Below are 115,343 nucleotides of genomic sequence, written 5' to 3'. Positions count from 1 at the left end.
CTGTGCACCTGTGCGGACCTTGATCGACGTGGGTGTTTATGCGGTTGTACCTCTGTGAAAAACCTTCTCAGGCCAAAGACATTGCGGCCGTGCTCGGCGCCAGGCGTCGGGGCGACGGTTGCTGGCTGGGAACAGACGTCACGGTGACCTGGTGCATCGGCCACTTGCTCGAAACCGCCCCGCCGGATGCCTACGACGCCCGTTACAAACGCTGGGTCCTGGCCGATCTGCCGATCATTCCGGACAAGTGGAAAATGACCGTCAAGCCGCGCACCGCCAGCCAGTACAAAGCGGTCAAACGCCTGCTCGGCGAGGCCAGCGAGCTGATCATCGCCACCGACGCCGACCGTGAGGGCGAGATGATCGCCCGCGAACTGGTCGAGCACTGTCGCTATCGCGGGCCGATCCGGCGTTTGTGGCTGTCGGCGCTGGACGAAGCTTCGATCCGCAAAGCCCTGGCTGCACTGAAGCCGGGGGCCGAAACCTTCAGCCTGTATCACTCGGCGCTGGGCCGCTCGCGGGCAGACTGGCTGATCGGCATGAACATGAGCCGGCTGTTCACGCTGCTGGGTCGGCAATCGGGTTATCAGGGCGTGTTGCCGGTGGGCCGGGTGCAGACGCCGACCTTGCGCCTGGTGGTGGATCGCGACCGCAGCATCGCCGATTTCGTGCCAGTGCCGTTCTGGGCGATTGATGTCGATCTGCTGCATAACGGCATACCGTTTACTGCGCAGTGGCGTGCGCCGTCGGATGCCTGTGACGATCAGGATCGCTGCCTGAATCAGGCGTTTGCCCAGCAAGCGGCGGCTGCGATCGGCAGCGCTGCCAGTGCCCGGGTGGTCAAGCTGAGAACCGAGCGCATGCGTGAAGTGGCGCCCCTGCCCTTCGATCTCGGCACCTTGCAGGAAGTCTGCTCGAAGAAACTCGGCCTCGGCGCGCAGGAAACCCTCGACATCGCCCAGGCCCTCTACGAAACCTACAAAGTCATCACCTATCCGCGCAGTGATTGCGGTTATTTGCCGCTGAGCCAGCACAGCGAGGCGCCGGGGATTCTCGCCGCGTTGCGTCAGGCCGATCCGGGCCTTGAGGCGCTCAACGGGTTTCTGGAGCCGCAACGCAAATCCCGCGCGTGGAACGACGCCAAGGTCAGCGCGCACCACGGCATCATTCCCACCGCTGCAGCGAAGAATCTAGAGCGCCTGACCGGCAAACACCGCGCGGTCTACACGCTGATCCGCGCACGCTATCTGGCGCAGTTCCTGCCCAATCACGAATACGATCGCACCCAGGCCGATTTCGATTGCGCCGGTGAAGCGTTGCGCGCAGTCGGCAAACAAATCATTGAACCGGGCTGGAAACGCGCATTGCCCGAAGCACTGGCAGCGGCCAAGGGCCGCGAGGCGCCCGCGCCGCAAACCTTGCCGGCACTTACGCAAGGCGTTGAGTGCGCGGTGGCTGACGTCAAGTTCAAGGATCTGTGGACGCAACCGCCCAAACCCTACACCGAAGGCGATCTGATCAAGGCGATGAAAAACGTCGCCAAACTGGTGGAAGATCCGCTGCTCAAACAGAAGCTCAAGGACACCACCGGGATCGGCACAGAAGCGACCCGCGCATCGATCATTCAGGGCTTGCTTGACCGGGGCTATCTGGTGAAAAACGGCAAGGCCCTCGCCGCTACCCCGGCGGCGTTCAGCCTGATCGACGCGGTGCCCCGCGCAATTGCCGACCCCGGCACCACAGCCATCTGGGAGCAGGCGCTGGACATGGTGCAAAGTGGCGAAATGAGTCTGGAAGAGTTCGTCACCAAACAGGCGGCGTGGATGAGCAAACAGGTGACGCGCTGTTCCAGTCTCAGCCTGACCATCAGCGGCCCGCCACCAGCCGGTAAAGCGGCGGCCCCGTGGAAGAAAAAACGCAAATCGACCCGCAGCAAACCCACGGGTACGACAAAACGCACAGCGAAACCGTCAGGCAAATAAAACCCGCTAGTGTTTCTGCAAGGCTCAGCACTTTCAGGAACCCGGCGCATGACCAATATCGAACTGCACCCCGCTCAGCGCGATGAGCTGGATATCATCGAAAACCTCATGCAGTTCTACATGTACGACTTCAGCGAATGGCTGCCGCTGAAGCTCGCCGAGCACGGCTTTTTCTCGATCCAGCCGAAAATCGACTACTGGCGCCATCCGGCCACACAACCGTTCCTGATTCGCGTCGATGGCGAACTCGCCGGTTTCGTGACCGTCGATAACGAAATCCACATCGCCGGGGCCGAACACAACATCGGCTATTTCTTCATCGCCCGACGCTTTCGTGGCCAAGGCGTCGCGCAGTTTGTCGTCTCTGCCCTCTTGAGCCAGATCCCCGGTCAGTGGCAGATTTTCCATATCGACGCCAACCTGCCGGCACAACGCTTCTGGGCTGGGCTCATCCCGCAATTGAGCGGCGGCGATTTCACCCGCCAGCAGCGCGAAGTGGACGGTTATCCGTGCACTTTCTACGTGCTGAATACGCCTTTTTCCGTCGCCTGAACGGATTCTTTCTCATTCCAAAACAGCTTTGCCCGACAATATGTAGTGAACAAAAATAATCACTACAAAACCGTTGACGGCGTCGTTTTGCTTTTGCATGATGAAGACGTTCCCCGATCGGGAACATCGGTAACACGCTTGAGCAAACTCGTCTGACCGCCGAGTTGTTTTTTCCGGATACACGCTGCCCACAAGGCAGATTGAAGAAGCTGACCTGGCCTGAACGTCCAGTACAAGGACGAGAAGCGCTGGCGAAAATTCTCAAGACGCTTGTGGTCGACACTGTAAATGTCGTCAAGGAGCCTCCCGGTTTTCGCTGCTTCTCCTCGTTGTGACGCTATTGCGTAGCAGTTATTCAACACGACTACATGCAACAGATGCACGACCCCGTACTTCACACGGGCGAGCGCTGACGTCCTGGTTTCGGTGCCAGGGATCAACTAACCGATGGGCTACCTGTATTAGCGAATCAACTTTGAAAGATCACCAGACTGGTCAAGGGGCAATATCATGAATCTGAACAATCAACCTACTATCGAAGAACTGGCTCGTATGTTCGCTGCGCAGAAAGACAGCCATGACAGCCATATTCTCTGGATCAGCAAGTCGGGTCAGGTGCATATCGACTGCCTGGCGACCCATGCTGACGAAGACGAGTTCGACCGCAACCATCAGAACCTGCTGGCCCGCCTGAAGATGTACCGCCGCGGCCACGGTTATGTTGGCAAGAAAGCCGCGGCCGACAAGGACTTCATCGGTAATGTTCTGCAAACGCTGAAACAGGCGTGGGATTCGATGCAGAATAAGAATGAAGTTCGGGTGATTGATCGGTTCTGCTGAGTTAGTCATTAAATAATTGAAAGGCCTGCTTCCTTAAAGGAAGCAGGCCTTTTTTTGTTCGCTTGCATTGATTTGGCGTGACTGGAGTTGTGGCCCCTCACCCCAGCCCTCTCCCGAGGGAGAGGGAGCCGATCGAGTTGTATAAAATCATCCGTCAACCGGACACACCGAGTTGATTATGGATTCAGCAAAACACTTTCAGGTCGGCGTATTACTCCAACATCTCTCGGTCAGTCCCCTCTCCCCTTGGGAGAGGGTTAGGGTGAGGGCATCCCCCAGCCCAACACCATTTCAGCAAACGCCACCGCCGCCGCACTGTGATAATTATTGCGCCGCCGCAACAACGCCGCTCCACGCTGCGGCGCCTCGCTCTCCACGCGCAACCGGCGCAATGCCCGATCCTCCGTCGCAATGGCCTGCGGCAACATCGTCGCCAGCGGCGAATGACGCACCACTTCCAGCAACGTACTCACCGAATTCACCTCGATCCGCACCTGCGGCGTAATCCCATGCTGACGAAAATACTCATCCACCGATAACCGCGTAATGAAGTCCGGCGCCAACAAGGCGAAATCCAGTGAAGCAATATCTTCCGGCGTCAGTACTGCGTGGCTGTCATACAAAGGATGCTCACGCCCCACCATAATCCCCAGCGTTTCGGTAAACGCCGGAATGCATTCGATATCGGCGCTGCGTACCGGCGTAAACGCAATCGCAATATCCAGCGAGTCATCTGCCAGCCCCGCCTCGATGTCGTCCATCGACAGCTCGAAAATCTGTAAATGAATCCCCGGATAGCGCGCAGCAAAATCGCGCACCAACGGCCCGACCAGGTACGCCATGAACGTCGGCGTCATCGCCAGGCGCAAGGTCCCGCGAGACAAATCCTTCACGTCATGCAACGCGCGCTTACCCGCCTCCAGCTCCACCAGCACCCGTCGCGCGCATTCGATGTAGGCCTCGCCAGCATCGGTGGGTTTCACCGTCCGCGAGGTGCGATCAAACAGATTGACCCCCAGTGTCTCTTCCAGTTGGCGAATCTGCTGCGACAGGGTCGGCTGTGAAACATGCAACGCCTCGGCGGCACGGGTAAAGCCGCCGTGATCGGCAACGGCCAGCAGGTAACGCAAATGTCGCAGCAGCATGGCAACACCATCTATAGGCAGGACTTATGCGAAGCATTGTATATCGGTCTTGGACGCTATGGATGAATCGGCAGAAGATCACTCCCACACAGCAAGCCAACCCCTGAAAGGAGTGACACCATGCAACAGTCCCACGCCTACAACGACACCAGCCTGGCCCTGACCACCCGCATTCTCGACGCCAAGGCACGCAAAGATCTGTCGTGGCAGGATCTCGCCGATGACACCGGCCTGAGCCTGGCGTACGTCACCGCTGCCCTGCTCGGTCAGCACCCGCTGCCGGAAAACGCCGCCCAAGTGGTCGGTGACAAGCTGGAACTGAGCGCGGAAGACGTCGCGGCGATGCAGATCATCCCGCTGCGTGGCAGCCTCAGCGGTGTGCCGACCGACCCGACCATCTACCGCTTCCACGAAATGATCCAGATCTACGGCACCACCCTCAAAGCCCTGGTTCACGAGCAGTTCGGCGACGGCATCATCAGCGCGATCAACTTCAAGCTCGACATCAAGAAAGTCGAAGACCCGGAAGGCGGCTCCCGCGCGGTGGTCACCCTCGACGGCAAGTTCCTGCCCTTGCGTCCGTTCTGATCCGCACCGGCCCGCACCCTGCGTGCGGGCCAACCCACCCCAAATGGTTACCCGTCACCACTGCGTCTGGAGGCTGCCCCATGCAAAAAATTCTACTGATCCTGGCCCTGCTCGGCGGCTTTTCCGTCCAGGCATCTGCCGCTGACGAAGCCGTCGCCTATCGCTACGGCATGCAACTGGATATCGCCCAAGTGCTGAACATTACTCCGGTCGCCGATGTGTGTGGCGTGGTGCCGGTCGAGATGACGTATCTGGACAGCCACGGCGGCAAGCACATTCTTCAATACAGCGAATTCGGCAGCGGTTGCTCGAACTGAGAGGACAACACCATGAAAAACCTGATTGATGGCTTCCTGAAATTCCAGAACGAAGCGTTTCCGCAACGTACCGAACTGTTCAAACACCTGGCGACCACGCAACAGCCCGGCACGTTGTTCATCACCTGTTCCGACAGCCGTGTAGTGCCGGAACTGCTGACCCAACAAGAGCCCGGCGAGCTGTTCGTCATCCGTAATGCCGGCAATATTGTGCCGTCCTACAGCCCGCATCCGGGCGGGGTTTCGGCGACGGTGGAATACGCGGTGGCGGTGCTCGGCGTGACCGACATTGTGATCTGCGGCCATTCGGACTGCGGTGCGATGACGGCGATCGCCCAGTGCAAATGCATGGATCACCTGCCCGCCGTCAGCGGCTGGCTGCAGCATGCCGAGTCGGCGAAAGTGGTTAACGAATCACGACCGCATGCCAATGACGCGGCGAAATTGAGTTCGATGGTGCGCGAAAACGTGATCGCGCAACTGGCGAATATCCAGACCCACCCAAGTGTGCGTCTGGCTCAGGAAAAAGGCCTGCTGAATCTGCATGGCTGGGTGTATGACATTGAGACCGGTTCGATCGATGCGCTGTCCGCCGACCGCCGCACGTTTGTGCCGCTGGCCGAGCAACCAGCGACTTGCGCGATCCATGCACAAAGTACGCACGCCGCCTGAGCAACTGATCGTTCCCACGCTCTGCGTGGGAATGCCTCCGGGGACGCTCTGCGTCCAGTGACGCGGAGCGTCACGGGCTGCGTTCCCACGCAGGAGCATAGGAACGATCACAGACCACGGGATCAGCGTTTTATTGTGAGATCGATCTGGGTCATCCGGCTACGAACAGTAAACACGCCATCCCCCGAAAGAATCGCACTGCGCGCAAACAAGCGCCCACTCTCCCAGTTCGAAAGCCCCAACTCTGGTTTGTTGAGCGCGTACTGCCCATCGACCCAACGGGTAATGCCGTTGCCCACGAACGGCGCATTCACCGCGTTGTAAAAACGCTCCTGAACCTGCGCATCCTCACTGATCAACGACACAGTGAACTGCGGGCTGTAGCGGTTGAACAGCGCAATCGCCTGATCCAGATCGTCAACGATCATCAGGCTGACTTCCGGGGTTTCTTCCCATTCCCACTCGCGGCCCAACGCCGATTCCGCCAAGGGTTCGGCCAGTGCTTCGGTCTGGTAACCCTCGGCGCGATAGACCTCGACCGTCGCGTTCTGCCACTCGCTCGGCAAGCAACTTTCGCTGCCTTCGACGATGTGCAGTTTGCAGCCCTGGCCACGCGCGGTGCCGGCCTGTTGCAATGCCTCAAGAAACAACGGCACCAGTTCCGCCGCGCGATCACGCTGGATCAGGCAGACGTTCAACGTATTGCAGACTTTGCGATCCAGCGAGTTGCGCACCACGGCGGCGAAACGTTGGGCATCCGCATCACGATCGGCAATCAACCACGCGCCCCCCGTGCCGTGCAGGCTGACAGCGGTGCCAGCCTGCTGGGCGATACTGCCCAACTGACTGACCGCACGACCCGAACCGCGCGCCACCGCCAGCGACAAACGCCGGTCAGCGAACATCGCCCAACCGGCGGCATGATTGACGCTTTCCACCAACGACACCGCACCGGCCGGCAGACCAGCATCGGCCAGCGCCGGGTTCAACGCATGAGTGACGATGGCCTGCGCGGTGCCCAACGCATCGCTGCCAATGCGCAAAACGGCGGTGTTGCCAGTGCGCAAGACACCGGCCGCGTCGGCGAACACGTTCGGCCGGCCTTCAAAGACAAACGCGACGATGCCCAACGGCGAAACCACTTGCTCGACCTTCCAGCCATCATGCTCAACGCTGCTGATGACTTTGCCGCGCGTGGCTGCGGCATCCCGCCAGGCGCGCAGGCCGGCGATCATGTCGCCACGCATGCGCTCATCGGCGAGCAATCGGGTGGTGGAACGACCGCGCGCCTTGGCCCGTTCGATGTCCGCGCGGTTGGCGGTTTCGATGTGAGCCCAGCACGCAGGGGTTTCCAGACGTTGCGCAAACAGGTCGAAAAACTGGCTGATGGCCTCATCGGACACCGCCGACAACGCCGTGAATGCCGCTGCCGCGCGCTCGATCGCTACCGACGCAGCTTGCTGATCCGCCACGGGAATCAACAGCAACTCGCCACTGACCTGCTCCACCAGCAGATGGTCTCCGGGCTGAAAGCGCGCGGCCAGTTCGGGGCTGACCACGGTGACGCGGTTACCAGCGAAAGGGATCGGCGTGCCAGCGACTAGACGTTCGAGCGCAAGAGACATGAAGCGGATTCACCATGCAGGGAGCGGCCGGAAAATGTATAGGAACACAATCCTCCAAAGCAACCGCTAACCCTGTGGGAGCGAGCTTGCTCGCGAAAGCGGTGGATCTGATACATCAATGTTGGCTGACCTGACGCCTTCGCGAGCAAGTTCGCTCCCACAAGGTTTTGTGGTGTTTGTGTGATCGGGTCAGAAGACTGACCAGCCAATCCGCGCGCTAAGCATCTCCAACGCCGCCATGCCCGCCAGCGAGTTCCCGGCGGCATTCAACTCCGGCGACCACACGCACACCGTGAACTGCCCCGGCACCACCGCAACAATCCCGCCGCCGACGCCACTCTTGCCCGGCAAGCCAACGCGATAAGCGAAGTTGCCCGCTTCGTCATACAGCCCGCTGGTGGCCATGATCGAGTTGACCTGCTGGGTCTGCCGACGCGTAAGGATCTGTTCGCCGCTGTGTTTGCAGAAACCGTCGTTGGCCAGAAAGCAGAACGCCCGCGCCAGATCAATGCAGTTCATCCGCAACGCGCAGTGGCTGAAATAGCTGCGCAGCACCGCTTCGACGTCGTTGTGGAAGTTGCCGAACGACTGCATCAGGTACGCCATCGCCGCATTGCGCGCGCGGTGTTGATATTCGGAGTCGGCGACTTTGCCGTCGATCATGATCTGCGGATTGCCTGACAGGCGCCGGACGAAGTCACGCATCGACAGGGTCGGTGCGGCAAAGCGTGACTGGTTGATGTCGCAGATCACCAGCGCACCGGCATTGATGAACGGATTGCGCGGCCGGCCGCGCTCGAATTCCAGCTGCACCAGCGAGTTGAACGGCTGCCCGGACGGCTCGTGACCGAGGCGTTCCCAGATCGCTTCGCCGGAATGATCGATCGCCTGCACCAGGCTGAACACCTTGGAAATGCTCTGCACCGAGAACGGCGTCTCGGCGTCACCGGCGCAATACATCTCGCCGTCGTTGCCGTACACGGCGATGCCCAGCTGATTGGCCGGCACGGTGCCGAGGGCAGGAATGTAGTCAGCCACCTTGCCCTGCCCGATCAACGGGCGGACAGCGTCAAGAATCTCGTTCAACAGCGCTTGCATGCCGGGTTCCGAAGTCTCGCCCCATGGGATTGCGGGGACACTGGGGCTAGACGCTGCGCCCGCCCGTCGAATCACACCGGCCGCCATCGTGGTGAATGTTCTAGGCTCAACCGCACATCCAAAAACGGGAGAGCAACCATGCAACTCGAAGGCTCCTGCCATTGTGGCGAGGTCACATTCAGCCTCACCAGCACCCATCCCTACCCTTATCAACGCTGCTATTGCTCGATCTGTCGCAAGACTCAGGGCGGTGGCGGTTATGCGATCAACCTTGGCGGCGACGCGACCAGCCTCAAGGTGCGCGGGCGCAAACACATCAGCATTTACCACGCGAAGATGAAAGACGAAGGCGACCAGCGCGCCCATCGCAGCACGGCCGAGCGGCATTTCTGTTCATTGTGCGGTAGCGGCCTATGGCTGTTCAGCCCTGAATGGCCGCAACTGATCCACCCGTTTGCCTCGGCCATCGACACGCCGTTGCCGGTGCCGCCGGAGCACACGCATTTGATGCTCGGCTCGAAAGCACCGTGGGTGGAAATCGACGTTAAAGCGAAAGACAAACAGTTCGACGTCTACCCCGAAGAATCCATTGCCCAGTGGCATGAACGCCTCGGTTTGACCCGCTGAACGCGTAACTCCAGGCTCCCCCCTGTAGGAGTGAGCCTGCTCGCGATAGCGGTGGGGCAGTAGCAAAAATGCCGATTGGACTGACCCCTTCGCGAGCAAGCTCGCTCCCACAATGATCTCTGGCGTTCACAAATCCAATGTGGGAGCGAGCCTGCTCGCGAAGGGGCCGGCACAGGGCAGCGCATTTAATCCAGATGCGCCCAGGTCATCCGGAACGACGCCCCACCCCAAGGCGAATCACCCACCTCAACCTGTCCGCCATGGGACTGCGAGACCCGCCGCACCAGCGCCAGGCCCAAACCAAATCCGCCGGTACGGCGATCGCGACTGGCATCCAGCCGCGAAAACGGCTCAAAGATCTTCTCCCGTCCGTGCACCGGCACCCCCGGCCCGTCGTCGTTGACCCGCACCTGGTAATAATCGCCCGTGCGTTCCAGCGTCACCTCCACGCGCTGCTCGGCATAACGAATCGCGTTGCGCAGCAGATTGATCACCGCCCGCGCCATGAATCGCGGTTCGATGCGCACCGTGTCGATCCGGCAATCCGCGATCAGCAACTGCACCCCCGCCGCTTCGGCCTCCAGCGCCACGCTGCCAACCACGCTATCAAGCCAATTGGCAGCCTGGATGTTTTCGCGCTTGATCACCGTTGCGCCGCGCTCAAGGCTGGCGTAGGTCAGCAGCTCGGACACCATCTCCTCCAGTTCACCAAGGTCGGCGTACATGTCGGCGATCAGCTCGCGGTTCTGACTGGCGTCCGGCTGTTGCTTGAGCTGGTCGAGTTCAAACGACAGCCGTGCGATCGGCGTGCGCAGTTCGTGAGACACGGCATTGGTCAGCTCACGCTGATTGGCGATCAGCCCTTCGATGCGCGCCGCCATCAGATTGAAGTGTTCGGCCAGATCGCGAATGTTCGAGCGTTTCGACAATTGAATGCGCACCGACAGGTCGTTATCGCCGAAACGCTCGGCGGCCAGGCGCAGTTTCTCCAGATCACGCCAGTGCGGACGTACCCAGAAAAACAGCACGATGCCGATCAGCACGGCGATCATCAGGTAGGCAGCGGCGATGTAGAACGGCATCAGGCTCGGCTCGGCCGGCAAGCGGATGCTGAGCAACTGCGGCCCCTCGTCAATCGCAGAAATGTACTGGGTGTACTTGTCGCGGATCACCAACAGCCCTTTGGCCAGCTCGGCTTTTTCCTCGTCGCTCAGGGCCAGTTCAGAGGCGTCGACCAGCGTCAGCCCCAAACCGTAATGCGGGCGGATCGTTTCCAGCTGTTGTTCCCGGGCCGGGCCGTCGAGGTCGCGCAACTGCTGGCCCAACGTCCAGGCTTGGCCGCGCACGGCCTCACGGTTGTAGTCCTGCATCTGATAATCGAGCAAGGCATCAAAAGTGCGCTCGACCGTCTGCAAGGCCAGCACCAGACCCAACGTCATGACCAGAAACAGCCCGAGAAATAACCGCAGCATCTACAGCTCCCACGCGAACGGATTGAACAGATAACCCTTGCCCCACACGGTCTTGATACACATCGGCTCGCGGGGATTGTCTTTGAGCTTGTTGCGCAATTTGCTGATGTACACATCGACGCTGCGATTGAGCCCGTCGAAGGCAATCCCGCGCATGCGATTGAGAATGTCATCCCGCGACAGCACTTTGCCGGCCGCGCTGGCCAGCAACCACAGCAGCTCGAATTCCATGGTGGTCATTTCGATGACCTCGCCCGCCAGCCGCACCTCACGGCAACTGCGGTCGACGCTCAACTGACCGAACTCCATAAAACTCACCACATTGCTGTCCGGCACCTGCCGCCGCTGCAGCGCTCGCAGCCGGGCCAGCAATACCGGTGGCTTGATCGGTTTGATCACGTAGTCATCGGCGCCGGACTCCAGACCGAGGATATGGTCGAGGTCATCTTCCTTGGCCGTCAGAATCACGATCGGTGTGTCCGACACGCTGCGAATCTCCCGGCACACGTGCAGACCGCTCTGCCCCGGCAACATCAGGTCGAGCACCACGACTTTCGGTTTGAATTCGAGAAAGGCAGCCACGGCCAGATCACCGCGATGCACCGTGCGCACCTCGTAGCCGTGTTGTTCGAGAAAGTGGGCGATCAGCGCGGCGAGGCGCTCATCGTCTTCCACCAGCAGGAGTTTGCCAAAACCCAGGTTATCCATAACGACCGTCTGCCGCCCATGTGTGAAGTGGTCGGCATTATGGCGGCAATCGCGATGAAGGCGTTTGCTTCAGGCAGCAAAAACCGGCCGCTGGGGCCGGTTTTCAGTGATGTTTCATACTCTTAAGAGTTTTTAACAATCTTGTGCAGGCACACCGCTGTGGAAGCGGAATTCTTCGTCCGGCGACTCGATCAGTTCCTGCTCGGCGGCGCGGACCTTGTCGATGACCTGAGCAATATCCTTCGCATCGCCGTACTGATAGGCCAGTTTCAGATAACCCTGAAAATGCCGCGCCTCACTTTTCAGCAGGCCAAAGTAGAACTTGCCGAGTTCTTCGTCCAGATGCGGCACCAGTGCTTCGAAACGCTCGCAACTGCGTGCTTCGATAAACGCGCCGACCACCAGCGTATCCACCAGTTTCACCGGCTCGTGGCTGCGCACCACCTTGCGCAAGCCCGAGGCGTAACGACCGGCGTGGAGCTGGCGCAGTTCGATCTTGCGCCGTTTCATGATGCGCATGACCTGCTCGTGGTGCACCAGTTCTTCCCGGGCCAGACGCGACATCATATTGATCAGGTCGACGTGGGAATGGTACTTGGCAATCAGGCTCAGGGCGGTGCTGGCAGCCTTGAACTCACAGTTCTTGTGGTCGATCAGCAGGGTTTCCTGATCGGCCAGTGCTGCCTGAACCCAGGCGTCGGGGGTGCGGCAGCCAAGGAATTCGTGGATTTCGGGAAGGATCATGGGGCTCACGGTAAAAGGTGTTCGAGCGAAGGGCGCCGATTATACCGGCCTGTCCGCAGACCACCAGCGGCTGGCGTTGATATGCATCAAGTCGCGCACGATCGGACAGCAACTATAGTTGTGCAACGCCGTGCCTTTTCTTTGCTGGAGACTCCGCTCATGCAAGCCATTCGCAGCATTCTGGTGGTCATTGAACCCGAACATTCAGAAAGCCTGGCGCTCAAGCGCGCCAAATTGATCGCCGGCGTGACCCAGGCCCATCTGCACCTGCTGGTGTGCGACAAGAAGCACGACCACGCCGGCATGCTTGGCGTACTCAAAGCCGCGCTGATCGCCGACGGCTACAGCGTGACCACCGAACAGGCGTGGAACGAGAGCCTGCATGAAACCATCATCGAGGTGCAGCAGGCCGAGGGCTGCGGTTTGGTGATCAAGCAGCATTTCCCCGACAGCTCACTGAAAAAGGCCCTGCTGACCCCGGCGGACTGGAAGCTCCTGCGCCACTGCCCTACCCCGGTGCTGCTGGTGAAAACCGCCGGTTCGTGGAAGGACAAGGTGATTCTGGCAGCCGTGGACGTGGGCAATGCCGATGGTGAACATCGGCATTTGCACACGACGATCATTGATCATGGCTACGACATCGCCAGCCTGGCCAAGGCGCATCTGCATGTGATCGCTGCGCATCCATCACCGATGCTGTCGGCTGCAGACCCGACGCTGCAACTGAGCGAAACCATCGAGGCGCGTTACCGCGAGCAATGTCGAGCGTTTCAGGCGGAATTCGATGTCGATGATGAGCATCTGCACATCGAGGAAGGCCCGGCGGACGTGTTGATTCCGTTCATGGCGCACAAGCTGCAAGCGGCGGTGACCGTGATTGGCACGGTGGCGCGGACCGGGTTGTCAGGGGCGCTGATTGGCAATACGGCTGAAGTGGTTTTGGATGAACTGGAGAGTGATGTGCTGGTGCTCAAGCCGCAGGAGGTTGAGGATCACCTGGTGGAGTTGGCGGTGAAGCACTAAACAGCTCAAATTGAAATGCGATCCCTGTAGGAGTGAGCCTGCTCGCGATGGCGGTGTGTCATACGACAACAGTGTTGACTGACAGACCGCTATCGCAAGCAGGCTCACTCCTACAGAAAAACGCATTCCAAGTGTGGGAGCGAGCTTGCTCGCGAAGCTTTCAGGCGCCAAAGGCGTCTTTGAGGAATCCGGGGGCGATGTAGCGCTGATAATGCGCTTCCGACAGCAGGAAGAATTCCCGATCAATGGCATCGCGCAATTCCGGCAGGTTCCAGTCGCGAAACTCCGGCAGCAACACCATCCCGTACGCTTCCAGATTAATGATCACCCGCGCCCCACGGGCAATCAGCTGATACGCCCAGCAATATTCCGACTGATGCGGCACGAAGCGGATCTTGCGCTGTTCCAGTTGCTCGCGCAGGCGCGCCGAATCGAAAATCTCGACCTTCGCCGCCATCACTTGTGACAGCAATTGCTCCAGACGCAACCACACCGCACGTTTTTCTTCCTCGTTGTAGCCATTCCAGTGGATCACTTCGTGGTGGAAACGCTTGCAGCCACGGCACACCAGATCACCGTAAACAGTGGAGCAGAGGCCGACGCAGGGGGTCTTGATGGTCTGATTGGGCATAAGGTAGGTAAAACACTGAAACGCGGAACAGGTCGGCATGTTAGCCCTTTGTCGGGCATTGATCACCCCTCAAACTTCAGGGTCACAGCCACGCGCGGCGTTTGCCCTGGCCACGCGCATTGCCACGAAAGTCCAATAGAGCCCGACTTACCTTTAAATTTTTTTTGCCGTAGAATCAGCCAGCCTTTTAAGGCGCCAATGTCCGTTAGAAGCTGTTTTCAAAGCGTCACGAGCACAGTCGTTCCTTCAGAGCGGTGTTGGCGAGGGATTTTTCCAGCGGGGAAAAATCCAGCGCCAACCCTCATCAGCTCCCCGTTCTGCAGGCGTAAAACTTTGAAAGCAGCTTCTGTAAGGAATTGCCGGTAATTCTGGCCGAACGACCCACAACGTCGTGAGGAGCATGAGTACGGCAATTTCGGGATGAGCGTCCCGGACACCCATTTGGGACCACTGATGAGGGTAATAACTGTGCTTGAAGCCTACCGCAAACATATCGAAGAGCGTGCAGCCCTGGGTATCGTTCCCCAGCCGCTTAACGCCGAACAAACAGCAGGCCTGGTCGAGCTGCTGAAAAACCCTCCGGCTGGCGAAGAAGAATTTCTCGTTGACCTGATCACCAATCGCATTCCACCAGGCGTGGACGAAGCGGCCTATGTCAAAGCCGGCTTCCTGTCTGCACTGGCCAAGGGCGAAGTTTCCTCCCCTCTGCTGGACAAAAAACGCGCTGTAGAACTGCTCGGCACCATGCAGGGCGGCTACAACATCGTCACTCTGGTTGACCTGCTGGACGACGCCGAGCTGGCGCCAGTCGCTGCCGCGCAACTCAAGCACACCCTGCTGATGTTCGATGCGTTCCACGACGTCGCGGAAAAAGCCAAGAACGGTAACGCTCACGCTAAAGCCGTGCTGCAATCCTGGGCTGACGGCGAGTGGTTCAAAAACCGTCCGACCCTGGCCGACAAGATCAGCCTGCGCGTGTTCAAGGTAACCGGCGAAACCAACACCGACGACCTCTCCCCTGCTCCTGATGCCTGGTCGCGTCCAGACATCCCGCTGCACGCCCTGGCCATGCTGAAAATGGCCCGCGACGGCATCGTTCCTGATCAGCAGGGCGCTATTGGCCCGATGAAGCAGATCGAAGAAATGCGCGGTCAAGGCTTCCCGATCGCCTACGTCGGTGACGTGGTCGGTACCGGTTCGTCGCGTAAATCGGCCACCAACTCGGTGCTGTGGTTCTTCGGCGACGACGTTCCTTACGTGCCGAACAAGCGTGCTGGCGGTTTCTGCTTCGGCAGCAAAATCGCTCCGATCTTCTACAACACCATGGAAGATGCCGGCGCACTGCCAATCGAGTTCGACGTTTCCAACATGAACATGGGCGACGTGATCGACCTGTACCCGCATGCTGGCAAAGTCTGCAAACACGGCACCGACGAAGTCCTGACCACCTTCGAAATGAAGACTCCGGTGCTGTTGGACGAAGTCCGTGCCGGCGGCCGTATCCCGCTGATCATCGGCCGTGGCCTGACCGAGAAGGCTCGCGCCGAACTGGGTCTGCCACCGTTCGATCTGTTCAAGAAACCTGATGCACCGATCGAAAGCACCAAGGGTTACACCCTGGCGCAGAAAATGGTCGGCAAGGCTTGCGGTCTGGCAGAAGGCAAAGGCATCCGTCCTGGCACCTACTGCGAACCGAAGATGACCACCGTGGGTTCTCAGGACACCACCGGTCCAATGACCCGTGACGAACTGAAAGACCTGGCGTGCCTGGGCTTCTCCGCTGACCTGGTGATGCAGTCCTTCTGCCACACCGCGGCGTATCCAAAGCCGATCGACGTGACCACCCACCACACCCTGCCTGACTTCATCATGACCCGCGGCGGCGTTTCCCTGCGTCCGGGCGACGGCATCATCCACTCGTGGCTGAACCGCATGCTGCTGCCAGACACCGTGGGTACCGGTGGTGACTCGCACACCCGTTTCCCGATGGGCATCTCGTTCCCGGCCGGTTCCGGTCTGGTTGCGTTTGCCGCAGCCACCGGCGTTATGCCGCTGGACATGCCGGAATCGATCCTGGTGCGCTTCAAAGGCAAAATGAAACCTGGCATCACCCTGCGTGACCTGGTTCATGCCATTCCTTACTTCGCCATCCAGAACGGTCTGCTGACCGTCGAGAAGAAAGGCAAGAAAAACGCCTTCTCCGGCCGCATCCTGGAAATCGAAGGTCTGGAAGGTCTGACCCTGGAGCAGGCGTTCGAACTGTCCGACGCCTCGGCCGAACGTTCGGCTGCCGGTTGCACCATCAAGCTGTCGAAAGAGTCGATCACCGAGTACCTGAACTCCAACATCACCCTGCTGCGCTGGATGATCGGCGAAGGCTACGGCGATGCGCGTACCCTGGAACGTCGCGCCCAAGCGATGGAAGCCTGGGTTGCCAACCCGGAACTGATGGAAGCCGATGCCGACGCCGAATACGCCGAAGTCATCGAAATCGACCTGGCCGACATCAACGAGCCGGTACTGTGCGCGCCGAACGATCCGGACGACGCCCGTCTGCTGTCCAGCGTTGCTGGCGAGAAGATCGACGAAGTGTTCATCGGTTCGTGCATGACCAACATCGGTCACTTCCGCGCTGCCGGTAAACTGCTGGATCAGGTCAAGGGTCAGCTGCCAACCCGTCTGTGGCTGTCGCCGCCGACCAAAATGGACGCTCACCAACTGACCGAAGAAGGCTACTACGGCATCTACGGCAAGGCTGGCGCACGCATGGAAATGCCAGGCTGCTCGCTGTGCATGGGTAACCAGGCACGCGTTGAGCCGAACAGCACCGTGGTCTCGACTTCGACCCGTAACTTCCCGAACCGTCTGGGCGACGGCGCGAACGTCTACCTGGCTTCGGCCGAGCTGGCGTCCGTGGCTTCGATCCTGGGTCGCCTGCCGACCGTCGAGGAGTACATGGAATACGCTGGCAAGATCGACAGCATGGCGGCTGATATCTACCGCTACCTGTCCTTCGACCAGATCGCCGAGTTCCGTGAAGCTGCTGCGAACGCCAATATCCCGGTCGTTCAAGCCTAACGTTACAACGCACTGAAAAACGCCGCCCATCGTGAGATGAGCGGCGTTTTTTTATGCCTCACACATAGACCCTGTGGGAGCGAGCCTGCTCGCGAAAGCGGTGTGTCAGTCGATGTAACTATTGGATGATGAATCGCTTTCGCGAGCAGGCTCGCTCCCACATTTGATTCTTACCAGACAAGAGACCTGCATTTCCCCGATAGGGTTACGGGTTTAGTGTGAGGGCTTTCTGCACGGCGCCATCGACGCTCAGACCGCTGAGGATCACAGCGTTGGCCTGCACTTCGGGCAACGCCTCCAGCACCGCCAGCGCCTCATGCTTGAGCCGCGCCAGAATCAAACGCTTGCCTTCCTGATGCACCCGCACAAGGAACTCCTGCATCGCCTCAATGCTGGTGCCATCCAGGTCCGGCGTCTCCTCGAGACTCAGAATCACCGTATGCACCGGCGTTTCTGCATGGCGGATCAGCCGTAACGCTGCGCCCAGAATCCGCTCAACGTTGGCAAAGAACAACGCCTCACTGGGCCGAATGATCAGTACGCCAGGCTCCGTTTGCGCAACGGGATGACGCTGCACATCGACAAAATCGTGCCCGCCATCAATCCGCCCGAGCACTTGAATGTCCGCGGCCGACATCTGCTTGAGCATCAGCAGCACACTGATCGCCACCGAAACCAGCAGACCGTCCAGCACGCCCAATACCAACACGGCCGAAACCGCGCAGATCACCAGCACACGATCCCGGCGCCAGATGAAGTAGCGGCCCAGTGGCTGCAGACTCAAACCGCGACCCAGCGCATGCATGACAATCGCGGCGAGGATCGGCTCCGGGGTCAGGGCAATCCACGGCAACACCGTCAGCACGATGATTAACACCACCAACGCCGCCACACCGCCGGCCCAGCGTGACGTCGCACCTGCTGCTTCATTCGCCGAGGTCGCCGAGTACCCTGCCCCGGCCGGCATACCATGAAACAACCCGGAGAGCAGATTCGATGCGCCTAGCGCCAACAGATCACGGTTTGAGGTGACGCGGTCGCCATGCTTGAGCGCATACGCACTGATCGACCCGTAAGACTCCGCATACAGAATCATCACCAGCGCAAAACCCACCTCCCCCAGCCGTAGCCAGTCGGCGAATGGCAGCACCGGCAGGTTGGGAACTTCCAGGCTCAGGTCGATAATGCCGATCATCTGCACGCCGTACGCCGACAGATTCAACCATTGCCCGGCGGCGATGCCGATCACTACTACCAGCAAGCCACCGGGCACCCGCGGGAATCGTGAAAATACTCCGAGCAATACCAGTGCGAGGGCCGCAACAGCCGCGGCCGGCCAGTTCCATTGCGGCAGCTGTTCAAGCAATTGCGGGGCGAAGCGCACCAGATTGGCGTCGGTCAGATGCACGCCGACCACGCTGGCGACTTGTTTGAGAATGATGGTCAGCGCCAGGCCGAAGGCGAATCCGCGCAAAACCGGTTTGGCGATGAAAGAGGTGACACTGCCCAGACGAAAGAGCCCAGCCAATAGAAACAACCCGCCCGTAACCAACACCAGGCCGACTGCCAGGGTCGAGCGCAATTGCGGGTCACCATTGGCCAGCGTCGCCGTCGCCGCCGCCAGCACAGCCGCCGAAGAAGACGTCGCCGAGACAATCGCAAAGCGACTCGTACCGAATACCCCGTAGCAGAACAGTCCGGCAAACAGGGCGATCACCCCGGCCTGAGGCGCCAACGCGGCGATGGTCGAATACGCCACCGCTTCGGGCAGCAAGAGACCGGCTATCGATAGACCGGCGAGTACATCCCGCCAGCGATTGGGTTGTTCTACAGGTTGCGGGGCGCTCGACAATCCACTGTCTCCAGACGAAAAAAAGCCGCTGCATACGTCGTATGCAGCGGCCACTGTAGCTGAGTATCTGGAGTTGTAGCTTACGCGGTCAGCGAATAAATCAACGCCGAAATCGCTACCAGGCCGACAGCCGTTACAAACACGTTCGACGCCTGGCCGCGATAGCGGGCCATCGCTGGCACTTTACGGATTGCGTACATCGGCATCAGGAACAGAATCGCCGCGATCACCGGGCCGCCGATGGTTTCGATCATGCCCAGAATGCTCGGGTTCAGGGTTGCCACGATCCAGCACACCACCAGCATGAAGGCCGCCACGATGCGATCCAGCGCCTTGGCGCCCGGGCGCTTGCCGCTCTTGATAATCAGGCCTTTGAGACCTTCGCTGGCACCGATGTAGTGACCGAGGAACGATTTGGAGATCGCCACAAACGCAATCAACGGCGCTGCGAAAGCGATGGTCGGATTGCTGAAGTGGTTGGCCAGGTACGACAGGATCGACAGATTCTGCGCCTTGGCCTCGGCCAGTTGCTCCGGCGAAAGGGTCAACACGCAACTGAAGACGAAGAACAGCACCATCGCCACCATCAACAGGTGCGCGCGGGACAGGATCTGCGAGCTGCGCTCTTCAGCGTGGACACCGTAACGACGCTTTTGATCGACCGCAAACGCCGAGATGATCGGCGAATGGTTAAAGGAGAACACCATCACCGGAATCGCCAGCCACAGCGTGTGCAGCAACGCAGACGGTGCCGGCACGTGCGAAGCCGTGGCGAGAATGCCGCCGTTCCAGTGTGGAATCAGGTAAACGGCGAGGAACAGCAGCGCGACGATAAACGGATACACCATCAGGCTCATCGCCTTGACGATCGCCTGCTCACCGCAACGCACCACGGCCAGCAGACCGAGGATCAGCACCAACGACAGCAGAGCGCGCGGTGGCGGCGTGATGTGCAGTTGATGTTCGAGAAAACTGGCGACCGTGTTGGTCAGACCAACGCTATAGATCAGCAGGATCGGGAAGATCGCGAAGAAGTACAGCAAGGTGATCAGCGCGCCGGCCTTGATGCCGAAATGCTGCTCGACCACTTCAGTGATGTCGGCGCCTTCACGACCGGAAAGCACAAAGCGGGTCAGGCCACGGTGCGCGTAGAACGTCATCGGGAAGGCCAGCAGCGCAAGGACCACCAGCGGCCAGAAGCCACCCAGTCCTGCGTTGATCGGCAAAAACAGGGTACCGGCGCCGATGGCCGTCCCAAACAGTCCCAACATCCAGGTGGTGTCCTGGCGATTCCAGCTCGAAAGTTCAGCAGGTGCTGCTGCATCAAAGCGCTCTTCGACGCTATTGGCCTGATCATTCATCCGGTCGGATCTCCGCATTCCGGTCACTTGCCACTCGGTCAGACGCGTCGGAAAAAACCGACAGACATGCTCCGGCCGAAACAGGGGCGCGATTCTCCGCGATAAATGAGCAGAAGCAAAGACTTAGCTGAGGAATGGTTATGCGGAGCAGTTTAGAGGTGTGTCGTTTTTGAGAAAATAACTGTCGTCTTCAGGTAGGCGCCGTGTCGTTTTCTGGCAAGCTCCAACGTTTGATGCAGTCGCGAGGAATCGATCAGATTGATCGTGCCAGGATGAATCCGAGCGACATACAAAAAATGCCGAACGCCAGCATCCCCCAGATTGGATACATATCGTCCTTGTCCTTGATACGCATTCTTTCGACCGACTCATCGTACTCACGATCCGCTAGTTCAATCATAGCCTTGCGGTCAAATGTGCTCATCTTGATTTCCTTTTGGGTCATGGGTCTGATTGTTGTGAAGCGTGAACACTCAAACCTTGAAAAAAACGCCTACTACTGCAGTGATTGCGGTCACCACTCCAGCCAATACCGCGAGTGGATAAAAACTCGTCTCTCTCTTTAGCTTTTTTGCTTCAGCCAGAAGCTTTTGTCTTTCCGCCACGAGTTTCCGTGTTTCATTCAGGAGCCTTTGGAGCTCCAGGTTTTCGCGATCGTCCTGAAGCATGCGCCTTCCTTGGCTATTGGCAGTGACTGGCGGGACTGCTTTGTGCCCTCATGATTTCCTAAATCATCTCGCGCCAGATAGCGGATGAATCCGGCGTTTTCGTAGGCAAAATCCGCGATTCAGGTAGGCAGCCTCATACAGAGACCTTTCAGAAAACACCTCGCGATCAAGTACCCGTGCCTTTCAATTTGGCCCACATGATCTAGCGTGAAATGAGTCCCCCTGCCCTGCGGAGCCTTCCCATGCCATTGGTTCGCGTCGACATCAGACAAAACCCCGACCCCAACTTCGCCAAACGCATCGGCGAGCAGATCTACGCCGCCCTGCGCAGTTGTATAGATGTGCCCGAGCACGACAACTTTCAGATCCTGACCGAGCACGATGGCCAGCACCTGGTCTACGATCCGCAATATCTGGGGATCCAGCGCAGCGACGGCGTGGTATTCATTCAGATCACCATCAGCGAAGGGCGCACAGTGGAGAAAAAACAGTTGCTGTTCAAAACCATCGCCGAGCGCCTGCACGCGCAGTTGGCGGTGCGCCTGGAAGACGTGTTCATCAATCTGGTCGAGATGAAAAAAGAGAACTGGTCATTCGGCAATGGCATTGCCCAGTACGTCACCTGACCCCTAGCCAGCTAGCGGCCGAAACGATCATCAAACATCACAAAGCAACCCTCGGCGCTGCCTTCGCACGAGTAATCGACAGTGCGGATGTCAGGTTTTAAAAGAAACGCTCCTTGGAATTGAGGCAACTTCGCTGGCTGCGGTTGCGTCAATCACGAATTTGTAACCTTATCCTCCGTCCTACAACTGCGTGTACTTCTCTAATGTCATCTGCGCTATGAATTACAGAAAGCACCAATAAAAAGCCCTTCGCTTATCGATACTTCAGAATACTCCTACAACCAAAAACACCTAATAAAACCACGACGAAATATTACCGAAATCCGAATAACAGTCATTTGTTACAAGCAACTACGCAGCCATTGAACAATCCTCTTTTTCAGGCCTATATTTTTCACGCCCTGAATGACGAAAGACCAATCGCAAACGACCTTCGAAGTTTGATAAAGAGGAAAAAGCATGCAAAAGCGCACGATCACCGGCCTGCTGTTGACCGGACTGCTTTTCACCCCGCTTGCCAGCGCTGATGTCCGCGAGCTGGCTTCTTCGCCGCGATGGCTGACTACCAAGGTCTACATCGATGGCGCTCCTGAAACAGACGTCAAGGCGAAGTATCCCGGCGTCGTAGGTATATCGACCTGGGATCCCGAGAGTAATCGATACGAGTTCTTTTACACCGACACAGGCGAGTCAAAGTACAACAAAGGCGGAGGCGGTTATTTCTTTGTCACCGGCAACCAGAAACAGCACATTCTGGTACCCGATATCGGTCCGACCAAAACAATTGTCAGGCGCCTGGAAACACTGAACAACAGTGAATTCACTTACTCTCGGGAAGTCCCCCGCGACATGATCGACAACAATCCACTTGTACGTATTCATGTCGTTCACGCGCCGTATACCGGCACCGTAGAAACCAAATCCGCCATCAAACAATAAAACCAGGAGTTCAACATGCAAAAGACAGTTAAAACCCTGCTGATGTCGACGTTGCTGGCCTCCACGGTGTATTGCGCCGGAGTCAGTGCGCAAGCCGCCACCCAACCCGCCACAAATACTGTTGCCACCGCCGACAATGCAATGATGCTGACCGTGTTTCTGAAACATGATCAGACCCGCCCGCTGAGCGAACTCAAGGCCCAGCTCACACAACAAGGCTTCTACAAGACCTTCCCCCCCGCCGGGGTCGAAGTGGTGAGCTGGAACATCATGATGGGCATTGGCCAAGTGGTGACCGTACGCTTCCCCGCCTCACGGCTGGCAGAAGTGAACCTCGCCCTGGAAAACACCGCATGGGGCAGTTACCGAACCGAGTTTTATCCAACCTATGATTTCAAGCCGATTGCCCTCGCAGAACAAACCAAAGCCCAAGCAGCCCAATGATGCCGACAGCACACCGGATCACCGGTGTGCTGCCTACCCTTGCTTCTTGCCCGAAGCCGTCCAGAATCAAAGCACCACTGCGTGAATGACAACGATTGCCAAGCCGCTGCGGATTCAGCACTCTGAAACGACTTTCGCGACCGACCCGCCGACGTTCACAGGAGCCGCGCAATGCCCGCAACCGTTCTGGTACTGGTTGAAACCATCAATGACTATTTGCCGATCCTCGAACATCAGGGTTTTCACCTGATCCTCGCCCCCACGCCGGCCGAGCGTGCGCAAGCCATCGCCACTCACGGCAGCCGCATCGACGCGGTGCTGACTCGCGGGCCGCTGGGCCTGACCGCCGATGAAATCACCGCCCTGCCCGCACTGAAAATCATCACGGTGATCGGCGCCGGTTACGAGCAGGTCGACCTGCAAGCCGCCAGTAACCGTGGCATTACCGTCACCAACGGCGCCGGGGTCAATGCCTCGTCGGTGGCCGACCATGCGATGGCGATGCTGCTGGCGCTGGTCCGGGATATCCCTCGTTGTGACGCTGCGGTACGCCGCGGTGAATGGCCGAAGATCATGCGCCCGTCGCTGGCCGGCAAACGCCTGGGGATTCTCGGGCTGGGCGCCGTGGGCATGGCGATAGCCAAACGCGCCCACTTTGGCTTCGACATGGAGATCAGCTATCACAGCCGCCAGGTGCGCAGCGATGTGCCTTACACGTTCTGCTCGACGCCGACCGAACTGGCACGGGCCTCGGATTTCCTGATCATCGCCACGCCTGGCGGCATCGGTACACAGCATCTGGTGACTCGCCCGGTGCTCGATGCGCTGGGGCCGAAAGGCTTTGTCGTCAATATCGCCCGCGCCAGTGTGATCGCCACGGCGGATCTGATCACAGCGCTTGAGCAACGCAAAATTGCCGGCGCCGCACTGGATGTGTTCGACCACGAGCCGCAAGTGCCGGATGCGCTGAAAACCCTGAGCAACGTGCTACTGACGCCACACGTCGCCGGTCTGTCACCGGAAGCCACTCAAGGCACGGTGGAGTTGGTGGGCAAAAATCTCGTGGCGTTTTTTTCGGGCGAACCGGTACTGACGCCCATTGCCTTGCCTCCGAAACTCAACAATCAGCGCGTGCACTGAAGCACACCGGACGACGTGTCGAGCGCTCGTCCCAGCCCTCCTTTTCGGTCACGGCATATCCGCAAAACCCTGGTTCACCGCGACTTTTCGCGCACATTCCCAAAGGTGATTATCGGGCAACACGCTAGCCTATAAGACCGACTCGCGCTTGTGGCGCCCCGAGCGCGCCATTAGATTAGCCAATGATGTCTGGCCTCCAAAATAAGCAGAAGGGATAAGCATGGCGCTTACTGACCAGTCCACCCGTATCCGCTCTGGCGAAGAACTCGATGCCAGCCTGATCGATCCGTACCTCAAGGCGCACATTCCAGGCCTGAGCGGCACACCTGCGATCAGCCAGTTTCCTGGCGGTGCGTCGAACCTGACCTACCTGCTGGAATACCCGGAACAGGAATTCGTCCTGCGCCGTCCGCCGTTCGGCCACAAGGCCAAGTCCGCCCACGACATGGGCCGTGAATTCCGCATCCTCAATCAATTGCGCGACGGTTTTCCGTATTGCCCGAAGGCCTACGTGCACTGCACCGACGAATCGGTGATCGGCGCCGAGTTCTACGTCATGGAGCGGGTCAAAGGGATCATCCTGCGCTCGGAGCTGCCGCCGGAGCTGGGCCTTGATTCGGCAAAGACCGAAGCCCTGTGCAAAAGCTTTATCGACCGCTTCGTCGAACTGCACCGCGTCGACTACAACGCCTGCGGCCTGGGCGATCTGGGCAAACCGGAAGGCTACGTCGCCCGTCAGATCAAAGGCTGGAGCGAGCGCTACGAAAAAGCCCTGACCCCGGATGCGCCGCATTGGGAAGCAGTGAAAGCCTGGCTCAACGACAAGATGCCGGCCGACCACCCGACCTCAAGTATCGTCCACAACGACTACCGCTTCGACAACGTCATCCTCGACCCGCACAACCCGATGCAGATCATCGGCGTACTCGACTGGGAACTGACCACCCTCGGCGACCCGTTAATGGATCTGGGCAACACCCTCGCCTATTGGATTCAGGCGGACGATCCGGCGCCGGTGCAACTGATGCGCCGCCAGCCAAGCCACGCGCCGGGCATGCTCACCCGCCGCGAGTTCGTCGATTACTACGCCGAACGTTCGGGCATCCAGATCGACAATTTCGACTTTTACTACACCTACGGCCTGTTCCGTCTGGCCGGCATCGTGCAGCAGATCTACTACCGCTTCTACCACGGCCAGACCCAGGACAAACGCTTCGCGCAGTTCATTCACATGAACAAACTGCTGGAGCAGATGAGCTTGCAGGTCATTGCGAAATCGAGCCTCTGACGGCCCACACCCAGGAACCCTTATGTCCAAGACTCAGTTGTTCGACCTCGACGGTAAAATTGCTTTCGTTTCCGGCGCCAGCCGTGGCATCGGTGAAGCCATCGCCAAACTGCTGGCCCAGCAAGGCGCCCATGTGATCGTATCGAGCCGCAAGCTCGACGGCTGCCAGCATGTCGCCGACGCGATCATCGCCGCCGGCGGCAAAGCCACGGCCGTGGCCTGCCACATCGGTGAAATGGAACAGATCAGCCAGGTGTTCGCCGGGATCAAGGAACAGTTCGGCCGCCTCGATATTCTGGTCAACAACGCCGCGACCAACCCGCAATTCTGCAATGTGCTGGACACCGATCTGAGTGCGTTCCAGAAAACCGTTGACGTGAACATCCGTGGCTACTTCTTCATGTCGGTCGAAGCCGGCAAGCTGATGCGCGAAAACGGTGGCGGCAGCATCATCAACGTCGCGTCGATCAACGGCATTTCGCCGGGGATCTTCCAGGGCATCTACTCGGTGACCAAAGCGGCGGTGATCAACATGACCAAGGTCTTCGCCAAGGAGTGCGCGCAGTTCGGCATCCGCTGCAACGCGCTGCTGCCGGGTTTGACCGACACCAAATTTGCCTCGGCGCTGGTGAAGAATGATGCGATTCTCAAGCAAGCGCTGACGCAGATTCCGCTCAAGCGTGTGGCTGATCCGAGCGAAATGGCCGGCGCGGTGCTGTACCTGGCGAGCGATGCGTCGAGCTACACCACCGGGGTTGCGCTGAATGTGGACGGTGGGTTTCTGTCCTGATTTAAACGGCAAATGATTAACCCTGTGGGAGCGAGCTTGCTCGCGAAGGCGTAGTGTCAATCGACAATGATTTGGTTGACACACCGCATTCGCGAGCAAGCTCGCTCCCACAGGTCACTGCTTGAATCAGGCATCGAGGACTTTCGGTAACTGCCAGCCGAAATGCACCGACAGCAAACGCAACAGCAAACACGCCGCCCCCGCCAGCAACGCCGCCGCTACCGGCGAAACGCCCAGCCTGCGGCCGATGATCAACACCGCCGCACCGACAAACGCCGAACTCGCATACAAATCCGCCTGCAACACCACCGGTATCCGCGCCAGCACAATGTCGCGTATCACCCCGCCACCGACGCCGGTGATGGTGCCCATCAGCATCGCCACAAACGGCGTGATCCCGAAACTCAACGCTTTCTGCGCACCGGCCACGGCAAACAGCGCCAAGCCTGCTGCATCCAGCACAATCAGGGTTGAACCGGACCAGCCCAGCACCTGCTCATGAAAGGCAAACGCCAGCCCGCCCATGAAAAACGCCAGCGCCGGGTAGCGCCAATCGGCCACGGCATTGGGTGGCGTCGCACCGATCAACAAGTCACGAGTCACCCCGCCACCGAGGGCGACGATAAACGCAATCACCATCACACCGAGCAAGTCGAGCTGACTGCGCATCGCCGCAATAGCGCCTTCCACGGCAAACACCGCAGTGCCGGCCAGGTCGGCTACCAGCACAATCCGCTCAACCCGGGACTGCCGCCCCGCCGGCGCTATTGCGTGACGCAACGGGTGGTCGTGATGTGTCGAGTAACCTGCCCGTCGGCGTACACGTCACCGGCGACCTCAGTGTTTTCGAGCACCTGACACGTGCGCTCCGGCGGTGGCGGCGGCGCTGCCGGTGGAGGGGGTGGCGGCGGCGCTGCCGGTGGAGGGGGTGGAGGACTGGCGCAACCCGCCAACAACACTGCAAAGAAAGCCAACGGCAACACGCGTTTCCCAAGATTGTTCATAGAACGACCCGCGACAAATGGAAGAGCAACTCCCGCGACCGAACCGACCACGGAAGACCTGACCACTCATTCTTTATAGCCGAGCCCCCCGCAAGCGCCAGTGAATCGGCCGGATCGGGAGGAAGTGGCTGTCGATTTTGCGTTCGGATTCGAGAGGATTGGCAAATTGAAATGTGCTTTGCCTGATAGAGCCTCATCGCGAGCAGGCTCACTCCTACAATTGAAAAGAGTACATCTGGCAGAGATTGGTCGGCTGTCACGCCGCCTTCGCGAGCAGGCTCGCTCCCACAGTTGAACAGAGTACATCTGGCAGAGATTGGTCGGCTGTCAGGCCGCCTTCGCGAGCAGGCTCGCTCCCACAGTTGAAAAGAGTACACCTGGCAGAAATTGGTCGGCTGTCAGGCCGCCTTCGCGAGCAGGCTCGCTCTCACAGTTGAACAGAGTACATCTGGCAGAGATTGGTCGGCTGGCAGGCCGCCTTCGCGAGCAAGCTCGCTCCCACAGTTGGAACGAGTACATCTGGCAGAAATTGGTCGGCTGTCAGGCCGCCTTCGCGAGCAGGCTCACTCCTACAATTGAACAGAGTACATCTGGCAGAGATTAGTCGGCTGGCTGGCCGCCTTCGCGAGCAGGCTCGCTCCCACAGTTGAAAAGAGTACATCTGGCAGAGATTGGTCGGCTGGCAGGCCGCCTTCGCGAGCAGGCTCGCCCCCACAGTTGAAAAGAGTACACATGGCATAAATTGGTCGGCTGGCAGGCCGCCTTCGCGAGCAGGCTCGCTCCTAAAATTGAACAGAGTACACCTGGCAGAGATTGGTCGGCTGTCAGGCCGCCTTCGCGAGCAGGCTCGCTCCCACAGTTGAAAAGAGTACATCTGGCAGAGATTGGTCGGCTGTCAGGCCGCCTTCGCGAGCAGGCTCACTCCTACAATTGAACAGAGTACATCTGGCAGAGATTGGTCGGCTGTCAGGCCGCCTTCGCGAGCAAGCTCGCTCCCACAGTTGAAAAGAGTACATCTGGCAGAGATTGGTCGGCTGGCAGGCCGCCTTCGCGAGCAGGCTCGCTCCCACAGTTGAAAAGAGTACATCTGGCAGAGATTGGTCGGCTGTCAGGCCGCCTTCGCAAGCAGGCTCGCTCCCACAGAACAGCCAAAGCAAAACAGCACAAATCGCGCATCGCTTGTGCTTCTCACCACTCAACAGGATGAGCGTTAGCTCGGCTGCAGCTCTTGATCTTGCCGTGCTGGCCCCTTCGGCAGGCTGAGTGGAGGGATTGATCCGGGGGTGGGAGCGCAGCGACCGTTTGGCGAAGCCAAACACAGCGAGAGGAGGTGCAGCGAAGCAAACCGTAGGCGCTGCCCCCGGATCGATCCCGGAGCGAAGGAACCCCGAGCCCCAGCGAGCGGGCCGAACGCCGGGGCCCAGCCTTTTGCTTACTTTTCGGCGTCTGGAAAAGTGAGTCGCTGTAAGAGCGAAACCGCCAGCCGCAGCACCCAAAGAAACGGATATACACCCACCCCCCAAGAGCATGGTCGGCCCAAAGGCCGCCAAGCCTAAAAGCCCTAAGCCAAATCAGGATCCCGAAAAGAACGCAAAGTGTTGCTCTCCAACTCATACCGCAATTCTTCAATCAAAGCCTCAACCGACTCCCGCGTCCGCAGCGCATCAAGCTTCAACCCACTGATCACCAGATCCACCTGCCCCGACACCGGGTGATAAAGCTTCACCGTCAGCGAATGATCCCCATCCACCAGACACTCACACGCCAGCGGCGAAAAACTGTGTTCAAGCTGCGTGCGCAACTGCGCAAGATTCATCATCAGACTGTTCCTATAACGACTGCGAAGGGCCGCGATCCCGAGCCAGAAAAAACTCGTATCGCACCCCGCCAGACTAAGAACAGCCGTCGACCGCCAACACCTCAATATGCACCTGATGAACTAGTGCATTTGCACCTCAGCGCTGGCCCTTGGCGCCCCACTCCCCGGAAAACAATCCACGCTCGCGCGCCCAGACAATCGCCTCACTGCGACTGTGCACATCGAGCTTGGAATACACCGTGGCGACATGATTACGCACCGTGTTCGGTGCCAGTTTCAGCCGCGCCGCGATCTCCTTGTCCGCCAGCCCTTCACAGATCAACCCCAGCACATCGCGCTCACGCGCCGTCAGATCGGTGAACGAAACGCTAGGCAGTTGCGGCGAGTTGACCTTTTTCACATTGGCCAGTTTCTCGATCAACGTACGGCTAAACCAGGAAGCGTCTTTCATCACCTCCTCTATCGCCGCCACCAACTCAAGCTCGGTACGCTTGCGCTCGGTAATGTCCATCAGCACCAGCAAATAGCACGGTGTGTCCTGGATATTCACGGTGTCAGCGGACAGCGCGCACTCGAGCAGATCCGCATCCTTCCTGCGCACCCGCACATCCACCCGATCCACCCGCCCGTTTTTCGCCAGCGCCGCCAGCAACCGCGTGCACGCGCCGCTGTCATCGATAAAGTCCAGCTGCGGCACGGTTTTGCCGAGCACGTCGTCGCTGTCATAAGCCAGGGTTTCGAGGAACGCCTGATTGACGTCGATCACCTGCTGTTCGTCAGCACTGCAAATCAGGATCGGCACCGGCGTCAGGCGAAAAGCCTTGGCAAAACGCTCCTCACTCTGACGCAGCGCCACCTCGGCCTTATGTCGCAGCTCCATGTCGACAAAGGAGAACAGCATGCAATCCTCATCGTTGAGCGTCAGCGGCTGGCCGGCCACGATCACCTGCTTGCTGCTGCCATCGGGCAGGCGCAGCTCGGCTTGCATCTGCGGGATGGTCGCGACGTCGCGCAGGCGCTGAATAGCCAGGTCCCGGTGTTCGGCCTGCTCGAAAATGTCGATTTCATAAGAGGACGTGCCAATCACCTGCTCGCGGGTGTACCCGGTCATTTCCAGAAACCCCGGATTGACCTTGATGTAACGCAGATCACTGAGCCGGCAGATCACTGCCGGTGCCGGGTTGGCGTTAAACGTCCTTTCGAAGCGCTGCTCGGCATTGGCCCAATCGGTGACATCGCTCATGATCAGCACCAGCGACTCGGGCTGCCCTTCGCGGTCCGTGAGAATCATGCTGCGTACGCTGTGCACCCAGATTCGCTCCGGGTCGTCGCTCGGCGACACTTCGATCAGCACGTCATTGAAACTCTCACAGCGCGCTACCCGGCTGATCGGGTAGTTTTCGGCGGTGATCGAGTGATTATTGCGATAGCGCAGGTTGAATTTCTTGGCGTATTCGTCGGCATTGTGGCCCAGATCGGTGATCCGTTTGACACCGTGCATGGCCAGCGCAGCTTCGTTGGCCCAGAGAATGCTCTGATCCAGCTCCAACAGGATCACCCCGTCGGACAGCCCGGCGATGATCTGCTGCAACTGGCGGCGGTTGGTTTCGGTGGTCAGGACTTCCTGGCTCATTGGATCTCCACAAGTGATACGGCCATGTGAAGAGTACGACCGCACGCGCTTGCGATCGTGCCAGCGTTAAATTCTTGCAACAACGCAAATCCCCTGTGGGAGCGAGCTTGCTCGCGAATGCGGTACTTCATTCAAAACATTTTTCGACTGTCACTATGCCTTCGCGAGCAAGCTCGCTCCCACAGGATTCAGTGTTGGCTTGAGGTTTCGACCAACTCGCGCAGGGTGTCGAGAAACAGCTTGAGCACCGGCGAAGCATCGTCCGCCCGATAGGTGGCATACAGCGGCACCTCCGGCAACGCCGGGGTCAAGCGCCGGAACACCAACCCCGCCGGGGCCAGTTGCTCAATGGACGCCGGCAACAGCGCCACGCCAAACCCGGCGCGCACCAGACTCAGCAAGGTCTGCACCTCGATCACTTGTTGACGAATCTGCGGCGTGAACCCGGCCTGAATGCAGCACTGAAACAGAAAATGGGCGAACCGCGACTGCTTCAATTCCAGCGCCACAAACGGCTCCTGTGCCAGATCCGCCGGCGCCAGCACCGCGCGGCCAGCCAGCGGATGATCCGCCGGCATCACCACGTTGATCGGCTCGTAGATCAGCAGTTCATTGCGCAACTGCGGATCGTCATAGCCGACGCGAAACACGCAAGCGTCGATGCGTTTCTCCTTCAACGCCTTGACCTGCGCCGCCGGGGTCATTTCATGCAAACGCCAGTTGACCTGCGGATAACGCTGGCGAAACAGGTGCAAGGCCTTGGGCAGCACGCCGACCATCACCGAACTGATCATGCCGATTTCCAGCTCACCAAGTTGTCCGCGCCCGGTCTGCCGCGTCAGGTCCAACGCCCGCTCAAGCTGTTCGAACACCAGCGGCGCCTGCTCCTTAAGCATCTGCCCCGCCGCCGTGAGTTCGACCCGATGATGGCTGCGCTCGAACAGCGGCGTACCGAGTTCCTCTTCCAGCAAACGAATCTGCTGGCTCAGCGGCGGCTGGCAGATGTGCAGGCGTTCGGCGGCGCGACCGAAATGCAGCTCATCGGCCAACGCCATGAAGTACCGCAGCAGACGCAGATCCATGACGGCTTACCCCAGACTCAGCGGCGTCGAACGCTGGCGTACGCCGGTCAGCGCGAACAAGGCATTGGCGATGGCCGGCACTACCGAAGGGCTGCCCAACTCGCCGACGCCACCGGGCTTACTCGGCTCGCCATTCAACACGACGATGTCGGTGGCCGGCATGTCGGACATGCGCATCACCCGGTAATCGTGGAAATTGCTCTGCACCACCCGGCCCTGTTTGATGTCGAGCCGATCGAACAACGCATGGCCAAGTCCCCACATCAGACCGCCGTAGATCTGTTCCTCGACACCGCCCGGCGAAACCGCCAGACCGCAATCGACCACACAGGTCAGCTTATCGACCTGGGCCTTGCCATCAACCGTTGCCACTCGCGCAACCACCGCAATAAAACTGGTGTAACCCTGATTGGTCGCGATCCCCAGCGCCGTGCCCGGCGGCAACGGTTTGCCCCAACCGGCGCGCTCGGCAGCCTGCTTGAGCACGGCCACATGTCGTGGCCGCTCCTGCATATTGGCCAGCCGGAACGCCAATGGATCTTCGCCAGCGGCGTGGGCCAGCTCATCCATGAAGCTTTCCACGGCGAACACGTTGGGGATGAAGCTCACCGAGCGATACCAACCGCTGGGCACGTGGCTTTCATGCTTGACCCAGTTCAGTTCCAGGTGCGGTGGTCGATAGGCGAAGTCCCACGCGGTGATCGCCTCGGTGGTGCTGTAATCCATATGGTCCGGCCGTTCGAAGTAACCCGGCTCCCACTGCTCCGGCGAGGCCGGCGACACCGCGTGCAGTTGCAGCGCGGTGAGTTTGCCCTGGGCGTCGAGCGCGCCTTTGACTCGATGCAAGGTCGCGGGGTGATTGAACAGCGCGTGCATTTCGTCCTCGCGACTGTTGAGCAGTTTCACCGGCACGCCGGTTTTCTGCGCCAGATACGCGACTTCGAACAACCAGTATTTAGCCTCCCGCGCGCCGAAGCTGCCGCCGGAGACCAATTCATGAATGGTCACGTTGGCCTTGTCGATGCCGCACACGGTTTGCGCCGCTTCCAGTGCCGAGGACGGCACCTGCACACCGCCCCAGTAAGTGATCGCTTTGTCCTTGACGTGTGCGGTGATGCAGATCGGTTCCAGCGGGTTTTGCACCTTGTAGGGCATGGTGTAATCGGCTTCGATCAGCTTCGCCGCGCCTGACCATTGCCCGGCGACATCACCCTGGGCCATGGCTTTGACGGTTTGTGCTTGCGGATCGCCGATGGCCTTGACCTGCGCGCTGGAGAGTTGCTCGCTGTCGAACCCGGCCAAGGGCGAATCGCTCCATTTGATCGCCAGCAGATTGCGCCCCTGCTGTGCGGCCCAGAACGTATCCGCCAACACAGCGACACCTTCCTGATTGCCGCCGAGCACATCAGGGCGCCCCGCAATCGCCAGCACTTTGCGCACGCCCGGCACCTGCAACGCGGCCGCTGAGTCGACGCTGAGCACTGTCGATCCAACCACCGGCGCGCGCTGAATCACAGCGACCAGCATGTCCGGTAGTTGCACGTCGATGCTGTACTTGAATTGCCCGCAGACCTTGGCTGCCGCATCACGTTTGTGGCGCAGTTTGCCAATGTATTTGAACTGCGCCGGATCCTTCAGCTTGACGTTTGTCGGGGCTGGCAGATTCGCCGCGACGCCGACCAGTTCGCCGTAACCGAGGCTGCGTTTGTTCGCAATGTGAACGACCCGACCTTCTTCGGTGGTGCAACTGTCAGGGCTGACTTTCCACTGCTTGGCGGCTGCCGTGATCAGTAGTGCCCGCGCCATGGCTCCGGCCATGCGCAGGCGCTCGTATTCCAGGGAAACACTGGTGCTGCCGCCAGTGGAAAAGACCTTCCAGACCGGATGAATGTAGGTCTCGAAAAACGGATCTTCTGGGGTGATGACCTGCACGGTCATCGGGTTGACGTCCAGTTCTTCCGCCACGCACGCGGCCAGCGCTGTTTGCGTGCCGGTGCCGGAGTCGTGCTTGTGCACCACCAGTTTCACCGTGCCGTCGGGAAAGATGCGCACCCAGGCATTCGGCTCGAATTCACTCGCCGGTGCTGGCGCTTTTGGGTCAGTCGCCGCCATGCCACCCGGCAGATAAAGGGCAATCGCCAGGCCCGAAGCAACCGTCGCCGCTTGCTTGAGAAACACTCGCCGCGGCAATTCTATACGGCTGACGTCGATAAGGCTCATCACGCCTCCTTCGGCGCATTCGCCGCGCGTTTGATCGCTTTGTTGATGCGCCCGTAAGTGCCGCAGCGGCAGATATTCCCGGACATCGCGTTGCGGATCGAATCGTCGGTCACCGCCGCACCGGTGTTGAGCAACGCGGCGGCGGACATGATCTGCCCGGATTGACAGTAACCGCATTGCGGCACATCTTCGGCGATCCAGGCCAGTTGCAACGGGTGGTTTTGCGTCGGTGACAAACCTTCGATGGTGGTGATGCGGTGGCCCGCGACGGCGGCCGCCGGCAATTGGCAGGAACGTACCGCGACGCCGTCCAGGTGCACGGTGCAGGCACCGCACAGGCCCATGCCGCAACCGAACTTGGTGCCGGTGAGTTTCAGTTGATCACGCAGTACCCATAACAAGGGCATGGAGGAGGACGCTTCATCCAGCTCGCGTCGTTCGCCGTTAACCGTGAATGCAATCATTGTCAGGCTCCAAAAGAGCGGCCCGTCTTTGTGCGGGCCTGGTCACCGATTATTGGAACCCCGGGCAAAACGCGGCCAGCGACGATTTCTGCCAACCGCTGTAAGCAGGACTAACAACATGTACAAGCGATACCCGTCGGTGCAGTCCATGAGCGCGTTTATCCACGCGGCGCGCAGCGGCAGTTTCTCCAGTGCTGCGCGTAAGCTCGACCTCACGCACAGTGCGATCAGTCAGCAGATCCGCGCGCTGGAAGATTTCATCGGCCAGCCGCTGTTCGTGCGTGAGGGTGGCGGCAGCAATCTGACCGACGCCGGGCAGTTGTTTGCCAGTGTGCTGTCGGACGGTCTGGCGCAGATTGATCGCGCCTTGTCCTCGGTGAAAAACCGCAGCGTGGCGCAACGCCTGACCCTCGACGTCGACAGTGAACTGGCGCAGAGCTGGCTCAATCCGCGCCTGCCGCAGCTGCTCGATGAGCTGCCGGATTACGAAGTGACGCTGCTGTCGATGCCGCGCAGTGATCGCAGTACGTTTGAGCGGGTCGATCTGGCGTTGCGTTATGGCTATGGCGATTGGGACGACTGCGAGATGACGCAGATTTGTGGCGATCGGGTATTGGCGGTGGCTTCGCCAGAGTTGCTTGAACGCTATGGTTTGCAAGTGCCGCTTAGCCCGGCGCAGATCCTGCAGTTGCCGCTATTGGGGTATACGCGGCGGTCGTGGATTCCATGGCTGGATGCGGCCGGGATGACACCAAACGAACCGTCAGCGCGGGTGATTTTTGATAATGCGGCGAATCTGATTGCGGCGGCTGAGGCCGGCGTTGGCGCAGGGTTGGTGCGTGGATTACTGGCGGCTGATGCGTTGCGCAGTGGGCGATTGGTGGCGTTGAACGAGGCGCAGATTGCGGCGCATTACAACCTTTACGCGGTGTGGCCGCATGGGCAGGCTGAGCGTGTGGCGCCGGTGGTTGATGCGGTTAGGCAGTTAGTCCTGTGTACGCTTGAGAACCCTGCCCTCACCCTAGCCCTCCCGAAACGTCGGACCGCCCAGAGGTAGAGGGGACCGATCGGGGAATATTGGCGAATGACACCGACGTGCACCTCCTGCTGTGAATCCATAATCGATTCCATCTGACAGGGGAATGCTTCAGAAAATCGTCGACCTGAACCAGCCTCGCCGAATCCATAATCGCCTCGGTTTCTCAGGTCGATGCATCGCGAAAGACACCTCGGTCGGCCCCCTCTCCCTCCGGGAGAGGGCTGGGGTGAGGGTCGCTTTTGACCTGTCCATATCGAACGCATATCACCACCGCGCCCAATTAATATTGTACGAACCCAACCCCGTCTTCCAATACTCGCCCTCAGCAACCACCCACCCGGGCCGGATGCGAACAGGCGAGGGAATGCGCATGTCTTGCGCATAGCAACGGCCGATTGCCCGGGACGTGGATGCCGAGAGCCGCAAGGCTCCCTTCCCCGCTATCAGGAGATCGACTGCAATGATCATCGATATCAGCTGCTATCCCACGGATCTCGTGGACCTCGCCTGGAGGCATGACGGTGACCCGTTCACCGGCGAGCGTCTGCTGGAGATGATGGATGGCCCGTACATGGTCAACGGCAAGCCGCGCCGTATCGACAAAGCCTTCATCCAGCCACCGCAGGGCAACACGATTTACACCTGGACCGACGGCGAACTCTCGGGCCGCGAATCCATCGACGCCTACATGGCCTACACCCTGAAAATGGTCCAGACCTACCCGGACCGCTTCATCGGCTGCTTCGTCTACAACCCGCGCTGCGGTGTGGAAAACGGCGTCGAGGCGATCGAGCGCTACGTCAAGGAACACGGTTTCGGCATGGTGCAGATGCAGGCCAACATGCACGCCTACCGTCCTGACCGTGCCCTCGATTGGGTTCGCCCATGCTTCGAGAAATGCGCCGAGCTGGGTATTCCGGTCAAGCTGCACACCGGCGATGGGCCTTACAGCATCCCGTCGGAATGGGTGCCGATGATCAAGGAGTTTCCCAACGTCAATTTCATCATGGCCCACTTCGGCGTGCAGACCGGCGGCGTCTATGTGTTCGAACCGATGCAATGGGCGATGGAATTGCCCAACGTCTACTGCGAATCCGGCTGGTGCCTGCAATCGCGGATCGTCGAATTCGCCAAGGTCTTGCCGACGCACAAGATCCTCTTCGGCACCGACACGCCGCCGAACGAACCGGGCATGTGGCTGCGCCTGCTCGAAGTGCTTTGCCACGAGCCGCCGCAAGGCCTGAACCTCGACGAGGACACCCTCGAAGAGTACTTGGGCAACAACACCGCGCGGATGATCGGCCTCGAACCGACCCCGCCACCGCGTTCCGTTTCCGAAGCAGAGGCGCAACTCAAGCGTCCCGTCACCACTCAACTGGCCAGGAGCTGAACCGATGATCATCGACACCCATCTGCACCCTACCAACCTGGTCGACGAGGCCTGGCGCCACACCGGCGAACCGTTCACCGGTGAGCGCATGCTCAAGTTGATGGACGGCCCGTACATGATCAACGGCAAACCGCGCCGCATCGACATGGGTTTCATCCAGCCGCCACCGGGCAACACCGGTTATCGCGACGGCAACCGCCGGGGCCGCGAGGGCGTGCGCGACTACATGTCCTACGTCGCCGAACTCTGTGTGAAGTACCCGGACCGCTTCATCGGCAACTTCAACTTCAACCCGCGCTGGGGACCGGAAAACGGTGCGGCGGAGCTGGAATTCCACATCAAGGAATACGGCTTCAAGATGCTCAAGCTGCACGCCAACATGCACGGCTATCGCCCGGATCGCGCACTCGACTGGTTGCGCCCGGCGATGAAGGTCTGCGCCAAGTACAACATCGTCGTGCTGATCCACACCGGCGACGGCCCGTACACGATTCCGACGATGTTCTACCCGATCATCCGCGAGTTTCCGATGGTCAATTTCATCATCGGCCACTTCGGTATCCAGACCGGCGGCAACTACTCATTCGAAGCGTTCTGGATGGCCATGGACACGCCAAACGTGTACTGCGAATCGGGCTGGTGCTTCCAGTCGCGGATCGTCGAATTCGCCAAGGAGCTGCCGCGCAACAAGATCGTGTTCGGCACCGATTCGCCGCCGAACGAACCGGGCATGTGGCTGCGCGAACTTGAGGTGTTGTGCTCACCGGCGCCGCAAGGCCTGGGCATCGATGAGGATCATCTCGAAGACTACCTGGGCAACAACATCGCCCGGTTGTGCGGGATCGAACCGACGCCACCGCCCAAGGATCTGGTCGAGGCCGACATACGCCTGACCACCACCTATCTGTAGCCATACACAAAACCTGTGGGAGCGAGCTTGCTCGCGAATGCGGTGTGTCATTCAACAACGATGGTGACTGAATCAATGCCTTCGCGAGCAAGCTCGCTCCCACAGGGTTCGTTGCCAGAATTTAAAAGCACAGCGACTTTACAGGCACGAGGATGACCCGGCGTTCGCTCGACCGGCAGGCCAACGGCTGGCCGCGCGATCGCCCTCTCAACCCTGCGTGCCTGCTTTTTACGAGGTGACACCATGACCCGTTCGACGCTCGGCGATTCTCAGGACTTTCACGTGTTCATCGACGCCTATCGCCGTGAGTACCCGGACGATGTGCTGACTGTCACCCCAGCGATTTCCGCCGATCAGGACGTCACCGCCCTGGTCGATGCCCTCGCCGCCCAAGGTCGCGATCCACTGCTGATCTGCGAACACGTCGGCAACCTCGGTGTGCCGGTGGCGACCAATCTGTTTGCCTCCCGAACCCGCATTGCCCGGCTGTTCGGCGTCACTGCGGCGCAGCTGCACGAAACCTTCCAGACCCGCGCCAACCAGCCCATCGCACCACGCTATGTGGAGAGCGGTCCGATCCTCGATGAGGTCTTCGAAGGCGAAGCGCTGGACCTGGCGCTGCTGCCGATGCTCAAGCATTTCGCCAGCGATCGCGGCCCATACATCACTAACGCCATCATCATTGCCGAGGACCCGCTGACCGGCATCGCCAACATGAGCTATCACCGCTCGATGCGCCACGCCCGGCAAGCGCTTGCGACCAGCCTGCATTCCCGTGGGCACTTGTGGCGGATGTTGCAGACCGCTCGCGAGCGTGGCGAAGAACTGCGCGTGGCGATGGTCGTCGGTGCGCATCCGTTGTTCATGCTCGCCGCTGCTGCGCGCTTGCCTTATGGCGCCGATGAACGTGCCGTCGCTGGCGGGCTGTTCGGCGCGCCGCTGGAGCTGGTGAAAACCCCACGCTACGGCATCGGTGTGCCGGCGTATGCCGAGTTCGTGCTGGAAGGTGCGATCGACCCGGCGGCATACGCCGAGGAAGGCCCGTTCGGTGAGTTCAGCGGTTACTCCTCGGATCGTTCGACCAACAACGTGCTGCGCGTGGATACGCTGTTAAAGCGCAAAGACGCCTGGCTGGTCGACGTCATGGGCGGCCGCTACGCCGAGCACCTGACCCTCGCCCGCCTGCCGCGCGAAGCGGAAATGAGCGAGAAACTGAAAGCGCGTTTCCCCGCCGTCACCGCCGTGCATTACCCCAATTCCGGCACGCACTTTCACTGCTACGTGGCGCTGGATCAGAGTCGCGACGGCGAGGCGCGGCAGATCATGCTGGCGCTGCTCGGCTGGGATCCGTACCTGAAAACCGTGATCGCGGTGGACAGCGACATCGACATCTGCGACGACAGCCAGGTGCTGTGGGCGCTGGCCACGCATTTCCAGCCGCATCTGGATATTTTTACCATTGATGGCTTGCCGGGCAGTCCGCTCGATCCATCGTCCTCAGTGAATGGCACCACCTCGCGGATGGGCCTCGATGCAACTCGCGGTTCCGGGTTTGACGGAATCAAGGCGCAGCTCGATCAAGAGGTACTCGAACGTGCGCGGGTTCTGCTCAAAGGACTTGAATCATGAACCGCCAGCGGATGGTGGTCGGTATCAGCGGCGCGTCCGGCTTCATCTATGGCGTGCGACTCCTGCAACTGCTCGCCGAGCTGAACATCGAAAGCCACCTGATCATCAGCCGTGCCGCGCTGCTGACCATGGCCCACGAAACCGACTACAAATTGGCCGACGTGACCGCGCTGGCCAGCCATTATCACCGCGCCGATGACGTCGCTGCCGGAATTGCCAGTGGCTCGTTTCGTTGCCTGGGCATGGTCGTCGCGCCGTGTTCGATGCGTACCTTGGCGGAAATCGCCACCGGCACGTCATCAGGACTGATCGGCCGCGCCGCCGACGTCACGCTCAAGGAACGTCGCACGCTGGTGTTGATGGCCCGCGAAACGCCGCTGACCCTCGCCCACCTGCGCAACATGACTGCCGTTACCGAGATGGGCGGGATCATCGCCCCGCCGGTGCCCGCCTTCTATGCCCGCCCGGAGAACCTGGCGCAAATGGTCGACCACAGCCTCGGCCGCGTGCTCGACCTGTTTGGTCTCGACTCTGGCACCGCACAACGATGGCGAGAACACCAGGGATCCTGTGGGAGCGAGCTTGCTCGCGAAAGCGTTGGAACAGTCGCCATCACTGCTGAATGACACACCGCCATCGCGAGCAGGCTCACTCCTACAGAAAAGCAGCATCACCCGAATTCAGTGTGCACCGGTCAATCAAAGGAGCCTCACCATGAACACCCCATTCAACGCCCCAACCCGCAACACCAAAATCCCCGTGACCATCCTCACCGGCTTCCTCGGCGCGGGTAAAACCACCCTGCTCAATTACATCCTCAAGGAAAACCACGGCCGCAAAATCGCCGTGATCGAAAACGAGTTCGGCGAAGTCGGTATCGACGGCGACCTCGTCCTCAGTTCCGAGACCGAAGAAATCTACGAGATGGTCAACGGCTGCGTGTGCTGCACTGCCGAGGTTCGCGAGGACCTGGTGCGCATCGTCCGCGAACTGGTGGCGCGGCCGGTGCGACTCGATCACATCCTCATCGAAACCAGTGGCCTGGCCGATCCGTATCCAGTGGCGCAGAGCTTCTTCATCAATGACCCGATCGCCGAAGAAGTAGAACTCGACGCGATCGTCACCATGGTCGACGCCAAACACATCGCTCAGCATCTGGAGGATCTGCAACTCGATGGCGTCGACAATCAGGCGGTGGATCAGATTGTCTGCGCCGACCGGATCGTCATCAACAAGGTTGATCTGGTCAGCAGCGACGAGGTGGACGTTCTGCGCGGCAAGATCCGTGGCTTGAACGCCACAGCGGATCTGGTGACCTCGACCCATGCGCAAATCGACCTGACAAAAATCCTCGGCATCGGCGCTTTCGAATGCACGCAGAAGCTCATGGAAATCGGTGCTGAACCTGAGCACCACGACCACCACGCTCATCATCACGATGCGCCCGATCACGAACACGATCCAAGCGTGTCATCGGTGGGCATCGCCGTGGACGGCGCGGTCAACCTTATGGCCTTCCACCGCTGGATCAGCGAACTACGTTCCTCCCAGGCCGACAATCTGTACCGCATGAAAGGCGTGCTGGCGGTGGCCAACGAGGACCAGCGCTACGTGCTGCAAGGCGTGCACAGTCTGGTGGAATTCCGCGCCTCGACCGCGTGGGGCACGGAGCCCCGCTCGAGCAAGATCGTATTCATCGGCCGCGACCTCGACCGCGCGGCGCTGAACCAGGGCTTCGCCGCCTGCCTGGCAGGCTGAAACAAGGCATCGGAGCCGGTGGATGGCGGCTTCGCAGCACGAATGACTGATGTTCGCCACTTGGGGCTGCACAAGTCCCTGTGGGAGCGAGCTTGCTCGCGAAGAGGCCGTCACATTCAACCTCTCAGTTGACTGACATATCGCCTTCGCGAGCAAGCTCGCTCTCACAGGGTTCCACTGTGTCCTTGAGCTGATCAGCATCAGACGAATACCCCTCTCTACCGCATAAAAACAGCCAGAGGTGTTTCCCCATGTCGTCAGCCCCATCTCCAACGCAATCCGCCGCCACCGTGCATCCCGTCGACCGCATTTTACCGGTGCGACAGATGCTTACCCTCGGCCTGCAACACATGGCCGTGTCGTACATCGGCGCCATCGCCGTGCCGTTGATTGTCGCCAGTGCCCTGAAAATGTCTCATGCCGACACGGTGGTGCTGATCAGCACCACGCTGTTCTGCTCGGGCATCGCCACCCTGTTGCAAACCGTTGGTTTCTGGAAATTCGGCGTGCGCCTGCCAATTCTGCAAGGCGTGGCGTTCAGTAGCGTCGGCCCGGTGATCGCCATCGGCAGCAACCCGGAGGTGGGCTTTGCCGGAGTCTGCGGGGCGGTGATCGGAGCCGGGTTGTTCACCATGCTGATGGCGCCGTTCGTGGGTCGATTGCGGCGATTTTTTCCGCCGGTGGTGACCGGTTGCATCGTCACCGTGATCGGCTTGCAGCTGTTCCCGATTGCCTATGAATGGGTCGGCGGCGGGCGCAACGCGAGCAACTTCGGCGCGCCGGCGTTTCTCGGCGTGGCGGTGGTGGTGTTGCTGACGATTCTACTGGTCAACCGCTACGGCAGCCCGCTACTGCGCAACATGGCGGTGTTGATCGGCATGCTGATCGGTGCAGGCCTCGCGTATGGCCTCGGCATGGGCAGTTTTCACAGCGTCGAAGAAGCGCCGTGGCTGACCGTACCCTACCCGTTCTATTTCGGTCTGCCGACTTTCAGCCTGATCCCCATCGCGACCATGGTGGTGGTGATGATCGTGCAGATGGTCGAGTCGATGGGGCTGTTCGTGGCCATCGGCGACATCGTTGAAAAACCGGTGGAAGACAAACAGGTGATCAACGGCCTGCGCGCCAACGGCCTGGCCAGCACCATCGCCGGGATGTTCGCCGCGTTTCCCTTTATCGCCTTCATGGAAAACGTCGGCCTGGTGATTCTGACCGGCGTGCGCAGCCGTTGGGTGGTCGCAGTCAGCGGCCTGCTGATGTGCTCGATTGCCCTGGTGCCGAAGGCCGGCGCAATCATCGCCTCGATGCCGACCGCTGCCCTCGGTGGCGCTGGCATTGCGATGTTCGGCGTGGTCGCGGCGGCGGGCATTCAGACCCTCGCCAAAGTCGACTACGAGCGCAATCGCTACAACGTGCTGATCGTCGGTTTCACCATCGCCGCCGCGCTGGTACCGGTGCTCGCGCCAACCCTGTTCAAACAACTTCCCGAGTGGTCGCAGCCGTTCCTGCACAGCAGCGTGGTCATCGCCTGCCTGGTGTCGGTGCTGCTCAACGCCGCGCTGAATGGCGTCAGCGTGGCGGAAACCACCGCCAGCAAATCCGCCTCGCACATCCTTTAGTTTGGAGCTGCCCATGACTCGACTTCAGAACATCCTGATCAAGAACCCGGTTGCGGTGATGACCGGCCTGCGCGGCCCCCGCGCGCGGGCCGGCGCCGTGGACATCCGCGTGGTCAACGGGCGCATCGCCGAAATGGCCGCGAACCTTGAACCACAACCCGGCGAACGGGTGATCGACGCGCGCAACTGCGTGGTCTACCCGGGCTGGATCAACACCCACCATCACCTGTTCCAGAACCTGCTCAAAGCCGTGCCCGAAGGCCTGAATCAGGATCTGCAAGGCTGGCTGGCGAGCGTGCCCTACCCGCGCCTCAACCGCTTTACCCCGCAACTGGCGCGGATCGCCGCGCGGTTGGGCATGGTCGAATTGCTGCTGTCCGGCGTCACCACCTGCGCCGATCACCATTATCTCTACCACGCCCACGGCAGCACCGAGACCGGTGATCTGCTGTTCGATCTGGCGGATGAGTTTGGCCTGCGCCTTGTCCTGTGCCGTGGCGGCGCGCTGGAGTCGGCGAGCGCCCATCCGGGCTTCTCGAAAACCGCGCTGCAACCGGAAAGCCTTGAGCAAATGGTCGGCGATATCGAACGGTTGAAATCGCGGTACCACCAGGACACCCCGGACGCGATGCGCCGCGTGGTGGTCGCCCCGACCACGCCAACGTTCTCGCTGCCGCCGACGCTGCTGCGCGAACTCGCCCACACCGCTCGTGGCCTCGGCTTACGCCTGCACACGCACTTATCGGAAACGCAAAACTACGTGAATTTCTGCCGCGACAAGTACAACTGCCTGCCGGTGGAATTCGTCGCCGAGCACGAATGGCTCGGCCCGGACGTCTGGTTCGCCCATGCCGTGCATCTACAACCCGGTGAAATCCGCATGCTCGCGCAGACCGGCACCGGCGTCTCCCACTGCCCGGTGAGTAACGCTCGGCTGGGCAGCGGCGTGGCGCCTGTGCCGCAGATGTATGAGGCCGGCGTGCCGATTTCCCTGGGAGTGGATGGCGTAGCCTCGAACGAGTCCGGAAGCATGGTTGGCGAAGCCAACACTGCATGGCTGATCCACCGCGCAGAACAAGGCGCCTCGGCGACCACGGTGGAAGATGTCATTCACTGGGGCACGGCGGGCGGCGCGCAAGTGCTGGGCCTCGGCGCCGTTGGCACACTTGAAGTCGGTCAGGCGGCGGATCTGGTGATCTACAGCCTCGACCATCCACGCTTCTATGGCTTCCACGACAGCGCTGTCGCGCCCGTGGTAGCGGGTGAACCGATTACGGTGAAATACAGTTTGGTCGGCGGCCGCGTGGTCGTGGAGAACGGCGTGATTCCGGGCCTGGACATCGAACGCATGCGCGCCGAAGCATGGGAAGGTGTGCAGCAACTGATGAACGTCGACGACTGATTCCAATCCACCACAACTTCAATGTGGGAGCGAGCCTGCTCGCGAAGGCATATTGTCAGCCACTGCAACATTGACTGATCCAACGCTTTCGCGAGCAGGCTCGCTCCCACATAAAGCCGTCGCATTCGCGACTTTCGGCTTTCTCGACTAACGTTATTACCTCATCGGACAGAGCCCCTGCCCGCAATACAGGGCTCTTTTTCAAGGAGAGACTGATGACGTCGCGTCGCAACATCGAACAGACCTATCGCACCTGGTCCAGCCCGATTCTGCTGGAGCTGAAAAAGCGTGAACACCAAATGGCGCCGGTCGAGCGTCAGGCACTTGAGAACGTCCTGCTGGAAAGGAGGTTGCTGGACATCGGCGGCCCGGAGGGTATTGAACGTCGTCGAAACAGCGGTGCCTGACACTGCGCTTTCGCGAGCAGGCTCGCTCCCACAGGGTTTAGGGTTGCTCACAAAATTTGTGTTCATCCGCAATCACTGTGGGAGCGAGCCTGCTCGCGAAGAGGCCCGTGTAGGCGTCTCCATCATTTGGGCCGACGCACCGCCCTCACCCGCCCAGTGTCTCCGCCGCCGCAATAGAAGCGATCAGCTCCGTCGGCCTCCAGCCCCGAAACACCCGAGCCCTTTGGCATCTTCAGCGACTCGATAACCTTGCCATCCTGCGAATCGATCCGCCGCAGCTCACTCTCATCATCCTCCCAAGTGCCATGCCACAACGCACCCTCCACCCAGGTCACCCCGGTGACAAACCGGTTCGACTCCAACGTACGCAGGATCTCGCCGGTCTGCGGATCAATCTGATGAATCTTGCGCTCGCGATACTGCCCGACCCATAACGAGCCATCCGCCCAGGCCATGCCTGAGTCGCCGCCATTCCCCGGGGCCGGGATGGTGTGGAGCACGCGCCCCGTGGCCGGATCGATCTTGTGGATGCGGCGGTCGGCAATCTGGTACAGGTGCTGGCCGTCGAACGCAGTGCCGCCGTCGGCGCCAACCTTGATCGTGCGCACGGTTTCGCCACTGGCCGGATCCAGTGCATTGAGCTGGCCGTCGCTGGCGAACCAGACCTGCTGGCCATCGAATGTCACGCCGTGAATGCCTTTGATGTCATCAAAAGGACCGTACTCGCGAAGGACTTCTGCATTTGAGTGTTTCATGGCAACTTCCTCGTGGATGTGTGGCTCCAGCCTAGCCATTGCCCAGTGACACCGGGAGTAACAAGATCGTCGCGAAACCCGGTAGCGGTGGCGTCATCCAACGCCGCGCCCGGCCGACACCGAACGCCTGCACTTTGTCCGCCCGCGCCAGAGCCTCCAAGGCGCGTTGCACTTGGCGCTGGCTGTTGCCCAAAGCCAATGCCAGCGCTGAACTCGACCAGGCCTCGCCGTCGGCAAGCAAGGCCAGCAACGCCGCGTATTTGTCTTCAACCGGCAACGTCAGCAACGCCACGTCCTCGGCCACCAGCGCAAAGCCCCTTGGCGTTGCGGCGATATTCGCCAGTGGCTTCAGTGCCGCACGCAAGCGGCCAATTTCGACCCGCAGGCGAGCACGGTGCGATTCATCCGTGAGGGGCAAACGAAAAGCCTTGGCGAACAGCGTTTCGCGCGCCACATCGTCCGGCCAGGCTTGCGCAAGTAATCGAGCAAGATTGAACAGCACCGGCCGCGTGGCCAGCGCCACCGTCATGCCGGCACCGCGCACGCTGTATCGGCAGGCATCGACGATCAGTGTCGACGAGTTGAACAAAGCTTCAACCTGCGCCAGATTCACCCGTTGCGCCTGACCGGCAACGATCAGCCGCGCTGCCGGCGCAGCGAGCATGTGACTGGCGTGATCGACCTCGGCGCTCAGTGCGGTGATCCCGGCCTGTTGCGCCGCAGCCTGCGCCCGAGCCAGCGCCGCACTGGCCTTGTGTGCCTGGACCCGACGCACGGCGATTCCGGCGGCGATCAACTCATGAGCAGTACGCAGCGCCGGCGGCAACGGCGCCGGGTCAGTTTCACCCAGCAACGTTTCGGCCTCATCCAGTTCGCCGATCAACAGCAACCGGCGAATCTGCAAATAGCGCGCGTGCGCCGCGTTCACGCCGTCACCGTGCTCCTGCAAGACGCGCCGCGCCGCCTCCAGCGCCTTCACCGGCCAGCCCAGATCCCGCGCTGCCAGCGCCACCTCGGCCTCGGCGACCACACAACGCGCCCGCGACAGCGGTTCATTGCTGCCGAACGCCTTTATCGCCCGTTGCAACAACGCCTTGGCGCGGGGCAGATCACCGAGCTGAGCCATGGCAATTGCGCGCAGGGCCAGCGCCGGCGGATCCTCACGCAGAGCGACGTAGTTCAACGCGCCTAGCGGGTCACCAGCAGACAGCGCGCGGCCGGCGGCGTTGATCAGCGAATCCATGGCTCGTCCGTCCCTCGGTGGCTGAATCGTGAGCTGAGTCTGATCGCTGATTATGGCGCGTTTGGACGCTTGATCGGCTGTTTCAGTTGTTGCAACATCGGCACAGCTTTTCCAATGGATGGAGTCGAGCATGCTGGATGCAAACGCTAGCCACATTACCTTCACTGTCGAAGGCGCCAACGCCGACCTGCAAGTCCTCAGCTTCACCGGTAGCGAAGCCCTCAACCAACCGTTCCGTTTCGACCTCGAACTCGTCAGCGCCCGCCCCGACCTCAATCTCGAAGAGCTGCTGCACAAGCCCGGCGTCCTGACTTTCGGTCCGACCGGCGAAGGCAAGATCCACGGTCTGGTCTATCGCATCGAGCAAGGCGACTCCGGCAAAACCCTGACCCGTTACAGCCTCAGCCTGGTGCCACAACTGGCCTACCTGCGGCATAACCACGATCAGCAGATTTTCCAGCAACTGACCGTGCCGAAGATCATCGCTCAGGTGCTGGAAGATCGCGGCATTCTTGCCGACGCCTACAGCTTCCAGCTCGGCGCCGAATACCCGGAACGCGACTACTGCGTGCAGTACGACGAATCCGACCTGCATTTCATCCAGCGCCTGTGCGARGAAGAAGGCATTCACTTCCACTTCCAGCACAGCAGCAGCGGCCACAAACTGGTGTTCGGCGAYGACCAGACSGTGTTCCGCAAACTGAAACCGGTGAGCTACCAGCAAGACTCCGGCATGGCCGCCGACAAACCGGTGATCAAGCGYTTYAACCTGCGYCTGGAAACCCGCACCACCCGCGTCAGCCGCCGCGATTACGACTTCGAGAAACCGAAGATCCTCCCCGAAGGCGCGGTCAAAACCGAGTTCGCCCCGGACCTTGAGGACTACGACTACCCCGGCCGCTTCACCACCCGCGAGCGCGGCAAATTCCTTTCCACCCGCGCGCTGGAACGCCATCGCAGCGACTACAAACTCGCCGAAGGCAAAGGTGACGAACCAACCCTCACCAGCGGCCACTTCCTCACCCTCGCCGAACACCCGCGCGCCGAATGGAACGACCTGTGGCTGCTGCTGGAAGTCTTCCACGAAGGCAAACAACCGCAAGTACTCGGCGAAAACGTCACCAGCGACGTCACCGACCACAAAAGCGATTTCCACCAGGGCTACCGCAACAGCTTCCTCGCCACCCCGTGGGACGCGCACTACCGCCCTGCCCTCGAGCACCCGAAACCGAAAGTCCTCGGCAGCCAGACCGCCGTCGTCACCGGCCCGGCAGGCGAAGAAATCCACTGCGACCAATACGGCCGCATCAAAGTGCAATTCCACTGGGACCGCGACGGCCAGTCCAACGACAAAACCACCTGCTGGATGCGCGTCGCCAGCGGCTGGGCCGGCGCAGCCTACGGCGGCATCGCCATCCCGCGCATTGGCATGGAAGTCCTCGTCACCTTCTTCGAAGGCGATCCCGACCAGCCATTGGTCACCGGTTGCCTGTACCACAAGGAAAACGTCGTCCCCTACGACCTGCCGGCCAACAAGACCCGCAGCACCTTCAAGACCCTGAGTTCACCGGGCGGCAAGGGCTACAACGAATTCCGCATCGAAGACAAGAAAGGCGTCGAGCAGATCTACATCCACGCCCAGCGCGACTGGGATGAGAACATCGAGCACGATCAGAAGATTCGCGTCGGTAACGAACGGCACGACACCGTTGAAGCCAACACGCTGAGTGAGTTCAAAGTTGAAGAACACCGGATTACGCATCTGGATCGGGTTAGCGAAATGCGTGCGGATGATCACCTGACGGTGGGTGTGACGCAGCATCTGAAGGTGGGGACTGCGCAGTTTGTTGAGGCTGGGTCAGAAATCCATTACTACGCCGGCCAGAAGGTTGTGGTCGAAGGCGCAATGGAGCTCACGGCCAAGGCTGGCGGCAATTTCGTGAAAGTCGACGCTGGTGGCGTAACCATCAGCGGCGCCGAGGTGAAGGTCAACACTGGCGGCTCGCCTGGGGTGGGCAGCGGCATCGGGATTTTGGTGCCGTTGACTCCCGGCGCAGTTGACACCGATAAATTCGGCCAATTGCCTGACAGCGCGCCGCGCAGTCACAAGGCGCGCTACCTGTTGCTGGATGAGAAAACCGGTGAACCTCTGGTGGGCACCCCATATACGTTGAAGCTCGCTGATGGCACCCGAATTGCCGGTTATACCAACGAAGAAGGAAAAACCTTTCAGGCACTCAGCAGCAGCCCGGCAGAGGTCGAACTGCTGACACCTGTTCGCAAACCCGAGCCTGAAGAACCGTTGATCAGGGCCGGGGAAAGCGCACCCAAGGAAATGACCCTGGACTTCAAAAACGCCAACTCGGAGGGCTGAATCATGCCGGTCATGCAACCACCTCAAACGCCACAAGGCTGCACGAACACCAGTATCGAAGGTACGGTCAAACAAGCACCGCTGCCCAATCCTGATAACAAACCTTATCTGATGGAAAAAGCCAATTACGCATCGCGGTTTCCCAGATTAACGATAAAAAAAGCCAAAGATGGTGACTTCACCGGCATGGAGCTTAAACAGCTGGTAATGAGTGGATTGATTCGGGCAGATGAATACCGCTGGGATTTCAAATGGGATTACAAAGCTGAAGTCTGCTTCGACATGTCGTCCCTCCCCCCCAAACCATTCCTGAGTTCCTCATGGCTGGGCGATGACGTGAAGCCAGATCCCACGCGACGCCATTCACTCTTTCCATTCCCTAAAGGTTCAGTCAAAGGATTATTACGGCGTCCCGACGTTATCATCGTCAAGACACGCAGCTTACGTTGGCCGGGACAAGCTGGAACGGATCATCAAGGTGTTGCGCACCCGGATAATCTGGAGAGGCTAGTGGAAGTGAAGTTTCCCGGGGACGTCCTCGGTATGGCACAGCGAGAGGCTTATCTGGATATAGCAGGTGGCCCAAACCGTTTTTCTGTACTCGAAATCAATGATTGTCGAGATGACGGCGAGCGTGAACGCGACCGCGAATACAACAGACAACATAAGCCGACTGGTGAGTTCAACCCACAGCAATGGCCTGTTTTGCTGCCCCCGGCCGGAGGCCCGGGGCAAGCCCCAAGACCCGCTCCGGTACCTGTTCCCGCGTACGGCCCAACAGCGACACCCAGACCGGCGCGGGTCGAAAGCTGGACGCAACTTCAAGAGGCCGTTGAAGGGCTCTTGGAGCAAGGTGCTCAGGGCATTCGAAGGCTATCGCAAGAAATGCAACAACACCTCGAAGACGCCGCTACGTGGCTCGGAATCAAGGGTCAATGGATTAGACGTGAGTCTCAAAAAGCCTGGGAATGGGTCAGTGAAACAGGTGCGAAGATCGTTCGCTGGACGGATGAGCAACTCAGGGCTGCGTGGAAGGAAATTCAGCATTTCACCGACCTGACCTTGGAAAAGCTCAAGGAAATCGACTGGATGCAAGTATTGATTGACGTAGGAACAGTCGTTGCCACCGTTGTGGTGGCTTTTGCTATTGGAGCGGCACTGGTTGCTGCCGGTGTGCCTGCTGCTATCGTCGCAGCAATTTTGGTTATCGTTCGACTGGCTCAGCTTTCATGGGCCGTGCTGGTCACCATTTTGGGCGGCGCTGCTATCACTGCTGCGGCGACAGCCTGATAAAAGAGAGCTTTATGAATACATTGGAAAAACTGAGCGAACAAGCTCCAGACCTGACGTTTGAGCTACCCGATAACACCCCCGTTGTACGACTCGGGTTGATCGCAACCCTCTACTTCAAGGAAGGCTACTCGCTGCAAAGCAAGCGCAATGTCATGCAGTGCTTCACCCGATTCAAGGAAGAGTTCGGCCAGCATCTGAAGGGACAGTTCGACGACCGCTACAAGAAACTGACAGATTCCGGATTCAGCAAAACCCAGGAAAAAATCCGCGAGTCAGGGCCGAACGAACAATACGAATGGCACATCAGCAGCGCCGCAACCGCGAACGAAGCTGCTGCGTACAGCCTGTCCGCACTGAACTCGTTCGAGGTGCATGGCGATCAAAAACGCTCATACCTGAAGATGACATTGCCCTGGAGTTTCCTGAAAGAGCCCGATGGCGTCGCGCGCTTTCAAGAATGGCTGGTTTACTTGTGCGATCAGGTTGAAGCCGAACATGGCTACGGCGGACTTTCGAGCATACTGCCCTACGACTTCGATCGTTACATGCCCATGGAATTTCAACTGGCGCAGCAATATGTCGGTCTGGAAGTTGACTCAATGGTGCACAACTTCAAACGAGAACTGCTTGATCACATCAAAGGTGTCAACTGGTACACCATTGTTGGCACTCGATTTACCGAGCAACTGGGAGGCAAAGACGGATTACGCCACGCCTTCAGCGGACGTGGCGACGTCGAGATGCTGGATTATCAGGGCGGAGTGATCATTCGCGCCGGCGCTTTACCCGAACTGGGCGCTATCCATGAACCTCTACCCGTCACCTATGTAGCGGTGAACCGTGTTTTGAAACAGCTTCGTAATCCAAAACCCGATCAACTGCACACTTATTCACCCTACGGTAACTGCTTCGAACAAGACAGTACCGCGCGCTGGTACGCGCGATTCGACCAAGACGATGCGCATTCGAAAACTCCAGCACGAATAGAGGCCGGTCAGCCTTGTAGCGCCGCGGGTTATTGGTTCAGCCCTGCACAGGCAAACTCCCGACGTTACTTCGACTTGGGGGAAACCATGCCTGGGTTCAGTGGCTCGAATTGGGGCGATACGCTTTGGTATTGGTCGGGGGAAGCGTGAGTGAATTCATCCGAGCAATCCGGCGCTTTTCAGCAGCTCCTGCAAGCCATTCGGCACCAAAGGCGCCTGCTCGCTGAAGCTTGAGCTGTCATGCCAGCGTGCAGTGAAGGGCGCGCCGTCGCTTTCATGGCCATCGATCTGTGCGTTGTCGTAGACGCCCTGATCGACGAACGTCGCGTCGTATACCTGGACAATTTCGTGACCCGGTTCGCCGTTGTAGACGAAGAGGCTTTCGAGTGTGCCGAGCAGACGCACGTCACTCATGGACAGGCCCAACTCCTCCTGCACTTCGCGCACGATTGCTTCGGCGCTGGTCTCGCCAAATTCAATACCGCCGCCAATAGGCCGAAAGCAGGTTTGCTGGCTGCCCGGGTCGCGAAATTCGTTAACCAGAATTTTGCCGTTGTGATGAAAAACGCAAAGTGCGAGCGCGCGAATGCGGTGTTCGGCCATGACTGAAGTCCATTTACAGGTGTGGGGGCGCGGCATTTAAACATGCTTTGCGCGACACACCCGTGGACGTCACTGGAAAAGGGTCGCTTCAGACCGGAGAAATCGTTGCGAGCAGGCCGATCAGAATGGTCAGTGTCAGAAAGCCACCCAGAAAAAACGCCATCTTGTTCATGTTGCTCTCCTCAATGCTGAGCTTGCGGTGCACTGGGCGCTTCGGGATGAAGGACTACCGCGAGTGCCGAACCGTGGGGCTATTTTGAGCGGATGACTGAGCTGGTAACAGAGGCAGATCCAGTGAAAAAATACGGATCAGATGCGCATCTGATCCGCATGGGCCATGGGCCGATATTCAGATCGCGGCACAAGGGTTCAATTTCGGCGAGGTTGATCTAGAGTCATTGCCGTCGCGACAACAACAAGAAAAATCCTGGAGTGAACATGACCGACCTGAACCTGCAACCCAACGTCGCCGCATCACTGGGCAAATGGCACGAAATGATCCGCACCGGCGACCTCAGCGCCTTGCCCGGCCTGCTCGACCCGCAAGCCGTGTTCCGCTCGCCGATGGCGCACACGCCTTATCCGGGCGCGCCAGTGGTGTCGATGATCCTCAATACCGTGTTCGAGGTGTTTGAAGAGTTCACCTATCACCGTGAGCTGGCGACTGCCGATGGCTTGAATGTGATTCTGGAGTTCAGCGCCAAGGTGGGTTCGAAGGAGCTGAAAGGCATCGATATGATTCGCTTTGATGAGGGCGGGAAGATTGTCGAGTTCGAGGTGATGGTTCGCCCGTTGAGCGGATTGCAGGCGTTGGGTGAGGAGATGGGACGGCGGCTCGGTGCTTATCTGGCGTCCGCCAAAGCCCTGTAAGAGCTGCCGTAGGCTGCGATCTGTTGATCTTGATCTTTCAAAAGCAAGATCAAGATCAACAGATCGCAGCCTCGTTTCACTCGACAGCTCCTACAAAACTATTTGCGATAAAAAAGCCCACTGACCGTCGCCGGTTCAGTGGGCTTTGTGTGTCAGGCGTTTAGTTACAGCGCCATGTCACGTGCAGCGTTTTCCTTCGGAGCTTCAGCTTTTTCAGCTGCAGGTGCGGCCGGGGCAGCAGCCTGACCGATCACTGGAGGTGTCGGCAGTTCGAGGATCTTGGCGGTGTAAGCCCACTCTGCAGCCACTTTGGCTGGATCGTTGTTCAGCTGAGTGCCGTAGCTTGGAACGATCTGGTGCAGCTTGGTTTGCCACTCTGGGGTCGCGACTTTGTCTTTGAAGACTTTCTGCAGCACGCTCAGCATGATCGGTGCAGCGGTCGACGCGCCTGGCGATGCGCCTAGCAGGCCGGCGATGGAACCGTCTTGTGCAGCAACGATTTCGGTGCCCAGTTTCAGCACGCCGCCAGCGGCTTCATCACGCTTGATGATTTGCACGCGTTGGCCGGCTTGCCACAGGCGCCAGTCTTCGGCTTTGGCGTTCGGGAAGTATTCCTTCAGCGCGTTCAGACGGTCTTCATCCGACAGCATCAGTTGGCCAGCCAGGTACTCGACCAGCGGGTATTCCTTGATGCCGACCTTGGTCATAGGCCAGATGTTGTGGGTGGTGGTGCTGGTCAGCAGATCCAGGTACGAGCCTTCTTTCAGGAACTTGGTGCTGAAGGTCGCGAATGGGCCAAACAGGATGACGCGCTTGCCGTCCAGAACACGGGTGTCCAGGTGCGGAACGGACATCGGTGGTGCGCCAACCGACGCTTTACCGTAGGCCTTGGCCAGGTGCTGTTCAGCGATGGCCGGGTTATCGGTCACCAGGAACGAACCGCCAACCGGGAAGCCAGCGTATTCCTTGGCTTCAGGAATGCCCGACTTCTGCAGCAGGTGCAGTGCACCGCCGCCAGCGCCGATGAAGACGAACTTGGCATCGGTTTCGGTTTTAGTGCCGTCTTTCAGGTTTTTGTAGCTGACGCGCCAAGTGCCATCGGCATTCTTGGTGATGTCCTGGACTTCGCTCGACAGTTTCAGATCGAAGTTAGGCTTGGTTTGCAGGTACGCAGCGAACTGGCGGGTGATTTCGCCGAAGTTCATGTCGGTACCCAGCGGGCTCCAGGTGGCCGCGATTTTCTGGTTCGGGTCACGCCCTTCCATCATCAGCGGGACCCACTTCTTGATCACAGCCGGGTCTTCGGAGTACTGCATGCCGGCGAACAGCGGGCTCGCTTGCAGGGCTTCGTAGCGCTTTTTCAGGAACTTGATGTTGTCATCGCCCCACACGAAGCTCATGTGCGGCGTGGTGTTGATGAACGAGCGAGGGTTCTTCAGAACGCCTTGCTGAACCTGCCAGGCCCAGAACTGACGGGAGACCTGGAACGCTTCGTTGATCTCGACGGCTTTCGGGATCGTCACGTTGCCTTTGTCGTCTTCCGGGGTGTAGTTCAGCTCAGCGAGCGCCGAGTGACCGGTACCGGCGTTGTTCCAGCCGTTGGAGCTTTCCAGGGCGACGCCGTCGAGGCGCTCGACCATTTCCATCGACCAGCTTGGCTCCAGCTCATTGATCCACACACCGAGGGTGGTGCTCATGATGCCGCCGCCGATCAGCAGGACGTCGACTTTCTTTGCTTCGTCAGCATTGGCGGATGTCATCCCCATCGCCAAAGCCAGACCCAGCAGGGCTGTGTTCACTTTCTTAAACATCTGTTGCACCTATGATAAAACGCCTTCCGCCCGCCGCTGTTATCTGTATGCGATCCGCTTTGATGACGCTCAGGCTCGCGTCGCAGATTCCGGCACACTTCAATTTTGACGGGTGGGCACACAAGGCCGACATGCTGCATCGACCTCAGTTAATGTCCCTTCTGAACTGACTTCTTATCATTATTGGCTCAGCTACTTGAGCGACAGGGATTCCGTCAGCCCGCCCGAAGGCAAGCAAACTGAATAAGGTCAAACCAAGTTGGCGCGAAGAATATCACGTCAGGGCAAACCCGCGCGTCTGTTCCCGACTTGAGAGTCTTTTTCCGCTCAGGGACTTATCGGCCGCCAGTCGCTGAACATGACCCTCTGATGAGTGCGTCGACGCAAACCATCCTGCATTCAAGTGTAGTTGCCCAGACATTGAGCACTTTTGGGCAGTGCCTTGCTCAAGCATTATCTGCTACGTTGTACGACGACTGACAAATTAGTCGTCAACCCCATAACAACAAGGAAACAACCTCAATGACCAAGACCCGACTCCTGATCGGCTTTCTCTGTGCCTTCAACGGTTACGCGATGGCCGCCTCTGCTCCGGCGGAAAAAGACGTTGCCCAAGCGGTGGATCATCTGACCCAGGCGATGCTGCACAAGGACATCGCCGAACTAAACGCGCTCACCGCGCCCAACCTGACTTATGGCCATTCCAGCGGCAAGATCCAGGACAAGAAAGAGTTCATCGCCGACATCGAAACCGGCAAGAGCGCGTTCAAGACCCTGGAAATGCAGCACCAGACCATCACCCTGTCCGGCGACACCGCGCTGGTCCGCCACCACTTTTCCGCACAGGCGTTGAAGGGGACCGAGGTGGTGCCGACGGAGATCGAGAACTTTCAGATCTGGCAGAAGCAGCATGGCAAGTGGTTGCTGGTTGGGCGGCAGGCGTTCAAGTTCTGATTGTGGTGAATTTATCCAGCATTAGTGTTGGCTGAATTGACCTCTTCGCGAGCAAGCTCGCCCCCACTGTGTTCGGTGGCGCAGCGAATATTGCATTTACACCACGAAACCTGTGGGAGCGAGCTTGCTCGCGAAAGCGCTAGCCCGGCCAACACAAATACGATGGATTTCACCACTACAACCGAAACCGATCCACCGACTGCGCCAACTGCCCCGCCAGACTCGACAATTCATCCGTGGTATTCGCCGTTTGCCCGATCACCCGGCTGTTGCCTTCGGACATCCCGGCAATCATTTCCACCTGATGGGCGATCTCGTTACTGGCCTGGCTTTGCTCGCCAATCGTGCGAGTGATGTCGTTGACCAGTTGCGTAGTGCTCAACGTCGCATCGAGAATTTCGCGGATGGCCCGCTCGACATCCGCCGTCACCGCCATGCCCTTGTCGACCTGCGCGACACCCGCCTCCATGCTGCTGACCGCCTCGCGGGTGCTGTGTTGAATGCGCGCGACCATTGCCGCGATTTCCTGGGTTGAGGCACTGGTGCGCGCCGCCAGACTACGCACTTCGTCCGCGACCACGGCAAAACCCCGACCCTGCTCACCGGCACGGGCCGCTTCAATGGCGGCATTGAGCGCCAGCAGATTGGTCTGGTCGGCAATGCTCTTGATCACCTGAATGATGTTGAAAATGGCTTCGGATTCCTGATCCAGCGTGCGGATCACCTGCGCCGACTGTTGTGCTGATCGGGCGATATCGTCCATGTCGCTGACCACTTGATGAATGACACCGCCGCCCTCCTTGGCCAGGGTTTCGGCCTGACTGGCCATGCTCAGTGCCCGTTCGGCGTGGCGGGTGATTTCCTCGATGCTCGCGGTCATCTGGCTGGCGGCAGCGGCCATGGTGCCGGCGGCGACGCTTTGTTGCTGGCTGCTGTCGGCGACCTGATGGCAGCCGTGGCTGAGTTGCTCGCTCATGCCACTGACGCCGTGAGCATTGCGCCGCACCACGTCGATCATGTTGCGCAAGTCGCGCTGCATGGTTGCCAGTGTGCGTATCAGAGTACTGGCTTCGTCCTTGCCGGATGGCTCGGCAATCGACTCGCTGAGATTGCCGTGGGCGATGCTTTCGGCGATGCGACTGGCAGTCTTCAAAGGCCCCATGATGCTCAGAATGACCCAGCGCCCCTGTATCAAGAGCAACACAAGACTGGCGATCAACACCACGCCGAGCGCGACGTTGGCGCTGCGGATGGCTGACTCGGTGCCTGCGCTGGTCTGCCGCGTATTGGACTCGATCAACTCGCTCAACGCGGCCATTTGTTCTTCAAGCTGGCCAAACGCCGTGTTGAAGGTGCCCAGTTCCTGTTGAGCCGCATCAGGGTTGTCCAGCGCCAGCCCGACAATCCGTTCGCCCGCGTTGATGTAGGTATCGAGGCTCGGTTTGATCTGCTCCAGCGCCGTGCGCAATGCCGGATTGATCGGCAATTTGAGGTTTTCCTCGAGCACCTCACGAAAATGCCCGGCATGCTCGTTGATCGAATCGCGCACCTCGCTTGCCGTGCTGGTGCTTTTGCCCAGCCCGACCAGCATTGCCGAGTAGACATCGGCGCGCAGGGCGTCGTGCATCATGTCGGCTTCCATGTGGTTGCGCAGCGCGCTCATGCTGACCGCGTTATCGCTGACCGCCGAGGCCATCCGCTGATTGCCGACGTAACTGACCAGACTCACGATCAAGGCTGTCAGCAGACTTGTCACAATCAGCAACACTAAACGCAGTTTGATCGACACCTTGGTTTTCTCCTTGGCCATGCGCCGCAAGCGCCTGTCAGACCTTCAGTTAAGCCTATTTGTGCAGGTCTGTCGGGCCAGAGCGTGTCAGCAGCTGTCGGCACGAAGCCTGAATGCCACAAAACTTTCGGATTGCGCGGCAAGTCTCACTTTTCAACGCGCCCGGCCAACGCCTTCACCGCCAGTTAATGCCGGCAGGCTATTGAGTCCGTCGCTTTGAACACTCATGCAGCAAAAGGAGACGCCTATGAAACGCGCAATGTGGTTGGGTTTGCTTGGCACTTTGGCCATCGGCAGCGCCCAGGCGGCGACAGAAAAAGTCGCCATCAACCTGGTCAGCGCCGACGGTGCACCACAAGCGATCGGTTCGGTCACCATCAGCGAAACCGCGTATGGCTTGTTGTTCACCCCGGATCTGAAGTCCCTGCCGGCCGGCATCCATGGCTTCCACGTGCATGAGAACGGCAGTTGCGAAGCCGGGATGAAGGATGGCGTGAAAGGTGCTGCACTGGCCGCTGGCGGGCATTTCGATCCGCAGAAAACCGCCAAGCACCTCGGCCCTTACGCCGACGGCCATTTGGGTGACCTTCCGGCGATTTATGTGACTGCGGACGGCATCGCCAACTATCCGGTACTGGCGCCGCGCCTGAAGAAGATATCCGAGATCAAAGGTCACGCCCTGATGATCCACGCCGGCGGCGACAACCACGCCGACATGCCCAAACCACTGGGCGGTGGCGGTGATCGCATGGCTTGCGGGGTGATCTGAATAGCTCGTACTCAGAGCACTAGATATCTGGGCGGCATCACCGCCCGGATTTACTCTCTAACGCTTACCTCTCCACTTTCTCCCTCTGCCTGATATGCTGCTGCGCATTACGTAAAGGCACATCTATCTGGGAGTATTCGATGACCCGACTACGCGTCAAGCATTTTGGACCTATCCGAGAAGGGATGAAGAATGATGGCTGGATAGAGTTCAAACGCGTGACCGTGTTCGTGGGCAATCAGGGCTCCGGTAAAAGTACGCTCGCCAAGCTCTACTCAACCTTCTCGTGGATTGAGAAGGCATTGGTGCGAGGAGACTACGATCAGAAATGGTTCGAGCGAAAGAATCGTCTGACCAAGCCTTTTTTAACTTATCACCGTCTCGAGAATTACATTTCTGCAGGTCAAACGGCGTTAACTGAAATCGACTATGAAGGCGACGCCTTCTCGATCAGCTACGCAAATGGGCAATTGCATATTACAAAAGCAAAAACGGCTGGATATCACTTACCACAGATCATGTATGTGCCGGCTGAACGAAACTTCATTTCCTATGTAAAACACCCCCGGGAGTTGAAGCTGTCTTCTGAGTCTCTGAAAGAGTTTCTCACTGAGTTTGATAATGCCAAGGCCAGTATCAAGGATCCTTTGCCACTGCCCATCAACAACGCAGAACTTGAATACGACAAACTGAATGACACCTTGAACATCCGGGAGTCTGACTACAGATTGAAGCTGGCAGACGCGTCCAGTGGCTTCCAGTCTGCAGTCCCCCTTCACTTGGTCAGCCAATTCCTGGCCAATAGTGTTCAGGAGCGCATCGAGGATCGTCAGGAATCGATGAGCGCTGGTGAGCTTGAGCGTTTCCGCAAGGAAGCAGCAAAAATTCTTGCCGAACCCCTTACAGTAGAGCAGCGGCGGGCGCTCATCTCTACTCTCTCATCACGCTTCAATAAAACTGCTTTTATCAACATAGTCGAAGAACCGGAGCAGAACCTCTTTCCCCGATCTCAGTGGAGCGTTTTGCAAAGTCTTTTACAGTTCAACAATCAAGGTAAACACAATCGGCTGGTCCTCACCACGCACAGCCCTTACGTAGTGAATTACCTGACCATCGCCGTACAAGGCAAACTTTTACACGATAAAATCACCAAGAAAAAACTTGAAAAGACATGGTTTGAAAAACTTGATGCAGTTGTCCCTTTGCATGCATTGACAAACGCAAAAGACCTTGCAATTTATCAAGCAGATGAGAGAACCGGCCGTATCGAAAAACTGCCTGTGATTGAAGAAATCCCTTCGGATAATAATTATCTGAATGAATCACTGCGTGCGGGTAATGATTTGTTTGATCGTCTCCTCGACATTGAGGAGGCTCTAGGGGAGTGAATTTTCTTGATGCAGGTTGCCAGTCTGGTCCCTTCATGGAGCTCGAATTCGGACTCTGTGATGATCAAAACACCCAAGCCTATGTTGACGTATCAGGCGGCAAAAAATGGAGCGCCACCGTCAAAAATCCGAACCAAAAGGCGGTCACCTTTACGGCCATTGATAAATGCGTGATCAAAGACGGCGAAGAAGAAGGACGAGGTCGCTGTGATTGCATGCTTACAACTGAAAAAGCCCTCTATCTAGTCGAATTGAAGGATTGGAGACGCGGTGGATGGAAGAGTCATGCCTGCGATCAGCTGGAATCAACCATTCACTTCCTCGCAGAGACGCACGGCGAGCAGTTTCTGGAAAATTTCAGCCCTAAGAAGGCCTATGCCTGCAACCGGAAAAGCCCCTTCGTTGAAATAGATAACCAACTGAAAAAACGATTTTCCAGACTCTATCAGTTCCGAATCGACATTCAGGGCACTATAAAGATTGAGTGACCGCAGGCTTCACCCGGTTTACCTCACAGATACCTTCGATGGAACTCCCGCCGCGCGCGCCCCTCTCACATTATGTAATCCTTCCCTTTTTGCTTCGCGCTTGTGGAGGAACACCGTCATGCGCAAGTTAGTGCTCGTTTCTTCTTTACTCTTATGCCTGCCGGTCGGTTCGGCGTTGGCCCGCGTTGATGCGGGTGATGTCGCCACCTCGGCGGGTGTCTCCGCGTCGCTGTACTCGACCTTCAAGGATCACAAAATGGTGATTCCGGCCCGTGACGACTTGTCTGCATTTGTCGCCAGTGGCGGGGCCATTCGTGGGGTTTATCTTGAATCGGTGCTGCAACAGGCTCGCCAGGAAAATCCTGGCCTCAATGCCAGTGATGAAGATCTGGCCAACGCGATTCTGGTGCATTACGAAGGCCTGAATCAGTAGCCGTCACGGAAAACGCAGCCGATGGATGGCTGCTGAAGGCGCATAGGCAAAACTGTCCGACGGCCTCTATGATGGAGGCCATGACGACTTCTGTGCCCTTGCGCTCCCCCTGCCCGCCCGGCGCCTGCATTTGCGGGCGCGATCCGTTGCTGGAGACGCCCGGCGCGGATTTGCGCATCCTGCGCCTGACCCGAGAGGAAGAAAAACGCCTGCTCGCTCGCCTCGAAATGCTCAAAGACCTGAATGACCTCAAACATCTGCAACAGCGCATGTTCGAGCAATTGGGGATTCGCGTCGACGTCGCTCCCGGTTTCAACGAAGTGCGCACCATGCGCGGCATCGCTATTCAAATCGACGAGTTACCGGGCCTGTGCCGCAAGACCCGTGCAGCGATCCCGGCCGCCATTCGCCGCGGACTGGAAAACCACCCGGAAATCGCCTTCGAATTGCTCAACGCTCACGACTTGCTGCGCGACACCTGATCACTTTTTCAGCCCCAGGCGTTTGCGCATTTCGGCGGTGATGCTCTGGCGGGTTTTCTTCATGTCGGCCCACGGCTCGTCACCGACCTCAGCCAACCGCTCATGAACGTTGTGCACGTTCCACTGATTGCCGCCCTTGAGCTCGGCGACCTCTTCGCGAAACAGCGGCACCGACACCGGCAAGCCTTCGCGGGTGCGCGCGGCGTAAGCGCAGATAGTGGTGGCGCCCAGACCGTTGCGCAGGTAATCGATAAAGATTCGCCCGACGCGGTTTTTCGGCCCGGACACCGCAGAAAAGCGCTCCGGCAACAGCTTGGCGATATGACTGACGATGGCGTGGCTGAAGTCCTTGACCTCGTCCCAACCGAGTTTGCGGGTCAGCGGCACCACCAGGTGAATACCCTTGCCGCCGCTGGTTTTGAGAAACGCCTTGAGGCCCAGTTCATCAAGTACGGTCAATGTCAGTGCCGTCGCTTCGACCATGCTTTTCCATGGCAGTGCCGGATCCGGATCGAGGTCGAGAACGAAGCGATCGGGCTTGTCCAGATCGACCGTGGTCGCGTTCCAGGTGTGCAGTTCGACTGTGCTCATCTGTACCGCGCCGATCAGCGCCTCGGCATTGTTGATCAGCATCACCGGTTGCCCGGTGACGTCTTTGTCCAGCGTGGTAATGCCGGGGATCGCCAGGCGTTCGGCGTTTTTCTGGAAAAACAACTCACCGGCGATGCCGTCCGGGGCGCGTACCAGTGCGACTGGACGATCCTTGAGCTGCGGCAGAATCCATTCGGCAACGCTGGTGTAATACTCGGCCAGTTGCATCTTCGTGGTGCCGCTGACTGCGTCGATCACCCGATCCGGGTGAGTAATGCGCACCTTGCCGTTGGCCAGTCCGAGTTGTGACGGCGCGGTTTCTGCGCTGCTCGCCGGGGCTTTTTTCGGCGCTTTCTTCGTGGCTGATTTCTTCTCTGCAGTCTTCACCGGTTTCGCTCGCTCCTCAGTGATGGCTTTGGCCGGTTTGTCATTGCGCAAGCCATGAAACACGGCGTGGCGCACCGAACCGTCCTTGGTCATTTCAGCAAATGCGACTTCCGCCAGCAGTTTCGGCTTGAGCCAGTGCACGCCTTTGACCTCGAAGCCGCTGGGTGGATTGACCACCGCCGGCTTCTTCACCTGCAACGGTTTGAGCTGGGCCAGAATGCTTTTCAACGTCGACTCGTTGAAACCGGTGCCGACTTTGCCGGCGTAGCGCAACTCGCCGCTGTCGCGATCATGCAGCCCCAGCAGCAACGCGCCGAAAGCACTGCGCGAACCTTTCGGATCGGTGTAGCCGACGATGACGAATTCCTGGCGATGTTTGCACTTGAGCTTGATCCAGTCACTGCTGCGCCGGGATACATAGGGCGAGCCGAGGCGTTTGCCGATCAGGCCTTCCATCTGCATCTGGCAGGCGCTATTGAGCAGCGCATCCGGGGTTTCGTCGAAGGCTTCGGAGAAGCGCAACAACGGTTGCTCATGACTGCCGAGCACCGTGGCCAGCGCAGCGCGACGTTCCTCGACCGGCACTTCACGCAGGTCGACACCGTTGAGATACGGCAGATCGAACAGGTAGTAGAGAATGTTGCCGCTGCTTCCAGCTTCAAAAGCATTTTGCAGGGCCTGAAAGTCCGGTACGCCGTGTTCGTTGGCGACGATCATTTCGCCGTCGAGCCACGCCGATTCCAATCCCAGCGCGGCCAGGGCGGCGGCCTGTTGCGGCAATTTGTGCGTCCAGTCATGACCGTTGCGAGTGAACAGTTGCACCTGATCATGATCGATGCGCGCCATGATCCGGTAGCCATCGAATTTGATCTCGTAACTCCACTGCCCTTCCGGCGCGCTGTCGACCAGCGTTGCCAGTTCCGGTTTCAGTTGTGCCGGCAATTTGGCCTTGTGCGCACCGGTGAGCTTGCCGGTCGCGGCTTTGCGCGTCTTGGCCGGGGGCTTTTTCAGCGGTTTGCTTTGCTCGGCGGCCAGTTTGGGTTTGCCCACTAACGTGCGTTCGCTCAGCACACTGTCCGGTTCGGCCACCAACACGTCGTAATCATCCTGCGGCCGCGCGGCGCTGTCCTGATGCTTGATCAAAAACCATTGTTCTTTTTTGCCCGGCATGTGCGTGCGCACCAGGTTCCAGATACCGCCGAGCTTCTCGCCTTGCAGCTCGAACTTGAGCTTGCCCTTGGCGTAGGCCTTGTGCGGATCTTCCAGCGGAATCCACACGCCACGATCCCAGACAATCACATCACCGGCGCCGTAATGCCCTTCGGGAATGTTGCCCTCGAACGTTGCGTAATCCAGCGGATGATCCTCGACATGAACCGCCAGCCGCTTGACCTTGGGGTCGAGTGACGGCCCTTTTGGCACCGCCCAGCTCTTCAGTGCGCCATCGAGTTCCAGGCGAAAGTCGTAATGCAGGTGTGAAGCGTCGTGCTTCTGGATGCAGAACTGCAAAGCATGCTCGGCAGCGGTTTTACCTCCCGAGCGCTTGACGGCAGCCGGTTCCGAGGTCGCCGAAAAATCGCGCATGCGGTTGTAGTCGTCGAGGTTCCTGTTCATCGTGCACCTGCCTTGTTTCAGCCCATTCGGGTCACGGTCAGCGCCACCACTGCGATGCGGTCGACCCGTTGATAGCCGGGGTTGAGCAGCTCTTCGCCAAAAACATCCGGATCGAGTTCGCGGTACGTCCAGCCGAAACGTTTTTCATCGAGGCGCGGCAGCACGGTGTCGAGAAACGGATCACGACCATCGACCATCGCCACACCGGTGTAGAGCAGCAGCGAGCCACCAGGCGCCAATCGATTCAAGGCCTGTTCGACGATGCGCAGCGAAAGCCCTGCCCCCAGCGTCCCGCCACCGTGGCGATAGGCGCGTTCCGCCGGGTCGGCCATGTACGGCGGGTTGGCGACGATCAGGTCGAACTCGCCGTCGACGCCCTGCAGCAGATCACTGGCACGCACTTCAACGTTGGCGACTTCCGCCAGTGCCGCATTGATCGCAGTCAGACGCAACGCCGCAGGGTTGATGTCCAGCGCCAGCACCTCTGCCTCGCGACGGGCCCGGCCGATCAGAATCGCACCGACGCCAGCGCCGCAGCCGATGTCCACAGCGCGATGAATCGGCGCGAAGTTCTGCTGCAGGTGGGCGTGGATCAGTTGCGCGAAACGGTAGGTGTCGGGGCCGAAAAACACCGCGTCAGCGGCCTCGGTGGGAAATGCCGAATGGACGAACAGCAAATCATCCAGGCTCGACCAGCGCACCCGACTCTTCAGCTCACCTTCGTAGTGATCAATGATCTGTGCGTCTTGCAGTTGCCGCTGTTCATCGGCTGACAACAACCCCGGCGTGAAAGGACGCGACCAGCCGAACACATCGCGCAAAGAGTCGGCCATCTGGCCCTCGTCACGCTGGTTGACCCGTTGCTGGGTCAACGGCGTCGGCGTGGTGAACCGATATCCGTCTGCCAACAAGCGCCGGCCCAATTGCAGCAGCACGAGGTCGTTGGGGCAGAGTTGTTCTTCCTGATTCATCGGCAAGGTCCTTAAGGCAAGCGGGATTTGAGTTGGATAAAACGCCGGGTGGCGAGCAGCCCGGCCGGGTGTGCATGGCGGGCCGGGGCGAGCCAGGGGATCAAAATCGCCATTTGCGCCGAGGCATCCTGACCTTGCAGCGCGGTGTTGAGCGCCTGTACGTCGGGATCCTGTGCAAGCCCTTCGATGGGCGCTGCGGTCTGACTGTGCCGCCGAACGGGTTTCGCTTTATCCGACGGCGTCCAGTCGCCGGCGATCCAGTCGTGCACCAGTTGTTTCTCGTAGGCATTGAACACGCCGAACATCGCCGCACCGTCGCCTGCGATCAGTTGCCAAAAACGGCTGGCCTGCGGGTCTTCGTGGCGTTTGATCCAGCCTTTGTTCTGCAACGCTTGAAGAAATCCGGGCAATTGCTCCGGTGCGGCCAGCCACTGATTGACGGTCTGCCCTTCGAAACGGCAGTAATCGGAATGCATGTGTTGGGCGAATGGGCACTTGCGCTCGAGCATCGCCAGCAATTGCTGCTCAAGGTCGAAGCCTTCAATGATTGCGCGGCTGCCCTGCCCCAGATCGTTGAGCCGATAACCCAACGCTACCCGACGCAGAAATTCGGCGCGATCGGCCTCGAGCGGCAGCAGGTCAAGCGCCGCCTGCACGGCTTTTTGCGCATGGCCGGTGCTGGCGTTGTCGATGGTCACGTGCAGGGTGAAATAGTACGGATCGATGCCTAGCTCACTGAGTTCGTAACTGCTGATCAACAGGTGCAACGGCAGTTGTTCATAGCCGAGGTTGTAGCCGATCACCTCGGGCAAATAATCAGCACCACAGACACCGAGGGCCAGCTGTATCGCGCCTTGCAGGTAGCGTTCATCGTCGATGGCGCTGCTGTCCTGCAGATCGTGCTCGGCGAGCAATTTCTGATAAATCACCACGTGGTTCTGCGCCGGATTGCCTTCGCCCAGCTCTTCCAGAAAGGTTCGCAGCAGGCCCTGGAAACGTGGGTCTTGCCAGCGCGGCAACAGACCATAGAGCCAAGCGCCGTCGACCAGTTTGGTCGGTGCCACCGCTTGCAGGAAATACAGCGCCTGCGCCTTGCCACGGAAGAATTGCCGAGGCCCGCCGGCCTTGCGCTGCTGCAGATAGTCGGCGTATTGCCGGGCGACATCGGCGCAATGTTCGGCCACCCAGGCGTGCCACATTGCCGGGTCTTCAGGCAACGAATCGCTAAGTTGCGCGGCGTGTTGCAGTTGCTCCTGCAAAAACGCCTGCGCAAGGTCCTGGGAATCGTCATCGCGCAACAACGCTTCATAGACCTGCCGCATGTTCCCGGCGGCGTTCATCAGGTGCGGTTGGGCAGGCGCGGCTTGCACGGGTGTCAGGACAGTCATGGCAAAATTCTCGGTCGGTTGGCAGGGCGCTGTTCCACACGCCTCTACAGCAGCAGAGAGGCGGCGCCTGCGAAAAATTCAATCGACGTGAAAATTGCCCGGACGGACGGCGAAGCAGCTCCTTGACGGAGCTGCGGGTGGTTATGATTTTTTGCCGTTACTTCAGGCCTGGCTTTTGGCCCGCTGTTCCAGATGCACCTGCAAACCCGGGTCGATCTGCAATGCTGCTACCAGTTCATCCAGATAACGACGCTCGGCGTCCTGCTGGTCATCCACGAGGATCACGCTGACCAGATACATTTCAGCGGCCATGGCCGGATCGCCTTTGGCCGCCTGCGCGACTTCGTTGGCGTCCAGCGGTTTCGAGACTTCGTCCTCAAACCATTGCTGCAATTGTGGGTCGTCGGTGTGTTTGCTGATTTCCCCACTGATCATCTGTTGTTCCCGGTCGTCGATCTCACCGTCAGCCTTGGCCGCCGCAATCAAAGCGCGCAACACAGCGTGGCTGTGCTCCTCGACTTCCGGGCCGGCAAGCAGATTGGCCGTCTGCGGGATTTGTTGCGGTGCCGAACTCGCCTGGCTGCGTTGCCACGCCTGATACGCCTGGAACGCCATCATGCCCAGCGACGCGAGCGCCGCATAATTGGTCCCGCCGGAACGATTTTGCGTGCTGCCCCCGCCGCCCAGCGCCCCACCCAAAGCGCCGCCAAGTCCACCACTGCCGCCGAGCAAACCACCGAGCAAGCCACCCAAGCCGCCAAGTCCACCGGCAGATCCGCCGCCGCTGGCCGCGCCCGAGCCGCCACCGAGCAGTCCACCCAGCAACCCACCTAAACCACCCAAACCATCGCCAGCAGACGCTGAAGATTGTTGTCCCGCCGAGGCCTGGCCTCGCAGCAGTTGTTCGAGCAAATCGCTGGTGTTCATGACGTTATCCTCAGGCATTGGCAGTGACTGCGTCTGGCAACGATAGACCCCTTAAGCCATAGCGCCAGCACCGTTTGGCTGACGCTCGAAGCCCTGACGGATTTCGCCCGCGTATTTTTTCGCCGGCCAGCTAACATTGATCAGTGGTGAACCTTATCCCGGCCAGACCGGTCGATAGCTGCAACCCCGACCCGGTTTGCCGGCGCCCTGCTACTCAAGGGTGATACCCGGCTTGCTTCACTTTCTGGAGAACGCCCCCGTGATATCGACCGTACACATCGCCAGGCTCAAAGCATGGGGCGCCCATGGTTTTACCGCGACTGGCGTGGTCACAGCCTTTCTGGCCACCCTCGCCCTGCTGGAAAACCAGCCGACCCATTGCCTGATGTGGCTGGGCGTGGCGCTGATTGTCGACGGACTCGACGGCGCACTGGCGCGCAAGGTCAACGTGCAATCGGTGCTGCCGAGCTTCGACGGCTCGATCCTTGATCTGGTGATCGATTACCTGACATACGTGTTCATCCCGGCGCTGTTCATCTATCGCTACATTCCTTTGCCCGACTACACCCTGCTGCTGACCGTGTCGCTGATTCTGGTGTCGTCGCTGTTCTGTTTCTGCAACGTCAACATGAAGAGCAAGGACAACTACTTTGTCGGCTTTCCGGCGGCGTGGAATGTGGTCGCACTGTGCCTTTACATCATTGGACCGGGGCCGTGGATCACCTTCCTGACCGTGATCGGCCTGGCGTTGCTGACGGTGACGCGAATGAAGTTCCTGCACCCGTTCCGCGTGCGCCGGTTCATGCCGATCAACATTGCGGTGACGGCGATCTGGCTGCTATGCAGGCTCACTCCTACAGGGATCGCAATAGATTCGAAAGTCGGGGGTGAATCAGCGCTTAGTAATCACCACCTCCAGATACTCGCTCGGCACCACCAGCGAACCCTCTCCCGCCCGATTCAACCGATTGAGCAAATCCGCCAGATCACTCTCCAGCGCCTGCCCGCTCTCCGGCGGTAATGCCGCAAAGGCCTTGTGCACCGGCCCATACCAATGGCGAAAGATGTCGATGAAATGCGCCGCCGAACGATAGCGGAAATTGAAATCGCGCCGTGTCACCCGCAGCAAAAAATCACGGTCATCGAAATGTTTGTGCAGCCAGGCATCGGAGCCCCAATTCGAGGGAGGCTGGGCACCAGCCGGCGGTGGCAGATGCCGGCCCAGAACCTTGAACATCTGCCCAACAAAACCTTCCGGCGTCCAGTTGGCCAGACCTATCCGCCCACCACGGCGACAAACCCGGCCCAGCTCGGCCGCAGCCGTGTCCTGATCCGGCGCGAACATCACACCAAAGGTCGACAGCACCGCATCGTAACTCTCATCGGCGAACGGCAGTGCCTCAGCATCGGCAACCTGAAACGTCACGTCCAGATGCTCTGCTCGGGCCCGATCCTGGCCGCGCTCCAACAAAGCCGCAACGTAGTCGGTCGAGATGACCTGGCAGCCACGGCGCGCCGCCGCCAGCGTCGCATTACCGTTGCCGGCAGCGACATCCAGCACCTCTTCATCGCACCGCAGGTCACAGGCTTCGGCAAGGTTTTCGCCGACGATTTGCAACGTCGTGCCAATCAAGGCGTAGTCGCCACTGGCCCAGGCGACTTTCTGGCGTTCCTTCAGGGCTGTCAGATCAATCGGGGTACTCATAAGAGTGAACTCCGCTGCGGGTGGGGTCGGTGATCATTCGGCCGTCGTCGGATCGATGACCGTCATCACTCGCGCCACACTGTTGGCAGGAAATCCTCCAAGCCTGGCGTGTTCGCGTACCTGCTCTTCGTCAGGCGCGATGTACACGCAATAGATTTTGTCGGCAGTGACATAACTCTGTAGCCACTGCACCTGTGGCCCAAGTTCGCGCAACACCTGGCAGGACGTTTGTGAGACGTTTTTGAGTTCGGCTTCGGACAGCTTCCCGGCCCCTGGAATCTCGCGTTCAATCACGAATTTCGGCATGGCAACCTCGCGCTCTTGTCATGGGGCAAGGCCGGCTGTGACCCTGCTCAGGCACTATCGCGCCGAGATCGCTCGGCGTCCCTGCCAATCGTCTGGCAACCCCGTAAAACCGGGGGTTTGCCGATGAGCGGTGGAAATCTGTAAAGCGTCTGGAACACCTTGAAGATTGCCAACGTTCGAGGATTGGTTTCTGATGCCCGCTCGCTTCTGGAACGGACTCTACCGATGTCACTGAAACTCGATTGGCTCGCGCATCACATGCACCACAGCGACCGTTATGCTCAATGGATCCACCAGCAATTCCCCTACGAATACATCGACCAACCCCTGGCTGAATGGCAGCGTGAATTTGCCGAGGGCCAAGGCAATGGCGACTGGTCCTGCCTGATCGCCATGGACGGTGAACATCTGGTCGGCGGCGCGGCGCTGGCACGCGATGACCTCGCCCTGCGCCCTGATCTTGGTCCTTGGCTGGCCTGCGTGTTCGTCAGTCCTGAAGCGCGCGGGCAAGGCCTGGCAGAACGCTTGGTTGAAGGGATTTGTCAGGAGGCGAAAGAGTGCGGGTTTGCGCGTTTGTATCTGCATACGCAGACCAAGCGGGACTACTACGCCAAACGCGGCTGGCAGGTCCTGGAGCGTTTTCGCGCCTGGGACAATGAACAATGGCTCATGGTCCGCGACCTCTGAGCCAGTGGTTTGCTGATCACGCCGCAGGCGCCTTAGCCTCCTCCAGCAACTGCTGAATCATCTGCTCCTGCGCCTCGTAGCGACCTTCGCCGAAGTGGCTGTAACGCACCTGCCCCTTGGCGTCGATCAGGTAATGCGCCGGCCAGTACTGGTTATCGAAGTTACGCCAGATCGCGTAGTTGTTGTCGATGGCCACCGGGTAGGTGATGCCGAGCTTTTTCACCTGGTCCTTGACGTTGTCGATGATCCGCTCGTAGCCGTATTCCGGGGTGTGCACGCCGATCACCACGAGGCCGTCCTTCTCGTACTTCTTCGCCCAGTCCTTGACGTACGGCAGGGTGTGCTGGCAGTTGATGCAGTCGTAGGTCCAGAAATCCACCAGCACCACTTTGCCGCGCAGGGCCTCTGCGTTCAGTTCAGGCGAATTCAACCATTGCACGGCGCCAGCGAGTGACGGCATCGCGCCTTTGCCCTCCTCCATCGGCGAGTCCGCGCGGACTTTGCTGATGAAGTAGTCGACCACTTTCGGCACGTTTTCCAACACGCGTTTCTCGACACTGGCGACGCCTTCAGAGGAGGTGTTGGCCAACAAGGTTTTATCGACGCCGGTGGCAATCACCGCTGCCGTCGCCAGTACCGCAACCCCGGCACCACGACGCAACCAACCGGCGAACGGGATCGACGGTTTCAAACGGTTGACCAGCCCGCGCCCGGTGAAGATCAACGTGCCCAGCGACAACGCACTGCCGGCGCCGTAGGCCAGCAGCAACAGGCTGGTCTGCGCGTTGGCGCCTTGCAGCATGGCACCGGTAAGAATCACCCCGAGAATCGGTCCCGCGCACGGTGCCCACAGCAGTCCGGTGGCCACGCCGAGCATGATCGAACCCATCGGCCCGGCCTTTTTCCGGGTGTCCGGGTCCAGACGATTGCCGAGCATCACCAAGGGGCGTGTCAGCCAGCCGCCGATGCGCGCCGAGATCAGCGAAAGGGCGAACACGCTCATCACGATCAGCGCGACGTAACGGCCACTGTTGCTGGCCTGGATCACCCATTCGCTGCTGACCACGGCGAGGCTGGAGATCAGCGCGAAGGTCAGGGCCATGCCGCCGAGGGTCAACAGTATCGAAGCGCGACTGCGTTGCGCGCCGGCAAACAGAAACGGCACCACCGGCAAAATACAGGGGCTGAGCACGGTCAGCAGACCGCCGAGAAATGCGATGAGGTACATAGTGAGTCACCCTTGATCAATGATTGTGACGAGCCGTTCAGACGCTCTGGCTTTCCAGCCATTGGCTCTGCGGCGTACGGCTGGCGCCGTTCTCGGCGAACATCTGCCCTTGTGGCGTGCGGCTGGAGCCGTCCGCTGCAATCAGGCCGGCGCTGCCCTGCTGGGCCACCGGCGTCAGTTGGAAGCAGGTGCTGCTGTGGCAGCTATGCTGTTCAACCGCAGCGTTGGCATGGGCGGCGACGCCGGCCAGGGAGAAAACAATGGCGGTGAAAAAGCGCACGACGTTGTTCATGGTGTTGTTCCTTCTATGAAGAGTTGGCTTGGTTGCCGTGTTGGCCTGGTTGCCGTTGATGGCTTGGTTGCCGTTGATGACTCAGTTGTCGTTGTTGCAGCCGTCGGCAAATTTGCTGTAATCGAGTACGCGGGTTTTGCCTGCAGAATCGAGGTAGGTCATGCGCGCCTCGACGATGCCGCAGGACACCGAGTTGTCCTGTTTCAGCGAGATCACTTTCTGGATATCCAGGTGGGTGCCGTAGGTGTAGGTTTGCGCGGTGACAGCGGCTTCGGCCCGGGCCGAGAGCGTGCAGATGTTCAGCGCGGCAAACAGGCAGGCGGCGACTACGGATTTGTTGTTCATGGCGTTTCCTCAAGGCTTCAGTAGGGTTTGAGCCGAGGCGATCTGTGTGGGCCTCGATGGAGCCTATTTGAGGCTCGCGAGGTATCGCCTCTGTGTCAGGAACAGGCGCGTTTCAATCGCTGTGTATCCTTGCCATCGGGGGATACACAGCGATACAAAACCCTGAAAAAATCGCGTTTTTGCGTCCCCGTGTATCCGTTGTGACGGCAGATACACTGCAATACAAAGGCAGGCAGGCGGCCCACCGCAGGCTCGATACACTGCACGGCAGTCCCTTTTGATAGAGGTTTGCACCGATGGATCATGTCGATCACATTCTCATCGTCGACGACGACCGCGAGATCCGTGAACTGGTGGGCAACTACCTGAAGAAAAACGGCCTGCGCACGACGGTGGTCGCCGATGGCCGGCAGATGCGCAGCTTTCTCGAAGCCAACACGGTCGACCTGATCGTGCTCGACATCATGATGCCCGGCGACGATGGCCTGCAGTTGTGCCGCGAATTGCGGGTGGGCAAACACAAGGCCACGCCGGTCCTGATGCTGACCGCGCGCAACGATGAAACCGACCGCATCATCGGCCTTGAAATGGGCGCCGATGATTACCTGACCAAACCGTTCGCCGCCCGCGAATTGCTCGCGCGGATCAACGCTGTGCTGCGCCGCACGCGGATGCTGCCGCCGAATCTGGTGGTCACCGAGGCCGGGCGCTTGCTGGCTTTCGGCCGGTGGCAACTGGACACCTCGGCCCGTCACCTGCTGGACAAGGACGGCACCATGGTCGCCCTCAGCGGTGCCGAATATCGCTTGCTGCGGGTCTTTCTCGATCACCCGCAGCGAGTGCTCAGCCGCGACCAACTGCTCAATCTGACCCAGGGCCGCGACGCCGATCTGTTTGACCGCTCGATCGACTTGCTGGTCAGCCGTTTGCGTCAGCGCCTGCTGGATGATGCGCGTGAGCCGGCCTACATCAAGACCGTGCGCAGCGAAGGTTACGTGTTCTCACTGCCGGTCGAGATTCTCGGGGCCCCGGCATGAGCGTCAATCTGCACTGGCCGCGCACCCTCGCCTCGCGCCTGTCGCTGATTTTCCTGATCGGCCTGTTGCTCGCTCAGGCGCTGTCGTTCGGTGCGCAGTATTACGAGCGTTACCAAAGCGCCAAGAACACCATGCTCGGCAATCTGGAAACCGACGTCTCGACCTCGATTGCGATCCTTGATCGCTTGCCTGCCGAAGAGCGCCCTGCCTGGCTCGAGCGTCTGGCGCGAAAAAATTATGGCTACCTGTTGAGCGAAGGCGAACCGGGCACACCGATCGAGGCCAGTGATGTGCCGGTGGCGGTCACCTCGATTACCGAAGCCATTGGTGAACACTATCCGCTGACCTTCACCGATATTCCCGGGCCGAAGAAACACTTTCAGGGCCATTTGCGCCTGAGCGACGGCAGCCCGGTGACCATCGACGTGCGCCCCGCCATGGTCCCGCTATCGCCCTGGTTGCCGGCGGTTCTGCTCGGCCAACTGGCCTTGATGATCGCCTGCACCTGGCTGGCCGTGCGTATCGCGATCCGTCCGCTGACCCGGCTGGCCAACGCCGTGGAAACCCTCGATCCCAACGCCCACCCGATCAACCTCGACGAAAGCGGTCCGAACGAAGTGGTCTACGCGGCGCGGGCGTTCAACGCGATGCAGGCGCGCATTGCCGCTTATCTCAAGGAACGCATGCAACTGCTGGCGGCGATTTCCCATGACCTGCAAACGCCGATCACGCGGATGAAACTGCGCGCCGAACTCATGGACGATTGCGTCGAGAAAGACAAACTGTGGAATGACCTCAGCGAGATGGAACACCTGGTGCGCGAAGGCGTGGCGTATGCGCGCAGCATCCATGGTTCGACCGAAGAAAGCCGCCGCACCAATATGGACTCCTTCCTCGAAAGCCTGGTGTTCGACTATCAGGACATGGGCAAGCAGGTGCAACTGGTCGGCAAGAGTGCGGCGGTCATCGACACCCGTCCTCATGCGTTGCGCCGGGTTCTGGTGAACCTGACCGACAACGCACTGAAATTCGCCGGCGCCGCCGAAGTCTGGGTCGAAGCCAACAAAGGCAACCTGGCGATCACCGTTATGGACCGCGGCCCGGGCATCGCCGACGCCGAACTGGCGCAGGTGCTGCAACCGTTCTACCGCGTGGAAAACTCGCGCAATCGCGATACCGGCGGCACCGGGCTGGGACTGGCGATTGCCCAGCAACTGGCCATGGCGCTCGGTGGTTCGCTGACGTTGAGCAATCGCCAGGGTGGCGGGCTGTGCGCTGAACTGAAGCTGCCGCTGCATCCATAAACGCTTTAACGGCGCCTGTTTAAACGCTACCGACCAGTATCGGTCGGTAGCCTGCACACCRCCGCGCCAATGCCTACAACTTCATCAGAATCCACTGACTGTGCGCCTTGGCTGATGCGCTTATGGTTGTGTTGCCCGTTTCGCACTGTTCACCATTGGTCGCCACTGTCAGATCTGACAGTAGCAAGTCAGCGCCGGGCTACGGTTCCATGACAATTGGCCCAACCTGTCGAGGCGCAACATGACTCTGCTCGAATCCGTTACCCACGTGTGTACGCGCCTGGCGCCCGGCGGCTGGCATTCGCTGATGCTCGCCCACGGCCTGGACTTGCTGGCTGAACCGCTGGCGGCGGAACTGCACAAGCCCCTGAAAATAGACCGGTCAATACCCGGATTTACCGATTTCGCAACGACCGGCAGCCGGGCGATCGAGGCAGGCGCACCGGCGCACAGCCTGCTGTATCACGCGCTGGCCTCGCCAAACGTGCTCAGCGATGAAAACGGCCAGACATTACAGCTGTTTCCCACTGCCGCCGAGATCGAGACCGTGCTCGACTATGTCTACAGCGTCAGTCCGCCCACGCTCGACAGCCTGCGCGACAAAGCCCGGGGCGCGCCGTTGGCGGTGGTCGCGTTTGCCAGTGAATATCGCTGCGCCGCCGACACCGTGCATGGCCGGCATGCCGACTTGTGCTTCTCGCGTACCGGTATCGCCCGCGTCGGCACCGCCCCCCCGTGCTATGACGCAACGCTGCGCAGTTTCCTGCCCTTCGTCGACGATGACCCGCACGGCATCCGGGTGATGCCAGTGCGCTACAGCGCCTACATTGCCGTGCAACTCAAGGGCGATGCCGAGCGCTTCGGGCCGATGGATTTTCAGGTGGACCTCGACCCCGGACTGGATTTCTGGGTGCCCGTGCACAAGCTGTTCAATGGTTCGCAGTGCCTGGAGGGTCTGAACCTGACGGTGACGCTGGGCAACCACCAGATCAACGAAAAACTGCGGCATGTCCATTTGCGCCACAGCGGCACCGGTTGGCAGGAACCGCAGATCAGCCAGCCACCCTTCGTCGTCACGGAAAATCTTGCGCATTGGGCCTCGACTGTAGATCTCGGCCCCGGTCTGCTGGTGCCTGAAGCCAGAGCCCGGCTGGTGGCGCCCGTCGAATATCAGGGGCAGCCCTTGTCCTTTGTGCTGCCGGCCAATACCGGCGGCATGGTGCACGGACGTCACCGGGTCGAAGCGGATGGCAGCATCGAAGACCTGAACGAGCATGAAGGTGTCGAGGCGTTGGTACGTCAGGGCGGTTATCGCGCCTTGCATTATCAGGACGGCACTGCCGATGGCTGGGTGTTGCCACGCTGCCCGATGCTGGAAAACCATTTGCCGGCCGTCGCCGCCTATTCGCTGATCGGCCCTCCGGACTTCTATCCGTTATGCAGTCAACGCAAGCTGTTGCACTGGGTCAGCGACGAACCAGCGTTACCAAGTTCCGGTCTCTGGCACGCCCGACTTGAAGCGCTCTCCAACGTACGCTACTGCGCCAACCTCGATCTGCAGGATCAACTGTTCTCCCCGACTGACCGAGGGGTGAGCGCCATCGTTGCCCTCGCCGATCAAACCGACACGGTGCAATCCACTGCCCCGCTACCACCGTCATCGCGGCCGACCTCGCTGCCCGACGGCGCCGCCGGGGTGTTCGGGCCTGGCTGGGAGGTCGGCTGGGTTCGCCAGCGCACGGCAGACGACGAATGGATCAACGTCCTCGCCGGCTATCAGATGGCCAGCCCGTTTCCCGAGGATGCGAAGATCTGCGCAGCGCTAGGTTCTTTCTGGCCCGGCGTGGCACCGGATTCGGCACGGGTCTTTGAGCCGCGCTCGACGCTGCACAGCATCATTCCCCTGACCGATGAGGAAATCGGCATGGGCGGCGTGGCCTGGGATAATCAGCGCGGCCCGCAACTGATCACTCAAGACGATCGGCTGATCGTCCAGTACCACGCGTACGCCCATGCCGATTACACACAGGTGGCCCTCGATGGCCAGTTCTCCCTGAGCACGACCGGCCACACTGCGCAAACCATCTATCAGCAGCGCGTGCGTTCGATGTATCGCGTGTACCGTGCGCTCGGCGCCGCCAGCGATAAATCCCTGCGCAATGCCTGGCCACTGTTGTCGTTCGTTGACGTGCAGCGGCCGAACGCGGAACTGGACAGCGCGCAGGCGCAAGCCGGGCAGCTCCTCGACGGCTGGGTGCAGCGCTTTTTGCTGTACAAGCGCGGTGCCGTGCAGATCCCTGCAAGTGATTTCAGGTTGCGCCACGTCGAAGTCGAAGAGCTGGTGATCTTGCTGCTCAGCGCCGATGCAATCCTGATCAAACGCGACACCCTGCCATGGCGGGTCGCCCATGAAACATTTTGATGTTGTGGTCGTCGGCGCCGGCCCTGCGGGCTGCGCAACGGCAATCAGTTGCGCCCGTCACGGGCTGCGCGTGGCCTTGATCGAACGGCAGGCGTTCCCCCGGTTTCGCCCCGGCGAAAGCCTGCATCCGGGCATCGAACCACTGCTCCGACAACTGGGAGTCGCCGAGCAGCTGTGTGGCCGCGGGGCCCGGCGCTTTGACGGCCACTGGGTGCACTGGAACGGTGTGCCGCGCTTCAATGCCTTTGGCGCCGATGATCGCGGCGCCTGGCAGGGTTTTCATCTGGAGCGGGCGCAACTGGACGCGACGTTACTGGCGCAAGCGGCCACGTTGGGGGTGGAGATCAGTCAGCCCTGCCGGGCACGGCGAGTGCTGACTCAGGCCAATCGGGTGATCGGCGTGGAGACCGACAGCGCACGCCTTTACGCGACCTGCCTGATCGATGCCAGTGGCGCTTGCGACTGGCTCGCTCGCCAACTCGGTCTGCCGGTTCGCCACTGTTCACCGCCGCTGGTGGCGCGTTACGGCTACTTGCAAGGTCACAGCGCAACCTATGCAACAACCGCGCACTTGCTGGCCGATCCTGACGGATGGACCTGGATTGCCCAGGTCGAGCCGCAGTTGCTGCACTGGACGCACCTGACGTTCGAGAACAACAGGCGCTCGACGAGGCTTCCCGAGGCCCTGCAAGCTTTGCCAGCCGTAGGGCGGATACGCGGCGCCGATGTAACCTGGCGCATCACCCCGGCCGTCACCGGTGCTGGTTATTTTCTGGTGGGCGATGCTGCCAACCGGCTCGACCCGGCGTCCTCCCACGGCGTGCTCAAAGCGTTCATGAGCGGTATGCAAGCCGCGCAAGCCGTAGCGGATGGTTTGCGTCAACCGGCCTTGCAAACAGCGGCGCAGGCGCAATATCGCCAATGGCTGAACGCAGGATTCGCACGCGATGTGGCGCACCTGCGCGACTTCTATCGTCTGCATCCCTGCCCGCCGTCGTGGCTGCCTGCCGCATGACTTACAGGACGCCGGCGAGTACGCCCTCCTGGTGAAACTGCCGCAACAACGCCGATCCGCTGTCCATGAACGTTTCGGTGTCGGCCACCCCTGCTTCTACTGCCAGATCTTGCAATTGCTGGCGGCCATCAAGGTCAGGAAACGCTTCAATGCGCTGTAACAGGCGCCAGGCCAGCGGGCTCAGCTCGGAAAACTGCACATTCCAGTCTGCCGTGCGCCGCACCAGCAACAGGGTCGGATGCGCCGGCGGCGTGGCGGGCTGATGGTTCGGATCAAGTGCATGCACCGGCCACACATACGCCAATGGCCAGGCCAGTGCCGAGATCTGCAGCGGACGCTCCAGCAACAGCGCCGGATCGCTTGGCGGCAGCGCCTGAGCATCGGACTGCTGCAAGATCATCTCGACCCATTCGTAATGCGCCAGCTCCAGCAGAAACGCCGGCCACTCGCCCTCGCGCAACACCTGCGGTGGCGACGCGAGATAGTTGAGAAACGTTTCGGCAATCTCTCCAAACTTTGGGGTCTGCGCCCGCCACTCGCGCAAAAAGCCTCGTACCAGCAGGCTCCAGCGTTGTTCCCCGATGATCCGGATCAACACCGGAAACGTGCCGCTCAACAATTGCGAAACGTTGTTGAACACCAGATCGCGATAAACGTTGACCCGCGCTACGTTCATGTCGGCCGGTGGCGATTGATGTTCGGGATCGCGCAAATACCGAGTCAGTGCCTGTTGTTGCTGTATCAGGTTATCCACGAGGGCGACCTCCGGCTTGCAAATGGCGAATGGTCTGCAACTCGGCGACCAGTTCGGAAAATGCCGGGAAATTGAAATCCCGCTCAAGCAGCGTTGGCTGCACGCCAAACCGCCTATAAGCCTCCGCCAGCAGAGACCACACGACCGGTTTGACTGAGGCACCATGGGTGTCGATTTTCAGCGTGTCGGACTCATCGAAATGCCCCGCCACATGCATCCCGACCACCCGGTCCGGCTCGATACCGGCGAGGAAGGTTTGCGGATCGAAGCCGTGGTTGATCGCGTTGACATAGACATTGTTGACGTCCAGCAGCAGGTCGCAATCGGCCTCGCGCAACACGGCATTGGTGAAGCTCACCTCGTCCATGTCCTGACGCGGGGCGGCATAGTAGGAGACGTTTTCCACGGCCAGGCGCCGGCCGAGAATGTCCTGAGCCTGACGGATCCGCGCGGCAACGTGCTGCACCGCTTCTCCGGTGAACGGCAACGGCAGCAAGTCATACAGATGCCCGTCATCGCTGCAGTAACTCAGGTGCTCGCTGTACAGCGGCACGTTGTAATGGTCGAGAAACACCCGAACCTCCTGCAAGAATCCGACATCCAGCGGCGCCGGCCCGCCCAGCGACAGCGACAAGCCGTGACAGGACAACGGATAGCGCTCGGCCAGTTCACGTAACGCCGCACCGTGCGCGCCGCCGACTCCGATCCAGTTTTCCGGGGCGACTTCGAGAAAGTCGAAGGCGCCGCTACGGGCAGCCTGCAGGTCTTTCAGCAGACCACGGCGCAGGCCGAGGCCAACACTGGGTGGCATTGACGAGGGCGGCGTATGCATGGGATGTACCTCAGCAGTGGGTTTGCCACATTTGAGCCGCCGGATGTATTGCGGTTGTGTGCAGATGACCGGGCATTTGCAGCCCTGTGTGTCCCACCATCACGGCGATACACAGTGATACAGATTCTCTGCCGATCAATATTGTGGGAGCGAGCAGGCTCGCTCCCACAGGTTTTCGTTGCTCACAAATCCAGCGACACGCCCGGACCGGGGCTAGACTCCTTTATTACCCAGTCGAGGGGGACGCAGGACGTCAGCCGTGCCCTGCCCAACTCCGTGACCACCGCCCGGTGGCGCACGCCTCGACCCTCGACGCCGCCGGACCGTGATCCTGTTTCAGGAGCACACATGATGGATGAGGCGAAGCTCAACCAATTCATGGGCAAACTGGTCAACGACATGGGCGGCGCGGCGATGCTGGCCAATGTCATCGTCGGCGAAGAACTCGGGCTGTACCGGGCAATGGCCGACAGTCAGCCGATCAGTGCCGATGCCCTCGCTGCCAAAACCACCTGCAACCCGCGTCTGGTGCGCGAATGGCTCAGCGCTCATGCGGCGTCCGGCTACATGGAGCACCACGACGGTCAGTTCCGTTTACCTGAAGAACAGGCACTGGCCCTGGCCGTTGAAGATTCCCCGGTGTATGTCGCTGGTGGCCTCGGGGTGGTGGCATCGTTTTTCCACGACAAGGACAAACTGGTCAAAGCCATGCGCGGCAACGGTGCCCTGCCCTGGGGCGATCACCACCCGTGCATGTTCACCGGCACCGAGCGGTTCTTCCGGCCCGGCTACAAGGGCCACCTGATCGCCGAATGGCTGCCGGCGCTGGACGGCGTGGTAGCCAAGCTTGAGCAAGGCGCGAAAGTCGCCGATATCGGCTGCGGTCATGGCGCCTCGACCGTGATCATGGCCCAGGCGTTTCCCAACTCGCGTTTCGTCGGCTATGACTATCACGCCCCCTCGATCACCGTCGCTACCCAGCGCGCCGAGGAAGGTGGCGTCAGCAGCCGGGCGAAGTTCTTTCAGGGTTCGGCGAAAAGCTACCCCGGCGACGACTACGACCTGATCTGCTATTTCGACTGCCTGCACGATATGGGCGATCCGGTCGGTGCCGCCCGTCACGCCTATGACTCGCTGAAAGACGATGGCACGGTGTTGCTGGTCGAGCCGTTCGCCAACGACACGCTGGACGACAACATCAACCCGGTCGGGCGGCTGTTCTATGCGGCTTCGACGTTTATCTGCACACCAAACTCGCTGTCGCAGGAAGTCGGCTTGGGCTTGGGCGCGCAAGCAGGGGAAATGCGTTTGCGCAAGGTGTTTACCGAGGCCGGTTTCAAGCAGTTCCGCCGGGCCACGCAAACGCCGTTCAACCTGATTCTGGAGGCACGCAAGTAACCCGCGCGGGTCGCGTGCTAACCTGCTGGCACTGCCCATTTCGGAGCGCTGACCATGCTCGACAGCCCGACCCGCGAACACCTCGACACCTTGCAAGAGGTGATGGCCGATGGCGACTTCCTCGTCCTGACCGGAGCCGGCATCAGCACGCCGTCGGGCATTCCGGATTACCGCGACAGCGACGGTGTGCGCCGTGGCCGGCAGCCGATGATGTACCAGGAGTTCCTCGCCGCCCCCGAGTCGCGCCGCCGCTACTGGGCGCGGGCCATGCTGGGGTGGCCGAGGGTGCGTCAGGCGCAGCCGAATGCCGCGCACCAAGCGTTGGCCGGATTGCAGCGCCATGGGCTGATCCACGGTTTGATCACCCAGAACGTCGATACCCTGCACGATCAAGCCGGCAGTCACGATGTGATCGAACTGCACGGCAACCTGCATCGCGTCCTCTGCCTGGACTGCGGCCAGCGCAGTGAGCGCGATTCGATTCAACAATTGATGGAAATGCACAACCCGTATCTGGCCGGGGTCGATGCAGTCCAGGCGCCGGATGGCGACACCCTGCTCGACCCGGCCTTCGAAGCGCGCTTTCAGGTGCCGCGCTGCCCGCATTGCGCTGGCGAGCGGATGAAACCGGACGTGGTGTTTTTCGGCGAGAACGTCGCGCAGCCCACGGCGGCAAGGGCGATGGCGGCGGCAGAGAATGCAGCGGGGATGTTGGTGGTGGGTTCGTCGTTGATGGCGTACTCGGCGTTTCGCCTGTGCCGGGTGATTGCCGATCGTGGCAAGCCGTTGATTGCGATCAATCTGGGCAAGACCCGCGCGGATGATTTGCTGGATTTGAAGATTGAAGCGTCGTGTGAACAGCTTTTGCCGTTGTTGGTTGAAGTGCTGGATCGGTGAGTTGCTGCACTTTGTGTTCGACTCAGGACCCAAGCCCCTCACCCTAGCCCTCTCCCAAGGGAGAGGGAACTGACCGAGTTGTCAGGCCTGGATACGGCGACCTGAAAATGCTGAGTCGAGCCCACAAGCTGAATACCCCACGATCAGCTCCCTTCCCCCTCGCCCTAGCCCTAGCCCTAGCCCTCTGCCAGCGGAGAGGGAACTGACCGAGTTGTCAGGACTTAATACTGCGACCTGAAAATTTCGAGCCGAACCCATTTTTTGAAATGCCCCCGATCAGCTCCCTTCCCCCTCGCCCTAGCCCTAGCCCTAGCCCTCTGCCAGCGGAGAGGGAACTGACCGAGTTGTCAGGACTTAATACTGCGACCTGAAAATTTCGAGCCGAACCCATTTTTTGAAATGCCCCCGATCAGCTCCCTTCCCCCTCGCCCCCTCTGGGGGAGAGGGTTGGGGTGAGGGGGTAGATCTCACAGTCGCCCGAGATCTTCAGCCTTGAGAATATCGAACAACGCCTGGGCCGCCGCCGACAGTTCATTGCCCGGCTCAGTCAGCACGCCGATGGCCCGCTGCACCGAGTCATCCAGGGTCAGGCAGTGGGCGCCGAGCTCCTGCATCTGCTCGGCGCACAACGCCGGCACGGCACTGACGCCCAGACCGCTGGCGACCATCCGCCCGACCGTGGCCAGTTGATGGCTTTCAAATTCCACCGGCAACTTCATGCCTCGCGCCTGCAGGTGCTCTTCGAGCATCACTCGCACCGTCGAAGGCCGCTGCAAGGTGATGAATGGCTCCTGCAATAACGTCTGCCAATCGATCTCGTCGCGCTGCGCCAGCGGCGAATCCTTCGATACCACCGCGACGAAGCGATCCACGTACAACGGCGTAAACGTCATCGAAGTGTTTTGCATCGGCTCGAACGCCACGCCCAGTTCCACCTGACGGTCACGGACCATTTCCAGCACTTGCTCGTTGATTACGTCATTGACCGTGACGTTGACGTTCGGGTAGCGCGCACGAAACGTCTTGAGGATCGGCGGCAGCAGGTTGCCGGCAAACGACGGCATCGCCGCCAGCGTCACCCGCCCGCGCTGCAAACTGAAGCGTTGGCGCATTTCGTCTTCGGCGTTATCCCAGTCGGCGATCAGCCGCCGCGCCAGCGGCAGCAAGGATTCACCTTCCGCAGTCAGCGCGACATTGCGTGTGTTACGACTGAACAGGCGCCCGCCCAGGCCCTCTTCCAGCGCTTTGATGGTCAGGCTCAACGCCGATTGCGACAGGTGCAGACGCTCGCAGGCCACGGCGAAGCTCAGGCTCTGTGCCACGGCGAGGAAGGCGCGGATCTGTTTGATGGTCATACTCGCTTCGCTCCAGTTGTAAGCTACAAGCGTTAAGCGGCGAGCCATGATGATCGTTCCCACGCTCCTGCGTGGGAACGCAGCCCGTGACGCTCCGCGTCACTGGACGCGGAGCGTCCCTAGAGGCATTACCACGCGGAGCGTGGGAACGATCAAAGCAGCACGCCATAACGCTATTATTGAGTTTTATCTATTAAACAACCCTAAAAATCAACTTAACAAATATATCCTCCAGCGAGACACTCCAACCATTCGGCTAGCCAGCCGCCCGCAAATAATAAAAGAGGTGCATATGGCAGGTTTCGACAAGCGCGTGAGTTCCTACGAGGAAGCCCTGGCCGGGCTTGAGGACGGCATGACCGTTATCGCCGGCGGCTTCGGTCTGTGCGGCATTCCGGAAAACCTGATCGCCGAGATCAAACGCAAAGGCACCCGCGACCTCACCGTCGTTTCCAACAACTGCGGCGTCGACGGTTTCGGCCTCGGTGTGCTGCTCACCGATCGTCAGATCAGCAAAGTCATCGCCTCCTACGTCGGCGAAAACAAGCTGTTCGAAGAACAACTGCTCAAAGGCGACATCGAAGTCATCCTGACCCCGCAAGGCACCCTCGCCGAGAAGATGCGCGCAGGCGGCGCCGGCATTCCGGCCTTCTTCACCGCCACCGGCGTCGGCACCCCGGTCGCCGAAGGCAAGGAAGTACGCGAATTCAAAGGTCGTAAGTACCTGATGGAAGAATCCATCACCGGCGACTTCGCCATTGTCAAAGGCTGGAAAGCCGACCATTTCGGTAACGTCATCTACCGTCACACCGCGCAGAACTTCAACCCGCTGGCGGCTACTGCCGGCAAGATCACCGTGGTTGAGGTCGAAGAAATCGTCGAACCCGGCGAACTCGACCCCTCGCAGATCCACACCCCGGGCATCTACGTCGATCGGGTCATTTGCGGCACGTTCGAAAAACGCATCGAACAGCGCACCATCCGCAAATAATTCAGGCTGACGGAGAATAAAACCATGGCACTTACCCGCGAACAAATGGCTCAGCGCGTCGCCCGCGAAATGCAGGACGGCTTTTATGTGAACCTCGGCATCGGTATTCCGACCCTGGTCGCCAACTACATTCCCGAAGGCATGGAAGTCATGCTGCAGTCGGAAAACGGCCTGCTCGGCATGGGTCCGTTTCCGACTGAAGACACCATCGATGCCGACATGATCAACGCCGGCAAACAGACCGTGACCGCACGCATCGGCGCGTCGATCTTCAACTCCGCCGAATCGTTCGCGATGATCCGTGGCGGTCATGTCGACCTGACCGTGCTCGGCGCGTTCGAAGTGGACGTCGAAGGCAACATCGCCTCGTGGATGATCCCCGGCAAACTGGTCAAGGGCATGGGCGGTGCGATGGATCTGGTGGCCGGCGCCGACAACATCATCGTGATCATGACCCACGCGTCCAAGGATGGTGAGTCGAAACTGCTATCCAAGTGCAGCCTGCCGCTGACCGGCGCCGGGTGCATCAAGCGTGTGCTGACCGACCTCGCCTACCTGGAAATCGAAAATGGCGCTTTTGTCCTCAAGGAACGCGCACCTGGCGTCAGCGTCGAGGAAATCGTCGCCAAAACCGCTGGTAAACTGATCGTCCCGGATCACGTACCGGAAATGCAGTTCGCTGCCCAGTGAGGAATTCGAAAATGCAAGACGTCGTAATTGTTGCCGCCACGCGCACCGCGATCGGCAGTTTCCAGGGCTCCCTGGCCAGCGTGTCCGCGGTTGATCTGGGCGCGGCGGTGATCCGCCAGTTGCTCGAACAAACCGGTCTGGAAGGTGCGCAGGTCGATGAAGTGATCATGGGCCAGGTGCTGACCGCTGGCGCCGGCCAGAACCCGGCGCGTCAGGCAGCGATCAAGGCCGGCTTGCCCCACGCCGTGCCAGCAATGACCCTGAACAAGGTTTGCGGTTCGGGCCTCAAAGCCCTGCATCTGGGTGCGCAAGCGATCCGTTGCGGCGACGCTGACGTAATCATCGCCGGCGGCCAGGAAAACATGAGCCTGTCCAACTACGTCATGCCGGGCGCACGCACCGGTCTGCGTATGGGCCACGCGCAAATCGTCGACACCATGATCAGCGATGGCCTGTGGGATGCGTTCAACGACTACCACATGGGCATCACTGCCGAGAACCTCGTCGACAAATACGAGATCAGCCGCGAACAGCAGGACGCCTTCGCCGCAGCCTCGCAGCAGAAAGCCGCCGCCGCGATTGAGGCCGGTCGCTTTGTCGATGAGATCACCCCGATCCTGATCCCGCAACGCAAAGGCGATCCGGTTGCCTTCAAGGTTGATGAACAGCCGCGTGGCGACACCACTGCCGAATCCCTGGCGAAACTGCGCCCGGCATTTAAAAAGGACGGCAGCGTCACGGCCGGCAACGCTTCGTCGCTGAATGACGGCGCCGCTGCGGTCATCTTGATGAGCGCCGAGAAAGCCAAAGCCCTCGGTCTGCCGGTTCTGGCGAAAATAGCTGCCTACGCCAACGCAGGTGTTGATCCTGCAATCATGGGCATCGGCCCGGTTTCGGCGACTCGCCGCTGCCTCGACAAGGCTGGCTGGAACCTCGGTCAACTCGACCTGATCGAGGCCAACGAAGCCTTCGCTGCGCAATCGCTGGCGGTGGCCAAGGACCTGCAATGGGATCTGGACAAGGTCAACGTCAACGGCGGCGCCATCGCGTTGGGCCATCCGATCGGTGCATCGGGTTGCCGCGTGCTGGTGACCCTGCTGCATGAAATGATCAAGCGTGATGCGAAAAAGGGTCTGGCGACCCTGTGCATCGGCGGCGGCCAAGGCGTGGCGCTGGCGCTGGAACGCGTATAACCAGAGTTCAACAGTGAATGGCGGATCCACGACATCCGCCGCTTGCTGGCAACAAAAAACCCGGTGCAACTTGCGTTGCACCGGGTGTTTTTTTGCCTGTTCGAAATGTGCGTTGAATGTTCCGGCGCCTTCGCGAGCAAGCTCGCTCCCACATTTTGAAATGCGTTCCCCTGTGGGAGCGAGCTTGCTCGCGAAGGGGCCTTACCGGCCAGTGAAAATCTAAGGCTTGCGCAACAAATACGTATCCATGATCCACCCATGCTCGGCCCGCGCCGCCTTGCGCACCCGCTCGATCTCATCCGCAACATCCGACAGCCTGCCACTGATCAGAATCTCATCCGGCGTGCCCAAGTAGGCGCCCCAATAAATCCGGGTCTGCTGATCGGCCACCCGCTGATACGAATCCTCGGCATCGAGCATCACCACCAGACTGTCCGCATCACTCACCTGCCCTGCCGCCAAACGCCGCCCGGTGGTGATTTCGATGGAACGACCGATGGTGTTCAACGGCACCTTGTGCTGCGCCGCCAACGCCTGAACGCTAGTGATCCCGGGGATCACCTCAAACTCGAAGGCGCACGCGCCCGAGGCCAGAATCGCCTGGAGGATGCGCACGGTGCTGTCGTACAGCGCCGGATCGCCCCACACCAGGAAACCGCCGCACTGACCGTCAGACAATTGGTCATTGATCAGGCGTTCGAAGGTCTGCTGCTTGGCGCGGTTCAGCTCATCAACACTGGCGGCGTAGTCGACATCGCCGCGTTCGCGCTCCGGACTGTGGGCCTCGACGAAGCGATAGTCAGGGTTGTCGATGTAGCGCTCACAAATCTCGCGGCGCAGGTCGATCAGCTTGTCCTTGCTCTGGCCTTTATCCATCAGAAAGAACACGTCGACCCGATTCAACGCCTTCACCGCCTGCATCGTGATGTAGTCGGGATTGCCGGCACCGATGCCGATCACCAGCAGTTGTTTCATCACAAAGCTCCTTTAAGACACAGGCGCCAGCGCCCGGTGAAGCGCAGTTCGAGCAGCGACAACGGTTCGACATCGATGTCATGCAACGCCGAACCGCGCAGCACGTGGATCAGCGCGGCGCGGATGACAAACGGATGCGTCACCGCCACGACATGTCCCGACGTGCCTTGCAGGTTAGCTAGCCAAGTCGCCACGCGCTGGCACAACTGCGCCGTTGACTCACCGTCATGCGGAGTGGCGTGGGGATCGTCCAGCCAGGCCTGCAGCGCGGCGTCTTCCGAGGCTTGCAGGGCTTTGATCGACTGGCCATGCCAACGTCCCCAGTCACAATCGCGCAGCGCCTCATCAATCTGCGCGTCGGTGCCAAACCAAGCCGCTGTCTGGCGCGTGCGCAACTCCGGTGCGCAAATCAAGCGTCGCGCGGCGTCGAAACGCTCGGCCAATTCGCACGATGCCAGCTGGCTATTTTCAACAGGTTCATTCGTAGGAAAACACGCCAATTTCTGTGCGACGGTTCGCGCATGGCAAATCAATGTCAAACGAGTGGTCTGCACAGGGATCGCTCCGGTGGGCCTTCATGAAAAACAGCGGCGCAAAGCCGTTCTGTCGGCAATTGTGCCGTAAACCGAGGGCTGCCGGGTTGTTGCATCGCCCCGACAAGTGCGGACAAAAGCAAAAAATACGGCAATCTCTGACACTATCGTGGGCGATGGACTACAAGCCCTGTAGAAGTCCGTGTGGCCCTTGTTATACAGGCGTCTCGCCCCATTTCGGGGCCTTTTCAACACGCTGAAAAATTCACTAGACATGTAACGTCAGTTACATAAATACTGTTTTGACGGATTATGAAGCGAATTCAACACCCCCTCATCCAGCAGGAGCCCGGATGCCCCCTCTTAGAGACCTGATCACCGATCCCGGCCTGGATCTTACGCCGTCGGAGCGCAAAGTCGTTCGCGCCTTGCTTGATCAGTATCCCCGCAACGGTCTGGGGCCGATGGCGCGTCTGGCCGAACATGCCGGCGTCAGCGATCCGACCATTGTGCGGCTGGTGAAAAAACTCGGCTTCGGTGGTTACGCCGAATTCCAGGATGCCCTGCTCAGTGACATGGATCACCGCCTGCGCTCGCCGCGCACGCTGTTGCAACCGCGCGCCCATCAACACAGGGACGACGCCTGGAGCCACTATCTGGGCGACAGTCATCGCCTGCTGGTCGAAACCCAATCGCTGACCCAACCCGAAGACGTGCGCATTCTCACCGACTGGCTGCTCGATGCCCGTCATCAGGTGTATTGCTTCGGCGGGCGCTTCAGCAGCCTGATGGCCACCTACCTGCTCAATCACCTGCGCCTGCTGCGCCCCGGTTGCTTCGCTCTGGAAGACAACGCGCAACTGCCCGATCGTTTGTTTGATCTGCAACGCCAGGATGTGGTGTTGCTGTTCGACTATCGCCGCTACCAGACCCAGGCCTTGCGAGTCGCCAGCGCGGCAAAAAACAACAACGCGCGCGTGGTGTTGTTCACCGACATCTATGCCTCGCCGCTGCGTGAGCTGGCCGATCTGATCATCAGCGCGCCGGTGGAATCGGCTTCGCCGTTCGACACCATGGTGCCAGCGCTGGCTCAGGTCGAAGCACTGATCGCCTGCCTGACCCTGCGCACCGAAAACCTCGCCGATCGCCTGGAAGGCATCGATGCCCTGCGCAATGACTTCAACACCCACCTGCTGGAGGATAAATAAGGATGTTCAGCCTTCCCCACCGCTCGCCGCGGGACTTGCCGTTTGTCACCGATCACACCGCGCTGTTGCTGGTGGACATGCAGCGTGCCTGGCTCGAGCCGCAGTTCGACGCGCACCTCAACGGGCCTGACGCCGAGTATTTCCTGACCCGTGCACACATGCAGGTGGTGCCCAACCAACGTCGTTTGCTCAGTGCCTTTCGCGAGGCGCGGCAGAACGTGCTGCACACCATTATCGAAAGCCTTACGGCTGATGGCCGTGACCGCTCGCTCGACCACAAACTCTCGGACATGCACCTGCCCAAAGGCAGCGTGCAGGCGCGGATCATTGAAGACCTGAGCCCGGTGGAAAACGAAATCGTCCTGCCAAAGACCTCGTCCGGAGTGTTCAACTCGACCAACATCGATTACGTGCTGCGCAACCTGCAAACCCGTCACTTGATCATCGCTGGCATCGTCACCGATCAGTGCGTCGACATGGCCGTGCGCGACGCCGCCGATCGTGGCTATCTGGTCACCCTGGTGGAAGATGCCTGCGCCACCTACAGCGCCGAACGCCATCACGCCTGCCTGAATGCGATCAAGGGTTACTGCTGGATCACCGACACCGACACCGTGCTCGCTCGCTTGCAGGAGATGCGGCCATGAGCGCGCGCCTGACGCCACTGCCGATGACCACGCTGGTCACCACCGACCTGATCGGCATCACCCGTGGCCGCTCGTTTCCCACTGATGAACTGGAGCATTATCAAGCCGTCGGGTGTGGCTGGGTGCCGGCCAACAGCGCGTTGACGCCGCAGGACATCATTGCCTCGACCAATCCGTGGGGTGCATATGGCGATCTGCGGTTGATTCCCGATCTGGGCAGCCGCGTCACCGTCGGCAACGGTCCGGACGTCGACGCACCGGCGCTGGATTTCATCCACGGCGATATCCGCGAAACCGATGGCCGCCCGTGGGGCGCCTGCCCGCGCACGTTGTTGCGTGATGAAATCGAGCGTTATCGCGATGAACTAGGCTTGCAGGTCAACGCCGCGTTCGAGCACGAATTCAACCTGCACGCCGGTTTCGCCGAACATCTGGCGTTCTCCCTCGAGGCTCAGCGTCAGGGTGCCGAATTCGGCGGCTGGCTGCTCAGCGCCTTGCGCGCCGGCGGTGTCGAGCCGGAAATGTTTCTGCCGGAATACGGCAAGCACCAATACGAAATCACCTGCCGCCCGACGCTCGGCGTAGCGGCGGCCGATCGCGCCGTCAATGTGCGCGAGATTACTCGCGAGATCGCCCGGCAAATGGGCCTCGACCTGAGCTTCGCGCCGAAAACTGCGGCGGATGCAGTGTGCAACGGCGTGCATCTACACGTCAGCCTGCTCGATCTGGCCGGCCAGCCAATGCTCTATGACGCCGGGACCAGCAACGGTCTGTCGAGTCTTGGCCAGCATTGGGCGGCGGGGATCCTGCATTACTTGCCAGCACTCTGCGCGTTCACCGCGCCGACGCCGGTGTCGTACGAGCGCTTGCAACCGCATCACTGGAGCGCGTCCTACGCCTGTCTGGGCCAACAGAACCGCGAAGCGGCGCTGCGCATCTGCCCGACCGTGAGCCTCGGTGGCAAATCCGTGGCCCAGCAGTTCAACCTTGAGTTCCGCGCCATGGACGCCACCGCCTCGCCGCATCTGGCCATGGCCGCGCTGCTGATCGCCGGACGTCTGGGCATCGAACAGCGTCTGGCGCTGAACGCCATCACCAACGAAATTCCCGATTCACTCAACGACGAGCAACGCAAGGCCCGGGGCATCGTCGCCCTGCCCGCCTCGCTGGCCCAGGCGCTGGATTGCCTGCGCAACAGTGGCACCTTCACTGCATGGCTGCCCAAGCCGCTGCTCGACACTTACTACGCCCTGAAAACCGAGGAACTGGCGCTGACGGAACAGCTCTCGCCCGCTGACTTGTGTGAGCACTATGCACGCCTGTACTGAATCCGCCGAGCTGGGGTTGTACACCCGACCGGCCTACAACCTGAGCCGCGCCGACTCGACGCACCCGTTGATTCTGGTGTGCGAGCACGCCAGCCGCTACATCCCCGAGGCCCTGAACAATCTGGGCCTGGACGAGGCCGCCGCCGCTGAACACATCGCCTGGGACATTGGTGCGCTGCAACTCGCCGAACAGTTATCGGAAAGGCTCGGCGCAACCCTGTTGAGCGCCAATTATTCACGCCTGCTGATCGATCTGAACCGGCCACGCCACGCCCCGGACAGTATTCCGGCGCAGAGCGAAATCTATCAGGTGCCGGGTAACCGCGAGCTGGACGAAGCCACCCGCGAATACCGCCGCCAGACCTTGTTCAAACCGTTTCACACGCGCTTGCAAACGTTGATCGACGAACGTGTTGCTCAGGGCCAAGCGGTGCGTGTGGTGGGGATTCACAGTTTCACCCCGGTGTTTTACGGCCAGCCGCGACCGCTGGAGGCCGGCGTGCTGTTCGGTCAGGCCAAGGCCTACGCGCAACGCCTGCTCGACGGCCTCGGCGAACTCCCGCTGAAAGTGGCCGGTAATCAGCCGTACAAGATCGATCCGCTGGGCGACATGACCGTGCCGGTGCACGGCGATGCCCGTGGCCTCGACTCGGTGCTGATCGAGGTGCGCAACGATTTGCTGCGCAGCCCCGAAGCCGTATCGCGCTGGGCCGGATACCTCGCGCCTTTGCTGTAATGAATGAAAGACTGCTGACGCTGTAAACGATGGATCGATAACAACTAAAACGACCGACTGGCTGACAAGGAGTTGCGCTTCATGGAAATTGAAGAATTCGGCTACAAGCAAGAGTTGAAACGTAGCCTGACGCTGACCGACCTGGTGGTATACGGGATGATCTTCATGATCCCCATCGCCCCGTTCGGTGTGTATGGCTACGTCAACGCCGAGGCACCGGGGATGGTGCCGCTGGCGTACATCATCGGCATGGTGGCGATGCTGTTCACCGCGCTGAGTTACGGCAGCATGGCCAAGGCTTTTCCGATTGCCGGTTCGGTCTATTCCTACGCGCAGCGTGGCCTCAATCAACACGTCGGCTTTATCGCCGGCTGGCTGATGCTGCTCGATTACCTGCTGATCCCGCCGCTGCTCTACGTCTACGCGGCGATGGCCCTCAACCATTTGTACCCGGACATTCCGAAAGTCGGCTTTATTCTGGCGTTTCTGGTCAGCGCGACCTTCGTCAACCTGCGCGGCATCACCTTCACCGCACGGATGAACATCATCTTCCTGCTCGCGCAACTGGTGGTGCTGGGGATCTTCCTGTTCTACGCCTGGAATGCCCTGCACAACGGTGGCGGCAACGGCGAGCTGACCCTGGCGCCGCTGTATCACGCGGAAACCTTTAACTTCGCCCTGCTGATGCAAGCGGTGTCGATTGCGGTGCTGTCGTTCCTTGGCTTCGATGCGATCTCGACACTCGCTGAAGAAATCAAGGGCGATCCGGGCAAGAGCGTCGGCAAAGCGGCGCTGATCACGCTGGTAGTCATGGGGGTGATTTTCGTTGCACAAACCTGGATCGCCACCGACCTGGCGGCAGGCATGGGCTTCAAATCCRCTGACACTGCGTTCTATGAAATCGCCGAAATCGCTGCCGGCAGCTGGCTGGCGACCCTGACCGCTGTAGCGACGGCGCTGGCCTGGGGCGTGGCTGTAGCGATCACCTCGCAAGCCGCTGTCTCGCGTCTGCTGTTCGGCATGGCCCGCGACGGCAAGTTGCCGAAAGTGCTGGCCAAGGTGCACCCGAAACACAACACGCCGTACCTGAGCATTTATCTGGTGGCGGTGCTGTCGCTGGTGATCTGCTACCTGTTCATCAACTCGGTCGACACCCTGACCTCGCTGGTCAACTTCGGCGCGCTCAGTGGCTTCATGCTGCTGCACCTGACAGTGATCAACTACTACTGGCGTCGGCAGAAGTCCGGCCAGGTGGTGCGTCACCTGATCTGCCCGGTCATCGGCTTCATCATCGTCGCGGCCATCATGTACAACATGGGCGTCGATGCGCAGAAGCTCGGCCTGATCTGGATTGCCCTGGGCCTGGTGTATCTGTTCTTCCTGAATAAACTCGGCGCCAGTACTGCGCTGCCTGACCCGAGCAACGGCTGACAAGAAAAAGAGCGGCGTCTGACAACAAATCAGGCGACCGCCGATTTATCGCGTGGACACCGACAGTGATAGTCAGGTTTGGCGACATCGCCGAACCTTTTGATACAGGAGTACATCCATGCTGGTCTTACGCCCAGTCGAACAGACTGACCTGCCCCAGCTACAACAATTGGCCCGCGACAGTCTGGTGGGCGTCACTTCCCTGCCGGACGACAGCGAACGCCTGCGCGCAAAAATCGCCGCGTCATGTGCATCGTTCGCTAGCGCAGCGGCGGCCCACGGCCCGGAGAATTACTTCTTTGTGCTGGAAGACCTGGACGACCAGCGTCTGGTTGGCTGCTCTGAGATTCTCGCGACGGCGGGCTTCGACGAGCCGTTCTACAGCCTGCGCAATCGCCATTTCACCAGTGCATCCCGCGAACTGAACATTGAACACGGCGTGCCGGCGCTGTCGCTGTGCCATGACCTCAGCGGCCACACATTGCTGCGTGGTTTTCACATTAATGCCGAACTGGTGCGTACGCCGTTTTCCGAATTGTTGTCACGGGCGCGCCTGTTGTTCATCGCCGCTCACACGCGGCGCTTTGCCGAGGCGGTGATTACTGAACTGGTCGGCTACAGCGACGAGCAAGGCCATTCGCCGTTCTGGGATGCGCTGGGCAAACACTTCTTCGACCTGCCCTACGCGGAAGCCGAACGCCTGTGCGGGCTGCAGAGCCGCACGTTTCTCGCCGAACTGATGCCGCAATATCCGATCTACGTGCCGATGCTGCCGCAAGCCGCGCAGGACTGCATCGGGCGCATCCACCCGGATGGCCAGGAAGCGTTCGACATCCTCGAGCGTGAAGGCTTCGAAACCAACAGCTACATCGACTTGTTCGACGCCGGCCCGACCCTGTATGCGCGCACCAGCAACATTCGTTCGATCGCCCGCAGCCAGACGGCAACAGTGCAGCAAAAACCCCAAATCGATGCCCGCGGTCGTTATCTGCTGAGCAACGACGCGCTGCACGGCTTCCGGTCGATCATGGCCGAACTCGATTACCAGACCGATCAACCGCTGTCCCTCACCCCTGCAATGTGTGCGGCGCTGAACGTGACCGATGGCAGCCCGATCCGGCTGATTGCCCTGTGAAACCCGCCCGGTTGCGCAGTCAACGACAGTGCCCGAACAGGCGCGCAGAAGGAGTTACAGCATGATTGTCCGTCCGGTCAAAGTCAGCGACCTGCCTGCCTTGCTCGCGCTGGTACAACAGGCCGGCCCGGGGTTCACCACCCTGCCGGCCAACGAAGATCGCCTGTCCCACAGGGTCCGTTGGGCGCAACGGGCGTTCGCCGAACAGGTGGAACGCGCCGACGCTGATTATCTGTTTGTGCTCGAAGACGACGACATGCGCGTGGTCGGCGTCAGCGCTCTGGCCGGGGCGGTCGGCCTGCGCGAACCCTGGTACAACTATCGGGTCGGATTGACGGTGAGTTCGGCGCCGAATCTGGGCATTCAACGGCAGATCCCGACACTGTTTCTCAACAACGAACTCACCRGCCAATCGGAGCTGTGCTCGCTGTTTCTCGGCCATGATCAGCGCCACGGCAGCAATGGCCGCTTGTTGTCACTGGGGCGATTGCTGTTCGTTGCCGAGTTCCCGCACTTGTTCGGCGAGAAGATGATTGCCGAACTGCGCGGCAGTGCCGATGAACACGGGTGTTCGCCGTTCTGGGACAGCTTGGGCCGGCATTTCTTTCAGATGGACTTCAGCCATGCCGACCACTTGTCCGGGCTGGGCAACAAATCGTTCATCGCCGAACTGATGCCGCGCCAGCCGCTGTACACCTGCCTGCTCACTGAACAGGCCCAGGCGGCAATCGGCCAGGCGCACCCGAATACCGAGCCGGCGCTGAAGATCCTCCAGGCCGAAGGGTTTACCCACAAAGGCTACATCGACATCTTCGACGGCGGCCCGGTGATCGAAGCGCCCGTGCGCAATATCCGCACCGTGCGCGAGAGCGTCGAGCTGGCTCTGAGCCTCGGCAGCCCCGACGAACAGGCGCCGCTGTGGCTGATTCACAACCGCCGTCTGGAGAACTGCCGCATCACCGTCGCTCGCGCCCGCCGGGTCGGCAGCAGCCTGGTGATCGACCGCCTCACCGCCAAGCGCCTGCAACTGCAACCGGGCAATTCGGTACGCGCGGTGATGCTGCCCAATCAACAGCAACAGGCGGTGGCGGCCTGACGGTCACCACCGCAAAAAGGTAAATCCTTTCAGCAAAAGAGTCCGCGACAACCTGTCCCTTGCAAATTCGTCATGATCCTTGACCCATTCGCGTGATAGCCTTTTCATTCTTCGGCGTTGACACCTTTGTTCAAGCCCTTCCATTCCTTTGTATTGGTGGAACTCGTATGACCAGGCTTTCCCATCAAGATTTGCGCTGTAACTTCCGTCAACTGCTGGCTTCCGACACCTGCTATCACACGGCTTCGGTGTTCGATCCGATGTCCGCACGGATTGCCGCTGACCTCGGTTTTGAAGTGGGGATTCTCGGTGGTTCCGTGGCCTCGTTGCAGGTGCTCGGTGCCCCGGACTTTGCCTTGATCACCCTCAGCGAGTTCGCCGAACAGGCCACCCGCATCGGCCGCGTCGCCCAATTGCCGGTGATCGCCGACGCCGACCACGGCTACGGCAACGCCCTCAACGTGATGCGCACCATCGTCGAGCTGGAGCGCGCCGGCGTCGCCGCCCTGACTATCGAAGACACCTTGCTCCCGGCGCAATTCGGGCGCAAATCCACCGACCTGATCACCGTTGCCGAAGGCGTCGGCAAGATCCGCGCGGCGCTGGAAGCCCGGGTTGATACGGAAATGGCGATCATCGCCCGTACCAACGCCGGCATTCTGCCGAACCAGGAAATCATCAGCCGCACTCGCCAGTACCAGGCGGCCGGGGCTGACGGCATCTGCATGGTCGGGATTCAGGATTTCGATCAGCTTGAGCAAATCGCCGAACACCTGACCGTACCGCTGATGCTGGTGACCTACGGCAACCCGGCGCTGCGCGACGACAAACGTCTGGCCGAACTCGGTGTACGCGTGACCATCGATGGGCATGGCGCTTACTTTGCGGCGATCAAAGCGACGTATGACAGCTTGCGTGAACAGCGGCAGATCTTCACCCAGGCCTCCGACCTGAGCGCGACCGAGTTGACGCACACCTATACACAGCCGGAGGAATACATTCTCTGGGCCAAGGAATACATGAGCGTCAAGGAGTGATGCGCACGCTTCACCGGCCCTTTCGCGAGCAGGCTCGCTCCCACAGTGGATCTTGGTTAAACACAACATTCGTGTTCGACACCGATCAAATGTGGGAGCGAGCCTGCTCGCGAAGGCGTCCGCCGCTACACCGCTAAACCGGCGTCTTGTAAGCCTCTTCCCGCTGCACCGCCCGCGCCTGAATCACATTCAGAATCGCACAGCCCTCGCGCATCAACAGATGCACCGCGCTGGTCACCCGCGTCAGATCACAATCGGAAATACCCTTGAGGTTGAGACTGGCAAAGGTGTCGGCCAGATCGCGCACGACCACAAACCGGTGCATCGCACAGGCGGCCATGTCGCCGAGTTCTGAGTGGGTATTGAGGAAGAGCACCGGGGATTCGGCGTCGTACGTGTCGATGGGGAGGAAGCGGGGCATTACTTGGTCGGTCATAGAGTTCACTCCAAATAGGGGTCAGGTGCTGTATTCGACCGGCCAAGATCGTCGCAGATTTTTCTGCGAGCCGAGACTATAAGAGCCGCGCTCAACGGCCGCAATGAGCGCTTCTGTCGGACTTTTCGGTATTTTTTGTACGCCGTTCGCGACTTCCATTTTTCCCACAAAAGCCCCTCACCCTAGCCCTCTCCCAGAGGGAGAGGGAACTGATTGGGGGATGCTTGGGAGCTACGCCGACTTGTGATACCGCGCTGAATCCGATTTTGAATTCAAAGTTAATCTTTCAGGTCGCCGTGTTAATCACAAACAACGTGGTCAGTCCCCTCTCCCTCTGGGAGAGGGTTAGGGTGAGGGCAAATGCACCTGACACCCCACCCGCATCAGTCACACCACAAATCCACTCACCGCGGTTTGGCCAACTCCATAATCATCCGCGACAACAGATAAATCCGCGGCGCCACGCTCGCTACTTCGGCGTATTCCTCCGGCGTGTGGATATTGCCGCCGACAATCCCGAAACCATCCAGCGTCGGCGTGCCAACCCCGGCAGACAAACTCGCATCCGCCGCGCCGCCACTGCCCTCCTCGGTCAACTTGCGACCAATCTCGCCATAAATCCCTTGAGCCATCGCCATCAGGCGATCCGACTCAGGCGTTTGCGGCATCGGGGGCAAGCCGCGTTGCAATGAAGTCTTCACTTCCGTCTCAGCAATCAACTTGTCCTGCGACACCCGCGCCAGATCCTTTTCGATCCGGTCAAACTCCTCCGGCACCGCCGCGCGCACGTCGGCCTTGGCGGTGGCTTGATCGGGAATCACGTTGGTGCGGTCGCCGGCCTTGAGCACGGTGAAGTTGATGGTGGTCTTCTTCGCCTCATCGCCGAGTTTGCCCAACTGCAGAATCTGGTGCGCCGCTTCCATCGCGGCGTTGCGCCCCAGTTCCGGGGCGACGCCGGCGTGTGCGGCTCTACCCTTGACCTCGACCAGCGCCGTCGCACTGCCCTTGYGCCACACCACCAGGCCATCGGCCGGGCGGCCCGGCTCAAGGTTGAGGGTCACGTCGTGCTGTTTGGCGGTTTTCTTGATCAGATCGGTGGCGACGTCCGAGCCGGTTTCCTCGCTGGCATCAAGCAGGAAGGTGATTTGCGCATAGTCCTTGAAGTCGAGGTTTTTCAGGACTTTCAGTGCATAGATCCCGGCGACGATGCCGCCCTTGTCATCCATCACCCCCGGCCCGTAAGCGCGGCCGTCCTTGATGTGGAACGGCCGCTCGGCCGCCGAACCTTCCTTGAACACCGTGTCCATGTGCGCCATCAGGAGGATTTTCGCCTTGCCGGTGCCTTTCAGCGTCGCCAGTACATGGTTGGATTTTTCCGGCGTGTTCGGCACCAGTTCGATGGTCGCGCCGAGTTTTTTCAACTCATCGATGGCGATGTCGCTGACTTGCTTGAGGCCTGGCTCGTAACCGGAACCGGAGTCGATATTGACCAGCCGTTCCAGCAATTTCAGCGCTTCTGGCTGGTATTGCTCGGCATCAGCGAGCACTTGTTTGTGCGGTTCGGCAAAGGCGTAGGCAGCCGAGAAGGCGAGAGACAGGCCGAGGCTAGCGGCCAGCAGGGAGCGAGAAAATGAGCACGTCATGAAGCGATCCTTGTTTCGCGTCGGGGGGGATTTAACCGTACCCGACATCGGCGCGAGGCTCTACACCGAATGCGACACTGATCTAACCGACAACACACAACCCCCTGTGGGAGCGAGCTTGCTCGCGAAAGCGGTGGATCAGTCAACATTGATACAGCCTGGCAGGACGCCTTCGCGAGCAAGCTCGCTCCCACAGGGGATCTACGGTGTAGCGGTCAAACCGAATCCAGCAACGTCTGCCGGGACTTGTCATCGCAATTGCAGATCACCCGGTTACGCCCGCTGGCCTTGGCCTCGTACAACGCCTGATCGGCATCATTGAGCCAGCGTGTTGCGTCGGTGTGCGCCGGATCGTACGCCGCCAGGCCGATGCTCAAACTGACCTTCAATGCCGGATTCTGCTCATACCCCAGAATCGCAAAACGCTCACGCAACGCCTCCATGGCTTGCGCGGCGTTGAACAGCGGCAGATCCGGCAAAATCACGCAGAACTCATCACCGCCATAACGCCCGGCAACGTCCGTCGCCCGCAGGTTTTGTTTAAGTAACTTGCTCAACTGGCGCAACACGATGTCGCCCGCAACGTGGCCGTAAGTGTCGTTGATCGCCTTGAAGTGATCGATGTCGATCAACGCAATTGCAGCGCCCTGCTTCTGCCGCTTGCAGCGCTGAAAAGCGATCTCCAGTTGATCCTTCCAGGCGCCATGATTGAGCAGCCCGGTCAGGCTGTCGGTGCGGCTCAAGGCGAGCAATTCGCGTTTATGCAAGCCAAGCGTGTAGGCCTGACGAAAGCAGATCCAGCCCAGCGCCAAGGGGTACAGCAGCAGTAACGGGAAACAGGCGTACATTTGTGCAGGCGTAGTTTGCGGAATGAATGCCGGAGCAAACACCACCAGCCCGACGCCGACCCCGAGCAACTGCGCCGCAGAGCCTGCCAATAGAAAACGTGAACCACCGATTGCGACGTTGTTCATTGCCATCATCGAWATGGTCGTGGCAGTGGGCAGCGGATTGAAATGCATGGCGGCAAGCCAAAAGCCGCCGAAAAAAGCGTCAATCAACAGATTGCGGTGTTCAGCGTGGTAAGGAACCCGGGCGCGGCGCGCCCATTGAAACGCCAGATGCGGCCAGACCAGGCCGTTGAAGAACATCAGTGCCCAGACCCACAGCGGCGGATCGAGCGAGTACATCGACACGCTCACGCACACGAGCCCCAGAATCAACCCGAGGATGCGCGACGTATAAAGCCTCCTGGCCAATGAAAGTCCCTTTCCTCCGGTATTTCCCATAAGGACCTCGATCACGCACACCGCAGGACGGATGTGCTGGAAGTCTAACAGGGCGACGTTAAATAGCCATCACCGGCCAGCGGGCTGAATAGCGCGACATCAGGACCGCACACAGGGCAAATATTTGGCTATACATGAAAGGAGCAAAATGGAAAAAAAACTATAAGAAGGAGACCCATGCACACCTATCACGTGTTGATCATCGGCAGCGGTTTTGGCGGTCAATGTGCTGCGGTCAACCTGCTCAAGGCCGGGATCGACGATTTTCGCCTGCTGGAGCGACGGGACTTCTTTGGCGGCACCTGGTGCCAGAACACCTACCCCGGCGCGGCGGTGGACGTGCCGTCGCCGCTGTATTCGCTGTCGTTCGCGCCGTACCGCTGGTCGCAGATGTTCGCCGGACAGGCCGAACTGCAGCGCTACACCGAGCATGTCATCGAGCAGTTCGGTTTGCGTGAGCGCGTGGAGCTGGAGGCCAATGTCGAGCGCGTCGAATGGGACGACACAGAAAAACGCTGGGCTGTGCACACCGCCAGCAAAGGCACCTTTTATGCGCAGTTCCTGATCAATGCCACCGGACCATTGAGCCAACCGGTCATCCCACACTTTCCCGGCCAGGATCGCTTTCAAGGCAAGACGTTTCATACGAACAACTGGGATCACAGCTACGACTACCGCGCTAAACGCGTGGCCATCGTCGGCAGCGGTGCCAGTGCGGTGCAGGTGATTCCGGCGATTGCGCCGCAAGTCGATCACCTGCACGTGTTTCAGCGCACGCCACACTGGGTGCTACCCCGCGCCGATCGTCAGTTCGGGCCGCTGCAACGCTGGCTGCTCGGTCTGAAACCAGCCTACCAGCTGTTGCGCTGGCTGATTTACTGGCAATTCGAAACCCGGGTCATCGCGTTCAAATACTCGAAAGCGGCGATTCACATGGTCCAGCAGCACGCCCTGCGCTTCCTCAAACGCCAGGTGCCAGACCCGGCGCTGCAAGAAAAACTCACCCCGGACTTCACCATCGGCTGCAAACGGGTGCTGGTGTCCAGCACCTATTACCCGGCGCTGAGTCGCGCCAACGTCACCTTGCATACCCGCGAGCAAGGCATTGCGTCCATCGACGAAACCGGGATCAACACCGAGGACGGTCAGCACATCGATGTTGATCTGATCGTCTGGTCGACCGGTTACGACGCCACCGACGGGGTGATTTCCTACCCGGTCAGCGGAAAAAACGCCGTGCAACTCAGAGAGGTCTGGGCGCAATACCCGCGCGCCTATCTGGGCACCAGTCTGCCGGACTTTCCCAACCTGTTTATCGTCACCGGCCCGAACACCGGCATTGGGCACACCTCGGCGCTGTTCATCATCGAATCGCAGATGAACTACATCCTTGACTGCATTCGTACCGTGCAGGCGAAGGGTCTGCGCAGCATCGAAGTGCGCCGTGAAGCGGAACGTACCTACACTGAGATGATTCATCGGGAGATGGAGCGCACGGTCTGGAAGTCCGGCGGCTGCCACAGTTGGTATCAAAGCAAGAGCGGTCATGTGATCGCGATGTTTCCCGGCTTCAGTTTCAGCTACCACCGCTTGACCCGAGCGCTGAAACCGGCCGACCACATTCTGTCCTGAACACGTAAAAGGAAGACGTCGATGCTTTTGCTGTTTGTCGCCCTCGCGGTTTTCGTGGCCTGGAGCTGGTTGAGTTATCCGGCGGTCGGTCATTGGCTGTACGACCTGAACATGGCCATCGAGGCCAAGTTGTACAAATTGCACAAGATCGAAGTGCCGATCGCCGAGATGACCGTCTCGACTTGGCAGGGCGGGCCGTATGAAGCGGCCAGCGCGATTCTGATGCTGCATGGCTACAGCGGCGACAAGAACCTGTGGCTGCGCTTTTCCCGGCACTTTGTGCGCCAGTATCGGGTGATCATCCCGGACCTCGCCGGCCATGGTGAAACCGGCTTCAAGGCGGGCGGCGGCTACGACATTCCGCTGCAGGCCAAGCGCATGATCCAGTTGCTCGACGTTTGCGGCGTGGAGAAAGTCCATGTGATCGGCAACTCGATGGGCGGCTACATCGCCGCGTGGCTGGCGGCGACTTATCCGGATCGCATCGCTTCGGTGGCGCTGATCGATCCGGCCGGCGTCACCGCGCCTGAGGCCAGCGACATGGAGCGGCATCTAGCGCGCGGGCATAACCCGTTTCTGATCAATTCGCGGGAAGAGTTCCAGCAGTTCTACGCGATGACCATGGCCACGCCACCATGGGTACCCAAATTGGTGCTGGACGCCATCGCCCAGCGCTACGAACAACAACGCGATGAACTGGAAGAGATCTTCCGCGATTTTCGCGCCAGCCCGCCGATGGAGCCGAAACTGGCCGACATCAAGTGCCCGGCGCTGTTGCTCTGGGGGCGCAAGGATCGGCTGATCGACGTCAGCAGCGTGCCGGTGTGGAGCAAGGGCATCGCCAATTTGCGTGTGGATGTCTGGGATCACGTCGGGCACATGCCGATGGTTGAACAGCCGGGGAATACTGCGCGCCTGTATCGCGAGTTTTTGGGGAGCCAAAGATGACAATGCACTCTGCCCCTGCCCCTGATCGTTCCCACGCTCTGCGTGGGAATGCAGCCCGTGACGCTCCGCGTCACTGGACGCGGAGCGTCCCTAGAGGCGTTCCCACGCAGAGCGTGGGAACGATCACGCGAGAAATCGGTAGGTCGAGATGAACATTCTTTATGACGAGCGCCTCGACGGTCCGTTGCCGCAGGTGAACAAGGCCGAATTCCTCAAGGCATTGCAGCAAGCGCTGCCTGATCTGGATATTCTGTGGCGCGAGGAAGAACTCAAACCCTACGAATGCGATGGCCTCTCCGCCTACCGCACCACACCGATGCTGGTCGCCCTGCCCCGACGACTTGAGCAAGTGCAAACCCTGCTCAAACTCTGCCATGAAAAAAACGTCCCGGTGGTTGCCCGTGGTGCCGGCACCGGGTTGTCCGGCGGCGCCTTGCCGCTGGAGCAGGGCCTGCTGTTGGTGATGGCGCGCTTCAACAACATCCTGCACATCGACCCGGCCGCGCGCACCGCGCGGGTTCAGCCGGGGGTGCGCAATCTGGCGATCTCCCAGGCCGCCGCGCCCTTCGGCCTGTATTACGCGCCGGATCCATCCTCGCAGATCGCCTGTTCGATCGGCGGCAACGTCGCCGAAAATGCCGGCGGTGTGCATTGCCTCAAGTACGGTTTGACCGTGCACAACCTGCTGAAAATCGAAGTGCTGACCATCGAAGGCGAACGCCTGACCCTCGGTTCGGACGCCCTCGATTCAGCGGGTTTCGATTTGCTCGCGCTGTTCACCGGCTCCGAAGGTTTGCTGGGGATCATCACCGAAGTCACGGTCAAACTGCTGCCCAAACCGCAGGTCGCGAAAGTCCTGCTGGCCAGTTTCGATTCAGTGGAAAAGGCCGGCCGCGCCGTCGCCGAAATCATCGCGGCGGGGATTATTCCCGGCGGTCTGGAGATGATGGACAACCTCGCCATTCGCGCCGCCGAAGATTTCATCCACGCCGGTTACCCGGTCGACGCCGAGGCGATTCTGCTGTGCGAACTCGATGGTGTCGAAGCCGACGTCCACGACGATTGCCAACGGGTGCGCGAGGTCATGACCGCGGCCGGCGCCACCGAAGTGCGTCAGGCCCGCGACGAAGCCGAGCGCGTGCGCTTCTGGGCCGGGCGCAAAAATGCTTTCCCGGCCATCGGTCGTTTGTCACCGGACTATTACTGCATGGACGGCACCATCCCGCGCCGCGAATTGCCCGGGGTTTTGCAAGGCATCGCCCGCCTCAGCGAAGAATACGGATTGCGCGTGGCCAACGTATTCCATGCCGGCGACGGCAATATGCACCCGCTGATCCTGTTCGACGCCAATCAACCCGGCGAACTGCACCGCGCCGAAGCCTTGGGCGGCAAGATCCTCGAACTGTGCGTGCAGGTCGGCGGCAGCATCACTGGCGAACACGGCGTCGGCCGCGAAAAAATCAACCAGATGTGCGCGCAGTTCAACAACGATGAGTTGAGTCTGTTTCACGCCGTAAAAGCCGCGTTCGACCCTAAAGGCCTACTCAATCCCGGCAAGAACATTCCGACCCTGCACCGCTGCGCCGAATTCGGTGCCATGCATATTCATGCCGGGCAATTGCCGTTCCCCGAACTGGAGCGTTTCTAATGGCTGACGTCGATGCCGCCGGCGCCTTGCTTGATCAGGTCAACGAAGCGCGGGCCAACGCCACTCCGTTGAAGATTCAGGGCGGCAACAGCAAAGCCTTTCTCGGCCGCGAAGTAGCCGGTGAAGTGCTCGATACCCGCGCCCACTGCGGCATCGTCCGTTATGAACCGACCGAACTGGTGGTCACGGCGCGCGCCGGCACGCCGTTGTCAGAGCTGCTGGCGGCGCTAGACGCTGCCGGGCAAATGCTGCCGTGCGAACCGCCGGCATTCGGTGAAGGCGCCACCGTCGGCGGCATGATCGCCACCGGGTTGTCCGGGCCACGACGGCCGTGGTCTGGCTCAGTGCGCGACTTCGTCCTCGGCACCCGAGTCATCACCGGCCTCGGTCAGCACCTGCGTTTCGGCGGCGAAGTGATGAAGAACGTCGCCGGTTATGACCTGTCGCGGTTGATGGCCGGCAGTTACGGCTGCCTCGGCGTGCTCACCGAAGTGTCGCTGAAAGTCCTGCCGAAACCGCGCCAGTGCCTGAGCATTCGCCTCGACATGGAATGCGCGCGGGCGCTGGCGAAGCTTGCCGAATGGGGTCAGCAACCGTTGCCGATCAGCGCCGCGTGCCACGATGGCCAGAGCCTGTATTTGCGGCTTGAGGGCGGCGAAGGTTCGGTGACGGCGGCGCATCAACGCCTCGGGGGTGAGCCGTTGGATTCAGGGTTCTGGCGGGATCTGAATGAGCAGCGTCTTGCGTTTTTCAACGAAGGTTTGCCGCTGTGGCGCTTGTCGTTGCCGAACAATCTCGGGCCGCTGGATCTGCCCGGCGAGCAACTGATCGACTGGGCCGGTGCACAACGCTGGCTGAAATCCGACGTCGAGCACATTCATATTCTTGCTCAGGAACTCGGCGGCCATGCCACCTGCTTTACCCACGGCGCCAGTTCTTCGCCGTTTCAGCCGCTGGCCTGGACACTGCTGCGCTATCACCGACAACTCAAAGCGCAACTCGACCCGCAAGGGCTGTTCAACCCCGGGCGCATGTACGCGGAGTTCTAGCCATGCAAACCACCCTCAGCGAACAATCGCGCCAATTACCCCGCGCCGCCGAGGCAGAAAAGATTCTGCGCACCTGCGTGCATTGCGGCTTTTGCAACGCGACCTGCCCGACCTATCAGTTGCTCGGCGATGAACTCGATGGCCCGCGCGGGCGCATCTACCTGATCAAGCAAGTGCTCGAAGGCGCACCCGCGACGGCGCAGACGCAACTGCACCTGGACCGCTGCCTGTCGTGCCGCAACTGCGAAACCACCTGCCCGTCCGGCGTCGACTATCACAACCTGCTCGACATTGGCCGCGCGGTGGTCGATCACGCGGTGCCACGTCCGGCCGCGCAACGCCTATTGCGCGAAGGGTTGCGCGCATTGGCGCCGAATCCGGGGTTGTTCAAAGGCTTGCTGCGGGTGGGCACGACGTTTCGGCCGCTGTTGCCGCGCTTGCTGGAAAGCAAACTGCCGCAGCATCTGCCGTTTTCCGGTTTGCGCCCTGCCCCGCGCCATGCCCGGCAGGTGTTGTTGCTTGAAGGCTGCGTACAGCCGGGGTTATCGCCAAATACCAATGACGCGACGGCGCGGGTGCTGGATCGCTTGGGCATCAGTGTCACCCCGGTGGCCGAGGCCGGGTGTTGCGGCGCGCTGGACTATCACCTCGACGCGCAAGCCAAAGGCCTCGACCGCGCCCGGCAGAACATCGATGCCTGGTGGCCGCACCTGCAATACGGCGCCGAAGCGATTGTGCAGACCGCCAGCGGTTGCGGCGCATTCATCAAGGATTACGGGCATTTTCTGGAAGACGATCCGGTGTATGCGGCCAAGGCCCGGGAAATCAGCGAGCGGACGCTGGATCTGGTGCAGATACTCGCGCAGGAACCGCTCGAAAAAGTCTGCGCGGCGAGCGAGCGGCGGATTGCCGTGCATTGCCCGTGCACCCTGCAGCATGCGTTGAAACTGGGCGGCGCGGTGGAAGCCGTGCTCAACCGCCTCGGTTTCAACCTCACCGCCGTGCCCGACGGCCATTTGTGCTGCGGTTCGGCAGGCACGTATTCGCTGACGCAACCGCTGCTGGCGCGGCAACTGCGCGACAACCGCCTCAACGCTCTGGAGAGTGGCCGCCCTGAGCTGATAGTTACCTCCAACGTCGGCTGTCAGAGCCATCTGGGCAGCGCCGGGCGCACGCGCGTGATGCACTGGATCGAACTGTTGGATCAGTCGTTGGCAGAATGAAGTTCGTAGGATTCTTCGTTTGCCCGCGTGCGAGAAGGCTGCGATCTTTTCCCTCATCCATTCCGTGACCGTGGCAGGAATTTTTTTCATGACCGTGCAGCTGTTCGTCAGCCCCGACCTGATCCGCCAACGCTTCTCCAAAGCGATGTCCGACATGTACCGCGAAGAAGTGCCGCTGTACGGTGCACTGATGGAGCTGGTGGAGCAAACCAACCGCGAGGTGCTTGCACGTCAGCCAGACATCGCCCGGCAGCTCGACAGCACCGGCGAAATTCAGCGGCTGGATATGGAGCGCCATGGCGCCATCCGCGTTGGTACTGCGACGGAACTGGCCACCCTCGCCCGTCTGTTTGCAGTGATGGGCATGCAACCGGTGGGTTATTACGACCTGACTCCGGCGGGCGTACCGGTGCACTCCACGGCGTTTCGCGCGGTGCATGAAGAGGCGCTGCAAGTCAGCCCGTTTCGGGTGTTCACGTCGTTGTTGCGCCTGGAGTTGATTGAGGATGCGCAACTGCGCGCCTTTGCAGAATCGGTATTGGCCAAGCGTTCGATCTTTACCTCGGAGGCGTTGCGCCTGATCGCGCAAGCTGAAACCGCAGGTGGTTTGAATGAAAGCGAGGCCGAGGCATTCGTCCTGCAGGCGCTGGAAACTTTTCGCTGGCATCACAGCGCTACGGTGACTGCTGCGCAATATCAGACGTTGAGCGCGCAACATCGCTTGATCGCCGACGTCGTGGCGTTCAAAGGCCCGCACATCAATCATCTGACGCCGCGCACGCTGGACATCGACCGCGTCCAGGAACAGATGCCAGCCCATGGCATCACCCCGAAAGCCGTGATCGAAGGTCCGCCGCGCCGGCAGTGCCCGATCCTCTTGCGCCAGACCAGTTTCAAGGCGCTGGACGAGCCGATCGCCTTCACCGATCAGAACCAGACCCGTGGCAGCCACAGCGCGCGTTTCGGCGAGATCGAACAGCGCGGCGCGGCACTCACGCCCAAAGGCCGGGCCCTGTACGACCGCTTGTTGAATGCCGCACGCGATGAACTCGGCGACTTCCCCAACGAAGCCAACGCCGCACGCTACAACGCGCTGATGGCTCAGCACTTTGGCGAATTTCCTGACAGTGTCGAGGGTATGCGTGAACAAGAGCTGGCGTACTTTCGCTATTTCGCTACGGAAAAAGGACTGGCTGCTGGAGGGCTTGGGCAGTCGTCTCTGGAGGACTTGTTGCGCGATGGCTATGTGAAAGCGCAGCCGTTGGTGTACGAAGATTTCCTGCCAGTGAGTGCGGCGGGGATTTTTCAGTCGAACCTAGGCGATGCGGCGCAGGCGCATTATGGCGAGCATTCCAATCGGCAGGCGTTCGAGCAGGCGCTGGGGCGCGCGACCATTGATGAGTTGGGATTGTATGCGGCGACGCAGCAGCGTTCGATTGATGAGTGTCTGACACAACTTGCGATCTTTTGATCTGAAAATCTTGAAGCAGCCGCCTCGACCAAATGATGGCGCGTGGCCATTGTGCGCAAGAAGTTGCGCACTTGTTTTGTAAAAAAGCCTGATAAAACCGCTGAGAGCCACGTCGTACAAGGCCTGCAGCCAAGTGCGCAAGAAGTTGCGCAGTACTGCCAAGAAGTTGCGCAGTACTGCGCAACTTCTTGCGCACTTTTGCCTTGAGCGAGCGCTTTATTTCGCACAAGCGCCTGAAAAATCAGACAAACACCCCGGCCCGCATGGTCGCCACAATTGTTGGCACGCTCCTTGATAACAGTCAGGCACCCACCGGGCGATTTCGCCTCCCGGGCACCTTAAATTATTCCGCAAGGAGAGCACCCCATGGCAACACCAGCGTACATGTCGGTTACCGGCGAAAAACAAGGCCTGATCACTGCAGGCGCTTTCACCGCTGACTCCGTAGGCAACACCTACCAGGAAGGCCACGAAGACCAGGTTATGGTTCAGGCTTTCAGCCACGACGTGATCATCCCGCGTGACCCACAATCCGGTCAGCCAACCGGTCAGCGCGTTCACAAGCCAGTTGTGATCACCAAGGTCTACGACAAGGCTTCGCCACTGCTGCAAGCCGCTCTGACCTCCGGCGAGCGCATGAGCGAGATCGTTATCCAGTGGTTCCGTACTTCTGCTCAAGGTACCCAAGAGCACTACTACACCACCAAACTGGAAGACGCGATCATCGTCGCCATCAACAACAAAATGCACAACTGCCAGGATCCAGGCAACTCGCACTTCACCCACCTGGAAGAAGTGCAGTTCACCTACCGTAAAATCACCTGGACCCACGAAGTATCCGGTACTTCGGGTTCCGATGACTGGCGTGCTCCAGTCGTTTAATTACGGCTGATCGTTACAAGCATCGGCCAGCTCTGCTGGTCGATGTTGTTTTCGCCCTCCAGAATTTCGCGTAAGTTGAGCCGTTTTGCGGTCGTCGACTCACGCCGCTGTACAGCACGAGGAACAAGGGATGTTCGCGCCGGCCAATGAAACTCACTTTGCCCTGACCATCGAAGGTCTTTCCGCCGATTTCCAGGTGTTTACCCTCACCGGCCGGGAAGCCATCAGCCAGCCTTTTGTGTTCGAGGTGGAGCTGGTCAGTGAGCAGCCGTCGCTGGACCTCGAAACCCTGCTGCACAAACCAGCCTTCCTGCAACTGTCGCCCGACGGCAGCGGCATCCACGGCCAGATCTACCGCGCCGCGCAAGGTGATTCGGGCAAACGCCTGACCCGTTACTCGGTGACCCTGCGTCCGCAATTGTCCTACCTCGCGCACCGCATCAACCAGCGCATCTTCCAGAACCTCACGGTGCCGAAAATCATCGGCCAGGTCCTCGAAGAGCACGGCATTCAAAGCAACGCTTACGAATTCAAGACCGGTTCGATCTATCCCGAGCGCGTCTACTGCGTGCAATACGATGAATCGGACCTGCATTTCATCCAGCGTCTGTGCGAGGAAGAAGGTATTCATTACCACTTCGAGCACACGGCGACGGCACACAAACTGGTATTCGGCGATGACCAGACGGTGTTCCCGAAACTCAAGCCTGTGGCCTATCAACAAGACTCCGGCATGGTCGCCAGCGACCCGGTGATCAAGCGCTTCGACCTGCGCCTGGAAACCCGTACCAGCCGCACCACGCGTCGCGATTACGATTTCGAAAAACCACGCCTCACCCTCGAAAGCGAAAACCGTGGCGACGCCCTGCCCGACCTCGAAGACTACGATTATCCGGGTCGTTTCATCGACCGCGAGCGCGGCAAACACCTGGCCAAACGCGCCCTCGAACGTCATCGCAGCGATTTCAAGCTGGCTGAAGGCAAGAGCGATCAGCCGTTGCTGGTCAGCGGCCACTTCCTCGCCCTGACCGCGCACCCGAAAGCCAAATGGAATGACCTCTGGCTGCTCACCGAAGTCCACCACGAAGGCAAGCAGCCGCAGGTCCTCGAAGAGTCGGTGACCAGCGACACCACCGCACTCAAAGACGATTTCCACCAGGGCTACCGCAACCGCTTTCAGGCCACCCCGTGGGACGTGCCGAACCGCCCGCCCCTGCGCCACCCGAAACCGCGCATCCTCGGCAGCCAGAGCGCCGTGGTCACTGGCCCGAAAGGTGAAGAGATCCACTGCGACGAATACGGCCGCGTCAAAGTGCAGTTCCACTGGGACCGCGAAGGCCAGGCCGACGACAAAACCAGCTGCTGGCTGCGCGTCTCCAGCGCCTGGGCCGGCGCCCAGTATGGCGGCATCGCCATCCCACGCATCGGCATGGAAGTGCTGGTCACCTTCCTTGAAGGCGACCCCGATCAACCGTTGATCAGCGGCTGCCTGTACCACAAGGAAAACACCGTCCCCTATCCACTGCCGGCGAACAAGACCCGCAGCACCTTCAAGACCCTCAGCTCGATGGGCGGTGGCGGCTACAACGAACTGCGCATCGAAGACAAAAAAGGTCAGGAACAGATCTACCTGCACGCCCAGCGCGACTGGGACGAAAACATCGAGCACGACCAGAAAATCCGCGTCGGCAACGAACGCCACGACACCGTCGAAAAGAACAGCTACAGCGAGTTCAAGGCCGAAGAACACCACACCGTCTACGCCGACCGCAAAGTCGAAACCCGCGCCAACGACCACCTCACCGTGGGCGTCAATCAGCACATCAAGATCGGCACCGGCCAGTTCATCGACGCCGGCCAGGAAATCCACCTCAGCAGCGGCATGAAAGTGGTGATGGAAGCCGGCGCAGAGCTGACCCTGATCGGTGGTGGCAGCTTCATCAAGATCGACGCCGGCGGCGTGACCATGAGCGGCCCGGTGATCAACATGAACTCCGGCGGCAGCCCCGGCAGCGGCACCGGCGCCGCCCCGCTGATGCCCGGCGTGCTGAAACAGGCCGATGCCGACAAGGCCGGCCAGGTCCTGACCCCGGCCCAGATCAACACCCTCAAACGTAACGCGCCATTCTGCGAAGAATGCGAAAAATGCAAGGCAGGTGCCTGTGCCATCTGATCGAATTACGCCCAAGGATTGGCTGGCACAACAGCCGCTGCAGACTGGTGAGCGTTTGTATTTGATTATTAGTGCGGCGAGTGATTCCGACGCGCTGAAAAACCTGTATCTCACCGAACCCACCGCCCAGCTCATCCCGATCTGGGGCGGCACGCCCTACTCCACTTGGCAACCGGTGATGCCGTATGTCACCGAACTCAAAGCCAATTCCGCGTTCCTGCCGTGGATCGCTGAAACCGATGCCCTCGATTGGGGCTGGCTGGCGGTGTCGCGTTCCGAACCGAATGAAGTGTTCGAGCATCTGCGCAGTCTGACGCAGGTGAAGATGCCGGATGGGACCGAGGTGTTTTTCCGGTTTTGGGATGGGCGGCATATCTATCCGATTCTGCATGGGTTGGGGGAGAAGGCTGGGGAAGTGCTGCCGATGTTTGAGCGGTATCTGATTAATGGGCAGTCGCTGGAGGTTGGGACGCGGGTTGTGCCGAAGGTGAAGGATTGGCCGTGGTGGGAGGTGCCGAAGCCGTTACTGGATGGCTTGACCAAGGAAAATCCGACGACGCTGATCAGCAACTTGATGCAGTGGCTGGAAGAAGACCGCCCGGACATTTACACCGCTTGGCCCGAAAGCAACCTGAAGCTGAAAGTCAGCCGTTTCGTGCGCCGTCCGGACGCACCGAAAAACCTTAAAGAAGCACTGTTAAATCACCTGATTCTGGAGCAAGGCTGATGGATCGCGTTGCCTTTGTTGACAACCAACTGAACACCTTCAAGGACAGTCTGAAGCTGTATCAGGAACAAACCAAAACCTGGTACGCGCGGGCTGCCGACAAGGCCAGTCGAGCCGCTGACCTGCCCTCTCTGCTGGGTATGGAGCGAGTGATCAAGGTTGGTGGCACCAGCAAAGCGGTTAGCATGACTGACGGCAATTTCACCTCGAATGTGGCTCAGTGCCCGCTCAAGGGCCCGTTGCTTATCGAAAGTAAGTTCGAGTCGGTTTACGACATTCCGGTAGGCGATATCGAAGTCGAAATCGTCGCCGTGGAAGGTGGTGCAGTCAGCAAGGTCAAACTCGACGCGCAAGGCAAAGCCGCCTGGACAGGTGGTATTCCCGGCAAGTTCTACAAGATTCGCGTTCATAACGAAGTGACGCCGGCGCAGATCGATGCGCTGTTCAGCTCCTACAGCGGCGTAACAGCTGACCTGGAAGGTTTTCTGCGTAAGGAGTGGGCAGGTTTCAAACCGCAATGGTCGAACCTTTCCACCTCGGGCACTGCAATGGCGATTGGTACCGGCATTCTTGAAGGTGGCTGGGAGGCCATCAAGGGTGTGTGGGATGGCATCAATCAGGTGCTCGACATCCTGCAGGATCCGGGCAAATTTGCGAAAGATCTTGGCGCCGGTGCGGATGAACTGATCAAAGTTGCGAAAAGCTCGCCGGACGTTATGAAAAAGGCCATGTTGCTGGCCAGTGACGAAGCTGCTTTGTTCCTGTTGGTACGCAGCGCCGTGATCTGGCTGGCAGGCTTGCCGCCGATGAAGATGGCGGGCGACATAGCGAAAACCACCACGGCAATGGTCGTTGGAATCGCCATCGATATCGTGATTGGTGTGGTATTGACCATCGCGGCTGAAGGTACCGGGGTTATCTACCTCGCCGCCCGTCTGAAGAAGTACGGTGAGCTTGTCCTCAACGCCGTCATCGGCTTTGTGAAGTCGCTGTTCAAGATCATCAATGGCTTTATGGAATACGTCGCGAAATACACCGCTGTCGCGGCGCGGGGTGTGACGGCCAAGGTGAGAAACGGAATCTCCGAGTTGCGTTTTGATGGGAAGCGAGTGACTACCGTCGAAACACCTAAAGCCCACCATGATGCCCCTGTACAATCCAAAACACCGGATGACAAAAGCACAACTTGCGCTAAAAAAACGTGTACCAACGGTTGCCCTGTTTCGATGGTTACAGGTGAAGAATTACTGACTCTGACCGATGGTGAACTCGGAGGTCTCGCTCCATTTAGCTGGACTCGCCTCTATCGAACCAGCGCAGCGGAAATAGATTGTGGCCTTGGTTTAGGCTGGAGCCACGCGCTGGCACAGCGAATAGAAATCACTGCCGATGAAGTAGTCTGGACTGATAATGAAAACCGGGTGATCACATTCCCGCTTCCAAGTATCCAACGCCCGGCGATTACCAATAGTCTTTCGGAAGCGGCCATTTTCATCGGTGACGATCCTTCAGAACTTATTCTCACTCAGGCCGGTGAGCATGCTCAGTTCTATCACTTCCGCTATGATCGCAAAGGCGCAACACTGATAGCCATCAGTGACAAGTACGATAATCGACTTCATATCACGCGCGACATTCACGGTCGAATCAAACGCATCGACAATGGTGCTGGTCGTGCCTTGCTGTTGCGATATGACCGCAAACATATCGTGGCAGTCGACTACCAACAGTTCAACCCGGCAGACAATCTGGAGGAAGCATGGAGCACCGTCCAGACAGTTGTCAGCTATGCCTATGACTCACAATATCGCCTGATCGAAGCGAAAAACGCAGCAGGAGAAGCCGAGCGTTACGCCTACAACGATCAGAACGTAATTCTTGAACGCCGGTTAGCCGGTGGTGCCAGTTTTTACTGGGAGTGGGAAAAAGAGGGCAAATCAGCACGCTGTATTCATCACTGGGCGAATTTCTCGCAGATGGATACTCACTACGTTTGGGATGATAAGGGTAGCGTTACCGTCACCAACGCCGACGGTAGCGAAGAAATATACACCCATGACGACCAGGCTCGACTCGTTGCACAAATAGACCCTGACGGTGCCGAGAATCTCAAGGCTTACGACGACAATGGTCGCTTGGTTGCAGAGCAAAACCCGCTCGGCGCGATCACCGAATTCCGATACAACGAATCAGGAAGTCTCGTAGCCGTAATACCTCCAGAAGACGAACCCACAGGTTTTGAATACAAGAATGGATTCGTAAGCAAGATCAGTCGCGGTAAGGCAGTCTGGAAATATCAACGTAACAATCAGGGTGATATCACCCAGCAGACAGATCCTGACGGCAACACTACCCACTACAGCTATGACCGGCAGGGCCGTCTGCTGGAGATTGGCCATTGCGATGGCAGCCGTCATCAATTGGGCTGGAACAATCTCGGCCAACTACTGGAGGAGCGACTTCCAGATGGGGGTCAACGCAAGTACCGCTACGACGCACTTGGCCGACAAATTACCCGTCAGGAAGAAAGCGGAGCCATCACCCACTATCAATGGGATGATGCTAATCGCCTTGCACAGATCACTCTGCCAGGTGGAGCGACTCGAGCATTTACTTACAACGCTTATGGCCGTGTCACCGCCGAGCGCGACGAGCTCGGCCGCATCACGCGTTACGAATACGCCGACAATCTGCATCTTGTCAGCCGTCGCATCAACCCGGACGGCAGCCAACTGCGCTATCGCTATGAAAACTCACGTCTGCTGCTGACTGAAATCGAAAACGAGCGCGGCGAGCATTACCACCTCGACTACTACGCCAATGGGCTGATCCAGCAGGAAACCGGCTTCGACGGTCGCCGCACCGCTTACGAGTATGATCTTAACGGTCAATTGCTGAAAAAAACCGAATTCGGCGACGACGGCAGCGAACTGGTAACTGAGTATCAGCGCGATGCTGCTGACCGTCTGCTGGTGAAAACCCTTGCCGATGGCAAAAAGATTCACTACAGCTACGACGCCTTGGGCCGTCTCGTAAATGTTGACGACGGCCACTGGCCGCTCGCCTATAAATACGACCTGCAAGACCGACTGATCGAAGAACACCAAGGCTGGGGCACCCTGCGCTACGAGTACGACAGCGTCGGCCAACTCACACACTGCCGCCTCCCAGACGGCAGCAAACTCGATTACCGTCACCAACCCGGCGGGCAACTCGGCAGTATCGACCTTAACGGCTCACGTTTGACCTCCCACCAGTTCAGCGCCGGTCGAGAACAACAGCGCCAACAAGGCCTGCTGCTCAGCCAATACCAGTACGACGAGCAAGGCCGCCTGCAAGCGCACAGCGTTGGTCAACGAGACAAAAGCCTGTTCCAGCGGCGCTACAGCTACGATGCCAACGGAAACCTCAGCGGCGTAAATGACAGTCGTAAAGGCAACCGCAGCTACCACTACGACCCTCTCGACCGCCTAATCAGCGTGCGCGGCGCCACACCGGAAAGCTTCGCCCACGACCCGGCGGGCAACTTGCTCGGCCAAAGCAACGAAGGCACAGCCAATCTCGCCAACGTCAAAGGCAATCGGCTGCTGATGCAGGGTGATCGTCACTACGAGTACGACGCGTATGGCAACCTGAGTCGTGAGCGTCGAGGTACCGGGCAGAAACTCGTCACCAAATATAGCTACGACTGCCAACATCGCTTGATCGGCGTTAGCCTGCCGGGTGGCAGCATTGCAACCTACAAGTACGATGCCTTCGGTCGACGTATAGAAAAAACCGTCGACGGCCACACCACTGAATTCCTGTGGCAAGGCGAAAGACTTATCGCGGAAAGTGCCGAAAATCGCTACCGCAGCTACATCTATGAACCGGGGAGTTTCCGCCCGCTCGCGATGCTCGATGGCGAAGGCCCACGCAAGGCCACACCGTTTTACTACCAACTCGACCACCTTGGCACACCGCAGGAGCTCACCGACTACAGTGGTGAAATCATGTGGTCGGCGAAGTACCGAGCCTACGGTAACTTGGCAGCGCTGGACGTCAGCGAGATCGATAACCCATTGCGCTTCCAGGGTCAGTATTTCGATACCGAATCAGGATTACATTACAACCGCCACCGCTACTACAATCCGGGGACTGGACGGTTTTTAACGCCGGATCCGATAAAGCTAGTCGGTGGATTGAACGGTTACCAATACGTGCCGAATCCAACGGGCTGGGTAGATCCGCTAGGTTTAAATTGTACTCCAGGACAATGTCCTGATGCCGAACCTCCCAAATGGACTGAAAATTCAGTATTTAATAAATACCCAAAGAAAACGGTCATAAAAACCTCTGGGCCAGAGGAACAAGCCGCTTTCCTACAAGAACATTTGCCTGGACTGCCTAAGGAGCAGGCTCAAATGATCCTTGAACAATCGTATAAAAAAGGAACGTCCGTTGTCATCGGCGGAAGTCGAGTAAGGGGGGACAGTCACCCCGGTAGCGACTTGGATGTTGGATTCGGAGATGTCAATGCAAATAAAGCCGGCAAAATACTTAAGGACCTTAAAAAATCATTTGAGGGAAAGGAAGGCTTTTTGTCGCTCGAAGAAACTAAAATCGCGCCGGGCAACAAAACTGCATCCATTGAAGAAATAAAATCTCCAGAAGAATTTTTCCAACGCTCAGGTAAACGTTCTGAGCAGGATCAGAAAGCAGGTGAAGCTTATAGACCATCAGGTTCAATAACGCTTAAAGAGGATGGTACGATCACGCTAATACCACCTGGAGAACTTCCATGATATTTAAATCAGCCGGCACAGAAGTCAATCTAAACACGGTCACTTACAGGAGCCTTGGCTTCGGTGAGAAATCAATTCTCGAAACAAAAAAATACGAAATGACGATAAACAACGATGAGTTCCCGGAAAACTTCATCAACCATGCAAACTCATTTATTG

101 protein-coding genes and 3 pseudogenes are annotated in these 115,343 nt (G+C 59.7%); 63 read left to right on the top strand and 41 right to left on the bottom strand.

Annotated features, from left to right (window positions below; translation table 11 throughout):
• The first annotated feature begins 38 nt into the window (after positions 1–38).
• From AC1DVF_RS15375 to AC1DVF_RS15365, 3 genes are all read left to right on the top strand, one after another.
• Positions 39–1,982 (top strand): DNA topoisomerase III, encoded by a 1,944-nt coding sequence (locus tag AC1DVF_RS15375; RefSeq protein ID WP_477782719.1) that lies wholly within the window; start codon positions 39–41, stop codon positions 1,980–1,982.
• Between the two features lie 48 nt (positions 1,983–2,030).
• Complete coding sequence (locus AC1DVF_RS15370; RefSeq protein WP_477782718.1) at positions 2,031–2,534, top strand: GNAT family N-acetyltransferase; 504 nt, start codon at positions 2,031–2,033, stop codon at positions 2,532–2,534.
• Between the two features lie 510 nt (positions 2,535–3,044).
• Positions 3,045–3,374 (top strand): hypothetical protein, encoded by a 330-nt coding sequence (locus AC1DVF_RS15365; RefSeq protein WP_093437124.1) that lies wholly within the window; start codon positions 3,045–3,047, stop codon positions 3,372–3,374.
• 257 nt (positions 3,375–3,631) lie between these two features.
• Here AC1DVF_RS15365 and cynR read toward each other — a convergent pair whose 3' ends face one another.
• The gene (gene cynR / locus AC1DVF_RS15360) at positions 3,632–4,519 is read right to left on the bottom strand and encodes a transcriptional regulator CynR (protein WP_477782717.1); all 888 of its coding nucleotides are present in this window, start codon (positions 4,517–4,519) and stop codon (positions 3,632–3,634) included.
• Between the two features lie 120 nt (positions 4,520–4,639).
• Here cynR and cynS point away from each other — a divergent pair, with 120 nt between their 5' ends.
• The 3 genes from cynS to AC1DVF_RS15345 all read left to right on the top strand — a co-directional run bounded on the left by cynS (position 4,640) and on the right by AC1DVF_RS15345 (position 6,096).
• Positions 4,640–5,107, top strand: a complete 468-nt coding sequence (gene cynS / locus AC1DVF_RS15355) for a cyanase (RefSeq protein ID WP_093437115.1) — start codon at positions 4,640–4,642, stop codon at positions 5,105–5,107.
• Between the two features lie 80 nt (positions 5,108–5,187).
• The gene (locus AC1DVF_RS15350; protein WP_093437110.1) at positions 5,188–5,424 is read left to right on the top strand and encodes a DUF2790 domain-containing protein; all 237 of its coding nucleotides are present in this window, start codon (positions 5,188–5,190) and stop codon (positions 5,422–5,424) included.
• Positions 5,425–5,436: 12 nt separating this feature from the next.
• The gene (locus AC1DVF_RS15345; RefSeq protein ID WP_460128037.1) at positions 5,437–6,096 is read left to right on the top strand and encodes a carbonic anhydrase; all 660 of its coding nucleotides are present in this window, start codon (positions 5,437–5,439) and stop codon (positions 6,094–6,096) included.
• Between the two features lie 122 nt (positions 6,097–6,218).
• On the opposite strand, the gene AC1DVF_RS15340 is transcribed toward AC1DVF_RS15345, so the two are convergent.
• A complete protein-coding gene (locus AC1DVF_RS15340; protein WP_477782716.1) occupies positions 6,219–7,721 on the bottom strand; it encodes an aldehyde dehydrogenase family protein in 1,503 nt (500 codons plus the stop codon).
• Between the two features lie 189 nt (positions 7,722–7,910).
• On the bottom strand, positions 7,911–8,819 hold the full coding sequence (glsB, locus tag AC1DVF_RS15335; protein ID WP_007911001.1) for a glutaminase B: 909 nt from the start codon (positions 8,817–8,819) through the stop codon (positions 7,911–7,913).
• A gap of 138 nt (positions 8,820–8,957) precedes the next feature.
• Here glsB and AC1DVF_RS15330 point away from each other — a divergent pair, with 138 nt between their 5' ends.
• Positions 8,958–9,446 (top strand): GFA family protein, encoded by a 489-nt coding sequence (locus AC1DVF_RS15330; RefSeq protein WP_477782715.1) that lies wholly within the window; start codon positions 8,958–8,960, stop codon positions 9,444–9,446.
• Between the two features lie 185 nt (positions 9,447–9,631).
• Here AC1DVF_RS15330 and AC1DVF_RS15325 read toward each other — a convergent pair whose 3' ends face one another.
• From AC1DVF_RS15325 to AC1DVF_RS15315, 3 genes are all read right to left on the bottom strand, one after another.
• Positions 9,632–10,918, bottom strand: a complete 1,287-nt coding sequence (locus tag AC1DVF_RS15325; protein ID WP_460090519.1) for an ATP-binding protein — start codon at positions 10,916–10,918, stop codon at positions 9,632–9,634.
• Positions 10,919–11,626 (bottom strand): winged helix-turn-helix domain-containing protein, encoded by a 708-nt coding sequence (locus AC1DVF_RS15320; RefSeq protein ID WP_093437091.1) that lies wholly within the window; start codon positions 11,624–11,626, stop codon positions 10,919–10,921.
• 132 nt (positions 11,627–11,758) lie between these two features.
• On the bottom strand, positions 11,759–12,370 hold the full coding sequence (locus tag AC1DVF_RS15315; protein ID WP_093437087.1) for a MiaE family protein: 612 nt from the start codon (positions 12,368–12,370) through the stop codon (positions 11,759–11,761).
• A gap of 159 nt (positions 12,371–12,529) precedes the next feature.
• Here AC1DVF_RS15315 and AC1DVF_RS15310 point away from each other — a divergent pair, with 159 nt between their 5' ends.
• Positions 12,530–13,393, top strand: coding sequence for a universal stress protein (locus AC1DVF_RS15310; protein ID WP_093437084.1), 864 nt, complete (start codon positions 12,530–12,532; stop codon positions 13,391–13,393).
• 160 nt (positions 13,394–13,553) lie between these two features.
• Here AC1DVF_RS15310 and AC1DVF_RS15305 read toward each other — a convergent pair whose 3' ends face one another.
• On the bottom strand, positions 13,554–14,024 hold the full coding sequence (locus AC1DVF_RS15305) for a DUF1289 domain-containing protein (protein WP_064117650.1): 471 nt from the start codon (positions 14,022–14,024) through the stop codon (positions 13,554–13,556).
• Between the two features lie 468 nt (positions 14,025–14,492).
• Between AC1DVF_RS15305 and acnB the strand changes: the two genes are divergently transcribed.
• Complete coding sequence (gene acnB, locus AC1DVF_RS15300) at positions 14,493–17,102, top strand: bifunctional aconitate hydratase 2/2-methylisocitrate dehydratase (RefSeq protein ID WP_093437081.1); 2,610 nt, start codon at positions 14,493–14,495, stop codon at positions 17,100–17,102.
• A gap of 205 nt (positions 17,103–17,307) precedes the next feature.
• On the opposite strand, the gene AC1DVF_RS15295 is transcribed toward acnB, so the two are convergent.
• The 4 genes from AC1DVF_RS15295 to AC1DVF_RS15280 all read right to left on the bottom strand — a co-directional run bounded on the left by AC1DVF_RS15295 (position 17,308) and on the right by AC1DVF_RS15280 (position 20,983).
• Positions 17,308–18,954: a SulP family inorganic anion transporter gene (locus AC1DVF_RS15295; RefSeq protein ID WP_477782714.1), complete on the bottom strand. Its 1,647-nt coding sequence runs from the start codon at positions 18,952–18,954 to the stop codon at positions 17,308–17,310.
• Positions 18,955–19,034: 80 nt separating this feature from the next.
• The gene (locus AC1DVF_RS15290; RefSeq protein ID WP_116255391.1) at positions 19,035–20,315 is read right to left on the bottom strand and encodes a serine/threonine transporter; all 1,281 of its coding nucleotides are present in this window, start codon (positions 20,313–20,315) and stop codon (positions 19,035–19,037) included.
• 253 nt (positions 20,316–20,568) lie between these two features.
• Positions 20,569–20,739: a hypothetical protein gene (locus AC1DVF_RS15285; RefSeq protein WP_177413099.1), complete on the bottom strand. Its 171-nt coding sequence runs from the start codon at positions 20,737–20,739 to the stop codon at positions 20,569–20,571.
• 49 nt (positions 20,740–20,788) lie between these two features.
• Entirely contained in the window at positions 20,789–20,983 is a 195-nt protein-coding gene (locus AC1DVF_RS15280; RefSeq protein WP_016982943.1) for a hypothetical protein, read from the bottom strand.
• A 242-nt stretch (positions 20,984–21,225) separates the two neighbouring features.
• Between AC1DVF_RS15280 and AC1DVF_RS15275 the strand changes: the two genes are divergently transcribed.
• From AC1DVF_RS15275 to AC1DVF_RS15250, 6 genes are all read left to right on the top strand, one after another.
• Complete coding sequence (locus tag AC1DVF_RS15275; RefSeq protein WP_477782713.1) at positions 21,226–21,609, top strand: tautomerase family protein; 384 nt, start codon at positions 21,226–21,228, stop codon at positions 21,607–21,609.
• A gap of 459 nt (positions 21,610–22,068) precedes the next feature.
• Positions 22,069–22,548 (top strand): DUF4822 domain-containing protein, encoded by a 480-nt coding sequence (locus tag AC1DVF_RS15270; protein ID WP_099758669.1) that lies wholly within the window; start codon positions 22,069–22,071, stop codon positions 22,546–22,548.
• 15 nt (positions 22,549–22,563) lie between these two features.
• A complete protein-coding gene (locus tag AC1DVF_RS15265) occupies positions 22,564–22,992 on the top strand; it encodes a hypothetical protein (protein ID WP_093437066.1) in 429 nt (142 codons plus the stop codon).
• A 171-nt stretch (positions 22,993–23,163) separates the two neighbouring features.
• The gene (locus AC1DVF_RS15260; RefSeq protein WP_093437063.1) at positions 23,164–24,132 is read left to right on the top strand and encodes a 2-hydroxyacid dehydrogenase; all 969 of its coding nucleotides are present in this window, start codon (positions 23,164–23,166) and stop codon (positions 24,130–24,132) included.
• Positions 24,133–24,352: 220 nt separating this feature from the next.
• On the top strand, positions 24,353–25,420 hold the full coding sequence (locus AC1DVF_RS15255; RefSeq protein ID WP_093437060.1) for a phosphotransferase family protein: 1,068 nt from the start codon (positions 24,353–24,355) through the stop codon (positions 25,418–25,420).
• Between the two features lie 22 nt (positions 25,421–25,442).
• A complete protein-coding gene (locus tag AC1DVF_RS15250) occupies positions 25,443–26,210 on the top strand; it encodes an SDR family oxidoreductase (protein ID WP_034152479.1) in 768 nt (255 codons plus the stop codon).
• A 126-nt stretch (positions 26,211–26,336) separates the two neighbouring features.
• On the opposite strand, the gene AC1DVF_RS15245 is transcribed toward AC1DVF_RS15250, so the two are convergent.
• The 6 genes from AC1DVF_RS15245 to AC1DVF_RS15220 form a co-directional block, all read right to left on the bottom strand.
• Positions 26,337–26,990 (bottom strand): trimeric intracellular cation channel family protein, encoded by a 654-nt coding sequence (locus AC1DVF_RS15245; RefSeq protein WP_477782712.1) that lies wholly within the window; start codon positions 26,988–26,990, stop codon positions 26,337–26,339.
• A 1,785-nt stretch (positions 26,991–28,775) separates the two neighbouring features.
• Positions 28,776–29,033: a DUF1652 domain-containing protein gene (locus AC1DVF_RS15240; protein ID WP_460090514.1), complete on the bottom strand. Its 258-nt coding sequence runs from the start codon at positions 29,031–29,033 to the stop codon at positions 28,776–28,778.
• 136 nt (positions 29,034–29,169) lie between these two features.
• A complete protein-coding gene (locus AC1DVF_RS15235; RefSeq protein WP_477782711.1) occupies positions 29,170–30,666 on the bottom strand; it encodes a helix-turn-helix transcriptional regulator in 1,497 nt (498 codons plus the stop codon).
• A 188-nt stretch (positions 30,667–30,854) separates the two neighbouring features.
• Positions 30,855–31,748, bottom strand: coding sequence for a LysR substrate-binding domain-containing protein (locus AC1DVF_RS15230; RefSeq protein WP_093438857.1), 894 nt, complete (start codon positions 31,746–31,748; stop codon positions 30,855–30,857).
• A 6-nt stretch (positions 31,749–31,754) separates the two neighbouring features.
• Positions 31,755–33,968, bottom strand: coding sequence for a xanthine dehydrogenase family protein molybdopterin-binding subunit (locus AC1DVF_RS15225; protein WP_477782710.1), 2,214 nt, complete (start codon positions 33,966–33,968; stop codon positions 31,755–31,757).
• On the bottom strand, positions 33,968–34,432 hold the full coding sequence (locus tag AC1DVF_RS15220) for a (2Fe-2S)-binding protein (protein ID WP_095047473.1): 465 nt from the start codon (positions 34,430–34,432) through the stop codon (positions 33,968–33,970). Before AC1DVF_RS15220 ends, AC1DVF_RS15225 begins: the two co-directional genes overlap by 1 nt.
• A gap of 118 nt (positions 34,433–34,550) precedes the next feature.
• On the opposite strand from AC1DVF_RS15220, the gene AC1DVF_RS15215 reads away from it, so the two are divergent.
• The 3 genes from AC1DVF_RS15215 (at position 34,551) to AC1DVF_RS15205 (ending at position 37,771) form a co-directional block, all read left to right on the top strand.
• Positions 34,551–35,489 (top strand): LysR substrate-binding domain-containing protein, encoded by a 939-nt coding sequence (locus tag AC1DVF_RS15215; protein WP_477782709.1) that lies wholly within the window; start codon positions 34,551–34,553, stop codon positions 35,487–35,489.
• 442 nt (positions 35,490–35,931) lie between these two features.
• Positions 35,932–36,861, top strand: coding sequence for an amidohydrolase family protein (locus AC1DVF_RS15210; protein WP_186624867.1), 930 nt, complete (start codon positions 35,932–35,934; stop codon positions 36,859–36,861).
• Positions 36,862–36,865: 4 nt separating this feature from the next.
• Positions 36,866–37,771: an amidohydrolase family protein gene (locus tag AC1DVF_RS15205; protein WP_003224037.1), complete on the top strand. Its 906-nt coding sequence runs from the start codon at positions 36,866–36,868 to the stop codon at positions 37,769–37,771.
• A 10-nt stretch (positions 37,772–37,781) separates the two neighbouring features.
• On the opposite strand, the pseudogene AC1DVF_RS15200 reads toward AC1DVF_RS15205, so the two are convergent.
• Positions 37,782–37,892, bottom strand: a pseudogene (locus tag AC1DVF_RS15200) (metal ABC transporter ATP-binding protein); the annotation flags it as partial.
• A gap of 122 nt (positions 37,893–38,014) precedes the next feature.
• On the opposite strand from AC1DVF_RS15200, the gene AC1DVF_RS15195 reads away from it, so the two are divergent.
• The 6 genes from AC1DVF_RS15195 (at position 38,015) to AC1DVF_RS15170 (ending at position 44,586) form a co-directional block, all read left to right on the top strand.
• Positions 38,015–39,400 carry a UbiD family decarboxylase gene (locus AC1DVF_RS15195; protein ID WP_460128006.1) on the top strand — a complete coding sequence of 462 codons (1,386 nt, stop codon included), beginning with the start codon at positions 38,015–38,017 and terminating at the stop codon, positions 39,398–39,400.
• Positions 39,397–40,026: a UbiX family flavin prenyltransferase gene (locus AC1DVF_RS15190; protein WP_460090509.1), complete on the top strand. Its 630-nt coding sequence runs from the start codon at positions 39,397–39,399 to the stop codon at positions 40,024–40,026. The genes AC1DVF_RS15195 and AC1DVF_RS15190 overlap by 4 nt, the downstream gene beginning before the upstream one ends.
• A gap of 88 nt (positions 40,027–40,114) precedes the next feature.
• Entirely contained in the window at positions 40,115–41,158 is a 1,044-nt protein-coding gene (locus tag AC1DVF_RS15185; protein ID WP_099758659.1) for a CobW family GTP-binding protein, read from the top strand.
• 251 nt (positions 41,159–41,409) lie between these two features.
• Entirely contained in the window at positions 41,410–42,777 is a 1,368-nt protein-coding gene (locus AC1DVF_RS15180; RefSeq protein WP_093438891.1) for a nucleobase:cation symporter-2 family protein, read from the top strand.
• Positions 42,778–42,790: 13 nt separating this feature from the next.
• The gene (locus AC1DVF_RS15175; RefSeq protein ID WP_477782708.1) at positions 42,791–44,179 is read left to right on the top strand and encodes an amidohydrolase family protein; all 1,389 of its coding nucleotides are present in this window, start codon (positions 42,791–42,793) and stop codon (positions 44,177–44,179) included.
• A gap of 215 nt (positions 44,180–44,394) precedes the next feature.
• The gene (locus AC1DVF_RS15170; RefSeq protein WP_077572215.1) at positions 44,395–44,586 is read left to right on the top strand and encodes a hypothetical protein; all 192 of its coding nucleotides are present in this window, start codon (positions 44,395–44,397) and stop codon (positions 44,584–44,586) included.
• Between the two features lie 122 nt (positions 44,587–44,708).
• Here AC1DVF_RS15170 and AC1DVF_RS15165 read toward each other — a convergent pair whose 3' ends face one another.
• The gene (locus AC1DVF_RS15165; protein ID WP_460127994.1) at positions 44,709–45,341 is read right to left on the bottom strand and encodes a Vgb family protein; all 633 of its coding nucleotides are present in this window, start codon (positions 45,339–45,341) and stop codon (positions 44,709–44,711) included.
• 31 nt (positions 45,342–45,372) lie between these two features.
• Positions 45,373–46,584 carry a helix-turn-helix domain-containing protein gene (locus AC1DVF_RS15160; RefSeq protein ID WP_460127991.1) on the bottom strand — a complete coding sequence of 404 codons (1,212 nt, stop codon included), beginning with the start codon at positions 46,582–46,584 and terminating at the stop codon, positions 45,373–45,375.
• 130 nt (positions 46,585–46,714) lie between these two features.
• Between AC1DVF_RS15160 and AC1DVF_RS15155 the strand changes: the two genes are divergently transcribed.
• The 3 genes from AC1DVF_RS15155 to AC1DVF_RS15145 are packed head-to-tail and all read left to right on the top strand — an operon-like array spanning position 46,715 to position 51,387.
• A complete protein-coding gene (locus tag AC1DVF_RS15155) occupies positions 46,715–48,958 on the top strand; it encodes a type VI secretion system Vgr family protein (RefSeq protein WP_477782707.1) in 2,244 nt (747 codons plus the stop codon).
• 3 nt (positions 48,959–48,961) lie between these two features.
• The gene (locus AC1DVF_RS15150; RefSeq protein ID WP_099758654.1) at positions 48,962–50,248 is read left to right on the top strand and encodes a VRR-NUC domain-containing protein; all 1,287 of its coding nucleotides are present in this window, start codon (positions 48,962–48,964) and stop codon (positions 50,246–50,248) included.
• Between the two features lie 14 nt (positions 50,249–50,262).
• The gene (locus tag AC1DVF_RS15145; protein WP_099758653.1) at positions 50,263–51,387 is read left to right on the top strand and encodes a DUF3396 domain-containing protein; all 1,125 of its coding nucleotides are present in this window, start codon (positions 50,263–50,265) and stop codon (positions 51,385–51,387) included.
• Between the two features lie 6 nt (positions 51,388–51,393).
• Here AC1DVF_RS15145 and AC1DVF_RS15140 read toward each other — a convergent pair whose 3' ends face one another.
• Positions 51,394–51,840, bottom strand: coding sequence for an NUDIX hydrolase (locus AC1DVF_RS15140; RefSeq protein ID WP_099758652.1), 447 nt, complete (start codon positions 51,838–51,840; stop codon positions 51,394–51,396).
• A gap of 438 nt (positions 51,841–52,278) precedes the next feature.
• Between AC1DVF_RS15140 and AC1DVF_RS15135 the strand changes: the two genes are divergently transcribed.
• Entirely contained in the window at positions 52,279–52,710 is a 432-nt protein-coding gene (locus AC1DVF_RS15135; RefSeq protein ID WP_460127982.1) for a nuclear transport factor 2 family protein, read from the top strand.
• A 164-nt stretch (positions 52,711–52,874) separates the two neighbouring features.
• Here the strand turns inward: AC1DVF_RS15135 and mqo are convergent, their stop codons facing one another.
• Positions 52,875–54,521: a malate dehydrogenase (quinone) gene (gene mqo, locus AC1DVF_RS15130; RefSeq protein WP_093438917.1), complete on the bottom strand. Its 1,647-nt coding sequence runs from the start codon at positions 54,519–54,521 to the stop codon at positions 52,875–52,877.
• A gap of 522 nt (positions 54,522–55,043) precedes the next feature.
• On the opposite strand from mqo, the gene AC1DVF_RS15125 reads away from it, so the two are divergent.
• A complete protein-coding gene (locus AC1DVF_RS15125; protein ID WP_093438922.1) occupies positions 55,044–55,475 on the top strand; it encodes a nuclear transport factor 2 family protein in 432 nt (143 codons plus the stop codon).
• 175 nt (positions 55,476–55,650) lie between these two features.
• Here AC1DVF_RS15125 and AC1DVF_RS15120 read toward each other — a convergent pair whose 3' ends face one another.
• The gene (locus tag AC1DVF_RS15120) at positions 55,651–56,376 is read right to left on the bottom strand and encodes a methyl-accepting chemotaxis protein (RefSeq protein WP_443200748.1); all 726 of its coding nucleotides are present in this window, start codon (positions 56,374–56,376) and stop codon (positions 55,651–55,653) included.
• A gap of 132 nt (positions 56,377–56,508) precedes the next feature.
• Positions 56,509–57,285, bottom strand: a pseudogene (locus tag AC1DVF_RS15115) (MCP four helix bundle domain-containing protein); the annotation flags it as partial.
• Positions 57,286–57,511: 226 nt separating this feature from the next.
• Between AC1DVF_RS15115 and sodC the strand changes: the two are divergent.
• From sodC to AC1DVF_RS15090, 5 genes are all read left to right on the top strand, one after another.
• Positions 57,512–58,033 (top strand): superoxide dismutase [Cu-Zn] SodC, encoded by a 522-nt coding sequence (gene sodC, locus AC1DVF_RS15110; RefSeq protein WP_477782706.1) that lies wholly within the window; start codon positions 57,512–57,514, stop codon positions 58,031–58,033.
• 140 nt (positions 58,034–58,173) lie between these two features.
• The gene (locus tag AC1DVF_RS15105) at positions 58,174–59,421 is read left to right on the top strand and encodes a hypothetical protein (RefSeq protein ID WP_477782705.1); all 1,248 of its coding nucleotides are present in this window, start codon (positions 58,174–58,176) and stop codon (positions 59,419–59,421) included.
• Complete coding sequence (locus AC1DVF_RS15100; RefSeq protein ID WP_460127977.1) at positions 59,418–59,909, top strand: hypothetical protein; 492 nt, start codon at positions 59,418–59,420, stop codon at positions 59,907–59,909. The genes AC1DVF_RS15105 and AC1DVF_RS15100 overlap by 4 nt, the downstream gene beginning before the upstream one ends.
• 118 nt (positions 59,910–60,027) lie before the next feature.
• Positions 60,028–60,342 carry a DUF2388 domain-containing protein gene (locus AC1DVF_RS15095; protein WP_093438930.1) on the top strand — a complete coding sequence of 105 codons (315 nt, stop codon included), beginning with the start codon at positions 60,028–60,030 and terminating at the stop codon, positions 60,340–60,342.
• An 80-nt stretch (positions 60,343–60,422) separates the two neighbouring features.
• The gene (locus AC1DVF_RS15090; protein WP_175559657.1) at positions 60,423–60,824 is read left to right on the top strand and encodes a hypothetical protein; all 402 of its coding nucleotides are present in this window, start codon (positions 60,423–60,425) and stop codon (positions 60,822–60,824) included.
• On the opposite strand, the gene ligD is transcribed toward AC1DVF_RS15090, so the two are convergent.
• From ligD to AC1DVF_RS15070, 4 genes are all read right to left on the bottom strand, one after another.
• On the bottom strand, positions 60,825–63,416 hold the full coding sequence (ligD, locus tag AC1DVF_RS15085; protein ID WP_477782704.1) for a DNA ligase D: 2,592 nt from the start codon (positions 63,414–63,416) through the stop codon (positions 60,825–60,827).
• Positions 63,417–63,433: 17 nt separating this feature from the next.
• Complete coding sequence (locus AC1DVF_RS15080; RefSeq protein ID WP_477782703.1) at positions 63,434–64,387, bottom strand: methyltransferase; 954 nt, start codon at positions 64,385–64,387, stop codon at positions 63,434–63,436.
• Between the two features lie 11 nt (positions 64,388–64,398).
• Positions 64,399–65,775, bottom strand: a complete 1,377-nt coding sequence (locus AC1DVF_RS15075; protein ID WP_477782702.1) for an iron-containing redox enzyme family protein — start codon at positions 65,773–65,775, stop codon at positions 64,399–64,401.
• A gap of 162 nt (positions 65,776–65,937) precedes the next feature.
• Positions 65,938–66,702, bottom strand: a complete 765-nt coding sequence (locus AC1DVF_RS15070) for a tellurite resistance TerB family protein (protein ID WP_477782701.1) — start codon at positions 66,700–66,702, stop codon at positions 65,938–65,940.
• Between the two features lie 259 nt (positions 66,703–66,961).
• Here AC1DVF_RS15070 and pcsA point away from each other — a divergent pair.
• A pseudogene (gene pcsA, locus AC1DVF_RS15065) lies at positions 66,962–67,555 on the top strand (phosphatidylcholine synthase); the annotation flags it as partial.
• Positions 67,556–67,594: 39 nt separating this feature from the next.
• Here the strand turns inward: pcsA and AC1DVF_RS15060 are convergent.
• Both AC1DVF_RS15060 and AC1DVF_RS15055 read right to left on the bottom strand, forming a co-directional pair.
• The gene (locus AC1DVF_RS15060) at positions 67,595–68,407 is read right to left on the bottom strand and encodes a class I SAM-dependent methyltransferase (RefSeq protein WP_477782700.1); all 813 of its coding nucleotides are present in this window, start codon (positions 68,405–68,407) and stop codon (positions 67,595–67,597) included.
• 33 nt (positions 68,408–68,440) lie between these two features.
• A complete protein-coding gene (locus tag AC1DVF_RS15055; protein ID WP_093438958.1) occupies positions 68,441–68,713 on the bottom strand; it encodes a DUF4242 domain-containing protein in 273 nt (90 codons plus the stop codon).
• 225 nt (positions 68,714–68,938) lie between these two features.
• On the opposite strand from AC1DVF_RS15055, the gene AC1DVF_RS15050 reads away from it, so the two are divergent.
• Positions 68,939–69,400, top strand: a complete 462-nt coding sequence (locus tag AC1DVF_RS15050) for a GNAT family N-acetyltransferase (RefSeq protein ID WP_460127970.1) — start codon at positions 68,939–68,941, stop codon at positions 69,398–69,400.
• A gap of 16 nt (positions 69,401–69,416) precedes the next feature.
• Here the strand turns inward: AC1DVF_RS15050 and AC1DVF_RS15045 are convergent, their stop codons facing one another.
• The 3 genes from AC1DVF_RS15045 to AC1DVF_RS15035 form a co-directional block, all read right to left on the bottom strand.
• Positions 69,417–70,628, bottom strand: a complete 1,212-nt coding sequence (locus AC1DVF_RS15045; RefSeq protein ID WP_477782699.1) for a cytochrome c biogenesis protein DipZ — start codon at positions 70,626–70,628, stop codon at positions 69,417–69,419.
• Positions 70,629–70,665: 37 nt separating this feature from the next.
• Positions 70,666–70,920, bottom strand: a complete 255-nt coding sequence (locus tag AC1DVF_RS15040; protein WP_257358190.1) for a hypothetical protein — start codon at positions 70,918–70,920, stop codon at positions 70,666–70,668.
• Between the two features lie 81 nt (positions 70,921–71,001).
• Positions 71,002–71,265, bottom strand: a complete 264-nt coding sequence (locus AC1DVF_RS15035) for a DUF2790 domain-containing protein (RefSeq protein ID WP_116255369.1) — start codon at positions 71,263–71,265, stop codon at positions 71,002–71,004.
• 296 nt (positions 71,266–71,561) lie between these two features.
• On the opposite strand from AC1DVF_RS15035, the gene AC1DVF_RS15030 reads away from it, so the two are divergent.
• From AC1DVF_RS15030 to AC1DVF_RS15015, 4 genes are all read left to right on the top strand, one after another.
• Positions 71,562–72,302 (top strand): response regulator, encoded by a 741-nt coding sequence (locus AC1DVF_RS15030; RefSeq protein WP_007919579.1) that lies wholly within the window; start codon positions 71,562–71,564, stop codon positions 72,300–72,302.
• Positions 72,299–73,606 (top strand): sensor histidine kinase, encoded by a 1,308-nt coding sequence (locus AC1DVF_RS15025; protein ID WP_477782698.1) that lies wholly within the window; start codon positions 72,299–72,301, stop codon positions 73,604–73,606. Before AC1DVF_RS15030 ends, AC1DVF_RS15025 begins: the two co-directional genes overlap by 4 nt.
• A gap of 241 nt (positions 73,607–73,847) precedes the next feature.
• Positions 73,848–76,028: a hypothetical protein gene (locus AC1DVF_RS15020; RefSeq protein ID WP_477782697.1), complete on the top strand. Its 2,181-nt coding sequence runs from the start codon at positions 73,848–73,850 to the stop codon at positions 76,026–76,028.
• Complete coding sequence (locus AC1DVF_RS15015) at positions 76,015–77,043, top strand: NAD(P)/FAD-dependent oxidoreductase (protein ID WP_477782696.1); 1,029 nt, start codon at positions 76,015–76,017, stop codon at positions 77,041–77,043. The genes AC1DVF_RS15020 and AC1DVF_RS15015 overlap by 14 nt, the downstream gene beginning before the upstream one ends.
• Before the next feature lies 1 nt (position 77,044).
• Here AC1DVF_RS15015 and AC1DVF_RS15010 read toward each other — a convergent pair whose 3' ends face one another.
• Both AC1DVF_RS15010 and AC1DVF_RS15005 read right to left on the bottom strand, forming a co-directional pair.
• Entirely contained in the window at positions 77,045–77,797 is a 753-nt protein-coding gene (locus tag AC1DVF_RS15010; RefSeq protein WP_477782695.1) for an HvfC family RiPP maturation protein, read from the bottom strand.
• A complete protein-coding gene (locus tag AC1DVF_RS15005) occupies positions 77,790–78,629 on the bottom strand; it encodes an HvfB family MNIO-type RiPP peptide maturase (protein ID WP_477782694.1) in 840 nt (279 codons plus the stop codon). The genes AC1DVF_RS15010 and AC1DVF_RS15005 overlap by 8 nt, the downstream gene beginning before the upstream one ends.
• Before the next feature lie 351 nt (positions 78,630–78,980).
• Here AC1DVF_RS15005 and AC1DVF_RS15000 point away from each other — a divergent pair, with 351 nt between their 5' ends.
• A complete protein-coding gene (locus tag AC1DVF_RS15000; protein ID WP_093439469.1) occupies positions 78,981–80,027 on the top strand; it encodes a class I SAM-dependent methyltransferase in 1,047 nt (348 codons plus the stop codon).
• A 54-nt stretch (positions 80,028–80,081) separates the two neighbouring features.
• Entirely contained in the window at positions 80,082–80,924 is an 843-nt protein-coding gene (locus tag AC1DVF_RS14995; protein ID WP_477782693.1) for an NAD-dependent protein deacetylase, read from the top strand.
• Positions 80,925–81,391: 467 nt separating this feature from the next.
• On the opposite strand, the gene AC1DVF_RS14990 is transcribed toward AC1DVF_RS14995, so the two are convergent.
• Positions 81,392–82,279, bottom strand: a complete 888-nt coding sequence (locus AC1DVF_RS14990; protein ID WP_099758637.1) for a LysR family transcriptional regulator — start codon at positions 82,277–82,279, stop codon at positions 81,392–81,394.
• Between the two features lie 292 nt (positions 82,280–82,571).
• Between AC1DVF_RS14990 and AC1DVF_RS14985 the strand changes: the two genes are divergently transcribed.
• From AC1DVF_RS14985 to AC1DVF_RS14975, 3 genes are read left to right on the top strand one after another with little or no spacing between them, the layout of a single operon-like run.
• The gene (locus AC1DVF_RS14985) at positions 82,572–83,270 is read left to right on the top strand and encodes a CoA transferase subunit A (protein ID WP_016983257.1); all 699 of its coding nucleotides are present in this window, start codon (positions 82,572–82,574) and stop codon (positions 83,268–83,270) included.
• 24 nt (positions 83,271–83,294) lie between these two features.
• Positions 83,295–83,960, top strand: a complete 666-nt coding sequence (locus AC1DVF_RS14980) for a CoA transferase subunit B (protein ID WP_093439005.1) — start codon at positions 83,295–83,297, stop codon at positions 83,958–83,960.
• Between the two features lie 11 nt (positions 83,961–83,971).
• Complete coding sequence (locus AC1DVF_RS14975) at positions 83,972–85,153, top strand: acetyl-CoA C-acetyltransferase (RefSeq protein ID WP_477782692.1); 1,182 nt, start codon at positions 83,972–83,974, stop codon at positions 85,151–85,153.
• 219 nt (positions 85,154–85,372) lie between these two features.
• Here the strand turns inward: AC1DVF_RS14975 and cobF are convergent, their stop codons facing one another.
• Both cobF and AC1DVF_RS14965 read right to left on the bottom strand, forming a co-directional pair.
• Complete coding sequence (cobF, locus tag AC1DVF_RS14970) at positions 85,373–86,128, bottom strand: precorrin-6A synthase (deacetylating) (protein ID WP_460090470.1); 756 nt, start codon at positions 86,126–86,128, stop codon at positions 85,373–85,375.
• Complete coding sequence (locus AC1DVF_RS14965) at positions 86,128–86,682, bottom strand: histidine phosphatase family protein (RefSeq protein ID WP_460090467.1); 555 nt, start codon at positions 86,680–86,682, stop codon at positions 86,128–86,130. Before AC1DVF_RS14965 ends, cobF begins: the two co-directional genes overlap by 1 nt.
• A gap of 332 nt (positions 86,683–87,014) precedes the next feature.
• Between AC1DVF_RS14965 and AC1DVF_RS14960 the strand changes: the two genes are divergently transcribed.
• The 8 genes from AC1DVF_RS14960 (at position 87,015) to AC1DVF_RS14925 (ending at position 95,279) form a co-directional block, all read left to right on the top strand.
• On the top strand, positions 87,015–87,869 hold the full coding sequence (locus AC1DVF_RS14960) for a MurR/RpiR family transcriptional regulator (RefSeq protein WP_093439023.1): 855 nt from the start codon (positions 87,015–87,017) through the stop codon (positions 87,867–87,869).
• A gap of 2 nt (positions 87,870–87,871) precedes the next feature.
• Positions 87,872–88,516: a cysteine hydrolase family protein gene (locus AC1DVF_RS14955; protein ID WP_102902766.1), complete on the top strand. Its 645-nt coding sequence runs from the start codon at positions 87,872–87,874 to the stop codon at positions 88,514–88,516.
• On the top strand, positions 88,513–89,844 hold the full coding sequence (locus AC1DVF_RS14950; protein WP_477782691.1) for a type I glutamate--ammonia ligase: 1,332 nt from the start codon (positions 88,513–88,515) through the stop codon (positions 89,842–89,844). Before AC1DVF_RS14955 ends, AC1DVF_RS14950 begins: the two co-directional genes overlap by 4 nt.
• Entirely contained in the window at positions 89,828–90,580 is a 753-nt protein-coding gene (locus AC1DVF_RS14945) for an N-formylglutamate amidohydrolase (RefSeq protein ID WP_099758632.1), read from the top strand. Before AC1DVF_RS14950 ends, AC1DVF_RS14945 begins: the two co-directional genes overlap by 17 nt.
• Positions 90,581–90,661: 81 nt before the next feature.
• Entirely contained in the window at positions 90,662–92,011 is a 1,350-nt protein-coding gene (locus AC1DVF_RS14940) for an APC family permease (RefSeq protein ID WP_477782690.1), read from the top strand.
• A gap of 118 nt (positions 92,012–92,129) precedes the next feature.
• Positions 92,130–93,146 carry an arginine N-succinyltransferase gene (locus tag AC1DVF_RS14935; protein WP_093439039.1) on the top strand — a complete coding sequence of 339 codons (1,017 nt, stop codon included), beginning with the start codon at positions 92,130–92,132 and terminating at the stop codon, positions 93,144–93,146.
• A 61-nt stretch (positions 93,147–93,207) separates the two neighbouring features.
• Positions 93,208–94,242: an arginine N-succinyltransferase gene (gene astA, locus AC1DVF_RS14930; protein WP_477782689.1), complete on the top strand. Its 1,035-nt coding sequence runs from the start codon at positions 93,208–93,210 to the stop codon at positions 94,240–94,242.
• Positions 94,243–94,409: 167 nt separating this feature from the next.
• The gene (locus AC1DVF_RS14925; RefSeq protein ID WP_460090460.1) at positions 94,410–95,279 is read left to right on the top strand and encodes an isocitrate lyase/PEP mutase family protein; all 870 of its coding nucleotides are present in this window, start codon (positions 94,410–94,412) and stop codon (positions 95,277–95,279) included.
• A gap of 133 nt (positions 95,280–95,412) precedes the next feature.
• Here AC1DVF_RS14925 and AC1DVF_RS14920 read toward each other — a convergent pair whose 3' ends face one another.
• From AC1DVF_RS14920 to AC1DVF_RS14910, 3 genes are all read right to left on the bottom strand, one after another.
• Positions 95,413–95,715, bottom strand: a complete 303-nt coding sequence (locus tag AC1DVF_RS14920; RefSeq protein WP_477782688.1) for a hypothetical protein — start codon at positions 95,713–95,715, stop codon at positions 95,413–95,415.
• 404 nt (positions 95,716–96,119) lie between these two features.
• Positions 96,120–97,358, bottom strand: coding sequence for a M20/M25/M40 family metallo-hydrolase (locus AC1DVF_RS14915; RefSeq protein ID WP_477782687.1), 1,239 nt, complete (start codon positions 97,356–97,358; stop codon positions 96,120–96,122).
• Positions 97,359–97,573: 215 nt separating this feature from the next.
• Positions 97,574–98,647 (bottom strand): diguanylate cyclase, encoded by a 1,074-nt coding sequence (locus tag AC1DVF_RS14910; protein WP_477782686.1) that lies wholly within the window; start codon positions 98,645–98,647, stop codon positions 97,574–97,576.
• 177 nt (positions 98,648–98,824) lie between these two features.
• Between AC1DVF_RS14910 and AC1DVF_RS14905 the strand changes: the two genes are divergently transcribed.
• From AC1DVF_RS14905 to AC1DVF_RS14860, 10 genes are all read left to right on the top strand, one after another.
• Positions 98,825–100,279: a flavin-containing monooxygenase gene (locus AC1DVF_RS14905; RefSeq protein WP_477782685.1), complete on the top strand. Its 1,455-nt coding sequence runs from the start codon at positions 98,825–98,827 to the stop codon at positions 100,277–100,279.
• Between the two features lie 21 nt (positions 100,280–100,300).
• On the top strand, positions 100,301–101,227 hold the full coding sequence (locus tag AC1DVF_RS14900) for an alpha/beta fold hydrolase (protein ID WP_460127942.1): 927 nt from the start codon (positions 100,301–100,303) through the stop codon (positions 101,225–101,227).
• A 148-nt stretch (positions 101,228–101,375) separates the two neighbouring features.
• A complete protein-coding gene (glcD, locus tag AC1DVF_RS14895; protein WP_477782684.1) occupies positions 101,376–102,875 on the top strand; it encodes a glycolate oxidase subunit GlcD in 1,500 nt (499 codons plus the stop codon).
• The gene (gene glcE, locus AC1DVF_RS14890; RefSeq protein WP_477782683.1) at positions 102,875–103,924 is read left to right on the top strand and encodes a glycolate oxidase subunit GlcE; all 1,050 of its coding nucleotides are present in this window, start codon (positions 102,875–102,877) and stop codon (positions 103,922–103,924) included. Before glcD ends, glcE begins: the two co-directional genes overlap by 1 nt.
• A 2-nt stretch (positions 103,925–103,926) precedes the next feature.
• A complete protein-coding gene (gene glcF / locus AC1DVF_RS14885) occupies positions 103,927–105,147 on the top strand; it encodes a glycolate oxidase subunit GlcF (RefSeq protein ID WP_477782682.1) in 1,221 nt (406 codons plus the stop codon).
• A gap of 88 nt (positions 105,148–105,235) precedes the next feature.
• Positions 105,236–106,618 (top strand): 2-oxoadipate dioxygenase/decarboxylase HglS, encoded by a 1,383-nt coding sequence (hglS, locus tag AC1DVF_RS14880; RefSeq protein ID WP_477782681.1) that lies wholly within the window; start codon positions 105,236–105,238, stop codon positions 106,616–106,618.
• 366 nt (positions 106,619–106,984) lie between these two features.
• Positions 106,985–107,500: an Hcp family type VI secretion system effector gene (locus AC1DVF_RS14875; protein WP_007919523.1), complete on the top strand. Its 516-nt coding sequence runs from the start codon at positions 106,985–106,987 to the stop codon at positions 107,498–107,500.
• Between the two features lie 130 nt (positions 107,501–107,630).
• A complete protein-coding gene (locus AC1DVF_RS14870) occupies positions 107,631–109,673 on the top strand; it encodes a type VI secretion system Vgr family protein (protein ID WP_477782680.1) in 2,043 nt (680 codons plus the stop codon).
• Entirely contained in the window at positions 109,663–110,400 is a 738-nt protein-coding gene (locus tag AC1DVF_RS14865; protein ID WP_477782679.1) for a DUF4123 domain-containing protein, read from the top strand. Before AC1DVF_RS14870 ends, AC1DVF_RS14865 begins: the two co-directional genes overlap by 11 nt.
• Entirely contained in the window at positions 110,400–115,184 is a 4,785-nt protein-coding gene (locus AC1DVF_RS14860) for an RHS repeat-associated core domain-containing protein (RefSeq protein ID WP_477782678.1), read from the top strand. Before AC1DVF_RS14865 ends, AC1DVF_RS14860 begins: the two co-directional genes overlap by 1 nt.
• Positions 115,185–115,343: the final 159 nt, after the last annotated feature.

Source organism: Pseudomonas sp. P4_D7, assembly GCF_056401755.1.
The sequence above is the reverse complement of the archived record's forward strand: the minus strand, read 5'-3'. Positions and strand labels throughout refer to the sequence as shown.

Excerpts from the sequence above, each read along its gene's own strand:
- AC1DVF_RS15375 (WP_477782719.1), top strand. The coding sequence starts at position 39 with ATGCGGTTGTACCTCTGTGAAAAACCTTCTCAGGCCAAAGACATTGCG.
- AC1DVF_RS15370 (WP_477782718.1), top strand. The coding sequence starts at position 2,031 with ATGACCAATATCGAACTGCACCCCGCTCAGCGCGATGAGCTGGATATC.
- AC1DVF_RS15365 (WP_093437124.1), top strand. The coding sequence starts at position 3,045 with ATGAATCTGAACAATCAACCTACTATCGAAGAACTGGCTCGTATGTTC.
- cynR (WP_477782717.1), bottom strand. The coding sequence starts at position 4,519 with ATGCTGCTGCGACATTTGCGTTACCTGCTGGCCGTTGCCGATCACGGC.
- cynS (WP_093437115.1), top strand. The coding sequence starts at position 4,640 with ATGCAACAGTCCCACGCCTACAACGACACCAGCCTGGCCCTGACCACC.
- AC1DVF_RS15350 (WP_093437110.1), top strand. The coding sequence starts at position 5,188 with ATGCAAAAAATTCTACTGATCCTGGCCCTGCTCGGCGGCTTTTCCGTC.
- AC1DVF_RS15345 (WP_460128037.1), top strand. The coding sequence starts at position 5,437 with ATGAAAAACCTGATTGATGGCTTCCTGAAATTCCAGAACGAAGCGTTT.
- AC1DVF_RS15340 (WP_477782716.1), bottom strand. The coding sequence starts at position 7,721 with ATGTCTCTTGCGCTCGAACGTCTAGTCGCTGGCACGCCGATCCCTTTC.
- glsB (WP_007911001.1), bottom strand. The coding sequence starts at position 8,819 with ATGCAAGCGCTGTTGAACGAGATTCTTGACGCTGTCCGCCCGTTGATC.
- AC1DVF_RS15330 (WP_477782715.1), top strand. The coding sequence starts at position 8,958 with ATGCAACTCGAAGGCTCCTGCCATTGTGGCGAGGTCACATTCAGCCTC.
- AC1DVF_RS15325 (WP_460090519.1), bottom strand. The coding sequence starts at position 10,918 with ATGCTGCGGTTATTTCTCGGGCTGTTTCTGGTCATGACGTTGGGTCTG.
- AC1DVF_RS15320 (WP_093437091.1), bottom strand. The coding sequence starts at position 11,626 with ATGGATAACCTGGGTTTTGGCAAACTCCTGCTGGTGGAAGACGATGAG.
- AC1DVF_RS15315 (WP_093437087.1), bottom strand. The coding sequence starts at position 12,370 with ATGATCCTTCCCGAAATCCACGAATTCCTTGGCTGCCGCACCCCCGAC.
- AC1DVF_RS15310 (WP_093437084.1), top strand. The coding sequence starts at position 12,530 with ATGCAAGCCATTCGCAGCATTCTGGTGGTCATTGAACCCGAACATTCA.
- AC1DVF_RS15305 (WP_064117650.1), bottom strand. The coding sequence starts at position 14,024 with ATGCCCAATCAGACCATCAAGACCCCCTGCGTCGGCCTCTGCTCCACT.
- AC1DVF_RS15290 (WP_116255391.1), bottom strand. The coding sequence starts at position 20,315 with ATGAATGATCAGGCCAATAGCGTCGAAGAGCGCTTTGATGCAGCAGCA.
- AC1DVF_RS15285 (WP_177413099.1), bottom strand. The coding sequence starts at position 20,739 with ATGAGCACATTTGACCGCAAGGCTATGATTGAACTAGCGGATCGTGAG.
- AC1DVF_RS15280 (WP_016982943.1), bottom strand. The coding sequence starts at position 20,983 with ATGCTTCAGGACGATCGCGAAAACCTGGAGCTCCAAAGGCTCCTGAAT.
- AC1DVF_RS15275 (WP_477782713.1), top strand. The coding sequence starts at position 21,226 with ATGCCATTGGTTCGCGTCGACATCAGACAAAACCCCGACCCCAACTTC.
- AC1DVF_RS15270 (WP_099758669.1), top strand. The coding sequence starts at position 22,069 with ATGCAAAAGCGCACGATCACCGGCCTGCTGTTGACCGGACTGCTTTTC.
- AC1DVF_RS15265 (WP_093437066.1), top strand. The coding sequence starts at position 22,564 with ATGCAAAAGACAGTTAAAACCCTGCTGATGTCGACGTTGCTGGCCTCC.
- AC1DVF_RS15260 (WP_093437063.1), top strand. The coding sequence starts at position 23,164 with ATGCCCGCAACCGTTCTGGTACTGGTTGAAACCATCAATGACTATTTG.
- AC1DVF_RS15255 (WP_093437060.1), top strand. The coding sequence starts at position 24,353 with ATGGCGCTTACTGACCAGTCCACCCGTATCCGCTCTGGCGAAGAACTC.
- AC1DVF_RS15250 (WP_034152479.1), top strand. The coding sequence starts at position 25,443 with ATGTCCAAGACTCAGTTGTTCGACCTCGACGGTAAAATTGCTTTCGTT.
- AC1DVF_RS15240 (WP_460090514.1), bottom strand. The coding sequence starts at position 29,033 with ATGATGAATCTTGCGCAGTTGCGCACGCAGCTTGAACACAGTTTTTCG.
- AC1DVF_RS15235 (WP_477782711.1), bottom strand. The coding sequence starts at position 30,666 with ATGAGCCAGGAAGTCCTGACCACCGAAACCAACCGCCGCCAGTTGCAG.
- AC1DVF_RS15230 (WP_093438857.1), bottom strand. The coding sequence starts at position 31,748 with ATGGATCTGCGTCTGCTGCGGTACTTCATGGCGTTGGCCGATGAGCTG.
- AC1DVF_RS15225 (WP_477782710.1), bottom strand. The coding sequence starts at position 33,968 with ATGAGCCTTATCGACGTCAGCCGTATAGAATTGCCGCGGCGAGTGTTT.
- AC1DVF_RS15220 (WP_095047473.1), bottom strand. The coding sequence starts at position 34,432 with ATGATTGCATTCACGGTTAACGGCGAACGACGCGAGCTGGATGAAGCG.
- AC1DVF_RS15215 (WP_477782709.1), top strand. The coding sequence starts at position 34,551 with ATGTACAAGCGATACCCGTCGGTGCAGTCCATGAGCGCGTTTATCCAC.
- AC1DVF_RS15210 (WP_186624867.1), top strand. The coding sequence starts at position 35,932 with ATGATCATCGATATCAGCTGCTATCCCACGGATCTCGTGGACCTCGCC.
- AC1DVF_RS15205 (WP_003224037.1), top strand. The coding sequence starts at position 36,866 with ATGATCATCGACACCCATCTGCACCCTACCAACCTGGTCGACGAGGCC.
- AC1DVF_RS15195 (WP_460128006.1), top strand. The coding sequence starts at position 38,015 with ATGACCCGTTCGACGCTCGGCGATTCTCAGGACTTTCACGTGTTCATC.
- AC1DVF_RS15190 (WP_460090509.1), top strand. The coding sequence starts at position 39,397 with ATGAACCGCCAGCGGATGGTGGTCGGTATCAGCGGCGCGTCCGGCTTC.
- AC1DVF_RS15185 (WP_099758659.1), top strand. The coding sequence starts at position 40,115 with ATGAACACCCCATTCAACGCCCCAACCCGCAACACCAAAATCCCCGTG.
- AC1DVF_RS15180 (WP_093438891.1), top strand. The coding sequence starts at position 41,410 with ATGTCGTCAGCCCCATCTCCAACGCAATCCGCCGCCACCGTGCATCCC.
- AC1DVF_RS15175 (WP_477782708.1), top strand. The coding sequence starts at position 42,791 with ATGACTCGACTTCAGAACATCCTGATCAAGAACCCGGTTGCGGTGATG.
- AC1DVF_RS15170 (WP_077572215.1), top strand. The coding sequence starts at position 44,395 with ATGACGTCGCGTCGCAACATCGAACAGACCTATCGCACCTGGTCCAGC.
- AC1DVF_RS15165 (WP_460127994.1), bottom strand. The coding sequence starts at position 45,341 with ATGAAACACTCAAATGCAGAAGTCCTTCGCGAGTACGGTCCTTTTGAT.
- AC1DVF_RS15160 (WP_460127991.1), bottom strand. The coding sequence starts at position 46,584 with ATGGATTCGCTGATCAACGCCGCCGGCCGCGCGCTGTCTGCTGGTGAC.
- AC1DVF_RS15150 (WP_099758654.1), top strand. The coding sequence starts at position 48,962 with ATGCCGGTCATGCAACCACCTCAAACGCCACAAGGCTGCACGAACACC.
- AC1DVF_RS15145 (WP_099758653.1), top strand. The coding sequence starts at position 50,263 with ATGAATACATTGGAAAAACTGAGCGAACAAGCTCCAGACCTGACGTTT.
- AC1DVF_RS15140 (WP_099758652.1), bottom strand. The coding sequence starts at position 51,840 with ATGGCCGAACACCGCATTCGCGCGCTCGCACTTTGCGTTTTTCATCAC.
- AC1DVF_RS15135 (WP_460127982.1), top strand. The coding sequence starts at position 52,279 with ATGACCGACCTGAACCTGCAACCCAACGTCGCCGCATCACTGGGCAAA.
- mqo (WP_093438917.1), bottom strand. The coding sequence starts at position 54,521 with ATGTTTAAGAAAGTGAACACAGCCCTGCTGGGTCTGGCTTTGGCGATG.
- AC1DVF_RS15125 (WP_093438922.1), top strand. The coding sequence starts at position 55,044 with ATGACCAAGACCCGACTCCTGATCGGCTTTCTCTGTGCCTTCAACGGT.
- AC1DVF_RS15120 (WP_443200748.1), bottom strand. The coding sequence starts at position 56,376 with ATGGCCGCTGCCGCCAGCCAGATGACCGCGAGCATCGAGGAAATCACC.
- sodC (WP_477782706.1), top strand. The coding sequence starts at position 57,512 with ATGAAACGCGCAATGTGGTTGGGTTTGCTTGGCACTTTGGCCATCGGC.
- AC1DVF_RS15105 (WP_477782705.1), top strand. The coding sequence starts at position 58,174 with ATGACCCGACTACGCGTCAAGCATTTTGGACCTATCCGAGAAGGGATG.
- AC1DVF_RS15095 (WP_093438930.1), top strand. The coding sequence starts at position 60,028 with ATGCGCAAGTTAGTGCTCGTTTCTTCTTTACTCTTATGCCTGCCGGTC.
- AC1DVF_RS15090 (WP_175559657.1), top strand. The coding sequence starts at position 60,423 with ATGACGACTTCTGTGCCCTTGCGCTCCCCCTGCCCGCCCGGCGCCTGC.
- ligD (WP_477782704.1), bottom strand. The coding sequence starts at position 63,416 with ATGAACAGGAACCTCGACGACTACAACCGCATGCGCGATTTTTCGGCG.
- AC1DVF_RS15080 (WP_477782703.1), bottom strand. The coding sequence starts at position 64,387 with ATGAATCAGGAAGAACAACTCTGCCCCAACGACCTCGTGCTGCTGCAA.
- AC1DVF_RS15075 (WP_477782702.1), bottom strand. The coding sequence starts at position 65,775 with ATGACTGTCCTGACACCCGTGCAAGCCGCGCCTGCCCAACCGCACCTG.
- AC1DVF_RS15070 (WP_477782701.1), bottom strand. The coding sequence starts at position 66,702 with ATGAACACCAGCGATTTGCTCGAACAACTGCTGCGAGGCCAGGCCTCG.
- AC1DVF_RS15060 (WP_477782700.1), bottom strand. The coding sequence starts at position 68,407 with ATGAGTACCCCGATTGATCTGACAGCCCTGAAGGAACGCCAGAAAGTC.
- AC1DVF_RS15055 (WP_093438958.1), bottom strand. The coding sequence starts at position 68,713 with ATGCCGAAATTCGTGATTGAACGCGAGATTCCAGGGGCCGGGAAGCTG.
- AC1DVF_RS15050 (WP_460127970.1), top strand. The coding sequence starts at position 68,939 with ATGTCACTGAAACTCGATTGGCTCGCGCATCACATGCACCACAGCGAC.
- AC1DVF_RS15045 (WP_477782699.1), bottom strand. The coding sequence starts at position 70,628 with ATGTACCTCATCGCATTTCTCGGCGGTCTGCTGACCGTGCTCAGCCCC.
- AC1DVF_RS15040 (WP_257358190.1), bottom strand. The coding sequence starts at position 70,920 with ATGAACAACGTCGTGCGCTTTTTCACCGCCATTGTTTTCTCCCTGGCC.
- AC1DVF_RS15035 (WP_116255369.1), bottom strand. The coding sequence starts at position 71,265 with ATGAACAACAAATCCGTAGTCGCCGCCTGCCTGTTTGCCGCGCTGAAC.
- AC1DVF_RS15030 (WP_007919579.1), top strand. The coding sequence starts at position 71,562 with ATGGATCATGTCGATCACATTCTCATCGTCGACGACGACCGCGAGATC.
- AC1DVF_RS15025 (WP_477782698.1), top strand. The coding sequence starts at position 72,299 with ATGAGCGTCAATCTGCACTGGCCGCGCACCCTCGCCTCGCGCCTGTCG.
- AC1DVF_RS15020 (WP_477782697.1), top strand. The coding sequence starts at position 73,848 with ATGACTCTGCTCGAATCCGTTACCCACGTGTGTACGCGCCTGGCGCCC.
- AC1DVF_RS15015 (WP_477782696.1), top strand. The coding sequence starts at position 76,015 with ATGAAACATTTTGATGTTGTGGTCGTCGGCGCCGGCCCTGCGGGCTGC.
- AC1DVF_RS15005 (WP_477782694.1), bottom strand. The coding sequence starts at position 78,629 with ATGCATACGCCGCCCTCGTCAATGCCACCCAGTGTTGGCCTCGGCCTG.
- AC1DVF_RS15000 (WP_093439469.1), top strand. The coding sequence starts at position 78,981 with ATGGATGAGGCGAAGCTCAACCAATTCATGGGCAAACTGGTCAACGAC.
- AC1DVF_RS14995 (WP_477782693.1), top strand. The coding sequence starts at position 80,082 with ATGCTCGACAGCCCGACCCGCGAACACCTCGACACCTTGCAAGAGGTG.
- AC1DVF_RS14990 (WP_099758637.1), bottom strand. The coding sequence starts at position 82,279 with ATGACCATCAAACAGATCCGCGCCTTCCTCGCCGTGGCACAGAGCCTG.
- AC1DVF_RS14985 (WP_016983257.1), top strand. The coding sequence starts at position 82,572 with ATGGCAGGTTTCGACAAGCGCGTGAGTTCCTACGAGGAAGCCCTGGCC.
- AC1DVF_RS14980 (WP_093439005.1), top strand. The coding sequence starts at position 83,295 with ATGGCACTTACCCGCGAACAAATGGCTCAGCGCGTCGCCCGCGAAATG.
- AC1DVF_RS14975 (WP_477782692.1), top strand. The coding sequence starts at position 83,972 with ATGCAAGACGTCGTAATTGTTGCCGCCACGCGCACCGCGATCGGCAGT.
- cobF (WP_460090470.1), bottom strand. The coding sequence starts at position 86,128 with ATGAAACAACTGCTGGTGATCGGCATCGGTGCCGGCAATCCCGACTAC.
- AC1DVF_RS14960 (WP_093439023.1), top strand. The coding sequence starts at position 87,015 with ATGCCCCCTCTTAGAGACCTGATCACCGATCCCGGCCTGGATCTTACG.
- AC1DVF_RS14955 (WP_102902766.1), top strand. The coding sequence starts at position 87,872 with ATGTTCAGCCTTCCCCACCGCTCGCCGCGGGACTTGCCGTTTGTCACC.
- AC1DVF_RS14950 (WP_477782691.1), top strand. The coding sequence starts at position 88,513 with ATGAGCGCGCGCCTGACGCCACTGCCGATGACCACGCTGGTCACCACC.
- AC1DVF_RS14945 (WP_099758632.1), top strand. The coding sequence starts at position 89,828 with ATGCACGCCTGTACTGAATCCGCCGAGCTGGGGTTGTACACCCGACCG.
- AC1DVF_RS14935 (WP_093439039.1), top strand. The coding sequence starts at position 92,130 with ATGCTGGTCTTACGCCCAGTCGAACAGACTGACCTGCCCCAGCTACAA.
- AC1DVF_RS14925 (WP_460090460.1), top strand. The coding sequence starts at position 94,410 with ATGACCAGGCTTTCCCATCAAGATTTGCGCTGTAACTTCCGTCAACTG.
- AC1DVF_RS14920 (WP_477782688.1), bottom strand. The coding sequence starts at position 95,715 with ATGACCGACCAAGTAATGCCCCGCTTCCTCCCCATCGACACGTACGAC.
- AC1DVF_RS14905 (WP_477782685.1), top strand. The coding sequence starts at position 98,825 with ATGCACACCTATCACGTGTTGATCATCGGCAGCGGTTTTGGCGGTCAA.
- AC1DVF_RS14900 (WP_460127942.1), top strand. The coding sequence starts at position 100,301 with ATGCTTTTGCTGTTTGTCGCCCTCGCGGTTTTCGTGGCCTGGAGCTGG.
- glcD (WP_477782684.1), top strand. The coding sequence starts at position 101,376 with ATGAACATTCTTTATGACGAGCGCCTCGACGGTCCGTTGCCGCAGGTG.
- glcE (WP_477782683.1), top strand. The coding sequence starts at position 102,875 with ATGGCTGACGTCGATGCCGCCGGCGCCTTGCTTGATCAGGTCAACGAA.
- glcF (WP_477782682.1), top strand. The coding sequence starts at position 103,927 with ATGCAAACCACCCTCAGCGAACAATCGCGCCAATTACCCCGCGCCGCC.
- hglS (WP_477782681.1), top strand. The coding sequence starts at position 105,236 with ATGACCGTGCAGCTGTTCGTCAGCCCCGACCTGATCCGCCAACGCTTC.
- AC1DVF_RS14875 (WP_007919523.1), top strand. The coding sequence starts at position 106,985 with ATGGCAACACCAGCGTACATGTCGGTTACCGGCGAAAAACAAGGCCTG.
- AC1DVF_RS14870 (WP_477782680.1), top strand. The coding sequence starts at position 107,631 with ATGTTCGCGCCGGCCAATGAAACTCACTTTGCCCTGACCATCGAAGGT.
- AC1DVF_RS14860 (WP_477782678.1), top strand. The coding sequence starts at position 110,400 with ATGGATCGCGTTGCCTTTGTTGACAACCAACTGAACACCTTCAAGGAC.